Genomic DNA, 115,343 nt, shown 5'->3' with positions numbered 1-115,343 from the left:
GGGCGATGCCGATACTGATCGTGACCGGGAAGCCCAGTGGCAGGTCGGCCACGGCCAGGCGCAGGAACTCGCACTGAAGTTCGGCGGTGCGCAGGTCGGTTGCGGGCATCACTGCCACGAACTCCTCGCCGCCATAACGCGCCGCCATGCCACGGCCGGCAAAGTGCGAACGCAGCAGTGCGCCCAGTTCGGCCAGCACGCGGTCGCCGGTAGCGTGGCCCTGGAAGTCGTTGATGTGCTTGAAATGATCGATATCCAGCAGCGCGACGCAGGCCTCAGCGGGCTGATCCCCGGTCGCCGCCACGGCCTCGTCCAGCGCCGCAGCCATCGCGCGGCGGTTCGGCAGGCCGGTCAGCGCATCGGTGCGGCTCTGCTCGGCCAGGTCGGCGTTCTGCGCCAGCAGCACGTCGTGGTACTCCGACAGCAGGCGCTCGTAATCATCGCGTTCCAGCATGTGGTTCTGGATGTCCAGCGCGAAACGGCGCAATTCCATCACCAGCATCACCTGCCGCGACAGTGCGGCCAGCGCCTCGGCCTTGTCGCTGGCCAGGTGCTGCGGCTGTGCGTCGAACACGCACAGCGTACCCAGCGGCAAGCCGTCGGAGCTGATCAGCGGCGCGCCGGCATAGAAGCGGATGTGCGGATCGCCGACCACCACCGGATTGTCGTGGAAGCGCACATCCTGCAGCGCATCCTCGACCACCATGATCTGCTGCGGCTGCAGGATGGCATGGCCACACATCGATTCGCTGCGCAGGTTTTCCGCCGCATCGATGCCCTGGATCGACTTGAACCATTGCCGTTCGACATCGATCAGGGTCACCGCCGCCATCGAGGTGCCGCAGACCGCCTTGGCGATCACCACCAGGTCGTCGAAGGATTTTTCACGCTCCGAATCGAGGATGCGGTAGCGATACAGCGCCTCGAGCCGAAGGGCTTCGTTGGCGGGCTTGTCGGGCTTGATCATGCAACGTCACGTTCCGGCAGGTCACCGCGAAGTCTAGCGGATGCCGGTGCGCAATCCGCATGGCGGGTCGTGCCGGCCGTTGGCCGGCATCCCGGATACATCGCGCGCCCATTGCAGCCGGCCAGCGGCCGGCACTACCAGTCCAGCTGCTTCGGCAGCAGGCCCTGCAGCTCCTGCTCGGTCAGGTTGCGCCACTGGCCCGGCTTCAGCGCGCCAATCTTGATGTTGTCGATGCGCACGCGGCGCAGCTGGGTAACGCGATAGCCGAACTCGGCGGCCATCAGGCGGATCTGCCGGTTCAGGCCCTGCTGCAGGGTGATGCGGAAACCGAACTTGGCGATGCGCGTGGTCTTGCACGGCAGCGTCATCTGGTCGTGGATGCGCACGCCCCGGGCCATGCCGCGCAGGAACTCATCGGTGACCGGCTTGTTGACCGCCACCAGATACTCCTTCTGGTGGCCGTTCTCGGCACGCAGGATCTGGTTGACGATGTCGCCGTTGCTGGTCATCAGGATCAGGCCTTCGGAGTCCTTGTCGAGGCGGCCGATCGGGAAGATGCGCTGTTCATGGCCGACGAAGTCGACGATGTTGCCCTTGACCGACGTCTCGGTGGTGCAGGTGACGCCGACCGGCTTGTTCAGCGCGATGTAGACGTGGCGGCGGGCGCCGGGCTTGCGGGCCACGCGCGCGCGCAGCGGCTGGCCGTCCACCAGCACCTGGTCTTCCTCGCCCACCACCGCGCCGGTGCCGGCCGGATGGCCGTTGACGGTGACCCGGCGGGCGGCGATCAGGCGATCGGCCTCGCGGCGGGAGCAGAAGCCGGTGTCGGCGATGTGTTTGTTGAGTCGGGTGGTCATCGCCCTATTATCCGGCATCGCCGCCCGCCGCGCTTCATGCCAGGCCGGGTGGATCGAGTTCTTCGCCGTCGAACACCCGGTTGCGGCCGGCACGTTTGGCCACGTACATGGCATGGTCGGCCCGGCGCAGCAGCGCGGCGAGGTCGTCCTCGCCCGGCCGCCACTGCGCCAGGCCGATGCTGGCGGTGACCTCCAGGCCGGGCACCTGCAGCGCCCGGGCCGCTTCCGTGATGTGCTGGCGCAGGCGATCCAGGCGCGCCGACGCCGCCTCCCGCGGCATGCCCGGCATCAGCAGCAGGAACTCTTCGCCACCCATCCGCACCACCTGGTCCTGGCTGCGTACCGCGGCACGCAATGCGCGTGCCACCGCCACCAGCACCTGGTCCCCCACGGCGTGGCCATGGCGGTCATTGATGTCCTTGAACAGATCGATATCGAGGAAGCCGATCACCAGCGGGCCACGCTCGCGGTCAACCCGCTCAAGGTGGCGGGCCAGCTGCTGCAGGCCGGCACGGCGGTTGGGCAGGCCGGTCAGGCCATCGGTCTCGGCCAGCTGGCGCAGTTCATCGCGCTGCTGGCGCAGGCGGCCCAGCCGCTGGTTCAGTGCGTAGGCTGCCATCATCAGCAGCCAGGTCACCGCCAGCTGCAGGGCCTCCACGCGGTATTCCAGCAACCACGCCGCGCGGCAGGCGTCGGCCAGGATCAACACCAGCATCGGCGCCAGCGCCGCCAGCCCCGCCTGCGCCCAGCGGTCACCGCGCAGCCGCGCCCACACCCCGACCATCAACGCCAGGCCACAGCCCAGCAGATAGGACACCTGCAGGCCCTGCGCCACCCAGGCCAGGCTGTCCCATGGCAGCCAGGGCACCAGTGCAGCCAACACCAGCAATCCCCAAAGCGCCAGCAGCTGGAACGGACGCGAACGCGGCAACAGGCGATCACCGCCATTCAGCCGCCACAGCGCCGGCAGCACCAGGGCCTGCGTGGCCGCAGTCAACGCCAGCAGCCACCAGGCACCGCGCTCGCCCACCGGCAGCCAGGGTTCCGGATAGCCGCTGAGGCCACCGAGGATGGCCTGCCACAGCACCAGTACGGTGGTACCGGCGATGTAGACCAGGGAACTGCGGTCGCGGGTGGTGAGGAAGGCCATCAGTGCCGACAACGCCAGTGCGATCGCCACGGCGATGCAGGCCGCGCGCACCAGCAGGCGGGCGGTATCGTTCTGCTGCACGGGACTGGGCGCACCCAGCCGAAGGGTGGGTACCCAGCGCGCCTTCAACGGCGTCTGCCACGACACCAGGAAGGGATCGTGACTGCCCGCTGGCGGCACCGCCACCAGCCCGACGCCCGCGCGGAAGCGTGAGTCTCGGGTACGGGCATCGTGCATGTTGCCGCAGATCTCGCGATCGCCATACTGCACGCGGACTTCGCCAGCGAACACATTGAACACGTCCAGGGCCTGCGGTTGCCCCGACCAGCCGCCCGGCGGCGCAGGCACCTGCACCTGCTGCCGGTGACCGGCCAGCATGCCCGGCGTGCATGCGCGATGTGGAGTGGGTTCATCGGTGGCTGCGCCGACCAGCAGGTAATCGCGGCCGGCTTCGGCGGCGGCGGCCCACAGTGGCCACGGCGTTGCCAACCACACCAGCAGCACGACCAGCACCGCCCCTGTTCCGTACTGCCACTGCCTGCCGCCCACGCCACGTCCTGTTCCTGCTTACGCCCGCGCCCACTGCGCGTCGCCCCTGGCGCGCATTATCGCAGCCGCGGCTGCAACGCATGTGTAGACCAAAGTCGCCGCAGAGCATTCAGCCTGCGGCGGGAGGACCTTTCACGGCCACCAGGCGCACCGGCCGCAGGTCGGCCAGGGTCATCCGTTCCAGTGGCTGCGGTCGCTCGACCGCATAGCCCTGCAGGCCCTGCACCCCAAGCCGGGTCAGCGCGGCGGCGACTTCGGCGGTCTCCACCCATTCGGCCACCACCTCCATCTGCAGCTCGCGCCCCAGTTCACTGATCGCGCGCACGGTGGCGTGGCTGACCGGATCGGTATCCATGTCGCGCACGAAGGCCCCGTCGATCTTCAGGATGTCGGCCGGCAGCTGGCGCAGGTAGCCGAACGAGGACAGCCCGGAGCCGAAATCGTCCAGCGCCATCCGGCAGCCGCGCGCCTTCACCGCATCGATGAACGCGCGCGCCTGGCTGAGGTTGCTGATCGCGGCGGTCTCGGTGATCTCGAAGCACAGCTTGGAGGCCAGCGCGCGATTGCGCTCCAGCAGGTCGCAGACGAAGGCGAGGAAGCCGGGCTCGGCGATCGACTGCGCCGACACGTTGACGTTGCACAGTCCCAGCTGCCGCACATGCGCCGGGCATACCTGCAGGTGCCGGAACAGCAGGCCGAGCACGTGCCGGTCCAGCGCCACGGCCATGCCATAGCGCTCCACCGCCGGCATGAACTGGCCCGGCAGGTGCAGGCTGCCATCGCTGCCGCGCATGCGCACCAGCACCTCGTAGTGCAGGTAGCTGGGATCGCCGACGCGTGCGATACGCTGCGCGTACAGCACCATGCGGTTCTCGGCCATGGCCAGGCTGACGCCCTGCAGCCGCTCGGCTTCCCGGCGCCGTTCCTCCAGCGCCATGCGGTTCTCGTTGAAGCAGTGCACGCGGTTGCGCCCGGCCTGCTTGGCCGCATAGCAGGCACTGTCGGCGGCGCTCATCAACCAGTTCACATCCGGTGCATCGGCGCTGACCTCGACCACGCCGATGCTGCAGCTCAACTGCGGGCTGCCCTCGCTCACCGGGAACGTCGCCTGCCCCAGATTGCGGATCACCCGCTGCAGCACGCGCTTGGCCTCGTCCTGCCCGGCATGGGCGAGGAACACCGCGAACTCGTCCGCACCCAGCCGGCCCACCCAGTCACCATCGCGCACCGCCGCCACCAGGTAATCGGCGAAGCTGCGCAACATCTGGTCGCCGGCGGCATGGCCGAAGCTGTCATTGACCAGCTTGAAATGGTCCAGGTTGATGTAGCACAGCGCGTGCGTGCCACCTTCGCTGCGCACCTGCAGCAGCGCGCGTTCCAGCAGGCGTTCGATCTCGCGCCGGTTGATCAGGCCGGTCAGCGGGTCGTGGCTGGCGTGGTGCTCGATCTCGCGCGCCAGTGCATGGTTCTGGCTCACGTCTTCGATGATCGCGAACACCGACAGGCCGCCGCCGGCGCTGCGCACACCGGTGCCGCTCCAGCGGCCCCAGACCAGGCTGCCATCACGACGGCGGAAGCGCAGTTCGCTCGGGCGCAGCTGGCGGTCCCAATCGATGCGCCCCACCCCGTCAATGACCAGCTCGCCGTCCATCAGCAGGTCAGCCAGCGACAGCTGCAGCAGCACGTCGCGGCGATGATCGAGGATGTCGGCCATCGCCTGGTTGGCCTCGATCACCTTGCCTTCGGTATCGAGCTTGAGCATACCGACGTTGGCCTGGTAGAACGCTGCGCGGAAGCGGCTCTCGTGTTCGGTCAGGTCCTCGCCGACGCGGCGCGCCAGGGCCACCGCCATCAGGCTGATCGCCAGCACCGACAGGCCCGCGACCATCAACGTGGCCAGCCTCACCAGCGTCGCCATCCGCAGTAGCGCCTGCGAGAACGCCTGGCTCTGCACCTGCATCCGGCGGTCGAGATCACGCAGTTGCTGCAGGTACTGGTCACGCGTGGCCGCCGGCAAGGGGCCACCCTCGTGCCGCCGCTGCAACTCATCGACCAGGCGCTGCAGCGCCATCAGGTCCCCGTCGGTCTGCCGCCATAACGCGGTCGCTTCGCGGAAGGCACCGATATCGCGCGCGTAGCGGAACGAAAACACCAGGCGCGGAATGTCGGCGTGCGCGTTGCCCCCCTGCAGGAAGCCCTGCCGGGCCTTCTCTTCGTCAGGCTCCGCCTGTTCCAGCGCCAACCGCGCCTGCAGATCGCCCAACGGCACCTGCAGAGCCCGGCGTGCGTCGTCCAGATCCTGGCCATTGCCGCGCGCCAGGTAGCGGCTGAGCGCGGCGGTCGTATCCTGCTGACCACGCGACCAGTATCCCTGGCCGGCGATCCAGGCGGTGGAGGCCGCCTGCAGTTCCTGGATCAACGCCGACAGTGCGACCAGTCCGATCGCCATGCCGGTCAACAACGCGAATCGCAGTCCCAGCCCCCGGGTCATCGGCACCCGCCGGCTCTTTTGGTCCGTGCCACTCCTACCCATCCCGGATCCCCCCGAATGTGCCGCGGTGACAACCTCCTTTGGAACCGGCCCAGCCTATGACCGGCAATGTGTTGACCATGCGAAAAAGGGGACGGAGGGGATTAAGTCGTTTTCGGCATAAGCGCATGGCCTGCCATATACGACTTAATCCCCTCCGTCCCCTTTTTCCTGTACGCCAGCCCGGGGGCTGGCGTTGCTCTGGACGGCTGCGGGTGCGGCTTAGAAGCTGCGCGGGCCGCGCGGCTTGAAGCCATCACGACGTGGCGGGCGGCTGTCGCGGTCACCGCCGCGGTCGCCCCCATGGCCACCCGGACCACCCGGGCCGCCACGACGCGGGCCACCCGGGCCGCCCGGACCACGCTTGTCGAAGCGCGGCTTGAACGGGCGCGGGGCCGGGTTGGTGTCTTCACCCGGAGCCAGCGCACGCATCTGCAGCTGCTGGCCGGACACCCACACCTTCTGCAGGTGCGACAGCACGTCCGGCGGCATCTGTGCCGGCAGGTCCAGCAGCGAGAAGTCGTCGTGGATGTCGATGCGGCCGATGAAACGGCTTTCCAGGCCGGCTTCGTTGGCGATGGCGCCGACGATGTTGGCCGGCTTCACGCCATGCTGGTGACCGACCGAAATACGGTAGGTCTCCATGCCCTGCTCCGGTGCACCACGCGGCGGAACCTCACGGCGCGGACGCTGCTCGAAACCACCTTCGGCGTCGTCACGGCGCGGGCCACGCTCGAAGCGCGGACCCCGCTCGTTGCGGTCGAAGCGCTCGCGCGGCGCGCGCTCTTCACGCGGGGCACGCACCGGCGGCTGCAGCAGGAACGGGGTATCGCCCTGCAGCATCCTGGCCAGCGCGGCGGCGATCTCGATGGCCGGCACGTTCTGCTCGTTCTCGAAGCGCTCCAGCAGCTGGCGGTAGAAGTCCAGGCCGCCGGCGCCGAGGGTTTCGCTGATGCGCGAGGTGAACTTGTTGATGCGGGTGTCGTTGACCGCTTCCACGCTCGGCAGCTGCATCTCTTCGATCGGCTGGCGGGTGGCGCGCTCGATCTGGCGCAGCATACCCTTCTCGCGCGGGGTGGCGAACAGGATCGCCTCGCCGCTGCGGCCGGCACGACCGGTACGGCCGATGCGGTGCACGTAGCTTTCGGTGTCGTACGGGATGTCGTAGTTCAGCACGTGGCTGATGCGCTCCACGTCCAGGCCGCGCGCGGCCACGTCGGTGGCGACCAGGATGTCCAGCTTGCCTTCCTTCAGCATGGCGATGGTGCGCTCGCGCTGGGCCTGCTGCATGTCACCGTTGATGGCGGCAGCGGCCAGGCCACGCGCCTGCAGCTTGCTGGCCAGTTCTTCGGTGCCGGCCTTGGTGCGCGCGAAGATGATCATCGCGTCGAACGGCTCGACTTCCAGGATGCGGGTCAGCGCGTCCAGCTTGTGCATGCCGCTCACCCACCAGTAGCGCTGGCGGATGTTGGCCGAGGTGGTGGTCTTGGCCGCGATGGTCACTTCCACCGGGTCCTGCAGGTAGGTCTGAGCGATGCGGCGGATCTGCGGCGGCATGGTCGCCGAGAACAGGGCCACCTGGCGCTGCTCCGGCAGCTTCTTCAGCACGGCTTCGACATCGTCGATGAAGCCCATGCGCAGCATTTCATCGGCTTCGTCCAGCACCAGGGTCTTCAGCTCGGACAGGTCCAGGGTGCTGCGGTCCAGGTGATCGATCACGCGGCCGGGAGTACCGACCACGATGTGCACGCCACGGCGCAGGGCCGACAGCTGCTGGCCGTACGGCTGGCCGCCGTACACCGGCAGCACGCGGAAACCCGGGATCTTCGACGAATAGGACTGGAACGCCTCGGCAACCTGGATGGCCAGTTCGCGGGTCGGCGCCAGGATCAGGGCCTGGGGCTTGATCTGCTGCAGGTCGATGTTGGACAGTACCGGCAGTGCGAACGCAGCGGTCTTGCCGGTACCGGTCTGGGCCTGGCCCAGCACGTCGCGGCCTTCCAGCATCGCCGGGATGGTGGCGGCCTGGATCGGCGACGGGGTTTCGTAGCCGATGGCGGTGACCGCCTGCATCACGGGCTCGGACAGGCCGAGCTGCGCGAACTGCAGCGGCGCTTGGGAATCTTGGGACATGGGGAACTCCGAAGGCACTGCCGTCTTCCTGGCAGTGCGATAAAAAGGGTGATGGTCCGCGCTTTGGGCGCCCTTCTTATCGCGTGCCCTGGCGCTGCTCGGTCGGAGGAGATTTCACTCGCTCAGAGCGGAATGATACCGCATTGATCCTGAACGAGGCGTACAGCTTTCCATGCGCGTGCCGTCGTGCCCCGTGCTGGCGCACAATACGTGCCCGCTCCCCGGCCCGGCCGCTGGCCTGCGCCCTCTTTCCAGGACCCCTCGCTCCATGCAGATTCTCGAATTCGACCTCGACGGCGACTACGTCGAACTCAAGCAGCTGCTGAAGCTAGCCGACCTGGTCACCAGCGGCGGCGAGGCCAAGATGGTCATCAGCGAGGGCCAGGTGCGGGTCGACGGTGAGGTCGAACTGCGCAAGGCCTGCAAGATCCGCGCAGGCCAGGTGGTCGAGTTCGCCGACAGCCAGATCCGCGTGCTGGCCGCTGGCTGATCCGAGAATGTTCAGGCTACGCGCTGGGTCAGGTGCGAGGCAATCAGCTGCCTGAACGGTGCCACGGCCTGCGCCACGCGCAGGCCCGCGGCCCGCAGCAGGCGTGCCGGGCGACGATCGTCGGTGTACAGGCTGGCGATCGCGTTGGTGGCCTCGTACAGCGGCCGAGACGCAAACCGATGACCGCGTTGGTAGCTGGCCAGCATGCCGGCGGCGGCGATGTCGGCACCGCGCCGCTGCTGCGCGACGATGCCCTGTGCCAGCCGCTGCGCACTGGCCAGTCCCAGGTTGAAGCCATGCGCGGTGACCGGATGCATGCCCACCGCCGCATCGCCGATCAGCGCCGAACGCTCGCCGACGAAGCGGTGCGCGTACACCCCCACCAGCGGATACGCCTGCGGCGTGGCCACCGGCTGCATGCGGCCCAGGCGATGCTCGAAGCAGGCACTGATGGCCTCGCCGAAAGCCACCTCGTCCATCGCCAGCAATTCTTCGATCTGCCGCGGCGGCAGCGTGATCACCGCCGATGCCTGGCCCTCGTTGAGCGGCAGCAGCGCCATGGTGCGGCCGTAGCCGAACCATTCCCAGGCCGTGTGGCGATGGTCGCGCTCGACCTGCATGCGGCATACCAGCATCGACTTGCCGAAGTCGCGCATCTGCGCACCGATGCCGAGCATGCGGCGGGTGGCGGAGAAGCGGCTGTCAGCCGCGACCAGCAGGCGCGCGTGCAGTTGACTGCCGTCATCGAGTCTGACCACGTGGCCCTGCGCATCGGCCTGCACGCCCAGCACCTTGCGCCCATCGAACAGCTCCAGCCCATCCTGGCCCTGCACGGCATCCCAGGCGGCGCGGCGGATCAGATGGTTGGGCACCAGCCAGCCCAGCGGCTGACCATCGGCCTGGCTGCTGGCAAAGGTCAGCGCGAACGGCGAGCCGCCGTTCATCACCCTGGCATCGCGCAGCTCGGCGACTTCGGCCTGCGGCAGGCGCTGCCACAGCCCCAGTTGCTCCATGCTCTGCCGCGAGGCATGGGTCAACGCGATCTCGCGGCCATCAAAGGCGGCGTCGGCCAGGGCCTGGCGCGGCTGAACTTCGACCAGCCCGACCTGCAGGCCACTGCCGGCCAGCGCACGCGCGAAGCACAGGCCCGCCGGTCCGGCGCCGACCACCACCACGTCCATCCTGCGCATGCGCGCCTCCTGCCGTTGATTCAGTCCGGGCCAGCATAGCGCCGCGCGCATGACTGGCCTTGATCTGGATCAGGCCCGGCTACAGCAGTGCGAACACCAGCGCCAGGATCGACAGCAGCGATACGAGCCAGACCAGGCTGCGCACGTAGGGCACGCCTGCGGCATACAGCGGCAGGTAGACCACGCGCGCCCAGAAGTAGGCCTGCGCAGCCAGCGCCGTGGTGTCGTTGCTGCGCCCGGCCACGACCACTGCGATCGCGGCGGCGGCAAAGAACGGGAAGGTTTCCAGGAAGTTGGCCTGCGCACGCTGCAGGCGACCGGCCAGCGCGCTGAGCGGCTTTGCATCGCCATCCCGTGCCGAGGCATTCCACTTCATCCCGCGCTCGCGGGTGACCACGGTGGAGGTGGCGAAGATGTAGACGAAGCCCAGCACGATCGACCAGGCCAGCATTGTCAGCTCAGTTGCCATCGTTCATCTCCTCAGGGTGCCGACGCGCGCAGGCTGTAACCGGCCAGGCGCCAGACCTGGTCTTCGTCGAAGCGGAACGAGACCAGCTCGCGCACCGGCTGCGCGCTGTTGGCGAAACGGGTCGGGAAGCTGACGTTGATGTACAGCCCTTCCGGCACTGCGGCGCCAGGGCTGTACTTGACCCGGGTGATGGTCGGCTGGCCACGCCCGGCCAGCGCACCCAGGCGCGTACGCTCGGCGGCCAACTGGCTGACGAAGGTGGCCTTCGGCACCGCACGGCGCGCGACCGCCGAAGCGCCATCCCACAATTCTTCGGCGCGGTTGGCATCGACCAGCTGCGCCGCCTTCAACGCAGCCGCGCCCATTTCCGCGTCCTGTTTCTGCACCTGGGCCTGCTGTGCAGCGGTCAACGCCTGGATACCGGCAGTGGCGGGCTTCGCGGCCGCCGGCGATGCCGGGGCCGGGCGTGCCGGAGCCGGTGCAGGCGTGGCCGGCGCAGGCGCCTGCGCCAATGCAGTCAGGGGCAGCAGGGACAGCAGCAGGAGCACGCGCTTCATGGACACCGCCGGTTCTCGAGGAAAGGACCGCAGTCTACGCCAGCGCGGTGAGCGGTTCGTCAGCGCGCGGGGGCGTTGCCTTCCACCGCCGCCGCATCGGCCTGCGCGGCCGGGGTGCCGGTCTCTGCCGGCGCCTGTTCGGCCACCGGCGGCGGCTCCGGCGGCGCTGGTGGCAGCGTCGCCACATCGATCTCCGACAGCGGGCTTTCGTCGGGGCACACCGCGTCCGGGAAGCCGAAGCGCTGCTTCAACGCCTGGCCACAGCTGTTGATCGACTCCATGTCGGCGCCTTCGCGCTTGCACTGCTGGTCGAAGGCGACCAGGAAGGCGTCCTTGCGCTGCACGAAATCGTCGCCGCAGGCACGCATCTGCTTGATCCGTTCCAGATCGTCCTGCACCGCATTGGTGCCATCCAGGCCGTACTGGCGCAGTTCGTCCGGGGTCAGCAGGCGCAGGCTGCGGTTGGGCACGGTCATCATCAGATCGGCCACACCGACCGCCACGCCGTTGCGTTGCAGGTAGTCCTTCACATTGTCGTAGACCTCGTGCAGCTCGCGGTTGAGCTCGGCGCGCGAGGTGGCCTTGGAACTGATGCGCATCATGCGGTGGATGCCGACCTTGCCCGACAGCAGGCGGTTGTCGCCGGCGGCCAGCACGAACACGCAGGCGCTGTGGCAGATCGAGCCTTCGCGGACCCAGATGGTCCAGCCCGACTCACCGATGCTGTCGCCGGCCACGATCGCCGACTCCACCTGCCCGCCGCTGGAATCCAGGTCAAGGATGCGCTTGTGGATCTTCTGCTGGTCGGCCACCACCGCCAGACGCCACATCATCTCGGCGAAGCCCGGATTGATCTTGCCGGCGTAGCGCACGCGCATCAGGCCACGCTCGGCGCACGGCGCCAGGGCCTGGGTGATCTGCTCGCGCTGCAGGCCTTCCAGTTCGACACCGTCGCCGGCATCGCCCGCATATTCCGTGCTGCAGCTGACCCAGGCACGTCCGTTCTCCAGCTGCGCCTGCGGCCACGGCCGATCCTCCCGGCTGCGCGGCGGCGCCGGCGGCGGCGGTGCGTCAGCCGCATTGATCGACACCATGTTCTCGCCATCGCTGGACGGCGCCCGCGACGCCTTGTCGGCGGCAGTCACGTTGCCCGTATTTTCCAGCTGGCTGCAGCCCGCCAGGGCCAGGCACAACAGGGGCAACCAGCGGAATTTGGCGGACATCGGGCAACCGGATTTCAAGAGAACAAGGGCCACAGTCTACCCGTCCAGCGCGCGCATTCAGCGCGTGGCACTGAACCCCTTCTGACCCTTGGAAAAAGCGTGTCGACCAAGGTCGACACCCACCAACAGCAGCGCAGAACGCCCGCAAGACAGGTCGCAGGAACCTCTCGAAGGCGGGGTGGGTCCGGTTGCAGGGGCGTGAGCGCCATGGATGGCGCGACCGAGCTTACATGGACGTACTTGCAGCGTCCCCTGCAACCGGACCCACCCCGCCCTCCCCCAGGAAGCCCGCTGTTGTTGCTCTGGCCTCGGCGGGTGCAGGGCGCAGCCCTGCCCAACCCCCTTCAGTATCCATGTCCGAATGTGGCGAGTATCGCCGTCGCCAGAGGCCTAGACTGGCGCCATGGACTCCCCCCTCGCCCTCGACACCGCCGCCTGCGACCGCGCCCGCCTGGCCCGCGACGCACGCTTCGACGGCGTGTTCTTCACTGCCGTGCGCAGCACCGGCATCTATTGCCGCCCGGTGTGCCCGGCACCGCCGCCGAAGCCGCGCAACATCACCTACTTCCCGACTGCCGCGGCCGCCGCGGCGGCCGGTTACCGTCCCTGCCTGCGCTGCCGCCCGGAATTGGCACCGCAGGCGCAGCAGGCACTGGCCGGACAGACCGTGCAGCGCGCACTGGCGCTGATCCAGGGAGGCTTCCTGCAGGAGCAGCCGGTGGCCGATCTTGCAACGAAGCTCGGCCTCAGCGCGCGCCAACTGCAGCGCCTGTTCGTCGAACATCTCGGCGCGACGCCCGGGCAGATCCACGCAACCCATCGCCTGTTGCTGGCCAAACAGTTGCTGACCGAAACCACGCTGGCGGTGACCGACGTCGCGCTGGCTGCCGGCTACAACAGCCTGCGCCGCTTCAATACCGCGTTCCTGCAGGGCTGTGGGATGGCGCCGACCGCCCTGCGCCGCCAGCATCAACCGTTGGCTGCAGATGATGGCGGCCTGGTGCTGCGCCTGGGCTACCGTCCGCCACTGGACTTCCCACGCATGCTTGCGTTCCTGCGCAAACGCAGCCTGCCCGGCATCGAACTGATCGGCGAAGACAGCTACCAGCGCGTACTGGGCACGCCGGAGCGCCCCACCCTGCTGCGCGTCACCGCCGATTCGAAGCGGCCGGAACTGCGCCTGCAACTGGGCGCGGTGGATCCGCGCCTGATCCCCGACATCGTGCGCCGCGTGCGTCGGGTGTTTGATCTGGATGCCGACCTGCAACAGGTGCACGCCGCACTTGGTGAGGAACCCTTGCTGGCGCGCGGCATCGCCGAGCGCCCGGGGCTGCGCGTGCCCGGCGGCTGGGATGGTTTCGAAGTGGGCGTGCGCGCCGTGCTCGGCCAGCAGGTTACTGTTGCCGCCGCCACCACCTTCGCGCGGCGGCTGGTCGATGCCTATGGCGCACACCTGCCGGGCATGCCATCGGAATTCGATCGCCAGTTCCCCGCGCCCGAGGTACTGGCCGAGGCGCCGCTGGAATCGATCGGCCTGCCGCGCAGCCGCGCCGCTACCGTGCGCGCACTGGCCGCCGCCTGCGCCAGCGGCCAGCTCGACTTCGGGCCCGGCCAGGCCTTGGAGGAATTCGTTGCGCGCTGCGTGGCACTGCCCGGCATCGGCCCCTGGACCGCGCAGTACATCGCCCTGCGCGGGCTCGGCCAGCCCGATGCCTTCCCCGCCGGCGACCTGGTGCTGCAACAGGTGCTCGGCCACGCCCAGGGCCAGCGCCTGAGCGAACGTGCGACCGAAGCGCGCTCGCAACCATGGCGCCCCTGGCGCGCCTACGCCGTGCTGCACCTGTGGCACCTGTCCGGCACGTTCGTTGGAGAACCGACATGACCCTGTTGTTCGATCGTTTCGACAGCCCGATCGGCGTATTGACCATCGCCGGTGATGAGCGTGGCCTGTCACATGTGCTTTTCCCCGAGAACCGCCATCCGGCACGCGGGCGCGATGACTGGCACTACGCACCGGATGCGCTGCCGGAAGCGCGCGAACAGCTGCTGCAGTTCCTGCACGGCGAGCGCAGCAGCTTCGACCTTGTGCTGGCACCACGAGGCACGCCTTTCCAGCTGCGCGTGTGGCAGGCGCTGGCGTTGATTCCGTTCGGCCAGACCTGGAGCTATCTGCAGTTGGCGCAGCACCTGGGCCAGCCCAGCGCGACCCGCGCGGTGGGCGCGGCCAATGGCCGCAATCCATTGCCGATCATCCTGCCCTGCCACCGCGTGATCGGCAGCAACGGTGCGCTGACCGGCTTCGGTGGCGGCCTGGAAACCAAGGCGGCGCTGCTGCGGCTGGAACAACGCCAGGCCCCGCTGTTCGCCTGAGAGGGCCGGCCGGGCTGCGCCCGGCACCCGCAGAGGCAACCGCAACGGCCGAAGCAACAGCAGCATTCCGAAGCATGGCGTGGTGGGTCCGGCTGCGGGGGACGCCGTCAACCCGTCCTTGGGGGCTTGGCCGCGGCATCCATGCCGCGGACACCCCCGCAACCGGACCCACCCCGCCTTCGACAGATTCCTGAGATCTGTCGGGACGGCGCACTGCGCAACTGTTGGTAGGTGTCGACCTCGGTCGACACGGTAGACCCACGCCATGGGTGGATGGAAGCATCAGGAATTATGTCTGGAGAAAGCCCCCTTCCTGTTGAATGGGGCGCGCCGACTGGCGCGGGGATGAGGAAAAATGCGCGGACACGGCGCGCAATAGTGCGCCGTGTCTTGGGCCGGTAATTGCACCGGCTTATCATGCACGGATGACTTCCGTACGCCTGACCTGCGCGCTGGCGCTGCTGCTGCCATTGGCCGCCTGCACCACTGCGCCCGCCCCTTCCGCCTCCGTTCCCACACCCGTCGCTGCGGCTGCGCCGCCCAAGCTGCTGCTGATCTCCATCGACGGCCTGCGTGCCGACGCGCTGGACCGCGGCCTGACCCCGAACCTGCAGCGACTGATCGACGGCGGCGTGCGCGCACGCTGGATGACCCCGTCCTATCCGTCACTGACCTTCCCCAACCACTACACCCTCGTCACCGGCCTGCGTCCAGACCACCACGGCATCGTCAACAACAGCATGGACGATGAAGCCTTGGGCCGGTTCGAGCTGAGCAACCGCAAGGCGGTTACCACCAGCGGCTGGTGGGGTGGCGAACCGATCTGGGTCAGTGCCGAGAACGCTGGCGTACGTTCGGCCACCACGGCGTGGCCGGGCAGTGAGTCTGAAATCCGCGGCGTGCGCCCCAGCAAGTGGCGCGTGTACGACGGCAAGGAACCGCTGGAGCAGCGGGCCAGCATCGTGCTCGACTGGCTGGCGCAGACCGATGCTGATGCACCGCGCCTCACCACGCTGTACATGGAACACGTGGACAAGGCCGGCCACCACTACGGCCCCGGGTCGAAGCAGTACGCCGACGCCATCGTGCGCGCCGACCAGATCGTCGGCCAGGTGCTCGACGGGCTGCAGCAGCGCGATCTGGCCAAGACCACCAACGTGATCGTCGTGTCCGACCACGGCATGGCCAGCGTCGCCGACGGCAACGTGATCGCCACCGAGTCGATGGCCGACCCGGCCATTGCACGCAATATCAGCCAAGGCCAGTCGGTGGGTTTTGCGCCGGTCGCCGGCCGCGAAGCGGAAGCCGAACGCGCCCTGCTCGGACGCCACGCGCACTACGAATGCTGGAAGAAGGAGAACCTGCCGGCACGCTGGCACTACGGCACGCATCCGCGGGTTCCGGCCATCGTCTGTGTCATGGATGAAGGCTGGGATGCCCTGCACCAGGAGAAGATCGCCAAGCGTGCAAAGCAGGATCGAGGTTCGCATGGCTACGACAACGCACTGCCTTCCATGCGCGCAGTGTTCGTGGCCGGCGGCCCGTCGTTCCGCCAGGGCCTGGTGATCGATGGCTTCGACAACGTCGATGTCTATCCGCTGCTGGCCCACCTGCTGCAGGTACCGGCCGCGCCGAACGACGGCAATCCGGAAACGCTGAAGAAGACACTGCGCTGATGCGGTTGTAGAGCCGAACCCACGCTCGGCTCACCGGACAGGCATAAAAAAAACGCGGCGCCAGGCGCCGCGTTTTTCTTTGGACCGGTCGTTCGACCGGATCAGGCCTTGGCGACGGCCTTCTTCGCCACAGCCTTCTTCGCCGGAGCCTTGGCCACGGTCTTCTTGGCAACCGGGGCGGCGGCGCCTACGGCGACCTTGCTCGCGGTATGCGAACGGGCGTTGCCGTAGCTGGCGTTGTAGCGCTTGCCCTTGGCGGTCTTGCGGTCACCCTTACCCATGTCTTCAACTCCTCAAGTGTGAAATCTGGTTACCCCGTACTGACACGGGTTCGGCGGGGCCGCCTTGCTGGGCGCCCCCGCGCACGATCGAAAATCCTATCACGGAGCGCCTAGTGCGCGCAGCTGGCGTCGTGTACGTGGCCGTGGTTCAGGCGCAGGTTGACCAGATGGGCAACGCCCACCAGCAGGCCACCGATGGTCATCACCACCGCATGCGGCACGGCATTGTGATGCAGCGGCTCGTACAGCACGCCGGCCCACAGCGCGACCAGGCCGGGGATCAGGAAGCCCAGCGCACGCAGCGCGCCATGGCGGCGGTAACCCCAGACCAGGCTGAACAGCCCAAGCAGGGTCACGAACAGCACCAGCGCCTGTTCAACGCCGTCGCTCAGCCAGAACGACAGGCCCAGCGAGGGCGCTGCCGCCAGCAGCACCGGGATGACTGCGCAATGCACCGCGCACAGCATCGAACCGGTGGCACCAAAACGGTCGAGCAGGTGGCGCAGGCGTGAGGACAAGGACATGACTTCCAGCAGGGTCGGCGAATCGTTATGGAATAATATAACATCCCTTCCCGACCCGCACGCTTTCCCCTTCCCCCTTCCCATCGACGGGATTCGTGCGCCCAGCGATTGATACAGTGTAACAAAGGACCCATCCATGCCCGCCCACACCGCACGGCTCAAGCCGCATTCCCTGGCTCTGGCCCTCGCCGCCCTGCTGCCGTCCGTCGCCTTTGCAGCCGGTCAGGACACCGCCCATCGTGACCGCCACCTGACCGAACTGTCCTCGGTGCAGGTCACCGCGTCGCCGCTGCAGGGCGATGCCGAATCCCTTGCGCGCCCGGTGGAGGTGCTGGCCGGTGAGCGCCTGGACGAGCAGAAGGCCGGCACCCTCGGCGATACCGTGGCCAAGCTGCCCGGCGTGCAGAGCACCTTCTTCGGCCCCGGCGTCGGCCGCCCGATCATCCGTGGCCAGGAAGGCCCGCGCGTGGCCGTGCTGTCCAACGGCATGGGCAACATGGATGCCTCTACCGTCAGTGCCGACCACGCCACCAGCATCGAGCCGTTCCTGGCCGACCAGATCGAAGTACTGAAGGGCCCGGCCACGCTGCTGTTCGGCAGCGGTGCCATCGGTGGTGCGGTCAACGTGGTCGATGGCCGCATCGCGCGCGAACTGCCGGAGCGCCCGCTCAGCGGCCGCGCCGAACTGCGCGGCAATTCGGTGAACAACGAGCGCAGCGGCATGTTCCGCCTCGACGGCGTCAGCGGCAACGTCGTGCTCCATGTGGATGGCCTGGTGCGCAATGGCGACGACTACCGTATCCCCGGCTACGCGGTGATCGACAGCCTGGAAGACCACCACGACGACCATGACCACGACCACGCGGGCGAGGAAGGGGAAGAGCCGCGTCGCGGCCGCCTCGACAACAGTTCCATCCGCACCCGCGCCGGCGGCGTCGGCGCAACGTGGCTGGGCGACGGTGGTTACTTCGGTGTGTCGGCCAGCACTTACCGCACCAACTACGGCATCCCCAACGGCGCGCACGTGCACGCTGATGGCGACGATCACGGCCATGACCACGGCCACGACCATGGGGATGAAGAGGAAGGCGGCGACGAGCACGACGTGCGCATCGACATGGTGCAGAACCGCTTCGAGACCAAGGCCGGCATCTACAACCCGGCCTCGTTCCTGAAGAACATCAACGCACGCGTGGCCTACACCGACTACGAGCACGTGGAGCTGGAGGCCGGCACGCCCTCCACCCGCTTCACCAACCGTGGCATCGAAGCGCGCCTGGAAGCGGTGCAGCAGCAGATCGGTGGCTGGGACGGTGCCTTCGGCCTGCAGTTCGGCAACAGTGATTTCGGCGCCAAGGGTGAAGAGGCGTTCGTACCGGATACGGGTACGAAGAACATCGGCCTGTTCGTACTGCAGGAAAAGCAGTTCGGCCCGTTCAAGCTGGAACTGGGCGGCCGCCACGACCAGGTCAAGCTGGACCCCACCGGTGATTACCGTCGCCGCACGTTCGGCGCCACCAACCTGTCGGCTGCCGGCATCTGGAAGCTCAACGACGCGGTCGACCTGCGCATCGGCGTGGACAGCTCCGAGCGTGCACCGACCAACGAGGAGCTGTATGCCGCCGGCGCGCACATCGCCACCCGCTCGCTGGAAATCGGCGACGCCAACCTGAAGACCGAGCGCGGCCAGCGCGTGGAACTGGGCATCCACACCCACAGCGAGCGCCTGGACTTCTCCGCGTCCGTCTACCAGACCAAGTTCAAGGACTTCATCTACCTGGCCGACACCGGCGTTACCGAGGGCCTGCCAGTTCGTGCGTGGACCCAGCAGGACGCGGTGTTCCGCGGTGCCGAGGCCGAAGCGCTGGTGCACCTGTTCGAGGGCGGCGCCGGCGACTGGGACCTGCGCCTGTTCGGTGACTACGTGAAAGCCAAGCTGGATGGCAGCGGCAGCCGCAACCTCGACATCGCCGTGCCGCACGGCGACCACAACCACAATTACAGCGTGGAACTGGCCAACACCGGCTACCTGCCGCGCATCGCCCCGGCCCGCGTCGGCGCCGACCTGCGCTGGTCGAAGGACGGCTGGCGCGCCTCGGTCGGTGCGGTGCGCTACAGCCGCCAGAAGGACGTGGCGCAGAACGAGGAGCCGAGCGATGGCTACACCCTGGTCGACGCCCACCTGGCCTACCGTTGGGACCGCAACGCCAGCAACAGCTACGAGGTGTTCCTGGATGGCAGCAACCTGACCAACCGCGAAGTGCGTCCGCATACCTCGCTGCTGCGCGACTACTCGCCGCTGCCGGGCCGTGGCGTCGCATTCGGCATCCGCGCGTTCTTCTGATCGATGTAGGGGCGGATCCCTTTCCGCGGGAAAGGGCTCTGCCCCCACTCGCCCTTCAACGCATGGCGGGACCGCACCACGAATACCATTCTCTCTCCCGGGGGGCCGTCTGGCCCCCCGTTCCTTTATGCGTGAGCGAGGTCGCGGCGCCCTCGCTCACACACCCGTCACAAAGATGTGCGTACCACAACAAGCGGACAATCCCGTCACCCAATGTCTCGCCAATCGGACACTTCTGTCCGAGAATAATTCCATGACTGCCCAACGTGCCGATGCCGCTGCCCGCCGTGCCCTCATCCTCGACGCCGCCGATCATGTCTTCGGCCAACATGGCGTCACCGCCCCACTGGACCTGGTGGTCGAACGCGCCCAGGTGGGCCGCGCCACCCTGTACCGCAACTTCCCCGACCGCACCGCGCTGATCCAGGCGCTGCTGCAGCGCACGGTCGACCGCATCCGGCGCCAGGTCGAACAGCTCGGCGACCGCGACGACGCCCTGTTCGAGGTGTTCGAGGGCATGGCCCAGCGCATCATCGATTCGCCGGCACTGGCCGACTACTGGCGTGCGGTTGATTCGGACGTGCCGTCCATGCGCGCCGCGCGCGAGACCGTGCGCGACCTGCTGGAGGAACCGATCGCGCGCGCCAAGGCGGCCGGGCTGTGCCGTGCCGACCTGGAAAAGACGGATATTTCACTGATCTCGGGCATGCTGGGTGCGGCCCTGCGCGGCAAGACCCGCGACGAGCGCGCCCAGTTGGCCGGCCGCGCCCTGCAGCTGCTGCGTGGGGGTCTCCAGGGAGCTGCCAGCGAGGCCCGTTGATGGTCCAGCCGTATCTGAAGCCGGTTCCGGATTGGGAGGAGCATGAGAAGCCGACCATGCCCGGCTCGGCGTCGATGCCCTGGCACCCGCCATACCGGCGCGCGGCCTATGCGCTGGTATCGCTGCTGGTGGCGATCACCGGCGGCCTCGGCAATGCGCTGGTTACCGCCAACCTGCCGTTCCTGCAGGGCCAGCTGGCGCTGACCCCGACCCAGGGCAGCTGGCTGGTAGCGGCCTATGCGATGGTGAATGTCACCGCCAACCTGCTGGCCTTCAAGTTCCGCCAGCAATACGGCATCCGCCTGTTCGCCGAAATCGGGCTGGGCCTGTACGCGGCGTTGGCGGTCCTGCACCTGTTCGTCGGCAGCTTCGAGACCACGATGCTGACTCGTGCCGCCAGCGGCTTCGCCGGCGCGGCCTGTTCGACCTTGGGCACGCTGTACATGCTGCAGGCCCTGCCCCGCCGCTTTACCGGCAACCTGCTGGTGGTCGGCGTCGGCCTTTCGCAGCTGGCGGTGCCGATCGCCTGGATCGTTTCACCAGGCCTGGTCGATACCGGCCAGTGGCACCAGCTGTATTCGTTCGAGGCCGGCCTGGCGTTGTGCGCCTTCGCCGCGGTGGTGGTGCTGAAACTGCCGCCCGGCATCCAGGTGAAGGCCTTCGAGCCGCTGGATTTCCTTACCTTCGCGTTGTTGGCGCCGGCGGTTGCGCTGCTGGTGATCGTACTGGCGCAGGGCTACACCCGTTGGTGGCTCAACACGCCGTGGCTGGGCTGGGCGCTGATCGCCTCGATCGTGCTGTCCACCACCGCCTTCATCATCGAACACTACCGGCGCAATCCGCTGCTGCAGATCCGCTGGCTGTCGACGCTGCCGGTATTGCATTTCATCGTCGGCGCCTTCCTGATCCGCTTCCTGACCACCGAGCAGTCCTACGGCGTGGTCAACCTGATGCGCACGCTGGGCATGGGGCCGGACCAGATGCGCCCGCTGTTCGTAGTGATCCTGGCCGGGGTGATCGTCGGCATCGCCGGCGCCTCGCTGACCTTCGGCCCGAAGCGCCTGATCGCCCAGCTGCTGATGGCGATCCTGCTGCTGGGCGCTGCCGCATTCTTCGACCAGCACCGCACCAGCCTGGACCGGCCGCACGACTTCTACGCCAGCCAGTTCCTGGCCTCGGTCGGTGCCGGCATGTTCATGGGGCCCCTGATCATGCTTGGCATCTCTGCTGCGCTGAAACAGGGCGTGGACCACATGATCACCTTCCTGGTGACGCTGTCGATCACGCAGACACTGGGTGGGCTGGCCGGCTCGGCGGTGCTGGGCACCTTCCAGCTGCATCGCGAGCAGCTGTATTCCAGCGCGCTGACCAGCCAGCTCGATCCGGCCGATCCGGTGGTCGCGCAACGGTTGCGCCTCCAGCAGCAGCTGTACGCTGCGCAGATCACCGACCCGGTGCTGCGCAGTGCGCAGGGCAGCGCGCAGCTGGCGCAGACCACGCGCCGCGAAGCCAATGTGCGCGGCTTCAATGATGTGTTCACCCTTAGCGGTTGGCTGGCGATCGGTTTCCTGTGCTGGTTGCTGCTGCTGTCGCTGCGCACCGCCGTGCTCAAGCAATGGCGCAAGCGCCACCCCACTTCACCCGTTGTGGCCACCCCGGCCGCGCATCGCTGAGTCCTCCACCATGCCCCCCGTTCCGCCCCGACCCGACGACGCCGACAACGTCACCCCGCCGCCGCCCACCGACGCGGCGCCCGCGTCCACGCCGGTAGAACCCGCGGTCGCGCCGAAGTACCTCAAGCCCAGCGCGCGCAGCGTGGTGGTGATGGTGGTGGTGGCCCTGCTGGGCATTGCGCTGATCCTGCGTGCCTGGCACCTGTGGCCGTTCACCAGCAGCGTGATGGTGACCGACAACGCCTATGTGCGCGGCCAGATCACCGTGATGGCGCCGCAGGTCAACGGCTATGTGACCGAGGTGCTGGTGAAGGACTTCCAGCACGTGAAGGAAGGCGAGCCGCTGCTGCGCATCGATGACCGCATCTATGCGCAGCGTGTCGCCCAGGCGCAGGCGACGCTGGACAGTGCGCGCGCGGCGCTGGCCAATTCCGACCAGTCGCAGGCACAGAACCGTGCGCAGATCGCCTCGGCGCGCGCCACGCTCTCGGCCGGCCAGGCCGAACTGCAGCGCGCGCGCAACGAGCTGAAGCGCTACGAGGAACTGGCCGCGCAGCAGTTGGTGTCGATCAATGACCGCGACAAGTTCCGCACCAGCCAAGCCTCGGCACAGGCCAGCGTGCAGCAGTCGCAGGCGCAGATCCGCATCGCCGAGGAAACACTGGTGTCGACCCAGGTCGCGCGCAAGAGCCTGGAGGCCCAGGTGGAAAGCGCACAGGCGCAGCTGGAGCTGGCCCGCATCGACCTGGCCAACACGGTGATCCACGCACCGCGCGACGGCCAGATCAGTGAGGCCAGCGTGCGCGTGGGCCAGTATGTCGCCGCCGGTTCGCAGCTGCTGTTCCTGGTTCCTGACACACTGTGGGTGGTGGCCAACTACAAGGAAGGCCAGACCTGGGGCATGGCGATCGGCCAGCCGGCGACGTTCTCGGTGGACGCGTTCCAGGGCCAGGTGCTGAGGGGCCGCGTACAGGAGATCGCGCCCGCCACCGGATCGGAGTTCAGCGTGTTGCGCCCGGACAATGCCAGCGGCAACTTCACCAAGGTGGTGCAGCGGCTGCCGGTGCGGATATCGATCGATGAAGGCCAGAAGCTGGCCGCGCAGCTGCGGCCCGGCATGTCGGTGATCGTGCGGGTGGATACCGCAGGCAAACCGAAGGACTAGCCCTTGTCATGAAACGGGGTCAGATCCCTTTTGCCAATGGCAAAGGGATCTGACCCCACTCAGGATGCCGGCCAGCGGCCGGCACTACCATTGCATTACCCCGCGCAGCGCGCGCAGAGACCGTGCACTTCCAGGGTCTGTGCCTGCGGCTGGAAGCCCAGTTCCTTGGCCCGCTTCTCCAGCTGGCTGACGATCTCGCGGTCTTCCAGCTCCACTGCGCTGTGGCAGCTGTTGCAGATCAGGAACGGCACCGAATGCGCAGCGCTGCTTGGATGATGGCAGGCCACGAAGGCATTCACCGACTCCAGCTTGTGCACGAAGCCATTGGCCATCAGGAAGTCCAGCGCGCGGTACACGGTGGGCGGGGCATCAGCGCCCACGCCCTTGCCGTTGCGCACCCATTCCAGCAGCTCGTAGGCCTTGACCGGCTTGCCGGCCTCGGCGATCAGCTTCAGCACGTTGGCGCGGATCGGGGTCAGGCGCAGCCCGCGTTCGCGCGAGACACGCTCGACCACCGCCACGAAATCCGATGCGTCGTGGACGTGGTGGTGCGGGGCGGTACAGGCAGTGGCGGTCTTGGCGGGCATGCGTGTTCTCCGGTTCGGGCCTGGCAAGGATGCCTCAGGCCGTTGCTACCTTGGTGATGGCCACATCAATGCGTTTCAAGGCCTGCTCGCGGCCGGCCAGGTAAACGGTATGGGAAATGTCAGGGCTGACCTGGGTGCCGGTGATGGCCACGCGCAGCGGCTGGGCGACCTTGCCCATGCCGATTTCCAGCGCTGCGGCCGTGTCGTGCAGGGCGACGCCCACCGACTCGGCGGTCCATTCCGGCAGCGCGGCCAGCAGCTCGCGGGCCTTGCCCAGCGCCACCTCGGCACCGGCCTTGAAGTGCTTGGCCACCGCCGCTTCATCGTATTCGGTCAGCGGCTGGTACCAGACCACGGCCTTCTCGGCCATTTCCTTCAGGGTCTGCACGCGTTCACGCAGGGCGATCACCACATCCTCCGGAGCCGGGCCGGCGGCCACGTCCAGCCCCAGCTTCTGCAGCTGGTAGACCAGGTGCGGCACGATCGAGGCCACCTCCTCGGTCTTCAGGAAGTGCTGGTTGACCCAGCCCAGCTTGGCCATGTCCAGGCGCGAGGCCTTGGAATTGCAGTCCTTCACGTCGAACAGATCGATCAGTTCCTGGCGGCTGAACAGCTCCTGGTCACCATGCGACCAGCCCAGGCGGGCCAGGTAGCTCAGCAGTGCGTCCGGCAGGTAGCCGGCGTCCTTGTACTGCATCACGTCAGCCGCACCGGTGCGCTTGGACAGCTTGGCGCCCTGCTCGTCCAGGATCATCGGCATGTGGCCGAACTTCGGCACCGGCGCGCCGATGCCTTCATACAGGTTGATCTGGCGCGGGGTGTTGTTGATGTGGTCGTCGCCGCGGATGACCTCGGTGATGCCCATGTCCCAGTCGTCCACCACCACCGCGAAGTTGTAGGTGGGGTAGCCGTCCGGGCGGAAGATGACCATGTCATCCAGCTCGCTGTTGGCGATCTCGATGCGGCCCTTGATCAGGTCATCGAACACCACCGTGCCTTCCAGCGGGTTCTTGAAGCGGATGACGCGGTTCGGGTCGTCCCGGTAGGGCAGGCCCAGATCGCGCGCAGCGCCGTTGTAGCGCGGCTTTTCCTGCCTGGCCATGGCGGCCTCGCGCATGGCATCCAGCTCCTCGCGGGTCTCGTAGGCGTAGTACGCCTTGCCCTCGGCGATCAGCTGCTCGGCCACTTCCTGGTAACGGGCGACGCGGTCGGTCTGGTAGATCGGGCCCTCGTCGTAGTCCAGGCCCAGCCACTCCATCGCCTCCAGGATGGCGTCGATTGCGCCCTGGGTGCTGCGTTCGCGGTCGGTGTCCTCGATGCGCAGCACGAACTCGCCGCCGCGGTGACGGGCCTCCAGCCAGCAGTACAGCGCGGTGCGGGCACCACCGATGTGCAGGTAGCCAGTGGGACTGGGGGCGAAGCGGGTGCGGCAGGTCATGGACGGCTCGAGGAACGGGAATCCCCCGATTTTACCAGCCCACCGCCCCCGACGGAAAAAGGGGACGGAGGGGATTAAGTCGCGATTGCCCAGCCGTTGGGTGCTGCAACCGGGAAGCGGAGGGGAGATACGACTTAATCCCCTCCGTCCCCTTTTACGGTTCTACCTTTCGCGGGAAGGACGGCTCGCGCATTGCGGCGTTGTAGGCGAACGAAGCGACGATGGCGGCGGCCTGCTTCAGGTCTTCCGGTTCGGCGTGGTCCCAGGTGTCCAGGTGGCTGTGGTGGACGTTGGTGAAGTAGTCCAGCCGGTCCTGGATGAACTGGAAACCCGGCAGGCCGATGCGATCGAAGCTGATGTGGTCGGTACTGCCGGTGTTGCGGGTGGCCACGGTGGTGGCGCCCACGTCATGGAACGGCGCCAGCCAGGCTTCGAAGATCGGCATCGCCGCCAGGTTTTCCTGCGCGTAGATGCCACGGAAGCGGCCCGAGCCGTTGTCCATGTTGAAGTAGACCTGGAACTTGCTGTAGTCGCGGGTCTTCTGCAGTGCACCGGTCGGCTCGCGCAGCGACGCCGGCAGCGCTTTCTGGGCCGGATCGGTCGGCTCCGGGAACTTGCCGAAGTGCTTGGCCACATAGGCCTGCGAGCCGATCAGGCCCTGCTCCTCGCCGCTCCACAGCGCCACGCGGATGGTGCGCCTGGGCTTGGCGCCGGTAGCCTTGAGGATGCGCATCGCCTCCATCATCACCGCCACGCCGGCGGCGTTGTCGGCCGCACCGGTGCCGCTGTGCCACGAATCCAGGTGGGCACCGATCATCACCACTTCATCGGGCTTGCTGCTGCCGCGGATCTCGGCCAGCGTGTTGTAGCCGGGCTGGTCGGCCTCGTCGGTGAAGCGCGCCGCTACATCCACGCGCAGGCGCACCGTCTGCTTGGCCTGAAGCGCGCGCACCAGCGGATTGAAGTGTTCGCTGATCATCGCCAGTTCCGGGATGCCCACCGGCTCACCGGCCTTGCGCGAACCGCCGCCGGCAACGCGGATGATGCCGTTGTCCCAGCTGCTGATGCTGATCGAGGCCAGCGCGCCCTCTTCGACGAAGAACGCATTGACCTTGGCCGCCAGCTGCTGGCGCTCCTGGTACTCCTTGACCCGCTTGGCGCGCTCGGCGGTAGCGTCCTTGTCCTTGGGCAGGGTGAACTCCTGCAGGCCCTCGAGCGAGGTCGCGTCATGGCGGTGCGAATCGGGCTCGGTGCCCCGCTTGTATTCGCGTGCCTCGCCCAGCAGGAGGATCTTGCCACGCAGCTTGCCGCGGTACTTCTCGATGTCTTCGGGCTTCTTGATGTCAACCTGCACCAGCTCGCCTTCGACCGGGCCCTTCGTACCGGGGGTCCAGGCCTTGGGCAGCGCATGCAGCGGCTGCACGCGGTCACCCAGCATTTCCACGCTCGCCGAGGTGAATTCCCAGCCACGGCCGAAATCATCGAAGGCCTCGTCGTGGACGTTGTCCAGCTTCCATTCGTTGAACTTGCCGCGGGTCCACGCATTGGCGCGGCCCATCGCCGGCGAATTGCTCAGGCGCGGGCCGATGCGCTCGGTGAGATAGCTGAAGGTGTCCATCACCTGCGAACGGTGGAACGCCTCCTGACGGATGCGGCTGACCATGTCCAGGTCCACCGTCTCGCGCTGCTGTGCCGCTGCATTGCCACCCATCGCCAGCGCTACGGCCAGCACGCCCCACTTCAACACGTCGCACCCCTGCCCTTCGGCTCGATCATCAACCCATCGAGTCTAGCCAGCCGGGGCGCGGCGATACCGTCCCATCGGTCATGGACGGCGCGGAAGCGTGCGAACCAAGGGTTCGCACCTACAGGAGAAGGGTGGGGTCGTACCCGCAAAGCCGAATCACCCGCTCCATCCCAACCACAACTGCGCCCGCTCCGGCAGCAACAGCAACCAGTGCCGCCGGTCGATGCTGCTGCAGCCGTACACCGCCGCGTGTGCCGGCCAGTCATCCGGAAGGCCGCCGATGCCGATCTCGGCCAATGCCTCCGCGCCGGCCTTCCATGGCCGATAGCGCGGCACCCGGCCGGCCACCGCGCCGCGTCCCTGCCGCGCACCCTGCAGCCAACGCAATCCCTGCCCCTGCAATCCTTCGCAGGTCACCGCCGCCAGCTGGAAGCGGACCAGGCCGGGGGCGATCCGTGCCCCCGGCAGGGCCGCCAGCACGCCATGTGCCTGCAGCAGTGCGTCCACTTCCAGCAGGGCCGGAATGCCCTGCCGTGCCCGTTGCCGCAATCCCTGGCGCCAGCCCATGGCGTGCTCCTTACTTCAGGTCCGCGCCGAGCGCGTACCAGTCGACCCGGCGGGTTACCCACATCGCCAGCGCCAGGATCACGAACAGCAGCAGCGACCCCATCAGCAGTGCGTTGTTCTCCGACACCAGCAGGCCATACAGCGCGCCGTACAGCACGGTCAGCAGGGCCGCGAAGCCGAGGCCGCGCTTCCAATGGCCCAGCACGTTGGCCAGGTACACCGCCTGCAGGCCGATGCAGGCCACCGCCGAGACCAGGTAGGCCTTCCAGAACGCGATGTGTTCGGACAGGCTGATCAGCAGCAGGAAGAAGATCGCCAGCGCCAGGCCGACCATCAGGTACTGCAGCGGGTGGATGCGCAGCGACTTGATCAGCTCGAACAGGATGAAGCCGACGAAGGTCAGCAGCACGAACAGCACGCCGTACTTGGACGCACGGTCGGCCTGGGTGTAGGTATCGACCGGATCGACCAGCGACACCGTCACCGCCTGCGAGTCGACCGAACCTTCATTGCGCAGCTGTCGCTGTGCGTCGGAGGCCAGCGAGGACACCGCCCAGCGCGCGTCGAATCCCTGCGCATCAACGCGCCGCTCGTTGGGCAGGAACGCACCGCTGAACGACGGATGCGGCCAGCTCGAACGCAGCGCGATGTGGGTGTCATCGCCCACCGGCACCACCGACAGCATGCGGCTGCCATCCAGGCGCAGCTCCAGTTCAACGGTGCTGGCCGCCAGCGTGCCGCCCTGATCCGCAGCGAAACCGGCCACCGGCGCATGCAGGCCACGGCCGACTTCGCTTGCCACGCCGACGCCCGGCAGCAGGCGCAGCTGCTTGCCATCCACGCGCAGGTTCGGTGTACCGACCAGGCCGCGCACATCGGAAATTCCCACCGCCACATACGGCTGGCCATACGTGCGCCCTGCCTTCACCGGATAGTCGTCAGCGGCGAAGCTCGCCTTCATCTGGCCGTTCCAGCTGTACACCGGCACCTTGAACAGGCCGACTTCGCGCTGGCTCGGCAGCATCTCGCCGCCCACCTCCAGCGACGCTGGCATCTGCAGCCAGTGCCCCTCGGTGACCTGCACCTCGGTCTTCTTGACGCCCAGCGGGTCAACCAGTTCAACCTGCTTGCGTTCCACCCACGGCACCACCCGCACCGGGCCCACCAGCTGCTGCGTGCCGGCACGGCTGTCGGCCACCCGCGCAAAGGCCTCGTCGCGGTACTGGCTGCGTTCGGTGATCACCCCGCGGATCATCATCAGCGGCACCAGCAGCAACAGGATCAGCCCGCCGACAATGGCGAACCGCAGCAGCATCTTCAGGGATTTCATGGTCCATCCTCGTTGGAGAGGGCTGCAGGATGGACCGCTGCGGTGAGCAGGGTTTGTGGCGAATTTGAAGCGAGTGTGAAGTCAGCGGCGCGTCCGCTGGCCCGCTGCGCCCAACGGCAGCCACAGGCTGGCCACCGTGCCACCGCTATCGCGGGCGTCGAGGCTGGCGCGTCCGTCATGCAGGCGAGCCACTTCCTGCACGAACGGCAGGCCCAGGCCGGAACTGCGCCGGCCGCTGCCGGGACGCGCCAGTGAATAGAAGCGTTCGAACACCCGTTCGCGCGCGTAGTCGGGAATGCCGGCACCGCGATCCGCTACCTGCAGGCGCACGCCCTGCCCGTCCACCTCGGCCTGCAGTGCGATCTCCGCGCCGGACGGCGAAAAGGCAATGGCGTTGTCGATCAGGTTGTGCAACGCCTGCCGCAGCAGATAGGCATCACCCTGCACGCGCAGGTCGGGCACGCTGCCGATGCGCACCTCTACGCCGGCCGCCTGCGCACGCACCTGCGCCGCCGCCGCCGCATCGGCCAGCAAGGTTGGCAGCGCGATCGGATCGCGGGTCTGCAGCCAGCCGTGCTGTTCCACTTCGGCCAGCGCCAGCAGCTTGTCGATCGTCTCGGTCAGCCGCTCCTGTTGATCAACGATGCTGCGTGCAAAATGCACGCGGTCGGCCTCCGGCAGCGGCTCCTGCAGCAGCTCGGCGGCACCGCGGATCGCCGCCAACGGACTCTTCATTTCATGCGTCAGCGACTGCACGTACTGCTCGACGTAGGCCTTGCCCTCCAGCTTGCGGCGCATCGTTTCCAGTGCCTGCCCCAGGTCGCCGATCTCGTCGCGGCGCCGCCGCGGCGGTGGCACCGGTTCGCCGGCGCTGACCGCGCGTGCATAGCGGCTGAGCTGGCCAAGGCCCGTGGTGAGCCACATCGTCACCAGCACGCCGACCAGCGCCGACAATCCGATCAGCCAGGCACCGCGCTCGATGATGGCGCGCTGGCTGGCCGCAATGAACGGATCGATGCTGCGGTTGGGCTGGGCCAGGCTGAGCACGCCGATCAGGGTGCGGCCATCGGCCGGGTCGTATACCGGCGCCGCCACATGCATCACCGTATCGCCTTCTTCGCCTGGCACTTCCGGGCTGGAGCGGGCGCCGTACTCGCCACGCAGGGTGCGGTAGACATCGTTCCAGCGCGAATTGTCACGCCCCAGGTCGCGGCCCAGCGAGTCGTAGATGACGATGCCCTTGGCATCGGTGATGGTCACCCGGTAGTCCAGTGAGCGCTTGGGAAAGCGCCAGACCATCGCCTTCAGGTCACGCTGCCGCGCCTTGGCCAGGTTGCGGGTGAAGCTGCCGCTGCGGATGGTGCCGTCCTTGACATCGGCCGCCGCCATCTCGGCCAGCACGTTGGCGGCATCGACCAGGGTCGATTCCATCGCCTGGCGCACACCCGGCTTCACTTCATTGACGAACACGCGCATCACGAAGAACGCGGCGATGCCGGTGATCAGGAAGAAGCCGAGGAACAGCTTCAGGACCAGGCGCATCGGCTAGACCTCCAGCGCGTAGCCAAGGCCACGGTGGGTGCGGATCGGATCGTCGCTGGCACCGGCTGCGCGCAGCTTGGCGCGCAACGTCTTTACATGGGTGTCGACGGTACGGTCGGCACTGTCGGCGCTGCTGTCCCAGCCGCGATCCATCAACTGGGCGCGACTGAGAATGGCGCCCGGCCGCTGCAGCAGCGCTTCCAGCAACGCGTACTCGTAGCGGGTCAGGTCCAGCGCGTGGCCGCGGAAGCGGATGCGCCGGCCTTCGCGGTCGATGGCGAAGGCGCCATGTTCCTGCCAGCCCGCATCGGCGCCGGGGGCTGCCACGACCGGTGCCGCGCGACGCAGGCGCGCACGCACCCGCGCCACCAGCTCACGCGGCGAGAACGGCTTGGTCATGTAATCGTCGGCGCCCAGTTCCAGGCCCAGCACGCGGTCCACTTCATCGTTGCGGGCGGTCAGGAAGATCACCGGCAGCTGGGCCGCCGGCCCGGGCTGCGCGCGCAGCCGCCGGCACACCTCGAAACCGCCCAGGTCGGGCAGGCCCACGTCCAGCACCACCACGTCGATATCCCCGGCCTGCAGGCGTTGCAGGGCCTCGCCACCGAGCAGGCAGTGGCTGGCGGCATAGCCCTCGCTGCGAAGCGCATAAAGCACGGTTTCGGCGATGGCGGCTTCGTCCTCGACGACCAGGACATGGGCAACAGGAGCTGTCATGGCGCGCAGCATAGCCGCTGCGGCCGCCGCCCCGTACACTGCCGCCCATGAACTATCGCCACGCCTTCCATGCCGGCAACCACGCCGATGTGCTCAAGCACATCGTGCAGCTGGCCCTGATCGACAGCTTCAAGCGCAAGGACAGCCCGTTCTTCGTGCTCGATACCCACGGCGGTGCCGGCCGCTACCTGCTGGCCAGCGAAGAGAGCCGCAAGACCCTCGAGGCCGAGTCCGGGATCATGCGGCTGATGGCCCAGCCCAGGCTGCCGGAGGTGGTCGAGCGTTACCTGAAGGCAGTGCAGGCCGACAATCCGGTGGGCGCGCTGACCAACTACCCGGGCTCGCCGCTGCTGAGCGCACAGGCCATGCGCGCACAGGACCGCATGGCGGTCTGTGAGCTGCAGGAAGCCGAAGCGGCCGCGTTGAAGGCCCTGTTTGCCCATGACAGCCGCGTCGACGTGCGCCCCGGAGATGGCTACGCCCTGCTGCGCTCGCTGCTGCCACCCAGGTTCAACGGCAGCAAGATCGGCCGAGGCCTGGTGCTGATCGACCCGCCGTACGAGGCCCAGGACGCCGAATACCAGAACATCCTGGCCGCCCTGGCCGAGACCCTGGCACGCTGGCCGCAGGCCACCTGTGCGGTCTGGTTCCCGATCAAGCAGCGCCGCACCATCCTGCACTTCCTGCGCAAGGCCACCGCCCTGCCGGTGAAATCGGCGATGACGATCGAGTTCCTGGTGCGCCCGGACGACTCGCCGCTGCGCCTCAACGGCAGCGGCATGCTGCTGCTCAACCCGCCGTGGCAGTTCGACCGCGTGGTTGGTCCGGCCCTGCCGGCGCTGCGCCAGCACCTGGGCGAACCCGGGGCCAGCACCCGCCTGGACTGGCTCAAAGCCCCCGAATAACGGCCTTCACGAGGCTGTACCGCCGTGAGCCTTTCGTTCACGGAACGCAGCCCCGGTGATGCCACAATCGATGGACCACCAAGGAATCACCCGGTATGGCCACTCGCAACCGCATGCCGCCCTGGCATGAGATCTTCAAGGCTCCCAGCGGCCACGAGCTGCTGATCCGCCCCATCCGCCCGGAAGATGGCGCACCGCTGCAAGCGGCATTCAGCCTGTTCGGGCCGGAAGAAATCCGTGATCGTTTCCTGCAGGCGGTGACCGAGCTTTCGCCGGAAACCACCCAGCGCCTGACCCACCCGAATCCGAAGACCGAGATCACCCTGGTCGCAGCCGAATCGCTGCCCGCTGGCGAAGCGGTGGTCGGCGCGGTCGCCCGGGCGTCGATCATCCCCGGCACCCGTGAAGCCGAGTACGCGATCCTGATCAGCCGCTTCCTGATCGGCCAGGGCCTGGGACGGCAGCTGATGCGCAAGCTGGTGAAATGGGGCCGTGGCAAGTACCTGGACCGCCTGTACGGCGACGTTGCCGCCGAGAACGAACCGATGAAGCAGCTGGCCGCGTCGCTGGGCTTCAAGCCGGTGCCGCACCCGACCGGAGCCGAAGGCCTGGTGCGGATGGTGCTGGAGCTGGACAACTGACGGATGCGCCGGGCCCTGCCCGGCCACGTCTCCCGGTAGTGCCGGCCGCTGGCCGGCATTCCGCTCCCCCAACGGCGCCTGAGGCTGCCGGCAACCGGCCGGCACGACGCACCGGAGCCGGATCGGGCTTCTGCTAAAATCCGGGGTCCATGTCGCGTACCTCATACCCCGCCCCGCCGCTGCCGCGCGCCGGCCAGCTCCGCGCCTGGTGGCGCGCCCCCGCCTCGCCCACCGCACTGGCCTGGTACCTGGCCCAGGCAGCGCGCGTGCACGACGCACCGCTGCTGGTGATCGCCCGTGACAACCACGGCGCCAACCAGCTCGAAGCCGACCTGCAGACCCTGCTTGGCGGCGATCCAGGCCTGCCGGTGGTCGCCTTCCCGGACTGGGAAACCCTGCCCTACGACCGCTTCAGCCCGCATCCGGACATCATCTCGCAGCGCCTGGCTGCCCTGCACCGCCTGCCGACGCTGAAGCGCGGCCTGGTGATCGTGCCGGTGCAGACGCTGCTGCAGCAGCTGGCCCCGCGCAGCTACGTGATCGGTGGCAGCTTCGACCTGAAGGTCGGCCAGCGCCTGGATCTGGAAGCCGAGAAGCGCCGCCTGGAAAGCGCCGGCTACCGCAACGTGCCGCAGGTGATGGACCCGGGTGACTTCGCCGTGCGCGGCGGCCTGCTCGACGTGTTCCCGATGGGCGCCGACGAGCCGCTGCGGGTGGAGCTGCTGGACGAGGACATCGATTCGATCCGTGCCTTCGATCCGGAAAGCCAGCGTTCGCTGGACAAGGTCGAGGCCGTGCACATGCTGCCGGGCCGCGAAGTGCCCATGGACGAGGCCAGCATCGCCCGCGTGCTGGCCACGCTGCGCGAGCGCTTCGATGTCGATACCCGGCGCAGTGCGCTGTACCAGGACCTGAAATCCGGGCTGGCCCCGGCCGGCGTCGAGTACTACCTGCCGCTGTTCTTCGAGCGCACCGCAACCCTGTTCGACTACCTGCCCGACGGCAGCCTGCCGGTGGTCTGCGCCGGTGCCGGCGAAGCCGCCGAGGCGTTCTGGGCGCAGACCGGCGAGCGTTATGAGCAGCGCCGCCACGATGTGGAACGGCCGCTGCTGCCGCTGTCGGCGCTGTACCTGTCACCGGAACTGCTGCGCGAGCGCCTGAACGATGCCCCGCGCATCGAGGTATGGGCCGCCGACCACGCACGCATCGCCGACGCGCACGCGCTGGGCGACCAGCCGCTGCCACCGCTGCCGGTGGCGGCGCGCGATGCGCCGGCCGGCGAGGCGCTGAAATCCTTCCTCGGCCATTACCCGGGCCGGGTGCTGATCGCGGCCGATTCGCCCGGCCGCCGCGAGGCGCTGCTGGAAGTGCTGCAGGCCGCCGAGCTGAAGCCGCCGGTGGTGGCCGACCTGCCCAGCTTCCTCGCCGACGATGCGCGCTTCGCGATCGCGGTGGCGCCGCTGGAGGATGGCTTCGCGCTGGACGATCCGCGCATCGCGGTGCTGACCGAGCGCCAGCTGTTCCCCGAGCGCGCCGGCAGCACCCGCCGCACGCGCCGTGCCGGCCGTGAGCCGGAAGCGATCATCCGCGACCTCGGTGAGCTAACCGAGGGCGCGCCGATCGTGCACGAGGATCATGGCGTCGGCCGCTACCGTGGCCTGATCGCGATGGACGTCGGCGGCATGCCCGGCGAGTTCCTCGACATCGAATATGCCAAGGGCGACCGCCTGTATGTACCGGTCGCCCAGCTGCACCTGATCAGCCGCTACTCCGGTGCATCGGCGGAAACCGCACCGCTGCATTCGCTCGGTGGCGAGCAGTGGAGCAAGGCCAAGCGCAAGGCCGCCGAGAAGGTGCGCGACGTGGCCGCCGAACTGCTGGAGATCCAGGCCCGCCGCCAGGCGCGTGCCGGCCTGGCACTGCAGGTCGACCGCGCGATGTACGAGCCGTTCGCCGCCGGTTTCCCGTTCGAGGAAACCCCCGACCAGCTGGCTGCGATCGATGCCACCCTGCGCGACCTGGCCAGCAGCCAGCCGATGGACCGCGTGGTCTGCGGCGACGTCGGCTTCGGCAAGACCGAGGTGGCGGTGCGCGCTGCATTTGCTGCGGCCAGTGCCGGCAAGCAGGTGGCGGTGCTGGTGCCGACCACGCTGCTGGCCGAGCAGCATTACCGCAATTTCCGCGACCGTTTCGCCGACTACCCGCTGAAGGTCGAAGTGCTGTCGCGCTTCAAGACCAGCAAGGAAATCAAGGCAGAACTGGAGAAGGTGGCCGCTGGCACCATCGACGTCATCGTCGGCACCCATCGCCTGCTGCAGCCGGACGTGAAGTTCAAGGACCTGGGCATGGTCATCGTCGACGAGGAGCAGCGATTCGGCGTGCGCCAGAAGGAGGCGCTGAAGGCGCTGCGCGCCAATGTGCACCTGCTGACCCTGACCGCCACGCCGATCCCGCGCACCTTGAACATGGCCATGGCCGGCCTGCGCGACCTGTCGATCATCGCCACGCCTCCGCCGAACCGGCTGGCGGTGCAGACCTTCATCACCCAGTGGGACGACGCGCTGCTGCGCGAAGCCTTCCAGCGCGAACTGGCGCGCGGTGGCCAGCTGTACTTCCTGCACAACGACGTGGAGAGCATCGGCCGCATGCAGCGCGAGCTGTCCGAGCTGGTGCCGGAGGCACGCATCGGCATCGCCCACGGGCAGATGCCCGAGCGCGAACTGGAAAAGGTGATGCTGGATTTCCAGAAGCAGCGCTTCAACGTGCTGCTGTCGACCACGATCATCGAATCGGGCATCGACATCCCCAACGCCAACACCATCATCATCAACCGTGCCGACCGTTTCGGCCTGGCCCAGCTGCACCAGCTGCGTGGCCGCGTGGGCCGTTCGCACCACCGTGCCTACGCCTACCTGATCACCCCCGACCGTCGCGCGATCACCCCCGACGCCGAGAAGCGCCTGGAAGCGATCGCCTCGATGGACGAGCTGGGCGCCGGCTTCACCCTGGCCACGCACGATCTGGAAATCCGCGGCGCCGGTGAACTGCTTGGCGAGGACCAGAGCGGGCAGATGGCCGAGGTCGGCTTCAGCCTGTATACCGAGCTGCTGGAACGCGCGGTACGCAGCATCAAGCAGGGCAAGCTGCCCGACCTGGATGCCGGTGAGGAAGTGCGCGGCGCCGAAGTCGAGCTGCATGTGCCGGCGCTGATCCCGGAAGACTACCTGCCGGACGTGCACACCCGCCTGACCCTGTACAAGCGCATCTCCAGCGCGCGCGACAGCGATGCACTGCGCGAACTGCAGGTGGAGATGATCGACCGCTTCGGCCTGCTGCCGGATGCAGCCAAGCACCTGTTCGCCATCGCCGAGCTGAAGCTGAAAGCCAATACGCTGGGCATCCGCAAGCTCGACCTGGGCGAGAACGGCGGCCGCATCGTGTTCGAGTCCAAGCCGAACATCGATCCGATGGCGGTGATCCAGCTGATCCAGAAACAACCGAACCTCTATGCCATGGAAGGGCCCGACAAGCTGCGCATCAAGCACCCGCTGCCGTTGCCGGAAGACCGCTTCAATGCGGCCCGCGCCCTTCTGACCACCCTCGCCCCGGGTTGATCGCCCCCGAACACCCCGCACCGGTCCCCACCCGGTGCGGGCGGATGACCATGTTTCCTGACGCCGTACCCGCCCCCGACCTGCTGCACGCGCAGGCCTGCCTGATCGATGCCCTCGCGATGTCGCTGCAGATGCGCGACGCCTACACCCGCCACCACTGCGACCGCGTTGGCCTGCTCGCGCAGCGCCTGGCCACGCACTGCGATCTTGATGACGATGCCCGTGCGCAGATCGGCCTGGCCGCGCGCTTCCATGACATCGGCAAGATCGGCATACCCGATGACGTGCTGCTGGCACCACGCCGGCATACCGATGAGGAGCGCGCGATCATGCGCGAGCATCCGGTACGCGGCGAACACATCTTCCTGGCCACCGGTCGCAGCGACGCCTCGCCGGTGGCGCGGCTGATCCGCGCCCATCACGAGGCCTTCGATGGCAGCGGCTACCCCGATGGGCTGCGCGGCGAATCCATCCCGCTGGGTGCGCGCATCGTCACCATCGCCGATGCCTACGATGCGATGACCAGCGTGCGCCCGTATCGCAATGCGATGGAGCACGAGGCCGCATTGCGGATCATCGACGAGCAGGCCGGCGGGCTGGTGGACCCGTACGTGCTGCAACGCTTCCATCGCATGCTGGAGCGGGAACCAGAACTGGCCTGAGATCGGCCGGGCAAACGAAAGGCCCGGCGTTCGCCGGGCCTTTCGCTTCACGCATCACGGGTGATCAATTACCAGATCACCACACGCTTGTCGTCGGCGCGCACCATCGCATCACCCGCCTTGCACTGGAATGCAGCGGCGAACGACGGCATGTTCGACGGCGCACCGTTGGCACGGAAGTTGGCCGGCGCGTGCGGATCGGTGTTCAGGCGCACGCGCAGCTCGCCATCGGTGAAGTTGCGGCGCCACACGGTGGCCCAGTTCATGAAGAAGCGCTGGTCCTGGCTGTGGCCATCGACGTCGACATTGGCCTTCGGGTCTTCCTTCAGCGCCATCTGCAGCGCGTCATAGGCCACGGTCAGCCCCCCCAGGTCGCCGATGTTCTCGCCCAGGGTCAACTTGCCCTTCACGTTCACGCCCGGCACCGCTTCATAGCCGTCGAACTGCGCGACCAGCTGGTCGGTACGCCCGGTGAAGGCCTTGCGGTCGGCGTCGGTCCACCAGTTGTCGAAGTTGCCGTTGGCGGCGAACTGGCTGCCGGAGTCGTCGTAGCCGTGCATCATCTCGTGGCCGATGACCGCGCCGATGCCGCCGTAGTTCAGCGCCGGATCGGCCTTGGCGTCGAAGAACGGCGCCTGCAGGATCGCCGCCGGGAACACGATCTCGTTCTTGGTGGCGTTGTAGTAGGCATTGACGGTCTGCGGGGTCATGCCCCACTCGGTCTTGTCCACCGGCTTGCCGATCTTGTCCAGCATGTAGCGGTAGTTGAACGCGCGTGCTGCCTGCATGTTGCCCAGGTAGCTGTCGCCGTTGGTCTGCAAGCCCGACCAGTCACGCCACTTGTCCGGGTAGCCGATCTTCGGGGTGAAGCTGGCCCACTTTTCCAGTGCCTTCTTCTTCGTTTCCTCGCCCATCCACGGCAGCTGCTCCAGGCGCGCCTTCAGTGCCTGCGACAGGTTCTCCACCAGGTGCTGCATGGCCACCTTCGACTCGGCCGGGAACACGGCGTCGACGTACAGCTGGCCCAGGGCTTCGCCCATGCCGCCGTTGACCGACTCCAGCACGCGCTTCCAGCGCGGCTGCATTTCCTTCTGGCCACGCAGGGTGGTGCCGTAGAAATCGAAGTTGGCCTTCTCGAACTGGCTGCTCAGGTACGGCGAGGCATCGTCGATGGTGTGGAAGCGCAGGTAGGCCTGCCAGGTGCTGGCCGGCACATCGGCGAGCATCTTGTCCATTTCACCGAAGAAGCCCGGCTGCGCCAGCGAGAACTTCTGTGCGGCCGGCACCTTCAGGGTGTCGAACAGCGCGGTCCAGCTGAAGTTCGGGGTCAGCTTGTCGGCATCTGCGGCGCTGAGCGGGTTGTAGCGCTTGGCCGGGTCACGCATTTCGATGCGCGACATCGAGGCCTTGGCCAGGCGGGTTTCGAAGGCCATCACGGCCTTGGCCTGCTCGGCGGCCTGCGCCGCGTCCACACCGGACAGGGTCAGCACCTGTGCAATGTAGGCCACGTAGGCGTCGCGGATCTTGGCCTGCGCGTCGTCGAAGTAGTAGCCCTTCTCCGGCAGGCCCAGGCCGCCCTGGCCGACGTAGGCGATGACGTTGGCCGAATCCTTGTAGTCGGCATTGGCGAACAGCGAGAACAGCACGCCCTTGCCCTCGGCCTGGCTGTCGCGCAGGTACTGGGTGATGGCAGCGGTGTCGTTCAGTGCAGTGATCTTGTCCAGCTGCGGCTGCAGCGGCGCCAGGCCGGCGGCTTCGATCTTGGCCTCGTCGTTGCCGGTCTTCCAGATGTCACCGATCTTGGCTTCCACTGAGCCGGCCTTGGCCTGGCTGGCGGCGGCCTGCTGCACCAGCGCGTGCTGCACTTCCAGCGAGCGCTCGCGCAGGATCTCGAAGCTGCCCCAGGTGGTCTGGTCGCCCGGCACCGGGTTGGCCTTCAGCCACTTGCTGTTGACGAAACCATTGAGGTCGGTACAGGCCGAAATGGCCGGATCCAGGTCGGCGCTGTTGAGCGAGATCAGCGGCGTCTTGATCTGCGACAGGTCGAAGGCCGGCTTGGCGTCGGCACTGGCCGCCGGCGCGGTTTCGTTCTTGCCACAGGCGGCCAGCGAGGCAGCGATGGCGATGGTCAGGCCCAGCGGGACCAGATTGCGGACGTTCATGAGGCTCTCCTGCGGGTAATTTCACAGGGTAGCCGGGCACGCCCACGGCAGGGACCGGCCAAAGGTCACGAGCCCGTGGAGTCGCCAACCAACTGCACGCCGGTATTCTTATCTTCCCGATCACCGGATATCGCGCCCATGGACGACGCTGCGCTGCTACTGGCCCTCGACAGCTGCGAGTATCTATTCCTGACGGGTATTGGCGAACCGGAGGCCAACTGTCTGCGGCTGGTCATCGAAGAGGGACAGGTGACAGGAGAGCCCCGCCCAGTGGACTTCGGCAATGGACGTTCGATCGAGGGCGTGCGCGCGATAGAGATAACTTCCCATTCGCAGCGGTTCGAGCTGGTTTGGAACGCCTACATCAGCTACGCCGTGCACAACGAGTCCTACCAGAGCTGGGACGACTCCGAAGCCTGGAGCGGCAACCTCTTCCGCCGTTACAGCCGTTCGAAGTTCCTCGATTATCTGGACCATGCCACCTTCGCCGATGTCAGTTACCCGGGCCCATTCACGCACTATCAGGTGATATGCCAGGACCACGTCATCGACATTGCCGCGTTGCAGCCGCCCAAGGTGCGCCGCATGGATCCCTCGTAGCTGGCTGATGCAGCCCCCATGGGTTGGCTCTACCGGGTTGCGACAGCGCCGGCCGAGCGTGGGCTCGGCTCTACAAAAGCGAAGGCCGGCTTGCGCCGGCCTTCTGCTTCTTATTTCGCCTTGCCCTGGTTGGCTACTGCTTCAGCGGCCTTGCGCGCCGCTTCCGGGTCGCCCAGGTAGCGGAACGACTGCACGGTCAGGTCATCGTTCAGTTCGAACAGCAGCGGGATGCCGGTCGGGATGTTCAGCTCGAGGATCTCCTCGCGCGAGACATTGTTGAGGTACTTGTACAGCGCGCGCAGCGAGTTGCCGTGGGCGGTGACCAGCACGGTCTTGCCGTCCTTCAGCTGCGGCGCGATGGCGTCGTGCCAGTACGGCAGCACGCGGTCCAGGGTGGTGGCCAGCGACTCGGTGCCCGGCAGCGCGTTGCGGTCCAGACCGGCGTAGCGGCGGTCATGGATCGGGTGGCCCGGATCTTCCAGGTCCATCGGCGGCGGCGGGATGTCGTACGAACGACGCCAGACCTTGACCTGCTCTTCGCCGTGCTTGGCCGCGGTCTCGGCCTTGTCCAGCCCCTGCAGGCCGCCGTAGTGGCGCTCGTTGAGGCGCCAGGACTTGGTCACCGGCAGCCAGTCCTGCTCCAGCTCGGCCAGCGCACCCTGCAGGGTGTGGATGGCACGCTTGAGCACGGAGGTGTGGGCGACGTCGAACTGCAGGCCTTCCTCGCGCATCAGGCGACCGGCGGCGGCCGCTTCCCGGCGCCCCTGCTCGGTCAGGTCGACATCGACCCAGCCGGTGAAGCGGTTGTCCAGGTTCCACTGGCTCTGGCCATGGCGCAACAGTACGAGTTTACGGGTCACTGCAGGGTCTCCAACGCGAGGAAAGGCAGGCCGCCATTGTAGCCCGGCCGCCGCTCACCGGGCCGTGGCGCCGCCCGTGCGATGCTGTGACCGATGAATACGGTGATCGATCCCGGATGTTGGGAAGGCAGCGTCTCCGCGGCACGCGCGCAGCAGCTCCAGCTGGCCGGCCGCGTGGAGCGCCAGGACCGCCTGCCACGCGACGTCCGTTGGCTGGCCGGGCTGGATGTTGGCTTTGAAGACGACGGCGCCATCACCCGCGCCGCGGCGGTACTGCTGGACGTGGAGACGCTGAAGCCCGTGGCGCAGGAGATCGCGCGCATCCCCACGGTGATGCCCTACATCCCCGGTCTGCTCAGCTTCCGCGAGCTGCCGGCACTGCTGGCCGCGCTGGCGCTGCTGCCGCGCACGCCGGACCTGGTGTTCGTCGATGGCCATGGCATCAGCCATCCGCGCCGGCTGGGCGTGGCCGCGCATCTGGGCGTGGTCACCGACCTGCCCAGCATCGGCGTGGCCAAGTCAAAGCTGGTGGGCCGGTTCGTCGAACCGGGCGCCGAGGCCGGTGCACATGCGCCGCTGCAGGATGGCGACGAACAACTGGGCTGGGTGCTGCGCAGCAAGGTGCGCTGCAAGCCGCTGTTCGTGGCCGGCGGCCATCGGGTCAGTGCCGATACCGCGCTGGACTGGGTGCAGCGCACGCTGCGCGGTTACCGGCTGCCGGAACCGACCCGGCTGGCGGATCGGCTGGCCTCGCGACGGGACGAATGACCGCACCGGGCATTCCCCGGTGCGGCTTTCATTTTCATTCAATGATGCACGTGGCCGCGATGGCCCTGCGCGTCCTCACCGTGGTCGTGGCCTTCATGGCCCTGCTGCGCGCCGCCCTTGGCCGACGCCGGTCCAGCGCAGGCTTCACCACAGTGGTCCGCTTCAATCTGCAGCGTCACGTGCTCGATGCCGAAGTCATCGTGCAGGCGCCCGCCCAGCTCACGGCGCAGCGCATCGGCGTCGGTGCCGTCGCGCATCACGATGTGCGCGGTCAGCGCCGGCGTGCTGGAGGCCAGCGCCCACACATGCAGGTCATGCACGTCCAGCACCGCAGCATGACCGGACAGGCTGTCGCGCACCCTGGCCACATCCATGCCCTTGGGCACGCCTTCCAGCAGCACGTTGATCGCCTCACGCATCAGCACGTAGGTACGCGGCAGCACCCACAGGCCGATCAGCACGGCCAGGATCGGGTCGATCGGTTTCCATCCGGTCCACTTGATCAACAATGCGCCCGCAATCACTGCCACCGAGCCGAGCATGTCGGCCCATACTTCCAGGTAGGCGCCCTTCACGTTGAGGCTCTCGCCACTGCCCGCCTGCAGCAGGCGCATCGAGATCAGGTTGATGACCAGGCCCGCAGCCGCGATCACCAGCATGCCGGAGGAGGCGATCTCCTGCGGCTGGCGGAAACGGCCGACCGCCTCCCACAGGATGTAGGCGGCGACCACGAACAGCATGGCACCGTTGATCATCGCGCCCAACGCTTCCAGCCGTGCATAGCCGTAGGTGCGGCGCGCATCCGGCGGGCGCCGGCTCAACCGTACCGCGACCAGCGCGATCATCAGCGCCAGCGCATCGGTGGCCATGTGTGCGGCGTCGGACAGCAGCGCCAGGCTGTTGGTCCAGAACGCGCCCACCACTTCGACGACGAGGAAGGTGGTGGTCAGGCCGAGTGCCCACCACAAGGGCTTCTCGTGGCGGATCTGGGACGGCAGGTGATCGTGGTCGTGGCCCATGGCAACAGCTCCTTTGCGATGCGGTGCAGGCTACGCGGTGCCGGCGGGGGAGACTATTACGCTGTTTATAACATTGCAGGCCACACGAGCCCTCGCCGGGCATGGCCCGGCGAGGGCCGCAGACCGACGACCGCCTGCGGTCAGAAGCCGAAGCGCAGGCTGGCCCAGTACGCGCGGCCCGGCTCGTTGTAGGTCGCCGCCCCGGCATCACTGCTGTTGGCCTCGCGGAACAGGCGCTTGTCGGCCAGGTTGTTCACGCCGAAGCCGAAGCTGACCGTCTCGGTCACCTTGTAGCGCGCGCTCACGCCCCAGATGTTGTACGCGCCACGATCCTGCAGCGCGATCGATGCATCGCAGCTGCCGGTGCAGCGCGGGTCGTTGTTGATGTTGGTCGTGGCCGGTTCCTGCTTGCCGTAGAAGGTGCCGGTCAGCAACACGGACAGCCTGTCGGTGGCCTGCCAGTCCAGCATGGTGTTGATCGTGTACTTCGGAATCACCGACAGCGGCTGGTGCGTGGTCTTGTTCTCGTTTTCCACCATGTAGGTGAAGTTGTTGCTCCACTTCAGGCGGTTGCCCTGCTCGCCCACCAGCGGGATCACCAGGTTGCCTTCCAGCCCCTGCACGATCGCCTTCGGCGCGTTCTCCCAGCGGAAGATGCGGCCCTTGGTGTCGGCGGTCAGCCCGATCTGGGTGTAGCCGGCCTGGATCTTGTCCTTGTAATCGTTGTGGAAGTAGGTCAACGACGCCTGCCAGCCGCTCTGCGGTGCCCACTCGATGCCCAGTTCCTTGTTCAGGCTGGTTTCCGCCTTCAGGTCCGCGTTGCCGCGCATGTAGCAACCGGCACCCAGGCTCGGCAGTGCATTCGGGCAGCCGTTGCCACGGGTGTAGTACAGATAGTCCGGATTGGACTGGTACAGGTTTGGCGCCTTGAACGCGCGGGCAATGCCGCCCTTCACCACCCAGTCGCTGCTGATGCGGAACTGCGCGTTGAGGCTGGGGCTGGTGTTGTTGCCGAACTGGCTGTGGTGGTCGAAGCGCAGGCCCGGGGTGACGATCCAGCGCTCGCCCAGGTAGATGTTGTCCTCCACGAACACCGCCGTGGTCTGCGCATCGGCCTTGCCGCGCGCACGATCGGCCGACAGCCCCGGGATGCCACCGCCGCTGCTGCTGGACTGGCTCATCGAGTACGGGTCGGTCAGGCGGCTGTCCAGGTATTCAAAGCCCAGCGTCCAGATGTTCTCGGCGCCGCCCAGCGTGGTCGGGAAGCTCACTTCGCCATCCAGCTGGTAGTTGCGCAGCCGCGAGGTCGACCAGTCGGTGCCGTTGAAGCTGCCTTCCGGGCCACCGGCCAGGCCTTCATTGATGCGCGAGTTGTTGACCGCTTCCACCGCGGCGGTCACCCGCGAGGTCACGTCGCCCCAGCGGCCGCGATGGGTGATCGCGCCGGTGTTGCGGTACATCCGGTTGGTTTCCGCTTCGCCTTCGGCCAGCGCCGCCAGGTCAACGCCGGTCGAGGTACCGGTAGTGCTGACCGCGCGGTCACCGGCGTAGATGTTGCCCTGGCGGCTGGTGCCGGCTTCGAACTCCACCACCTGGTCGGCGGTGATGTCCCAGCGCAGCAACGCGTTGACGTCGCGGTTCTTGACACCCTCGCGACCAGCCGGCGGCACCGCGTTCGGGTTGGTGGCGTACTGGCGGTTGAGGTCCAGTGAGTCGGCGTCGGTCCTGTTGAGGTTGCCGTACAGGCGGAACGACAGGGTATCGGTCATCGGCCCGCTCAGCTGCAGGCCGACGCGCTCGCTGCCGCCTTCGGCGCTGTGCTCGGGCACCAGGCCATACAGGTCGACCGCTCCGGTCAGGTCGCCGGTCGGGCGCTTGGTGATGATGTTGACCACGCCGCCGGAAGCACCGGAGCCATAGCGTGCCGCCGCAGGGCCGCGCAGCACTTCGATGCGCTCGATCATTTCCGCCGGCACCCAGTTGGTATCACCGCGGGTATTGCGCTCACCGCTGCGGCCCATGCGCACGGCATCGCGCGCACCGATGCGCTTGCCATCGACCAGGATCAGGGTGTTTTCCGGGCCCATGCCACGCAGGTCGATCTGGCGGTTGTTGCCGTACTGGCCCGAGGCGCTGTTGCCGGTGAGGTTGACGCCCGGCATGGTCCGCAGCAGTTCGGCGATGTCGTTGGCCGGTGGGCGCCTGGCGATGTCCTCGGCGGTGATGGTCGAGGTACCCAATGCCTGGCGGGCAATCTGCGAAGCGGTGACATGCACGGTATCGATATCGGTAGCGTCTGTTTCCGCATGGGCGGCCATGGCACTGCCGGCCAGCAGGGCGGCAACGGCGAGCGCCAGCGGGCGCGGCGAGAGGACAACGGCAGGAGACATGATCTGGACCTTCTGGCAGGGCAACGGGGCCTCTGGCAAAGGGCTTGAGGCAACGACGAGGGGAGGCGGAGCGTCGCTGCAGTCGCCTGCGGCCCGATCCGTGCGCGCATTCTCCCACCAATGCGAGTGATTCTCAAATGCGTTCGCTCATTGCTACCGCAGGCGTGATGTGCCCTGCGTGCCGAACGACCCTGCATCGCGCTTAAACTGGCCGGCTTACCCACCATCAACCGCACGCCACCGCGGCCGATACCCGTGGTTTGCCGTACGCAGTCAGAGATCGACGTGGAACCACCCCAACTGGACGATGCCAGCCAGCCGCTGGCCGAGGCCTGGCAGCACTGCCTGCAACAGGCCGGCCCTGCCGCCACCGCGCTGCTGCACGCCGCCGTAACCGATGCCCCGCCGGCGCTGGCCCGTCGCTTCTACGAAGTGCTGTTGCAGGACGGGCGTGCACGCCGCTTCCTGTCCCACGACCAGGTCAAGCAACGCCTGCAACCGGCCATGCAGCGCTGGCTGGTGCAGTTGCTGACCACCGATGCCGACGGCATTGCCGCCACCGTCGCCTCGCAACGGGTGATCGGCGATGTGCACGCCCGGGTCGGCATTCCGGTCGACCTGGTCACCCGCGGCGCGCGCGTACTCAAGCACGAGCTGTTCGTTCGCCTGCGCGACGACGCGCCCGACAGCGCCACCGCGTTCGCCGCCATCGATTGCCTCAGCGCGATCATGGACATCGCCATGGAAGGCATGACCCTGGCCTACACCCATGCACGCGAGCGCTCCACCCGTGCCGATGCTGCCTACCGGTTGTTCTCGCTGGTGCAGAATGTCGGTACTGAACGCGAGCGCCAGCGCGCCCTGCTGCTGGACTGGGAAAACGCGCTGCTGTACGCACTGGCCGGCCACGTGCAGGGCAGCGACAGTGCCAGCCTGGCCAGTTCCGAGTTCGGCCTGTGGTTCACCCACAAGGGCATCCCCAGCTTCGGCGAGAGCAGCGAGACCCAGCAGGTCGGGCAGTTGATGGCGCGTATCGATGATCGACTGCAACAGGCCGCCACCGACACCCCGGCGCAGCGACTGGCGGTGCTGCCGGCCATCCGCGAGGACCTGGCCGCCATCCGTACCCTGATGACGCTGCTGTTCGAGCGCATCGGCGAACTGGATGCCGGCAGCGATGCCCTGACCAACCTGCTCAACCGCCGCTTCCTGCCTACCGTGCTGCGCAGGGAGATCGAGCTGGCCACGCGCAACCGCACGCCGTTCTCGCTGCTGCTGCTCGACCTGGATCACTTCAAGGCGATCAACGATGGTCACGGCCACGACGCCGGCGACCGCGCGTTGCAGCACGTCGCCGGCCTGCTCGGCCAGCTGACCCGCGGCAGCGACTACCTGTTCCGCTACGGCGGCGAGGAGTTCGTGGTGGTGCTGGTTGCCGCCAGCGAGTCACAGGCCTCGGTGATTGCCGAGAGCCTGCGCCGGCAGATCGCGCAGTCGCCGGTTGTGCTGGCCAATGGCCAGGTGCTGGAACTGACTGCCAGCATCGGCGTGGCCGGCCATGATGGCCACCCGGACTACGAACGGTTGATGGCACGTGCCGACGCGGCGATGTACGAGGCCAAGCGCAGCGGCCGCAACCGCGTGGTAGTGGCCAGCGCGGACCTGCAGGAAGCCCCGGGACGGCGTGCACTGCAGCGATGACGACAGGACAGGTAGAGTCGACCGCTGGTCGACTATCGCGCGCAGCGCGGGATTTTTCGCACGCGGGGCGAAGAGCAGTCGACTGACAGTCGACTCTACCGACAGTCGACTCTACCGGTTCGCGGCCCAGCCGAGGCGTTGAACACCACCACCCGCCATGCTGCCCACCACAGCAGCGCCAGCAACGCGATGCCCGCCCCCAGCAGGCACACAGCGGGCCAGCCATGCCGGGCCTGCACCCAGGGCCCCGCTGCCGCACCCGCCCCACTGCCAACTGCATAGAACAGCATGTACAACGCCACCAGGCGCCCATGCTGCCCTTCCTGCGCACGCAGCAGCAGCGCCTGGTTCGATACGTGCAGTGCCTGCCCACCGAGGTCGAGCACGATCACGCCCAGCAGCAGCAACGACAGCGACTGCGGCAGGCCCAGCAGCGGCCACCACGCGACCAGCATCAGCAGCAGCGCGCCAAGACTGACCCGATCGGCAAGACCGCGGTCCATCCAGTGCCCGACCCGCGACGCCATCAATGCACCTGCCACCCCGGCCAGGCCGAGCGCACCGATGGCCGCAGTGGACCACTGCAGCGGTGGCGCCGACAGCGGCAAGGGGGCCGCCGCCCAGAACACGTTGAGTCCGGCAAACAGCAGCAACGCCAGCGGACCGCGCTCGCGCAGCGTTCGATCCCGGCGCAGCATGCCCAGCATCGAGCCCAGCAACTCGCGCCAGCGTGGAGGAACCGATGGCGCCGGCACTGCGGGCAGGCGCCGCCACAGCAGTACGGCCAGGACCGCCATCAGCGCTGCCGACAGCAGATAGACCGCTTGCCAGCCGGCAATGGCCGCCACCGTGCCGGACAGCACGCGCGCGAGCAGCAGCCCGATGAACACCCCACCCTGCACCACCCCCACCACGCGCCCGCGCTGCGCGGCCGGAGCCATCGCTGCCGTATAGGCGATCAAGCCCTGGGTCAGCGCGGTGCCCAACAGCCCGGCCAGCAGCATGCCAGACAACAGCCAACCGGCCGTGCGTGCCGCTGCCAGCCACAGCAGGGCCGCCACCAGTGCCGCCAACTGCAGCCGCAGCAGGCGCCGCCGGTCACCGCGATCGGCCAGCGGCAGCAACCCGAGCAATGCAAGCACGCTGCCGGCCTGGGTGGCAGCCAGCACCGCGCCGGCCATGGCCCGGTCCAGCGCAAAGGCGCGTGCAAGCTGATCCAGCAGCGGCTGCGCGTAGTAGACGTTGGCGACGCTGGCGCCGGCGGCAACCGCAAGCAGGACCAGCAGCGGGCGGGGAAGCGATGTGGCACCCATTATGTAGTTGCAATTTGAAACTTGATGCAGGCTATCGTCATTGGTTTTAAACTGCAACCGCATTAGGAGATAGCCAGCATGCACGCCGACAGTCCCTGTCCTGTAGCCCGCAGCGCCGACCTGCTCGGTGATCGCTGGGCACTGCTGGTGATCCGCGATGCCTTCGACGGCGTCAGCCGCTTCGGCGACTTCCAGCGCAGCCTTGGCGCCGCCCGCAACATCCTCAGCGATCGCCTGCGCAGGCTGGTCGAGGCCGGCGTCCTGCAACTGCAACCGGCCTCAGACGGCTCGGCCTATCAGGAATACGTGCTCACCGCCGCGGGACAGGCGCTGTTCCCGGTGCTGGTCGCGCTGCGCCAATGGGGTGAACGCCATCGCTTCGGTGCAGGCGAAGCTCATTCGCAGCTGATCGAATCCAGCACGCGGCGACCGCTGCCGTACATGCAGCCGCGCGGGCGCGACGGTCGGCCGCTGCAGGCCGCCGCCACCCGTGTGCGCAAGCTCAGGGACGACGGGCACAGCGCCTGACCCGCCCATTCGCGCACACCGCGCCCCGGGCGCGCCGGTTAGCATCGGATGTTTCCGCCGCCGGACACCGACGATGTCGCGCTATCGCCCTTCCCTGATGACCGCCCTGCTGCTGCCGTTGCTGGCCTGCAGCGCCGGAACCACGCAGGCCCGCGAGGCTGCCGCGCCCGCCGACCACGTGCAGGCCGATGGCCCCTATGTGTTCCGCCAGGGCGACCAGCTGCAGGCCCGATGGATCTGCGCCGACAAGGTCGAATCGCGCACGCTTGCCGCCGGGGCAACAGGGACCGATATCGCACCGCGCTGCGGCTACGAACACACCGTGCATGTGGCTGCGCCGAATGCAGCCTCGGTCTCGGTGCTGCCGGCCACACCCCGCATCGTCGCGCTGTCCGACATCCACGGCCAGTACGGGTTGCTGGTGCGCCTGCTGCGTGCCCACCACGTGATCGACGCGGAGGATCGCTGGGCGCTGGGCAAGGACACGCTGGTCATCGCCGGCGACGTGTTCGACCGCGGCCCGCAGGTGACCGAGGCGTTCTGGCTGCTCTACGGCCTGCAGCAGCAGGCGGCCGCCGCCGGTGGCGCCGTGCACTTCGTGCTCGGCAACCACGAAACCATGGTGCTGTACGACGACCTGCGCTACGTCAACCCCAAGTACCTGCGCAGCGCCCAGCTGCTGGGCCGCAGCTACCCGCAGCTGTATGGCGCCGACTCGGTGATCGGGCAGTGGCTGCGCACCCGCCCGGTGCTGCTGAAGATCGGCGATACCCTGTTCCTGCACGGCGGCATCTCGCCCGAGGCGGTGCAGCTGGCGCTGGACCCGGCACGCACCAATGCGGCCTATCAGGCCTCTCTGGGCCTGCCCAAGGCCGAAGTGAAGGCCGACCCGGCCACCGCACCGCTGTATGACGGCAAGACCAGCCCGATCTGGTACCGCGGCTATTTCGATGGCCGCCTCGACACCGCGGGTGTGCAGGCCGTGCTCGACCGCCTGCAGCTCAAGCGTATCGTGGTCGGCCATACCTCGATGCCACACGTCAGCAGCTTCCACGGCGACCGCGTGATCGCCATCGACAGCAGCATCAAGAACGGCGAGAACGGCGAACTGCTGTTCATCGAGGATGGCAAGCTCAGCCGTGGCCTGCTGGATGGCTCCCGGGTGCCGCTGGCGCTGGGTGAGCCGGGGCTGCAGGACTGAATGGAGGGACAGCGTGACGGCGCCGGGAGGTGCCGGCGCGCTCCACCTTCACCCGGTTTGCGGCTACCCTTCGGCAGCCGAGAGGCCCACCCCGCCCAGCCGGTGGGCCTGACCGTTACAGGAGCCCCCGCGCATGCGCGTTCTGATTGCTGAAGACGACCCGGACATCGCCTCGGGCCTGTGCGCCTCGCTGCGCCGGCAGGGGCACGTGGTCGACCACGTCGACAACGGTGCGCACGCCGATGCAGCACTGGGCTCGACACAGTACGCACTGCTGGTGCTGGACCTGGGGCTGCCGCAACTGGATGGCCGCGACGTGCTGCAACGACTGCGCCAGCGCGGCGATGGCCTGGCGGTGCTGGTGGTGACCGCGCGTGACGGCCTGGCCGAGCGGGTGCGCGTGCTCGACCTCGGTGCCGACGACTACCTGGTCAAGCCGTTCGCACTGGACGAATTCGAAGCCCGCGTGCGTGCACAGCTGCGGCGGGTCACCAGCAATGGCAATCCGGACCTGCGCATCGGCCGCTTGCGCCTGGACCTGGCCGGGCACCGCGTATGGATCGACGACCAATCACTTGAACTGACCGCACGCGAGTTCGGGCTGCTGTCGGCGCTGGCGGTGCGTGCAGAGCGCATCGTGTCACGCGCGCAGCTGGTGGAAGCGCTGTGCGACTGGGGCCAGGACCTGACCGACAACGGCCTGGACATCGCCCTGCACCGCCTGCGCCGCAAGCTGCAGCCGGGCGGCATGGGCATCCGCACCGTGCGTGGGCTGGGCTACATGCTGGAAGACGCACAGGACGACAGCGCCCCGTGATCAGCGGCCCCCCCAGCCTGCGACGGCGCCTGCTCGCCTTCCTGGCGTTGCCGATGCTTGGCCTGCTCACCTTCAATACGATCCTGGCCTATTACGTTGCGCTGGACTATTCCAACCGCATCCACGACCGCAACCTGATCGACGACACGCACTCGTTCGCACAGATGCTGAGCACCATGCCGGTGACCAGCGACCTGTCTCCGCAGGCGCGCTTCCTGATCGAGTACGAGCCCGACGGCCATCGCTATTTCAACGTGGACAGCAGCCGCCAGGGGACACTCAGCGGCAATGCGGATTTCAGTGCCTACGCGCCTTCGCAGGAATGCACCGGCGTGGACCCCACCCTGTACGATGGCATTCTCAACGGCCAGCCGGTGCGCATGGCCACCGTCTGCACGCGTGCGATGAACGATCCGCAGGACCAGCTGGCGGTGACGGTGGCCGAAAGCATGGCCGAACGACGCCAGCGCGCGCGCGAGATCCTGATGATCATCATCCCGCTGATGACCATGCTGGCGCTGGGCACCGCCGCGTTGGTCTGGTTCGGGGTGACCCATGGCCTGCGCATCCTGACCCCGCTGAGGACCCGCCTGGCGCAGCGCCGCGGCGAACTGGCACCGATCTCCGATGCCGACGTGCCCGAAGAGATCCAGCCGCTGATCAGCACCATCGACGATCTGTTCGCGCGCCAGGCGGAAATGATCACCCTGCAGAACCGTTTCATCGCCGACGCCGCGCACCAGCTGCGTTCGCCGTTGGCCGGCATGGCCCTGCACGTGGACCAGGCACTGGCGCATGGCGACCCGGACACGGTGCGCGAGGCACTGCAGCACATCCGCCGGCTCAACCAGCGCACCGCGCGGGTCAGCACCCAGCTGCTGGCGCTGAGCCGGGCCCAGACCGTGCCGGAGACGGTGGAGGCACTGGACCTGTGCGAACGGGTGCCGCAGTGGGTCGGTACACGCGTACCTGAAGCGATCCGCGATGGCATCGATCTGGGTTACTGCGGCAGCCCCCAGCCGCTGCGCGTGCTCGGCAACGGTGCCCAGCTGCAGGAAGCACTGGACAACCTGATCGACAATGCGCTGCGCTATGCCGGCCGCGATGCGACCGTCACCGTCGGCGTGCACGCGCTGGATGACAATGACGTCGAACTGTACGTGGAGGACAACGGGCCCGGCGTACCCGAGGACGTGATGCCGCGGCTGGGCGAGCGCTTCTTCCGCGCCCCCGGCACCATCGCCAGCGGCACCGGCCTGGGCCTGGCCATCGCCCACGAGGCGGTGGAGCACTTCGGCGGGCGCCTGAGCTTCCTCAACCGCCCCGGCGGCGGGCTCAAGGTCGCCATCACGCTGCCGCTGCTGAAGGGCCCCTGACCCGGACCGGGGCGCTGAAAGGCTGGCGAAAATCGCGGTTGCGATCCTGACCCTCCCCACTGCCGTCCCGGAGCCGCCAGGTGACCGAATCGCACGACTTCTTCCTCCCCGGTGGCCCGCAGGGCGTGCTGCTGGTCCACGGCCTGACCGGTACCCCGGCGGAAATGCGCATGCTCGGCAAGGGCCTGAACAACGCCGGCTTCACCGTACACGGCGTGCAGCTGCCCGGCCATTGCGGCACCGTCGATGACCTGCTGGCGACCACCTGGGAACAGTGGTACCAAGGCGTCGAAGATGCGGCGGCAAGCCTGCGCGGCAAGGTCGACCAGTTGTTCGCCGGGGGCCTGTCGATGGGCGCGGTGCTGGCGCTGGCGCTGGCCGCACGCCGCCCCGAGTGGGTATCCGGCGTCGGTGTGTATGGCGCCACCTTCCGCTACGACGGCTGGAACATTCCCGCCGTCGCCCGCCTGTCGTTCCTGCTGCCGTGGTTCAAGCGCTTCAACATCGGCCGCGACCGCATGTTCATGGAAGAACCGCCGTACGGCCTGCGCGACGAGCGCCTGCGTGCGCAGGTCAGCGCCGCCATGCTGTCCGGCGACAGCGCGGCGGCCGGCCTTCCGGGCAATCCCTGGCACGCGCTGGCCGAGATGCGTGCGCTGAGCAACTGGACCCGCCGCCACCTGCACCAGGTCACCGCCCCGTGCCTGGTGATGCACGCCCGCGAAGACGACGTGGCCAGCATGGGCAATGCCGAACTGGTGATGTCGCGGGTCAGTGGCCCGAAGGAACTGGTGGTACTGGAGGACAGCTACCACATGATCACGATCGACCGCGAACGCCGCGAGGTGATCCGCCGCAGCGCGCGCTTCTTCACCGGGATCGGTGAACGCAGCGGCGTCCTCAAGGCGGTGGCCTGAGATGGGGGCACTCGCCACGCTGCTGTGGCTGGCCAATGTCGTGCTCGATACCGGTGGCCAGCTCGCCTTCAAGGCCGCCGCCAGTGACCCGCAGGAGGGCGAGGGACTGCAGCGCTGGAAGCACATGCTCGGCCGCCCCTGGCTGTGGATCGGCATCGCCTGCTACGTGCTTGAGTTCGTCGCCTGGATCGCCTTCCTGTCACTGGTTCCGCTGTCCAAGGGCGTGCTGCTGGGCTCGATCAACATCGTGGCGCTGATGATCGCCGGCCGCATCCTGTTCCGCGAGAAGCTCACGCCATTGCGGGTGACCGGGATGCTGCTGGTCACAGCAGGCGTGGCGGTGGTGGGGGCCGGCTCGTGAGGCGCCTGTACGTGATCGGTTTTCCGCTGCTGATGGCCTTCGATACGCTGGCCCAGCTGTGCTTCAAGTACGCCGGCGATGCTGCGCTGCCGGTCGAGGCCAACACCGCCTGGCTGCTGCGCGTGCTGTCGCAACCCTGGGTGTACGGCGCCATCCTCGGCTACGTTGGTGCGTTCTTCACCTGGATGAGCCTGCTGCGGCATGCGCCGATCGGCCCGGCGTTCGCGGCCTCGCACCTGGAGGTCATCAGCGTACTGCTGCTCTCGGCGTGGCTGCTGAAAGAGCCTCTCACCCTGCACCACCTTGTCGGTGCGGTCCTGATCGTGGCCGGCATCGTCTGCCTCGGCCGCGCGGAAGCGGACGACCCGCACAGTCCCACCGAAAACGCCTCGTGAGCGCGTTGCGATGAGCCTGTTCGCGCGCGAACTGCCACCGACCGCCGGCCTGCCGATGCAGGCCAGCGACTTCCTTCCCGGTGGCGGTGACCTGCGCGGGATCCTGGCCAACCAGCTGGGCACACCGCCGCTGCAGCTGACCTGTTCCGGCACGCACGCGCTGCTGATCGCCCTGCGCACCCTGCGCAAGCGCGCGCCCAGGCGCGACACGGTGATCATGCCGGCCTACACCTGCCCGCTGGTGCCGATCGCGGTGCACAGCCTCGGCCTGCGCGTGCAGCTGTGCGATACCCGGCGCGGCCACTTCGACTTCGATCCCGGCCCGCTCAAACGGTTGGCCGATGCGCGTACGTTGGCCATCCTGCCGACCCACCTCGGCGGTCGCATCGCCGATGTCGAGCGGGCCTGCGACATCGCCCGCGGCGCCGGCGCCTGGGTCATCGAAGATGCCGCACAGGCGCTGGGCGCACGGGTGGGCAACAGCAGTGTCGGCCTGCGTGGCGATATCGGATTCTTCAGCCTCGCTGCCGGGAAGGGGCTGAGCCTGCACGAAGGCGGCCTGCTGGTCAGCCGCGATGACGAACTGCGCGCCGAACTGGCCGAGCATGCCGCCGAACATGTGCGCTTCAACCTGCGCTGGGAGCTGCTTCGCAGTGTGCAGCTGCTTGGCCTCGCCGCCTGCTATCGCCCCTCGCTGCTGTCGCTGGTGTACGGCAATCCGCTGCGCAGCGCACTGCAGCGTGGCGATCTGGAAGACGCGGTCGGTGACACTTTCCCGCTGGACATACCGCAGCACCGGGTCAGCCGATGGCGGCAGAACATCGGTGCCCATGCTGCACGGCGGCTGCCGGCGTTCCTGCAGGCCGGGCGCCTGCGCGCACTGCAGCTGCGCGTGCAGCTGGCACAACTGCCGGCGGTGGAGGTGGTCGATGGCCTGGCCGGTAGCGGCGGCACCTGGCCGATGCTGATGCTGCTGCTGCCCAGCCAGCGCGCGCGTGACGCCGCACTGGACACACTGTGGCCGCGCGGCCTCGGCGCCAGCCGCATGTTCATCCATGCCCTGCCCGACTACGCCTACCTGCGTGGCATCGTGCCGCAGGAGGACGTGCCCAATGCACGTGACTTCGCCGCACGCATGCTGACCCTTGGCAACAGCGCCTGGCAGACCCGTGAAGAGACGGCCGAAATACTGCAGGTCCTGGCCCGCGCCTGACCTGCACATGCATGTGTGGCCTGCGCTCCGCGCATTCATCCATGCACCTTCCTGAACGCTTTCCCAGCCCGTCAAAAGAGCCTTTCAACAGGAAAGGAACGAGAAAGGCGGCCTGCCTACATTGGGCCTACCCGGCAACGTGCCGGACGCCTTTCTCATCGACGGAACTGCCCATGCACTGGAGCATCCTGTGTGACTTCGACGGCACCATCAGCCTCGAAGATGTCATCGACTCGCTGCTGGAGAAGTACGGCCAGCCGGGCTGGCAGGACCTGGAAGACCAGTGGAAGGCAGGAAAGATCGGCTCGCGTGAATGCATGCAGGGCCAGGTGCGGCTGCTGGCACTGGATCCGGCCACGCTGGATGCGCACCTGGACCAGGTGCAGATCGATCCAGGCTTCGTCGCCTTCGTCGCTCGCGCCGAGCAGCTGGGCCTGCCACTGCGCATCGTCAGCGACGGCCTGGACTATGCGATCCATCGCATCCTCGCCAACCATGGCCTGTCGCAGCTGCCGGTGGTGGCCAACCACCTGCGCTGGTGCGGCGACCATTGGGAGCTGGAATCGCCCTACCAGGCCGAAGGCTGCCGCAGCGGCACCTGCAAGTGCACCTGCGCCGCGCAGGCACGTGCCAACGAAGCACCGCGCGTGCTGATGATCGGAGACGGCAGTTCGGATTTCTGCGTATCCGAAGACGCCGACTTCGTGTTCGCCAAGCGCCGCCTGATCACCCATTGCACCCATGCCGGCATCGACCATGCCGCCATCGACACCTTCCACGATGCAATCGCACTGCTGCCGCACTTGCTCGATGGCAGCCTGCTGCAGCCACGTCGCCTCGACGCCCGCCCGCAGCCCGCCGCACTGCCCCTGCTGCTGGCCACCGCCTGAGCACTCCCTTCCAGGCGCGCTCCCCTGTTACCCCTTTCGAACGTTCTTCACGGAACCGAACTGCATGAACATTTTTGACAAGAACGCCGACGCCGCTGCCTCCGATGCGCAGCTGCTGGCCGACGAAGCCCGCTATAGCTCCTTCGGCGACACCGTCCACTACGTCGACCCGCCGAAGATCTTCCAGCGCGGCGAAGGCAGCTACATGTTCGACGGCGCGGGCGTGCCCTACCTCGACCTGCAGATGTGGTACTCGGCCTGCAACTTCGGCTACAGCAACAAGCGCCTGAACGACGCCCTGAAAGACCAGATCGACACCCTGCCGCAGGTCGCCAGCCAGTACCTGCACCCGACCCGCGTGCAGCTGGCCAAGACCATTGCCGTGGACATGCACGAGAAGTTCGGCCTCGACGGCCGCGTGCACTTCAACGTCGGCGGCGCACAGGCCATCGAGGATTCGCTGAAGATCGTGCGCAACGCGCGCGGCGGCAAGAGCCTGATGTTCGCCTTCGAAGGCGGCTACCACGGGCGCACCCTGGGTGCCTCGTCGATCACCTCCAGCTACCGCTACCGCCGCCGCTACGGCCACTTCGGCGAGCGCGCGATGTTCATCCCGTTCCCGTACCCCTTCCGCCGCCCGAAGGGCATGACCCCGGACGAGTATTCCGACCACTGCGTGTGGCAGTTCGAACGCCTGTTCGAGAGCGAATACAACGGCGTGTGGGATCCCAAGGTCGGCCAGGCCGAGTACGCCGCGTTCTACGTCGAACCCATCCAGGGCACCGGTGGCTATGTCATCCCGCCGCGCAACTTCTTCACCGGCCTCAAGCGCGTGCTGGACAAGTACGGCATCCTGATGGTCGTCGATGAAATCCAGATGGGCTTCTGGCGCACCGGCAAGCTGTGGTCGATCGAGCACTTCGGCGTGACCCCGGACGTGCTGGTGTTCGGCAAGGCGCTGACCAACGGCCTGAACCCGCTGTCGGGCCTGTGGGCGCGCGAAGAGCTGATCAACCCGACCGTGTTCCCGCCGGGTTCCACCCACTCCACCTTCAATTCCAACCCACTGGGCACCCGCCTGGGCCTGGAAGTGCTGAAGCTGGGCAAGGAAATGGATTACGAGCGCACCGTGCCGGAAAAGGGCGCGTACTTCCTCGACGGCCTGCGCGGCCTGCAGAAGCGCCACCCGGAAATCGGCGACGTCGACGGCCTGGGCCTGGCGCTGCGTGCGGAAATCTGCCAGGCCGACGGCTACACCCCGAACAAGGAGCTGCTGGACCGCATGGTCGACATCGGCCTGGCCGGTGGCCTGCTGCACGACGGCAAGCGCATGGGGCTCGTGCTCGACGTGGGCGGCTGGTACAAGAACGTGATCACCTTCGCGCCGTCGCTGGACATCAGCTACGAAGAGATCGACCTGGCGATCACCCTGCTTGACCAGGCGCTGACCAAGGCCAAGGGCTGAGGTCGATGCGCAGCCGGTTCCCGTGCCGATGGAGATGACGTCACGTGCATCCAGCACCGCGCTGGAACCGGCCGCGCTGCTGGAGGGCTTCCTGGCCCACCCGCCGCTCGGTTTCGAGGCAGGCCGCCTTCCCAGCGGCCTGCCGACCTTCCGTGCACCACTCGACCTGACCACCACGATGGACGACGCGCTGCGCAGCAAGCTGCTCGGCCTGCCGCTGTCGCGCCTGTGGCGGCCGTGGATCACCTGGAAGACGCGCTTCGTCGGTGCCACCAGCACCGAGTACACCCCGCTGCCGGCACACGTCGCGCCGGAGGCGCTGGCCGAGGACGTGACGCGTCACGCGATCGGTGATACCCGGCTGCTGGTGGTGAAGGACCTGGCAATCGATTCACCGCTGCTGGACGACGCCGCCAACGCACACAGCGGCGCCTTCCTGCAGGGGCTGCTGGCACGCGGCTTCGTCGAACTGGAAGGCATGCCGCTGGCCTGGGTGGCGATCGATTTCGATTCGCTCGAGGACTATCTCGGCCGCCTTTCATCCTCGCGCCGCAAGAACATCCGTCGCAAGTTGCGTTCGCGCGATGACCTGCAGATCGACTGCATCGCCACCGGCAACCCGGCCCTGGCCGACCCGCAACTGCAGGCCGAACTGTACGCGCTGTACCTGGACGTATACGCGCAGAGCGCGGTGCATTTCGACCAGCTCGACCTGCCCTATTTCCAGTACCTGCTGGCCGACAGCCAGGGCCAGGGACGGATGTTCCTGTACCGCCACCAGGGCCGGCTGATCGGCTGGAACCTGTGCTACATCCACGCCGGAAAGCTGGTGGACAAGTACATCGGCCTGGCCTACCCGCAATCACGCGAGCACAACCTGTACGCGGTCAGCTGGATGCACAACCTCGAGTACGCGCTGCAGCACGGCCTGAGCCACTACGTGGCCGGCTGGACCGACTCGCGGATCAAGGCCGAGCTGGGCGCCCGCTTCACCTCCACCCGGCACGCGATCCACGCCCGCTCCCCGCTGCTGCGCGCTGCCCTGCGCAAGCTGGCCCCGTACCTGCAGGGCGAACCTGATGGAGGCGGTTGAACGATGCCATTGCGTTCCCCGCTGATCCTGGACCTGGACGGTGGCGTGCTGCCGCTGCCACAGGCGCAGACCCTGGCCCTGCCGCAGTGGCACGATCCGCTGCGCTTCGCCTGCAGCGATGCCACCCTCGACCGTTTCGCCGCTGAAGTGCTGGCACCGCTTCCGGCCCAGCTCGGAACGGTCATGCTCGGCAGTGGCGACTTCCACCACCTGAGCCTGCCACTGCTGCGCCGCATGCGCGGGCATGCCCCGTTCCAGCTGGTGGTGCTGGACAACCATCCGGACAACATGCGTTTCCCGCTCGGCATGCACTGCGGCTCGTGGGTGAACGCCGCCAGCAAGCTGCCGCAGATCTCGCACATCCATGTGCTCGGCATCACTTCCAGCGACATCGGCCTCGGTCATGCCTGGGAGAACCACTGGCGACCGCTGATGGGTGGACGCCTGACGTACTGGTGCATGGACGTGGACGTGGGCTGGGGCCATCGCGTCGGCATCGGCCACGCCTTTCGGCGATTCGAGCATCCCGAGGCGCTGGTCGCCGCGTTCGCCGCCGAGCAGGCCACGTCCCCGCAGCCGACCTACCTGTCGATCGACAAGGATGTATTCGCCGAGGACGTTGCGCGCAGCAACTGGGACCAGGGCCGCTTCCAGCTGGAACACGCACTGGTGGTTATCGAAGCACTGCGCGCCGGTGGCCTGGTCGGCAGTGACATCACCGGCGAAGTCTCGCTGGCCAACTACCAGAGCCGCTTCAAGCGCTGGCTGTCGTCGCTGGATGGCCAACCCGACATCAGCGCCGAGGACCTGCCGGTCTGGCAGGCACGGCACCAACAGGTGAACCGCGAGCTGCTGGCAGCCATGGCCGCCGTGCCGACGGCCGGTTGACTGCCTCGATCGTGCCGCCGCGGGCCGGCGTGGCTTCGGTAGTGCCGGCCGCTGGCCGGCAACCTCATCGTTCCCAGGCTCGCCGGGATGCCGGCCAGCGGCCGGCACTACACTGGGCTCCCGCCCCAGGAGCCCGCGCCATGCCCCAGACCGTCATCCCGCAACTGCGCATGCGCCACGCCGACACCACCCTGCCGTTCTACGTGCAGGGGCTGGGTTTCGTGGTCGACTGGGAACACCGCTTCGAGTCCGGCTTCCCGCTGTTCGCCCAGCTCACCCGCGATGGCCAGACGATCTTCCTCACCGAGCACAGCGGTGACTGCGAGGTCGGCGGCGCGGTGTACTTCATCGTCGACGACGTCGACAGCCTGTACCGCGCCTTCAGCGCCGCCAACGTGCCGATCGAGCAGCCACCGCATGACACCGACTGGGGCAGCCGCGAAATGCTGCTGCGCGACCCCGACGGCAACCGCCTGCGCTTTGCCACCCACGTGGACTGAACGATGCGGGCTTGAGGTGGATATACGGAACATATATGCTTCGTATATCCATTCCACCAGGACCGCCGATGGGCATCGTCAACATCGATGACACCCTGCACGACCAGCTGCGCCGTGCCTGCACCGTCTCCAGCCGTTCGATCAACGCCCAGGCCAATTTCTGGATCCGGGTTGGCATGCTGTGCGAAATGAACCCCACGCTGAGCTTCCAGGACATCGTCGCCAGCGAACTGCGCGCGGCTGGCGTGCAGCCACAGGCGCTGGCACCCGGGCGGGCCTGACGTGGCGGTGATCAAGCAGCCGCACGAAATCGCGCTGATGGCCGAATCCGGGCGCCTGCTGGCGCAGGTGTTCGCCGCGCTTGACCCGTTGCCGCTGCAGGGCCGCAGCACGATGGAGATCAACGACTTCGTCGAGCGCATGATCGTCGATGAGCTGCAGGCGCGGCCGGCCAGCAAGGGCCAGTACGGCTTCCCGTATGTGCTCAACACCTCGATCGACAACGTGGTCTGCCACGGCGTACCCAGCACCACCGACGTGCTGCGCAATGGCCAGATCGTCAACCTCGACATCACCCTGGAGAAGAACGGCTACATCGCCGACTCCAGCACCACCTACCTGGTCGGTGAGGTCGACTACGCCGCGCGCAGGCTGGTGCAGACCGCCTACCAGGCGATGTGGAAAGGCATCGCTGCGGTGCGCCCCGGCGCGCGCCTGGGCGATATCGGCCACGCCATCGCCCGCCACGCGCGCAGCCACGGCTACAGCGTGGTGAAGGAATACTGCGGCCATGGCATCGGCCAGGAAATGCACGAAGAACCGCAGATCCTGCACTACGGCCATCCCAACACCGGCAGGGTGCTGGAAGAAGGCATGGTGTTCACCATCGAGCCGATGCTCAACCAGGGCAAGCCGGCCATCCGCCAGCAGCCGGACGAATGGCCGGTCTACACCCGCGACGGCAAGCTGTCGGCGCAGTTCGAGCACACGGTGGCGGTCACCCGCAACGGTGTGCGCGTACTGACCCTGCGCCCCGGCGAAGCGCCACTGTGCGCGGTGGACGCGGCCTAGAGCGGACGCAACAGCAACAGTGTCGCCAGGCAGAACATGAAGACCGCCACGGCGGCATCCAGCACCCGCCAGGCACCTGGCCTGCGGAACACCGGCTGCAACAATCGCGCGCCATAGCCCAGCGTGCAGAACCAGGCCACGCTGGCCACGCAGGCCCCGGCGGCGAAGGCCCAGCGCAGATCGCCCGGGTAGCGCGTGGACAGGCTGCCCAGCAGCACCACGGTATCCAGGTAGACGTGCGGATTGAGCAGGGTGAAGGCCAGGCAGGTCAGCAGCACCTGGCGCGCACTGCCGGCCTGCGCCTCGGCGGCGGCCAGTACGCTACCACCGCGCCATGCGCGCAGCCCGGCCCGCAGGCCATACCAGAGCAGGAATGCCGCGCCACCGAAGCGCAGCACCTGCAGCAGCAGCGGCCACTGCAGCACCAGCGCGCCCATGCCACCGACGCCGGCCAGGATCAACGCGATGTCCGCGCCGGCGCAGGCCAGCACCACCCTGCCCACATGCCGCTGCTGCAGGCCCTGGCGCAGCACGAAGGCATTCTGCGCGCCGATGGCGATGATCAGGCCGGCACCTGCGAACAGGCCGGCGGCGGTAGCGGCGATCCACATCAGGACAGGCCAGGCAGCGAGGGGACGCGCAGGGTGCGGCCGCCGCGCCTGTTTAGACAATCTGATTTTTCTTTATCCTGTGCAGGAAAACTGAAGAGGCACCGGCATGGATCTGGTACATCCACAACTGGCCGCGTTTGCCGCGGTGCTGGAAGAAGGCAGCTTCGAGGCCGCGGCACGCCGCCTGTCGATCAGCCCATCAGCACTGTCGCAACGGATCAAGGCGCTGGAAGACCGGCTCGGGCAGGTCCTGGTGGTGCGCCAGGCACCCTGCCGACCAACCGCCGCGGGGGAAGCGCTGCTGCGCCGGGTACGCCCGATGCAGGCACTGGAAGCCGAGGCGCTGGCCGAGCTGCTACCCGAGCGTGGCGACGACGCTGCGCGTACGCCCATCCCTCTGGCGGTCAACGACGACTCGCTTGACACCTGGTTCGTCCCAGCCATCGCCGACCTGCACCAGCGCCATGGCTACCTGTTCGACCTGCGCATGGACGACCAGGACCACACCCTGCAGCTGCTGCGCGATGGCAGCGTGCTCGGCGCAGTGACCGCCGAAAGCCAGCCGGTGAAGGGCTGCAACGTGCACCCGCTCGGCGCCATGCGTTACCACGCGATCGCTTCGCCCGGCTTCGCCCGCCAGTACTTCAGCGATGGCATGCAGGCCGCAGCCCTGGCGCGCGCACCGATGCTGGTGTTCAACCGCAAGGATGAACTGCAATGGCGCTTCGTACGGCGCCTGACCCGCGCGCGCCTGCAGCCGCCGCTACACTACCTGCCCTCTTCCACCGGTTTCGTCGAAGCCGCCGCGTGCGGACTCGGTTGGGGCATGGCCCCGGAAACCCTGGTCGCGCCCGCCGTGCGCGCCGGCCGCGTGGTGGTACTGGAACCCCGCCGCTGGCTGGACGTGCCGCTGTACTGGCAACATGCCGCCGTGCGCTCAAGCACGTTGCAGCACATCACCCAGGCGCTGCGCACTGCGGCCAGCGGCACCCTTCGTTGAGGACGATCCGATGACCGCAGACCCGGGCTTCACGCCACGCGCACTACCGTTTGTGCACTTCTTTACCACTGGGACGGCATGGGCGTGATCGGCCGACGTACAAGGATGCACCGCGCGAAGGCCGCGCTGGCGCTGGTGCTGGCGACCTTCCTGCCAATCGCTGCGTCCGCGCAGAACAGCAACGACGCCCCCGCATTGGACTGGGAACAGGCACGCCAACGCCTGGAGCAGGTCTCCGATGCGCTGGCCGCCGCTGATGCAGCGGTACGCAACAAGCGGGACCTGCAGGACGCCACCCGACTGCTGCGCCTGCCGGAAATCACCGGCGAAGTACGCAGGCTGCAGTTCCAGAAGACCCTCACCCTGCCACTGGGTTCGCTGGCGCCTGTCGCCGAGGCCTTTGGCATCGACTCGCCGCTGTCGTTCACCGAACGCGACTGGCGCACCCGCCCAGTGGTCACCGCGGTGCTGCCGCTGTACACCGGCGGCGTGATTCCGGCCGCGCAACGTGCCGCCAGCGCCGCCCACGAACAGGCCAGCGCCGAGCGCGAGGTACAGCGCCAATCATTGACCGTGCAGCTGGCCCAGGCCTACTTCGGCCAGCGCCTGGCCGAGCAGGCGGTGGACGTGCGCCGCGACGTACGCGACGGCCTCAACCGCCACCTGTCCGACGCAGAGAAGCTGGAACGCGAGGGCTTCGCCACCCGCGCCCAGCGCCTGCAGGCCACCGTGGCCCGCGACAAGGCCGAGCGCGAATACCAGAAGACGGTGAATGATCTGGCTACGCTGAAGGCCGCACTGGCCACGCTGCTGCGCAGTGGCGGCGAGGTGCAGCCGGTGTCGCCGCTGTTCGTGCAGCGCGTGCCGCTGGAACCGGTGGCCAGCTTCGAGCGCACCGCGCAGGCACGGCAACCGCAGATCGCGCGCCTGCGGGCGATGGTGGCGCAGGCCGAACAGGGCGTGCGCGTGCAGCAGGCCAAGCTGAAGCCACAGATCTTCGCGTTCGGCCAGTATGACTTCCGCCGCCGCGACGAAATGCTGACCGATCCGGACTGGGCGTTCGGCATCGGCCTGAAGTACACCTTCCTGTCGCCGAACTCGCGGCCGGCGCAGATCAGCGCGGCACGTGCGCAGCAGGAGCAGGCCGAAGCCGGCCTGCGCGAGGCCGAGAACCAGGTCGCACTGGGCGTGCGCAAGGCCTGGAACGAACTGGAAACCGCGCGCCAGCAGTTCGTGCTGCTCGACAGCAGCATCGCCCAGGCACAGGAAAACCTGCGCCTGCAGGAACTGGCGTTCCGCGAAGGCCAGGCCACCTCGCTGGATGTGATCGACGCGCGGCTCGGCCTGGGCGGTGCCCGTGTCGAGCGCGCACAGGCCGCCTACCAATACGACATTGCGCTGGCACAGTTGCTGGAGATCAGTGGACAGATGGACCGTTTCGAAGAATTCCGGCGGCGTGCGGACGAGGTGATCGACCATGAGTGATGTGCTGCACGACGATGCGACGACGCCCCCCGGCAAGCGACGGCTGGGACCGATCCTGCTGGTGGTCCTGCTGGTCGCGGTGGTGCTGGGCCTGTGGCTGGCCTGGCGCAGCCCGGCCGACCAGATCCAGGGCATGGCCGATGCGGACACGATCAACGTGGCCGCCAAGATCACCGCGCGCGTGGCCGAGCTGAAGGTGCGCGAGGGCGATCGCGTGCAGCCCGGGCAGGTGCTGTTCCTGCTCGACAGCCCCGAAGTGGCTGCCAAGGAACAGCAGGCGCACGGCGCATTGGCGGCTGCGCAGGCGGTGGCCGACAAGGCCGACGAAGGCGCGCGCAGCGAAGACATCCGCGCCGCCGAAGCGAACTGGAAGCGGGCCGAAGCCGGCGCGACGCTGGCCGAAGCCACCTACCGGCGCGTGCAGAACCTGTTCAACGAAGGGGTGATGACCCGGCAGAAGCGCGATGAAGCGCACGCCCAGGCCACCAGTTCGCGCGAACTGGCCCGCGCCGCCCGCGCGCAGTACGACATGGCATTGGCCGGCGCCCGCGAGCAGGACAAGCGCGCCGCGCAGGGCCAGGTGCAGCAGGCGCAGGGCGCGGTGGCCGAAGTCAACGCGGCGCGTGCCGAAGTGGAGGGACGCGCGCCGGTGGCGGGCGAGATCAACAAGCGCATGGCCGACCCGGGCGAGCTGGTGCCAGCCGGCTATCCCGTGTTCACCCTGGTCGACATCGACCGCATGTGGGTGGCGATGAACCTGCGCGAATCGCAGATGCAGGGCCTGAAGGTCGGCAGCAGGCTGCAGGGCAGCGTGCCGGCGCTGGGCCTGGATGGCGAGTTCGAGGTCTACTTCATCAATCCGGCCGGTGACTATGCAACCTGGCGTACCACCCGCCAGTCGTCCGGCTATGACGTCCGCAGCTTCGAGGTGCGGGTGCGCCCAGTACGCCGCATCGAGGGCTTCCGCCCCGGCATGAGCGTGCTGTTCGCATGGCCCCAGCACTGAGCCCGGACCGCAACGGCTTCGCCGCTTCGTGGCGGCGCGAGCTGCAGTCGCTGCGCGGCACCCGTGCCGACCTGCTGCTGGTGACCCTGCTGCCACTGCTGATGCTGGTAGTGATGGCATGGATGTTCACGCCGTCAGTGATGCGCGACATCCCGATTGCTGTGGTCGACCTTGACCACAGCAGTGACAGCCGCCTGCTGCTGCGCATGCTCGACGCCAGTCCCGGCGTACGCGTCGCCAGCCAGCCAGCGGACCTGGAGGAGGCACGTTCGCAGCTGCGCAGCCTGGACGTGTTCGCCATCGTGCTGGTGCCGCGCGATGTCACCCGGCAGGCGTTGCGTGGACGCCAGGGCACGGTGTTCGCCTATTACAACGCCACCTACATGACCACCGGCCAGTCGGCGGCGCGCGACATCGGCGACGCGGTTTCCGCATGGAACGCGCGCCTGCTGCGCGAGCGCATCGGCCTGCAGGTCGGCCCGGGCAAGCTGCGCGCGGCGCCGATCGCGGTGCAGTCGGACATCCTCTACAACCCGGCGCGCAGCTACGAATTGTTCCTGCTGCCACTGATCTTCCCGGCGGTGCTGTCACTGGTACTGGCACTTGCCGTGGCCGGCAGCCTCGGCCGCGAGATCCGCGATGGCACCCTGCCCGCCTGGCTGGCTCGAACGCCGTGGTCGGCGATTGCCGGCAAGGTCGCGCCGTACCTCCTGCTGTTCTCGCTGTATGGCGCGCTCGGCATCGGCTATCTGGCCTGGCTGCGCGGAGATGGTGTGGCCGGCAGCGTGCTTCTGCTGCTGATCGCACAACCCCTGTTCTACCTGGCCACGGCCGCCTACGCGCTGTTCTTCGTCGGCGTCACCCGCGACATGGGCACCGCATTGTCGGCGGTCGGTCTGAGCATCGGCACCGCACTGGCGTTCTCCAGCGCTACCTTCCCAGTGCTGGACGGGCCGTTGTTTACCCGCGTCTGGCACCAGCTGCTGCCATTGAGCGCCTACATCAAGCTGCAGACCCAGCAGCAGTTCATCGGCTCGCCGCTGCAGGTTTCGGCATGGCCACTGGCTACGCTGCTATTGATGACGGTGGTGGCCGGTGGCATCGGCGGCCTGCGCCTGATCGCCTTTGCACGCACGCCTGCCGCCGCACAATCCGCAGGGGCTGACGCATGAGCGTACTCTGGCGCAGCCTGCGGCAGACCCTGATGGCGGTGCTGTGCGACCGCTACGCGATCGTGGTGATGGTCGGTGCGGTGATCCTGTACTCGTTCTTCTATCCAGCCGCCTACCGGCACCAGGTGGCCGGCAACCTGCCGGTGCTGGTGGTGGACGAAGACCACAGCGCGACCAGCCGCGAGCTGCTGCGCAAGCTCGACGCACTGCGCGTTGCGCGCGTGGTCGGGCAACCGGCGGACGTCGACAGCGCACGCCGGCAGTTGGAAGCCGGCCATGCCGAGGGGATCGTCGTGATCCCGGCCAACCTGGAGCGCGACATCCTGCGCGGCCATCCGGCCAGGCTGGTATTGCTTGGCAACGGTGCCTACCTGGGCCGCGCCAGCTGGGTGCTGGGCAGCGTAGCTGATGCGCTGGGTGCGTTCGGGCGTGATGCCGTGGTCGGCCAGGCCGCCTTCATGGGTGCGCCGCAGGCACCGCCGGTCACCCTGGTGCAGCGCCCGCTGTACAACACGCAGGAAGGCTATGGCAGCGCCATCGTGCCCGGCGTGGCCGAGCTGATCGTGCACCAGACGCTGTTGATGGGCATCGGTGTTCTGCTCGGCGGCCGCCGCCTCGCACTGGGCCGGCGCCTGCGCTTCGACCTGCCGACGCTGGCCGGCATGGCGTTGGGCTTCGGCCTGATCGGCCTGTTCGGCCTGTTCTGGTACGCCGGTTTCACTGCCTGGGTGCAGGACTATCCGCGCGGCGGCAACCCGATGGGCCAGCTGCTGGGCGGCACCTTGTTCATCGCCGCCACCGTGGCCTTCGGCCTGTTCGTCGGCAGCTTCTTCCGCACCCGCGAGCGCGCCTTCCAGTACATCATCGCCACCTCGATCCCGCTGTTCTTCCTGGCCAACCTGTCATGGCCGGCGGTGATGACGCCGCAACCGCTGGTCTGGCTGGCACAGCTGCTGCCGACCACCTCGGGCATCAACCTGATGGTGCGCCTGAACCAGATGGACGCCCGCCTGGCCGACGTCAGCCACGAACTGATCACCCTCACCGTCCTGCTGCTGCTCTACGGCAGCCTCGCCACCTGGCGCCTCCTCGCCAAAAAGGGGACGGAGGGAATCAAGTCGTAAGCGGCCGGTTCAAGCGGCGCGGCATGGCCGTTTTGATCCATCGTTCATGGATCCGGGGCATACCAGAACGGGATGCGGAACGCGCGCCGCCGTCCGGCCCCCCGCTCGCCGCCTGCAGCATTCCACACCAGTTCCAGGTCATGGCGTCCGGGTGCGAGCCCCCGGGTAGGCAGGTACCCCACCAGGCCGCGCATATCCAGGTCACGCCGCTCCATGGGCACGAAGCCCTGCAGGTCGACCGGGGTGCCGTCCAGCTTGACCTGCCAGAGCCGGGAAAGGCACTCCACTGCGGCATTGGCGGCCTGTTGCCCGGTGGCCTCATTGCGCGCGTCCGGAAGTGCGGTGCAATGCTGGCGCGCCAGCGGATTGTCGCGTTGCGGGCGATGCGGAATGAACAAACGAAGCTGCGCACCGCTGATCGTGTCCGACGGGATCATCGGGTACGGCAGCAGCTGGTCATGCGCCGAACGCATCGATTCGTAATGCGCACTCAGCATGCCGTGCTCAACCGCCGCTTCCGTGACGATCTGGTAACGGTTGAACAGCGAGAACTTCAACGACGCCATCACCTGCACGGCCGCCAGCAGCATCGCCACCAGCACCGCGAACAGGTAGGCCGCCATGAACGAGCGCGAGCGCAGGTTGCTCTGCATGGTCAGCTGCATGGTCTGCATCAGGCGCAACAGCGGAACCCGTTGCAGTGCCGCCAGCATGCCCTGCAGCAGTTGCTGCGGTCGCTCATGGGGCTGCCCGCGCGCCTGCCGCCGTGCCACGATCTTTTCCAGGATCCCGGGGGTAACAGCCAGCGCCAACATTGCGGCCAGCACGGTGCACAGGGCGAGCATGGCGACATGATCGGCGCCACCGGACAGCGCGCCGATCACCATCGACACACCGAGCGTCAGAACGGCCAGCACCAGCGTGCCCGCCAATGTCTGTACGGCAAGCAGGGTGGTCGAGAACAGCATCGTCGCCAGCCGGTCGGCACGTTCGATGCTGCCATCAAGGCCTCCGTCCCGGGCCTGCAGGAAGGCGCGCGTGACCGCCCCCATTCTTGGCAGGCGCCCCCAGTCAATGCCATCGGGGAAATGCGACCTGAGGCCGATCAGCCCGATCCAGTAGCCGCGCACCGTGAGGTGGATGATCAAGGCCACTGCCAGCACATAGCACATGCCGACACTGATGCTGAAACCGAACCAGAGCATCTGGAAGTACATGCCTTCGGTGTGCAGGCTGCTGCGCGCCCAGGCGTCGAACAGATAACCCGGCACGGCCAGCAGTGCGAACGCCAGCAGGCCCGAAATGAAGAGCTCGAGTTCATCGGTGCGATCACGCACCCGATGGGGATGGGCAATCGCTTCCGGTATCGGGTCATGCCTGGCGAGCGGTGCCGCTTGGGGAGCTGGAGCCGATTCGTTCACTGGACGTTCATCCGTTGAGTCGGCGCAGTATAGGCACGACGCCGGAGTCAGCGATACAGGTCCGGAACGATGAACGCCGGCGCGGGGCCGGCGTTCGAGTACTGCACTGTGGAAGGGCTGGACAGGGCGGGACGGCAACCGATCAACGATAGACACGCTCGCAACGGCGCTCGACCACGCGGTCGCCGTTCTTCTGCTGGCTGTTGCCCTGGATCTGGCGACCGGCCGCGCCACCGGCCACAGCACCGGCCACGGTAGCGAGCTTCTTGCCATTGCCGCCGCCCACCTGGTTGCCCAGTAGGCCGCCGATCACTGCGCCCGTGGCCGTACCCGCAATGCGGTTCGGATCGCGCGAGTTGCGCTGCACTTCCACGTTCTTGCAGACCACGCGGCTGCCGTCGTTGAACTTGCGTCCCTCATCGCGCGGGCCATACGTCTGCGCGCCGGCCACCGACGAAGCCGCCAGCAGGGTGCCCAGCACAAGCAATCGGGTCGAGGTCTTCATGGCCATCTCCTGAGTTCCGGTATGGCGCAAGTCTCCTCCTGCGGTCGGCAACCGGAAGTGAAATGCGCGTGTCCGCCACCTCATCGGCCATCGCGCGTTCAGGAAGAAAATCCGCGCCCATCACGATCAGCCATCGTGATGGGCGCCGTCTCCCTACTGGCGCGCCACGCCCCTAGAACTCTTCCCAACCACCGGCATTGGCGGCCAGCGTCGGCTCGATGCGCGGCGACAGTGCCGCCGGCCTGCGCACCGGAGTGACCGTCGCGGCCACCGCAGCCAGGGCCGGACGCACGGCTGCAGCCGCGGTTGCCGCACCGGTGCGGAACACCGAAACCGCCTCGGCCAGCAGGTTGGCCTGCTCCGCCATGGACCGTGCCGCCGCGCTGGCTTCTTCCACCAGCGCCGCATTCTGCTGCGTGGTTTCGTCCATCTGCACCACCGCCTGGTTGACCTGTTCGATGCCCGAGCTCTGCTCCTGCGACGCGGCAGAGATCTCGGCCATGATGTCGGTCACGCGCTGCACCGACGCCACGATCTCGCCCATCGTAGTGCCTGCCTGGCGGACCAGCGCCGATCCATCGGCGACCTTGCCGACCGAATCCTCGATCAGGCCCTTGATCTCCTTGGCCGCACCGGCCGAGCGCTGTGCCAGCGTGCGCACCTCACTGGCCACCACCGCAAAGCCCCTGCCCTGCTCGCCAGCACGCGCAGCCTCCACCGCCGCATTCAAGGCCAGGATGTTGGTCTGGAAGGCGATACCGTCGATGACGCTGATGATCTCGGCGATCTTCTTCGACGAGGCTTCGATGGCCGACATCGTGGTGACCACCTGTCCGACCACCTCGCCGCCCTCTGACGCGACACTGTGCGCGCCGATGGCGAGCTGGTTGGCCTGCCGTGCGTGCTCGGCGTTCTGCTTCACGGTGGAGGTCAGTTCCTCCATCGACGCAGCCGTCTCTTCCAGGTTCGCTGCCTGCTGCTCGGTGCGCCGCGACAGATCGGTGTTGCCCGAGGCGATCTCGCCTGCCGCCAGGTTGATGCTGGATGCGCTGGACTGGATGCGGCCGACAATCTGCTTGAGCTGATCGACGGTGGCATTGCAGTCATCGCGCATGCGGGCGAACACCCCGTGGAAGTCACCCTGCATGCGTACGGTGAGGTCACCGCGGGAGATCGCCTGCAGCAGGGTCGACACCTGTACCAGGTTCTGGTCGGTGGTCTGCATCAAGCGATTGAGCCCGGCCACCATGTCGCGGAAATCGTAGGCGAAGCGATCTTCATCGCCGCGCAGGCTGAAGTCGCCCGCCGCCGCGGCCGTCGCCAGCCGGCGGATCTCGCCGTTGATCGCCGAAAGGCTGGTCTTGGTCTCGTCCATTGCCTGGGTGATCGCCGCCTTCTCGCCCGGCAGCGGATCCATGTCCACCGACAGGTCGCCCTGGGCGTAGTGCTTCATCACTTCGATCAGCCGGTTCTGCACCTGCACATGCGAGCCGACCAGCGCATTCGTCTCGTGCACCATGCGCCCGTAGTCGCCGGGGAAGGCACTCTCGTCCATGCGATAGCTGAGGCTGCCTGCATCGTGCTGACGGGCCAACTCGCCCTGCGCCGCCATCACCGACTGCAACTGCGCCTGCATGCGCTGCATCGACCTGAGCAGCTGCGTCACCTCATCGTTGCCGGACGCGTCGATGCTGTTGTCCAGCCGCCCGTTGGCGATGCCGTCGGCCAGCTTCACCGCACCTTCCAGCGGGCGGGTCAGGCTGCGGGTGATGGCCCACGCGGCCAGCGAGCCCAGTATCAGGCTCAGCACACCGAACACGATCGACAGCGTGCCGGTCCAGGACTCGGTTGAACGGTATTCCTCGCGACTGCGCGCGGTCAGTGTCTCCTGATGCCGCAGCAGGGTCGAGATCGTCTCGTTCCACGCGGTAGCCAGGCCGTGCTCGGCGAGCAGTTCCTTGGCCGCACCGTCAAAATCCCCGGCCTTCATGCGCTCGTGCAGATGCTGGGTGGAGGCGTCGGTGGCCTTGCGTGCCGCGTCGATCTTCGCGACCAGGGTATCGCCGGTGGCGTCGCGCGGAATCTTGATGTAATTGGCCCAGATACCGTCGTAGGTCTGCGACAGTTCCTGCGCCTTCTGATAATCCTTGTCGAAATCCTCGCCGCGCTTGATCACCATCAGCCGGCGATGCATCAGCACCGCGTTGTTGGTATCCAGCATCTCGTTCAACAGCCGCATCTTCACCATGTTGACGTCCACCACTTTCGAGAACTGGGCGGACTTCAGATGGTTTCCGTACAGCGCCAGGCCGACGATGGCCACGATGAACAGCAGCAGCAGACCAAACCCGGCACCCAGCCGGGATCCCACTCGGAGGTTGCGTAAGGCGAGCATCTCAATTCCCTTGATCATGGCCGTACGATCGATGGCGGCGCGGGCAGGGGAAACTTTATGGGGCGATATTATTATATCGATCCAAAACTCTGGAACTGTGCAGACAGGTGTGAAATCAGACGACCCACGGACGTGTTATATCCATAAGGTATATCGCCACTGATAGTCAGAATGAGATCGGGCCGGGGCCTGCCGCTCCGGTATCCAGCATTACGGTGCAGCAGGCCCCGGAAGGACCAGATCCTTCCCGAGCCTTGCCGCATAGACGCTCTCGAACTGGAACGAGAGCACAAACCGGAACCCCACATCGCGGCGTAGCGCTTGATGAAGCGGCAGATTTCCTCCCAGGCACTTTCAAACCCGCTCGCGCGGAAATGAAACGAGCCCAGCAGCCCCACCTGCCACTCGGCTTCAATCCCTTCCGCTGCGAGTGCCTCCGGCGGGTCGACGATGCCGAACCCGAAGCCGGTGTTGGACGCTGGAAGATATCCACGCAAACCGTCAGTACAGTCAGTACCGTCGGAGTACTCGGCCTGGATCGAGTCCAGAGCGCGCAGCACGGCATCCAGATCGGCACCGGCTTCGACCTCGAGAAACAGCGAAATGCTCATTACCTGCGCAAGCCGATGAGGGTATGCCTGTTGAAGAACTGCATCTTTCCCTCGATCGTGAAGTCCGTGCGCCTGATCTCGCCCAGCATCATCTCGCGCTGCGCCTCGCTCAACGTGCACGGCTCCAGAACATTGGCCTCCAGCACTCGCCCCGGGGACGCCAGCCGCAGCTCGACAATGCAGGCATTGCCCTCAATGGGAACACCTGCTGGCCACGCCGTCATTGCGATCGCACGCATTTGCTCCTGGTACGCCACCCGCTCTGCTTCCTCTATTCGCGGGTCCGGCAGATCCGGCGGGTTCGCCGCCACGTGCACAGCAGACTGCGTGGGCGTTGGCTCTGATATCGAACCAACGATCAGTTTGATCAGGGTGTTCTGTGAGGCCGTTACCGCCAAGGCGATCACCAGAGCGGTGTAGCTGACACCACCAGCCTTCTGCAGCTCAAGGTGCCGCCGATGTGCCCCGCGATGCTCGGCATCAACCTTGCGGACAATCCTTCGGCAATGCGACAGGTACAGCGGATTCGCCAGGATTCCTGCAAGTACGCGAACACCACGAAAGAGAGCGAGGACAACCATGGCAGCCCCAGCAGCGCGAAGGTGGTCATCAGTAACGGCGAAAGGATGAACCAGATTGTGCCCCACGCATGCATGCGCCGGAAGAAGAACCAGAGTGACGAGAACAGGAACGCCGGCCAGTTCCATCGCCTTGGCGCCCTGCCGCTTGCTTCGTACAGCCTCCAGTGGTGGAGATAGGTGGAGAACCTGTCTCCTACCACGATCGCCAGTGCATCCTTCTCGCTCAGCCCATCGGAGGCTGTATCTGTGCGCTGTACTGCTTCACCGACAGTGCTGCCGAAGGCGGGTCAATCCTTACTCTCATTATCTTTTATCCGAACTCGCCACGAGATCACTCAAGACCGATTCCCACGTAGCATCCCGGCCATTGAGGTGCCGCTGTCTGCATTCAAGGGCGGCTTTTCACAGACTCAATGCAACGACCAGAAACACCCTCAAGCCACAACGCAGATTGCAGTCACGATCTGCTCCGGCTCATCCTCGAGCGGCAGGAACTGTCTCTGTAGCCCCGGAAGGTCTAGCGGACCGTTTTGCAGTTCGTAACGATTGATATAAAACGCATTTCTCCAGCCACTCGTACTGCAGTAAATCCACCAGCATATGCAGCAGTCGCGATGTTGACGACGGTTATAAATCGAGCATCAAATGCACCGAAACCGACTGCAAGCACCCCATCCACTCCGACATCACCGCGCGCATCATCAAAGCTCAAATAGCCTCCAATCAAAAACCGGAAGGAATTCACTCATCATCTCCGACAAATCCCCATACCCTCCAATGCGGCGGCCACCCTCTCGACATCACCATTAAAATGATCCCGATCATCACCCTGCAGCAACGCAGCGCCCGCCCTAACCCCACCCCCCGCATAGCAATCCATAAATCCAACTACGAACTCATCCGCATCTTTATATTTTGACAGAACCCCCCGCTCCATAATGACCGCAAGAACGGCAGTCACCGCAAACACAACCTCATCGGGATCATGTTGGAGCTTAAGCTCGAGAGAGCTATACGCAAAATACAATGACTGAAACACATCATACCCAAGCACCTCCAAGCCCTCAGCAACATCGGCCTTTATGGAATTCAAATAATCCAGGTAACCCCACCTTCTCACACTCATTTCCCAGTAGATATATTCAACTGAATTTCCGGATACCGCTCACCAAACCGCATTATCACACCTGAGCAGCTTGCGCACGCCTTTAACTCCGAAAACAAGTCAATTCGCTCTGTTGCCGCTCTTTTCTCACCCAAAGTCCGGGCAACGTCATCAAGGACCTTGAACTCACCATCGACGTCTCTCCGGACTTGCCACCTCACGCAGCCCGCTCGGACTCCATGAGTGCGATTTCCGGCCTGCCAAGCCAGTTGCTCTCAACAGAATTCTTGGCAATCCCCACATTCAACGCGACCCCAGCCAGACCCAGCCCTGAAGCACCCGATAATATTCTGGCGATGACACAGGCACAGCGAGCTCGCCAGCAATGCGTAAGCAGACGGCTCACCAGCGATGGCAACAGCGCCAGCCACGGCTCCCGCATTAACGATGCTGCCATCATCAGCAGGGCCGCAGTCTGGATTAGCCATTTCCCGGCTCATTCCGGCACAGCATTGAGCGAACGTACTCAGCCGATCCCGGAGCTCTTTCTATATACTTGAGACATGCCATACCCAGGTATCTACTAAACTCTTCATCACTAACAATTACAACGTCCGGGTCGTACTTGAGCCCATATGAAAATTCCACCCCAGAAAAATGATCATCCACGTCGAAGCTATTGTTATCCGGAAATCTACAATCAACATCATCGGTACCAAAACCCCAGCCCCTTGATAGACACTCGAGCATCTGAATAAACATTCCCGACGAATAAATCCAATCAAAGTAGGCAAAAACCACCCAATCAGAATCTCTCTTATCCATCCAAGATCCAAACAACTGATCACTCATAACAGCCTCACTTAGGGTGGAAATTTTTAACTACACCAGCATCATCGATGTACACAACGAAAGAGACGCCTCCCGCATTGGACTCATATATCCTCTTCCCCGCAGCAACAGCGTCCTTGTAACCCTTCGCAGCAGCCTCCTGGCCGAGCGCCAAAACCTTCCTATCTGACATTATAGCCGGATCATAAACCGTCTTCGTCTGGACTTTATTTTTATAGCCCACAATTACTTTCCCAGTAGGATCCAATGCCGGCACCTGATAGGAAATAACGGAAACACCCGGAACATCCGTGGAAACCTCGCTTACGATTTTCACGCCACGAGCCGCAGCCTCCGACCTGAATTCCACTGAATTGTGCGCCCCAGAAATTCCGTTCTTCTGAGAATAACCATCTGGACGAGAAATATGCGCATCAATATCGACCTTGAATGATATGCCGTCCGGATAATTAACACCCCCCAAGTGAGCAATACTTCCATCCCCAACAATGTTATCTGGCAGCAAATGCGGCGGCAACGAGCCATCCGGCTCCAATTTTACCGAGCGCGCCACTCGAGCTCGTTCGAGCGCCTCCGAGGCAGCGGCCTCCAATGCGGTGGTCTTAGCCCCCTTTGCAAGGAACGCCTCAGGCCCTAACAAAGAGGTTCCGATATCAACAGTGAGCTTTCCGCCAACGTTCGCTGCTTGGTCGACATCCTCAAAGTTCCACGAGTTTCGTCCACCAGCTAAGTAGTAGGCCAACCCCGCAGTCTTCTCCATGTACTCATTGATGGCCTGGCTTATCGCGTTGTTGCGTTTTTGGGAGAAGGCCTGCAAGCCAAGCTTGTCCATCTCCTTGTAATCCGAGACCAAACCCAGCAGAACACCGATCTGGTTCATGCTTGCAGCACCCGCTACCAGGTCTCTTCCCCCAGTCCAGAGCCCATTTACAAAGGCAGCACCAGCGACTGCTCGATTCGTCGACGACAGCCAGTCAGCTTCCGCACCGTAGCCTGCACCACGCAATAGATCGACAGTGTTCGAACCACACTCACCGACCAGCGAACAGTACACCTTCCTTTGCAGATCTTCGGTAGAAGAGTGAATGGCAATTTCTTCAAGGTTGACCCCAGAACCGGCATTCTTGCTCGCAGCGATGAGCTTATCGGCGTTCTCCGCCATCCACGCGTCGTACTCCCCCTTATATATAGGAGAGTTATGCGATTCCAACGCAATCTTCGCAAGTGATCGCTGCTCACTGCACGCGATAGACCCTGGCACTTGGCACGCCATCAACAACTTGTAATCGCGCTCCGCGGAGAGCCGCTCGAAGTTCTCTTTGATATCGCAATCCTTGCCAGAGTCGGAACACATCAGAGTCGCCTGAAGGTACTCCATCCGCTCGTCGTGATTCAGGTAGTTGTTCTCAACGGAATTTTTCGCGACAGCCATGCCCAATGTCGCGCCAGAAATTCCTGCACCGGAAAGTCCTCCCGCCATTGCGCCGACTGCTTGCCCGAGCACCCTTACCTGCTCCGCCTGCTCAGGTGACAATTCGCCCCCATTCTGTTTGGCGTAGTAGTCACCCAGGAACTTCGCCGCGAGCTCACCACCACCGGCCGCCAACGCCCCACTTCCCGCCTTGCCACCATTGGCCTCAGCCAGCAGCGCGCCCAGCAGCGCGTGCGACAGCATCTGCATGGCCTCGCTAGGCACAGCACTCTGCTTGTTCGGGTCAAACGTCTTGCCGATCAGTTCAGCCGCATACGGCGCCAGCGCATTGGAACCCAGCTGACCCAGTCCCTGTCCTCCAACACCACCGACCAACGCGCTGGTCACTGCGCCGAGCGCGCGACCATAGACACCATCAGGGGCCCACTTCTGCTGGGTCACCAGCGCATTCGGGTAGGATGCATCGAACGCGACCAGGCGCTTGAACTGCTCCTCGGGAAGAAGCGCATCGAACGCCCGTCTCTCTTCGGGACTCATCGGCTCCCGATACTTGTCCGTGATCTTTTTCGCATCCGCACTGCCAATATCCCAGGCAATCTGCTGGCTGGTGGCCATCACCGTCCCGGCCGCAGCCGCCATCGCCTGCTGGTCTGCCAGCAACTTGCTCGCATCCGGCAATGCATCCAGCGCACGATGCGCTCCACTGGCATCGGTGTTGATGCCCAGCTCAGCCGCCGACGTCTGCTTGCCACCGATGGTGATGTTGCCCTCGGTCAAGGTGGCAAGGGTGGAGCTGCTGTCGCTGCCCGTTTCCATCATCGGCAGGCCCGGACCACCTCGCGGTGCGGCCGTTCCCGGCTTGGGCGCCCAGCCATCCATCTGCCCGCCCGCACCACCACTGATGCTGCCGGAGCTGGCTGCGTAGTCCATGTGGTTCTGCAGGTCAGTGAACGTCAGCGAGTCCGCAGTCAGTTCACTGTTGCCCGCATTAGTGCTGGCAATCGCCCCGCCCACCAGGTTCACGTGGCCGGCATCGACGTGGTAGCCGCCATTGCCGGCAAACAGGCCGCTCTGCTGGCCGACACCCTGATAGCTGCCGCTGGCCTTGCCTGCGCTGGCATACCCGTCGGCATTCCACGCGGTACCGAACGACACCTGCACGCGGCCGCCCACCTGGCTGTTCCTGGACATGCTCTCGGCAATGTCCTGCAGCGATTCGATGGTCAGCGTGCCGCCGGTTTTGACGTCGATGCGGTCAGCCGTGGCGGTCGCGCCGCGCAACGTGGTGTCACCCTCGGCCTTCATCGAGATGTTCTTGCCGGTCAGCGTGGTGTTCTGCCACGTGCTGCTCTCGGCATTGGCCTTGCTGCTGCCAACGCTCGCTTCGGCGTACACATACACGCCGGTCTGCGCGCCTACAGAGACCCCCACGCCGACTTCGGCGCCGGCATTGCTGCTCTTGCTGCGGTCGGCCACATGCGCCTTGCCTGCTTCCAGCAGAATGTCGCCGGCCGAATCCAGGCTGAGGGTGTTGCCTGCACTCAGATTGCCCTGCACCACATGGATGTCGCCCTGGGTGCTGGTGAGGTTGACGTTGCCGCCGCCCTGGATGGTGGAACCACGCGACACGCTGCTGCTGCCATCGGCACTGCTGTTGGCGGTCTTGAAGCCGATGCCTGCTTCAGCACGGAACAGTTCGCCGCTACCGCCACGGCCGGACAGCGCCGAGATCGCACTGGCTGCCTGGTAGGCGTTGGCGCCCGCCGCCATGCCCTGCATCTTCTGCAGGCGATCATCGGACTGACGTGCCGCGTCCACGTTGTTGATCAGGTCGATCAACGGCGACTTCACCCGCGCGAACACGCCGATCTTCAGGTCCTTGTCGCTCTGCGAGTAGTGGCCGCTTTCGTCGGCGGTCAAAAGCTCGATCTCGGCGGCGGTGATGTTCACGTCCTTGGCCGCCACCACGTTGCTGGCCGTCTGCGTGTACTTGCCCCCGGCGGTCAGGTTCACGCTGCCACCCAGACTGCCGATGCTGCTGGCCACCTGTGACACCTGCGCGCTGTCGTCCTGGTGCTGTTCGCGGTGCCAGCCGGAGAACTTCTCGGTATCCGATATCTGTACCGAGCCGATCGCCTTGCTGTCCGACGTATTGGCGTTGCTGACCGTATCCTGCCCGCTGCGCACCAGCAGATCACCGGCGGCACGGATACTGACGTCCTTCTCGGCGGCGATGTTGGCCGCTGTCAGGCTGATGTTGCCTTCGGTGGTGGCCATGCGCACGCCGCCGCCGACCGACAGCTGCGTGCCAGTGATGGTGTCACTGCTACCGCTGCCCTGGCTCTGCGCGTTGTTGGTACCAAACGGTAGGCCGCTGGTGTTGTTGGCAAAGCCCCAGCCCTTGCCGCGGCTGCTGCTATCGCTGCGCTCGGTGTTGTGGGCCACGTCGAACACGATGTCCTGGGTGGCCAGCAGCACGGCGTTGCCCTCGGCAGACATCTGCGTGCCCTGGCTGAGGATTGAGCCGCTATCAGCGACCCATTCGGCGCGGTTGATCAGACCTTATGCCTGGGTTATGCCGCAGGCGCCCATTAGCACACTCTTGGGCTGCGAGCGTGCACCGAAATGAACACATGCACCACCACTTACTGATTAGAAACTAGAAACTGCGACTCAGTCAGTGCGCACCGCCCCCCCATGCGCCAGAATTCAAAGTATGGACCAAAATCCACATCCAACTTAAACAGAGAACTACCAATGTACCACGCCAGATAATAATCGGCAGCCAAGCCATAAAGCGCCTCGAGCAGCGCATACACCTGGTCGGATTCAGATATTCTACTCCCCCTAACAGAGTCACCAATTCCGTCAAACAGCCAATATTGAGGAATATCCATGCGAAGCACGGAATCCAGATGCCCCCCGGCAACAAAAACTACCTCCGCACGCCTGCAAATTTCTTCAATTTCGACCTCACCGATCCTCCTACATATTTCCTCCTGGCCTTTTAACCACTCACCCCCAAGCCTAACAATTTCCTCCCTAGACGCAGAGAAACGTGGAAGCAGGTACAACGAACCATCCAATCTACCGGAAGAAATAACCTTAACCGCGCGCTCATGCAAATCTGCCGACGACGAGAAATAGCTAAATATCTTTCGAAGATCACAATCGCCCGAATGCTCCTTCAACAAACCCAAAAAATGAGACTTATCGAACACAGCAAGCCCTTCACAAAACGCGCACCAATCAGACAAAAGCGTACTCACATCTACATCCCTCCAGATTTTGGAAGCGGCGGAAGCAGGTCAGGATCAATCTTCCACCGATCCCTCAGAATTATAATACTCGAATTGAATTCTTCGAGCGACCTACTTTCGTCAATTATCCGCCCCAGCTCATTATGGAAGGCTCCAGAACCGTTACCACCATGACCACCCAGCTTTCCATCAGCAGGATTGGTCCATTTCAGCTCCTCTGTTCTGGTTCTGAACCTCTTGATCTCCTCCATCGAAACACCCCATTTTTTGAAATCAGGGGCTCTACAGACCATGCACCATTCGTGCAGCCCGCCAGGTTGGCGTATGCGGGATTCTATAGCGTCTCGAACGCCCTTATTTCCCCAAAGGACTTCCAATTCCGTCGAAGAAAGCTGATCGAACCAACGATTGAATTCTCCATTTCGAACACTGGGAACTTTCCCATTGGGAAGCAGCTGCTCCAGCGATCGAGCAGGAGCCTCCGACGCTGCAGCGCCCCGTTTCAAGGCCTTGTCGGCAGCCGCAAAAATCTCATCCGATCGGCGCCCAGCCTCCCTCGTGACAGACCCTGCGATCTCCACGCCCACTTCGCTAACGATCTTCCCTCCAGGCATACGTACCGGAATCAAGAACGTTGCGGCGGTAATTGCAGCGCCGTTGCCATCTCCTCGGGATAGGCTGGCAATCAGGCTGCCTGCTGCCCCAACATCACCACTGAAATTTTCAAGCATCATCTGGCCGTCACGACCGCGCCCAACCGTACCTCTCAGGTTATTCAGATCAAAAAAGGTGTAGTTCAGATCATCTCTGGAGACACCAGCAGCGAGCAAGGAGTTAAAGACCTGCCGGTACAGCGCGTCGTCCTTGAGCAGCTCGTTCCCATAGAGATTGAAATTGTTGTACTCGACCTCCGTCGCGCCGAACCCGTACTTCCCCCCCATGGTGCTAAGGAACGCTGTGGCTGCGTCATCCACGTTCTCCTCACCAATCAATTTGTTGACTCTTGCATCAACGCGTGAGGCCCCCTCAACTATCAGCCTACGGCGAGCTTCTTCTTCACTTATTCCTTCCTGTTCGGCAAATTTTGCCGCGTGAGTGTTGATCCACACCACTTCATCAGGATGCAACTGACGGTTGAACCGATCTCCCAGCAACGCGACCGCTGCACCATCACTGCCACCTATCACGCCCCCCAAGGCAGCGCTGGCGATCTCAATCAAACTGTTGAACTCAACACTGCGCGGATCCAATCCCTGCCCCGTAAGGAACCTGATCATCGCGTCCTTGGCCAGCTCGGAACCGGCTGCGCCAGCTGCATCGCCACCAATATCTCCACCGCTCAATGCCGCCACCGCTGCGCCGGTCAGGCCGTGCAACAACACTTTGTTGCGTCCGCCCTCACCCCACTGCTCAATCCGCCGAAGCGCATCGGCCTCGGCCTCGGCATCGCCATTGGCACGGGCCACTTCGAGGTCTGCATTTGCCTGGGCAGTCTTATTTGCGGCCAGGTTGCCGATCACTTCAAAGCCGATGGCACCCAGCATCTGGGTCAGTTCCTGCCTCTCCTGCACCTTTCTCTCGTCAAAGATCGGCGCAAAGCCATTGGCGTTGTCCAATCCCGTCACGCCACGCTGCAAACCTGCTAGTACGGAATCGTCACCGTTGCGGATCTCGACTGTTCCATCTGCCAACCCACTGCGAGTTGTGGAACTCTTGCTGCCCCCTGTCGGCAGACCGGGCACCAGTGACGGATCGAACGAGAAGCCATCCGAGGGATTGCCACCGCCGCTTGTACCGCCACTGATGGACGCAGAGAGGAACTCGGCACGATTCTTCAGCTCCTCGAACGACAGGCTGCCCGTAGACAGCTGATTCTTGGACGGATCGGCAGTACTGCCGATCACAGCACCAGCGAGGTGGGTATTGCCGCCCACCTGCAGCGAGAATCCACCGCTACCCGCCGCGATTCCTGTCTGCTCGCGAACACTGCGATAGTCACTGTCGATCATGCTGGCACTACCGCTGGCGCTGCCCTCAAAGCCGTAGCCGATGGTCGCCTCGCCCTTCGCAGCCAGCTGTTCGGTCTTGTAGCGGTCTGTGTCCTGCTCGCTGCGCAAAGTCAGATCGCCAGTTACACGTCCGACCACCTGGTCGGCCAGGAGCTGTGCGCCTTGCAAGGTGGTATTGCCGCCACTGGTGAAGGTCAGCCTGTCGCCGGCCTGGATGATGCTCTCGTTGTGGAGGGTGCCCTCGCCGTCCGCCTTGCCGCGCGCAGCGTTCGCGCCCACGTAGACACCGATGGCGGCACCTCCACCACTGCTGCCACTGATGGCAACGCCCACCTCCCCGCCCAGCGACTGGTTTCGGCTCTCCTGAGAATAGCGATCTTCACTGCTACGGATGACCAGGTCATTCGCTGCGGCCAGATCGACATTGCCGCCGGAAATCTGGCTGCCGACAATCGTCAGGTCGCCGCCGGTCGCAGCAACAACAACGTCTCCCTCGCTCTTCAGCAGGCTGCCCCGGTGCGTTGCCTGCTCCATTACGGTCTCAGAGCGGGACCGCTGGCTGCCAACCGTCACTCTGACATTCAAGCCGGCACCGCCCTCACCGTTGCCCGAGTGCTGGCCAACCGCTTCAGCGACGGCTATCGCTCCTTGAGCGGCTTTGTACGCATAAAGTGCTTTCAGACGATCATCTTCGACTTCATCTGCTCTCTTGGCGGTCGCATAGACCGCCCTTGCGCTCTGCACCGTATCAACGCTGGCACCGCCCAACGCGACGTTCAGACCGGACTGGCGGAAGTAGCTGTTGTTGGTGTATGTCGTTTGTTGCTCGGCAGCATCAATGAGCACGTCTTTGCCAATCATCGTGATGCCCGTCTTGGACAGCACATCCGATCCCCCCAGGTGCAAGGTCTGCCCGGCAGAGAGCGTCACGCTCCCTAGCGCGCTGCCAATGAGACTTCCTTCGGCGAGTGTTTCAGTCAACGAGTTACTGTTCCCGTTGCTACGGCTCCCAAACGTCACGCCGAAGCTGCCGTTCATGCCGCCCAGAAGGCCAGATTTCTTGCGATCTCTGCTGTGTTGTTCGGAATGAATTGATTCAGCAGCCAGAATGCTGAGATTTCCCTTAGCTGCCATCAGAACGTCGGCGGTCGCCGCTACCTTGGCCCCCTCAACAGTAATGCCCCGGCCGGCTCCAATGATTACCTTCTCTCCCGAGAGCGTGGTACCCATTGCCAGGACGTCCTGCGTGGCGTCATGCGTTGCGGTCCGTGTACTTGATGTGAGCCCGCGCTTCTTGATCTGAGTGTCTTTCTCCCAGGTATGCGATTCCTGAGCGGCGAGGATATTGACATCACGCTCTGCGCCAATGCTGATCGCGCCTTGGTCACTTCGCACGCCTGCCGCAATCAACGTCACATCGCGACCAGCCGAGAACGCGATGTCATCCCCCGCCTGCAACTGGCTTCCACGAACTGTTTCATCGCTCTGACTGACCTGCAGCGAGCTGCGCTTGCCCGCGTTCGCAAAATCCCGGCTCTCGCTGTCCACCAGCGCCTGGCTGTTGATGTCCCCACCGGCCTGCAATGCCAGACCGCCCGCCGCTTTGATCTGCGCGGCGGCCAGGTTGATGTCCTTGCCAGCGGCCAGCACCACATCGCCAGCGCCCTGCACCGAGCTGGCAGCATGTGTTGTCCTGCTGCTGCGTTGGTGGTTGCGTTCATCGAAGGTGGCGTCGCGGCGCTCCTCCAGCGCAATCGCGCCAACATCCAGAGTGCCGCCTGCGGCCAGCTGGGTCAGGCCGTCGGCGCCGGCGTTGCGGATCTGTGCGGCCTGCAGGCTGATGTCACCGCCGGCTACCACCGACAGCATGCCGTCGCCACTGGGGTTGGTTACGTACAGGCCAGCAACCCGATCGATGCGGTTGGTCTCGTACTGGTAGGTGCCACCGCCCTGCGGTGTCTCCACCGTGGAGGCCACCGTGACATTGCCCGCAGCCTTGACCGACAGCGCATCGGTGGCCGTCACGGCGGCACCCACAACACGGATGTCCTTGTCCGACGACAGCCCGACGTACTGGCCGGAAATGCTGCCGCCCAGATGCTCGATGTTGCCGGCATCGATGGTCACCAGCTTGCGCCCGGCGATGTTGCCGGTGTTGACCAGGCCATTGCCCAGTTTGATATCGACATTGGCGCCGGCCAGCAGTGCACCGTTGCCGTCGAGGTCGCCCGGGCGCAGGCGCAGGTAGACCTGCGGCACCAGCGCGGTGGTGGTGCTGCCATCGGCCAGGGTGACGGTCTGCTCGACCAGCCAGACGATGTCACTGGTCAGCTGTGCCATCTGCGCTTCGGTCAGCGCCACGCCGGGGCGAAGGCCCCATTCGCTGGCGACCGTGGCACCGGCCTCCAGCAGCGCGCGGTACTGCGCCTCGTCACTGACGTAGCCGTCGAGGAAGCGGCGACCGGTCAGCTGGCCGATCTGCTCGCGCACCAGCTTCTGCTCGTAGTACCCATCACCCAGCCGCTTCTGCACGGTATCGGGCGAGTAGCCCATCTGGCCCAGCAGGTGGTCCGAGCTCAGCCAGGTCTTGTGGTCGGTGAAGCGCGGATCGGTCTCGACCAGATAGTGGCCGCCGTTGGGATTGACGTTGAACAGGCTGGCGCTCGGCGCGCGCGTGTCCGGTGCACCCATCGCGATGCGATCCGGCGATCCTCCACTGGCTGCGACCACGCGCGGCCCGAATGTACCGGTGTTGCCACTCACCCCGCCGACGCTGCTCCCTTGCTGGGTACTGGCACCATCGGCCGCCTGTGCCAGCGCGCGTTCGGCACCGGTGCCGGTGGATTGGCCCGGCCCCTGCGCACCGCCATGACCCGGCCGATCCGGCAGCGCCGTGGGCCCCTGCACGTTGAGGTTGGCCATGGCCGAACCGTTCTGCACGTTCGGCGCGTTTCGCCCCTGGTTGAGGTTGCTCAGGTCACCGACGTCGATGCTCAACGAGCCGCCGCTGACAATGCTGCCGCCAATCTTACCGGTCACCTCGGAAATAGCCGGAGCACTCCAGGTCATCACATCCCCGCCGAACGTGTGGCTGACGTTGGAGAACTGGTGCGTGCGATACAGCGTGGCCGCCAGGTTCTCCACCTTTGCCGCGCCGGTCAGGCCGATGATGTCCAGATCGCCGCCGGCGGCAATGCTGCCGTAGTGGTTGCGCAGGTCATCGCTGCGGATGCGCATCGCACCGCCTGACCGGATGACCGCATCGGCACCGACGTTCGGCTGCAACACATCTTCGGTCACGGTGCGCGTGGCCAGGCGATACTGCTCGTTGGCACTGGTGGAGTTGCCGCCCGCAAACTGTGGGCTGGTCAGAATGCGGTCGGGATCGTAGTCCTTGTAGGTCCACAACTGCACGCAGTTGGTCGTACAGGTGCCATACGCTGACGAGTAGGTGAGTTTGTCATCGACGTAGCGGAATGCCGGCGAATCGGGATGCAGGGTGGCCAGCTCGGCAAACGGATCGTCGGCACCAGCGGCAACCTGGTCCGGATTGACCTGGTTGTCCTGGCGGCCGACGTAGTAAATCACCACCGTGCCGTCCTGCACGTTCAGCCGCGCACGCTCACCCAGCGCGGCATACAGCCCACCGCGCCCGAAGAAGTAGGCACTGGTCTGCGCGGTCAGTCGTACCACCGCACGGTGCACGGTGAAGCCATCCGGCGTGATGTGCGGCGTGTCTTCCAGGATATCGGTCGGGTTGAGGTAGTACACCTCGTGCGCCGAATAGTGACTGGTGCTGCGAATGTCCTCGGTGCCATTCTTGCCGTTGCGCCACCAGGCGGGTCGATCCATGCGCACCGGAGCGTTCACGGTGGTGGTCTGTGTGATGACCACGTTCTCGCGGATGTTGTTGACCACCTGCGCATCGATGGACAGGTTGCCGGTGACATCGATGACCGAGCTGATGTTGTCGATCCGCCCGGCAATGCCGCTGGCGATGCGATCGGCACTCAGCGTGCCGCCGATGGCCGCATCACCGCCGCTGTAGATCAGGCCCTTGCCGGTGTTCTGCAGCTCGCGCACGCCCAGGTCCAGGCGCTCGCGTGCAGCCACGGTGCCGACGCGGGTGGCACCAGCGGCCTCTTCGGCGCGGTTCTTCAGCACGCCGGTGGAGATCGCCACGCGATCACCGTAGATGCGCCCGGTGCCAAGATTGTCGATTTCGCTGGCCTCCAGGTGGGTCAGCGCGCCATCGATCAGGCCGCGGTTGGTCAGCTGGCCACGGGCGTTGAGGTGGGTCGTGCCCTGGCTGGAGATCTCACCCGAGGCCGCATTGGTGATGTTCTGGGCGTTGAGGTCGAGGTTGCCACCGCGCACCACGCCCTGGTTGTCGAGGTCGCCGGACAGGTTCAGCGACAGCGTGCCGTTGGCGATCCATTCGCCACGATGGCGCATGCCCTGCTGCAGGGTGAGGCCGAGGTCCCGCTGCGCATGCACCTGGCCGTCTTCGCTAAGCGCACGTGCCACCAGCGTCTGGCTGCCATCGGCACGCAGCAGGCCACCGCTGTTGGCGACGTTGTCCGCCTGGCTGTCCAGGTTGCCGCCGGTGCTGATCACGCCGCCGGTGTTCTGCAGCTGGCCGTTGATCTGCAGCCGCGCACCGCCATCGGTGACGACCTGGCCCTGGCTGTTGTCCAGCCACTGTGCACCGAACTGCAGCTGGCCCGCCTGCAGGCCACGCGTGCCGTCGCCGCCACGGGTGTTGCGGTTGTCCACGCTGGCGGCCGTGAGGGTCAGCAGCTGGCCGGCCGCGATCGCGCCGGCGGCGTTGTCCAGGTGCCCGTCCAGGGTCAGGTCGAGGTTGCGCCCGGCCTGCACGCGACCACTGGCATTGGCCAGGCTCGCCGCCTGCAGCGACAGATTCGCGGCGCTGGCAAGTGTTCCACCGGAACTGTTGTCGACGCGGGCCAGCAGCAAGCGCGCATCGCCTTGTGCATTGACTGCGCCGCCACGGTTGTCCAGCACACCGCCTTCCAGCTGCAGCTTCCCGGCCGCCAGCAGCCCACCGCTGCCGGCCGTGAAACGGTTGTCGATGTCCTGCCCGGCCGTGTTGATGGTCAGGTCGGCCGCCGACTGCACGCGACCGCCCTGATTGTCCAGAGCGCCACTGCGCACACTCAGCGCGCCCTTCTGCGTACCCAGCGTGCCGGCGCGGTTGTCCAGCCGCTGGCCGCGGGTATCGATGTCCAGCTGGCCACCCAGCAGCGTGCCCCGCTGGTTGTCCAGGCCGTTACCCTGCAGCTGCAGCCGTTCGGCGGCCTGCATCGCGCCGTCACTGTTGTCCACGCCTGCCGCCGTGGTCACCGCCAGGTCCTGGCCAGCGACCAGGGTGCCGTGGCGGTTGTCGAGACTGCCGGCATCCAGGGTCAACGTGCCGGCGCTGGACAGCAGGCCCTGCTCGCCATTGTCGAGACGACCGTCAACGCCCAGCACCAGCGCGCTGCCGCCCGCGTGCACTGTGCCGCCCTGGTTACCAAGGCTGGCCGCGGTGACTGTGCCGGCACCGCCGAGCAGGATGCGGCCCTTCTGGTTGTCCAGCGCCTGGCCGATCGCCAGCGTGGAGTGACCCGCGCCTGCACCCTGCAGCGTGCCCTGTGCATTGATCAGCTGCTGCGCGGTGAGATCCAGCACGCCATTGCCCGCCAGCGTGCCACCACGATTGTCCAGCACACCCTGTACGCGCAGGCGCAGCGCGTCTTCACCGGTTGCGGTGAGCGTGCCACCGGCGGTGGTCAGGGTATCGGCGCTGATGTCGACGCGGCGCGCCGAGGTGGTTGCCGCGGTCAGATCGAGGTTGGCGCCATCCAGCGCGAAGCTGCCATTGCTGAGCACGCTGCCGCCGTTGCCCAGCAGGGTCTTCGCCGAGACCTGCAGCTGGCCGCTGCCCGCGTGCTGGATCCTGCCTGCACGGTTGTCCAGCGCCTGTGCCAGCAGGGCCAGGTCGCCATTGCTGGCCAGCGTGCCACCGGCATTGCCCAGCGTCGTGGCCTTGATGCGACTGGCGCCTTCGCCGCTGGCGATGATGCGGCCACCGGCGTTGTCGAGCGTAGTGGCCTCAAGGTCGAGGCGATCGGCGCCCAGTGTCGCGTCACGATGGTCCACGTCGCCAGCACGCAGGGTCAGCGTGGCCGAGGAGACCAGCGTGCCCTTGCTGCCGTCCAGGCGGCCGGTGGTGATGTCCAGGCCCTGGTTGCCGGCCTGGCGGATGCTGCCGCCACTGTTGTCCAGCCGTGCGGAAGTGACCGTCAGGCGGTTGGCATTGCTGGCGATCGTGCCTTCGTCATTGTCCAGCGCAGCGACGATCTGCAGCGTGCTGTCAGCCGTTCCGGCACCGCTGAGCATGCCCTTGCGGTTGATCAGTTCACCGGCCTGTACATCCAGTGCGCCGTTGCCGGCGATCGTGCCGCCGCTGTTGTCCAATGCCTGCGCCACACGCACTAGCAGCGCCTCGCTGCCAGTCGCACTGAGGCTGCCTCCGGCATTGTCCAGGCGCTGCGCATCGATGGCGATGCGCTCGGCCTGGGTAACGCTGCCGGCGCCGAGCACCAGCTCGCCCCCTTCCAGCGTCAGCGACGACTGGCTGAGGATCCGGCCCGCCGCGCCCTGCAGGCTGTCGGCCCGGATCTGCAAGGTGCCGCTGCCCGCGTGTTCGATCGCGCCGCCGCGGTTGTCCAGGCGCGCTGCCTGCAGCTGCACATCACCGGTACCGGCCAGGCGGCCGCCGTTGCTGTTGTCCAAGCGCTCTCGGGCCTGCACCTGCAGCGCGCCACTGCCTGCCGCCAGCACCTTGCCGCCCTGGTTGACCAGGCTGCCAACCTGCAGCTGCACCTGGCCATTGCCGGAGATGCCGCCGCCGCTGTTGTCCAGCGTGTCGCGCACCGCCAGGGACACGCCCTGCGTACCGGCCGACTGCAGCGTGCCCTTCTGGTTGTCGATGCGACCGGCGTCGATGCGCAGGCCGCCGTTGCCGACGATCTGGCCGCCCTGATTGTCGAGCGCATCGCGCACGTCCAGCGCCAGCGCCGAGACACCCTGCGAAACGATCTGGCCCTGGCGGTTGCGCAGTGCCCCGGCGTGGATCTGCACACTCTGCGCCGATGTCGTACCGCCACTCACGTCCAGCTCGCCGCCGGACAGCACCAGCGCGCCGTTGCTGAGCAGGCGCCCTTCGCTGCCACGCAACGTATCGGCCTGCACGCTCAGGGTGCCGGTGCCAGCCTGCTGAACCAGGCCGTTGCTGTTGTCCAGCGTGGTCGCGACCAGTGCCAGATCGCCGTTGCCGGCCAGCGTACCGCGGGCACGGTTGTCCAGCGTCGTGGCCTTCACCGAACTGGCCCCGCTACCCAGCGACAGCAGGCTGCCGCCCCGGTTGTCCAGCGTCGCGGCCAGGATGTCGAACCCGGCCGCACTGAGCGAACCGCTGCGCAGATCGGCGTTGCCGGCCGACCATTGCAGGCGGCCCAGGGTACTCAGTCGCCCGCCGCTGCCGGCCCAGTCGCCCGTAACCAACGCGAGACCATCGCCACCGGCATGTTCGATGCGGCCACCGGCATTGCCGACCTGGCCTGCGCGCAAGGCCAGCTGCGTGGCATTGGTGGCCAGCAGACCACCGTCGTTGTTGAACAGTCCCTGCACCGTCCACGACGATGCCGCTTTGCCGGCGTGCCGCAGTTCACCACCGCGGTTGTCGAGCGACTGCGCATCCAACCACAGGTCGCCGGCCACGCTCAGCGCACCCTTCTGGTTCGACAACAGGCCCACCTGCAACGCGGCATCGCCATGCACCTGCAGCATGCCGCCGTCATTGCGCAGCTCACCCCCGGCCTGCAGCGCGCTCACTCCCAGGCGACCGCCGCTGTTGTCGAGACCGTTGCGTGCGACCAGTGACACCGTGCCGCCGTTGCTGATGCTGCCGCCGTCGTTGTCCAGCGTACCGGCGATGGCGATCAGGCCCTCGGCCAAGGGCAGCTCCGGCGACGTCGGCGTACCCGCCGAGCCGCCATTGCCGCCTCCGGTTCCCGGCGTTCCCGGCGTGCCGGTTCCTGGTATTCCACCGCCATTGCCGGGCGACGCGCCGCTGCCAGCGCTGCTCCCGTTACCACCTGACGCCACGGCATCCAGTGCGCCCAACAGGCCATTGCTACGGTTGCTGGCTGCGTCGGCCTTGACCGCCAGCGCTTGTGCGCCGGTCTGTTCAATGGCGCCGCCATGGTTGCGCAACCCCTGCGCCTCCACCTGCAGGCGCTGTGCATTGAGCGTGCCGCCGCTGTTGTCCAGCGTGCCACCGGCGGTGATCGCAACTTCGCGCGTGGCCGCGATGGTGCCGCCATTGGCAAGGTCGCCACTGGCCTGCACGCGCACGTTCTGCCGCGACTGCAGGGCGCCGGTGTTTTCCAGGCGGCCATCCACCGTCACTACCAGCTCGCCGGCCTGCGCGCCGATGCTGCCGGCATTGCGCACGCCCACGCCGTGCTCGTTGCCCACCAGCCAGATCTTGTTGGCGAACATGCCGCCCAGTGCGCCAACGTCCAGCGCGAAGGTCGGTGCCTCGCCGCTGGCTGCGGTCGCACTGGCCTGGCTGTGGTCGGCACTGACCACGTTGTTGCCCAGCGTCGCCTGCAGCTGGTTGGCCCAGATGCCGGCGTTGACCTGCAACGAACGGGTGATCAGGTCGGTGTAATCGGCACGGCTGGTGTCCAGGCCATCGCCATCGATCTGGATCGCGCCGCCGGTGACGCGGTAGCCCTCCAGTGCGCCGCCCCCCGTGAACATCGGCGTGCCGGTGGTCAGGGTCACCCGGCTGGCATTGAGGAAGCCGCCGCCGTTGACCTGGATGCCGGCCGGGTTGGCAATGATCACTTCGGCGCGCTGCCCGGCCACTTCCACATAGCCGTTGAGCCGGCTGGCCGGACCATTCACTTCATTGAGGATCACCCGTGCACTGCCGGTGGCGAGCCACGGGTTGCCCTGCACCCAGCCGCCCAGCTGCGTCTGCACCTGGCCGCGGGCGTTGTTGAGGATGACGCCATCGCGGCCCACGTCGAACTGCGAATAGCGGTTGCGCGACACGCCCGCCGCCGACGGCGTGGTGATGTTCACCATCGGCACGCCATTGGGTGCCGTCACCATCGTCGGCCGTTCACGGCCCGGCGCATTCGGATCGGAAATGATGCGCGCGTCGGACTGCGCCAGTGCAGGTGTTACCAGGCTGACCCAGCCCAGTGAGCACATCAGCGCGAAACCCAGCGGCGACAGCGCAGCGCTCTGCCGGCCCGGCACATGGCCGACCAGGCCACCGCCGCCCTTCACCAGCTCCGACGCCACCTGCCAGACGCGCAGCGCGCGGTTGAAAACCAGACGATAGATAGTGTTCATGTCACGTGTCCTTGTGGCAGATCAGTAGCGCCAGGCCAGGCTGAAGCCGAATGTCGTGTAGTCGGTGGGGAAATGGGCGGGTTTGCGCAGCGCCGAACCGACGAAGCCATCCCAGGAAAGCTGCTGCCAGCCGCCGCGCAGGCCCAGTGCCATGCCGGCCAGGTCATGGCCGGACTGCCACTGCGCGGATGGGCCGCCGATGCGGCCGTAGTCGGCAGCCACGTAGAACTCCTGGCCGCCCCCGATACCGAGCGAAAGATCGTTGCGCAGCGACCAGCCACGCTCGCCGCTGAGCGAACTTTCACCGTCGAAACCGCGCACGGTATAGCGGCCACCGATGGCGAAGCGGTCCTGCGGCGAGAGTGGCGTGCGGTTCCACTGCGCCCGCCATGCGGCGGTGTAGCGCAGGCGTTGCCGGCCCAGCGGGAACGGCACGCTGAACTGCGCGTCGGCGGTGATCAGCTTCATCCGCGAGGTGCCTTCCAGCGGCAACGTCGGGTCCCACAATTGCGCCATCTCTTCCGGCGAACGCAGTGCGTGGAAGGCGCCCGTGCCACGCCGGTAGGCCACACTGGCATCGAGCGTGGCAGTGCCGATGAACTGCTTGTGGGTCAGGCCCAGTTCCCAGCCGGCGGTGCGGCGGCGCTGCACTTCGATCTCGGTATCGTCGATGTAGTTCTTCGACTCGCGCTGCCAGCCGCGTGCGTAGGCACTGAACTTGACCTTGGCATTGCGCAGCAGCAGCCGGTCCACCCGCGCCTCGGCGTTGCGGCTGCGGCCACTGTAGTCGTAGCGTTCAAAAGCACCGACCACGTTCTGGCTGTAGTCGTAGGCGCTGGCAGTAGCACCGAACAGCCAGTAGCCGTAGGGCACGTCGTAGTGCGCGGTCCAGCTGTCGGTGTCCTTGCCGCGGCCGTTGAACACGCCGCGGCCAGCACTGACGTAGAACAGCTCGTTCAGGCCCAGCGGATTGTCCAGCGACAGCGTCGCGTTGGCCTGCAGCTTCCCGGTCCCGCGGCTGCCGGCATCGTCCAGGGTGACGCTGGCGCGTACCGGTGAACGCTGCGTCCAGTCGATCTGCAGGTCGCTCTGGCCGGGCGCCGCGCCCTCGCCGTCGGCCGGCGCGATCTTGATGTCGGCGCTGACGGTGGGCACGCGCTGCAGGTTCTCCAGGCCCTGCTCGATGTCACGCAGGTTGAGCAGGCCGCCACTGCGGATCGGCAATGCATTGGCGAGGGCCGGATGCCGTCCCTGCGGATCGGAGAACACGGCCTCGCGGAACCGGCCCGGCACCACCGACAACGCCAGCGTGCCCTGGTTGAGGTCCTGCGGTGCCGACAGCACGCGCGTGGTGACATAGCCACGGGCGATGATCGCGTTCTGCACACGCTTCATCACCACGTTGATGCCCTCGGTTCCCAGGCAACGGCCAGTGGCCGGATCGTCCGCCGGGTCGGCCGCCGCCAGTGCCCAGCCGAAGCGCTGGCTGTCTTCGCCTTCCAGCACGATGCGATCGATGCGTACGCACGGGTGCTCCTGCGCCGGCAGGCGGTCGCCCTCCTTCTGCGCGTCCCGCTCCAGGCGGACGTCGGGGCGTTGTTCCTGCTGCTCGCGCAGCACGCGTTCGCGCTCCTGCTGCCGCAGCAGTTCCTGCGCGGCGGGATCACCGGCCTGCTGGGCGGTCGCCGGCCATGCGGCAACGGCGAGCATCAACGACCAACCACGATGGAGCCTCGGCCCCGGGTGCTTCTTCCCTGTTTCCACTCTACGTTCCATTCGAAATCGTCCTGCCAGCGCCCGCGGTGCCAGCCGCGGTGCTGCAGGAACGTGAACCGAGGCTGCGCCACCATGGACAGCCACGGCATCGCGCGACAGGCGCAATGCCGGAGTACAGATCGGCCGGCGCGGGAGTTTCTGAAGGATGAATTTCCGGAGGGCGCACGTCAGCCCTGTGCAAAGGCTCGCGGCAAAGCGCTGGCAGGTTGCGGAACGAGCGTTCGCCTCGTGCCTGCAAAGCGGCGCATGCTGCTGCACGACAGCCGTGCAGCGAAGTGCAGCCGCGAAGTATGCGGTGCACGGCCCACGCCCGCAAAGCGATTCCGTTCAGCCGCACACGCCCTGCGCGCGGGTCACGCTACAGTCGGCGCATGACCATCGTCCTACAGATTGAAGGCGCCGCCATCGATGACATCGCCAGCCTGTACGCGGAGATCAACCGCGTGTTCATGGCTGGCGAGGCGTGGCAGCTCGGGCCGAGCCTGGACGCGCTGGACGACCTGCTGCATGGCAGTTATGGCGCGTTGGCCGGGCAGGCGCAGGCCACGCTGATCTGGCGCGATATCGCCCACAGCCGCGCGGCCCTGGGCATGGACACCACCCGCCAATGGCTGCAGGCAAAGCTGGACACACCGGGCAGTTTCAATACGCAGGCCATTGCCCGCCAGCTGCAGGCCCTGCAACAGGGCGAGGGACCGACCTACTTCGAAATCGTCATGCACATCTTTGGCAGCCATCGGCAGATCACCCTGATCCCGGCCTGACCCCCTTTCCGTGCCGTACCGGCCTGCCATCGGTGGCCGCAACCCTGCGCCCCAGCAGTTACCATGGACGGCCCTGTACCCGCTCCGCTGCCGCCGCCCTCCGGCGCGGCCGGATGCCCTGATCCACGAGTCCCATGTCCAAAGACAAGTCCGCCGAACACACCCCGCTGATGAAGCAGTTCTTCGCAGCCAAGTCCGAGTACCCGGATCTGCTGCTGTTCTTCCGCATGGGCGATTTCTACGAGCTGTTCTACGACGATGCGCGCAAGGCCGCGCGCCTGCTCGACATCACCCTGACCCAGCGTGGCAGCTCCGGTGGCGCGCCGATCCCGATGGCCGGTGTCCCGGTGCACGCCTACGAGGGCTACCTGGCACGGCTGGTGGCGCTGGGCGAGTCGGTGGCGATCTGCGAGCAGATCGGCGATCCGGCGCTGGCCAAGGGCCTGGTCGAACGCAAGGTGGTGCGCATCGTCACCCCCGGCACCGTCACCGACGAAGCGCTGCTGGACGAGCGCCGTGACACCCTGCTGATGGCGCTGTCGCGCACGAAGCAGGGCTACGGCCTGGCCTGGGCCGACCTGGCCGGTGGCCGCTTCCTGGTCAACGAAGTGGAGACCGACGACGCACTGGAAGCCGAACTGGCCCGCCTGGAGCCGGCCGAGCTGCTGGTGCCCGACGAAGAGAACTGGCCGGAATTCCTGCGCCAGCGCACCGGCGTGCGCCGTCGCGCCCCCTGGCTGTTCGACGCCGACAGCGGCCGCCGCCAGCTGCTGGCCTTCTTCAAGCTGCACGACCTGAGCGGCTTCGGCATCGATGACAAGCCGCGCGCGACCGCTGCCGCAGGTGCCCTGCTTGGCTATGTCGAGGAGACCCAGAAGCAGCGCCTGCCGCACCTGACCTCGATCGCGATGGAAACCGCTGGCGAGGCGATCGCGATGAACGCCGCCACCCGTCGCCACCTGGAACTGGACACGCGCGTCGACGGCGATACCCGCAATACCCTGCTGGGCGTGCTCGACAGCACGGTGACGCCGATGGGCGGCCGCCTGCTGCGGCGCTGGCTGCACCGCCCGCTGCGCCTGCGCGAGGTCCTGGTACAGCGTCACCATGCGGTGGAAACCCTGATCGACCGCGGCAGCGACGCCGATATCCGCGAACAGTTCCGGCGCCTGGGCGACCTGGAACGCATCCTCACCCGCGTCGCGCTGCGCTCGGCGCGCCCGCGCGATTTCTCCACGCTGCGTGACGGCCTGGGCCTGCTGCCGGCCGTGCGCGAGGTGCTGGCGCCGCTGGATTCGCCGCGCCTGCAGGCCCTGCACGCCGCGCTGGGCGAACACGATGCGTGCGCGCAGCTGCTGGCCAGTGCCATCGCCGAGATGCCACCGCTGAAACTGAGCGACGGCGGCGTGCTGGCTGACGGCTTCGATGAAGAGCTGGACGAGCTGCGCCGCCTGTCCACCCATGCCGACCAGTTCCTGGTGGACCTGGAACAGCGCGAACGCGAAAGCAGCGGCATTCCCACCCTGAAGGTGGGCTACAACCGCGTGCACGGCTACTACATCGAGATCAGCAAGGGCCAGTCCGACCGTGCGCCGGTGCACTACACCCGCCGCCAGACACTGACCAATGCCGAGCGCTACATCACCGAAGAACTGAAGGCGTTCGAAGACAAGGTGCTGTCCGCGCGCGACCGTTCGCTGTCGCGCGAGAAGTACCTGTACGAGCAGCTGCTGGATACCCTCGGCGAACAGCTGGAACCGTTGAAGCAGTGCGCCGCTGCGCTGAGCGAACTGGACGTGCTGGCCGCCTTCGCCGAGCGCGCGCAGGCGCTGGACTGGTCGCGCCCGGAACTGGAAACGGCACCGTGCCTGAAGATCGAGCGCGGCCGCCACCCGGTGGTCGAGGCGGTGCGCGAGCAGCCGTTCGAACCGAATGACCTGGACCTGCATCCGGACCGTCGCATGCTGGTCATCACCGGCCCGAACATGGGCGGTAAATCGACCTACATGCGGCAGAACGCGCTGATCGTGCTGCTGGCCCACATCGGCAGCTTCGTGCCGGCCAGCCGTGCGGTGATCGGCCCGATCGACCGCATCCTGACCCGCATCGGCGCCGGTGACGACCTTGCGCGCGGGCAGTCGACCTTCATGGTCGAGATGGCCGAGACCAGCTACATCCTGCATCACGCCACCGCCCATTCGCTGGTGCTGATGGACGAGATCGGCCGCGGCACCTCCACCTACGATGGCCTGGCGCTGGCCGACGCGGTGGCTCGTCACCTTGCCTACCAGAACCGCTGCTACACGCTGTTCGCCACCCACTATTTCGAGCTGACCGCGCTGGCCGACGAACAACACGAGGGCGGCCGCAGCGGCATCGCCAACGTGCACCTGGATGCGGTCGAGCACGGCGAGGCGCTGGTGTTCATGCACGCGGTCAAGGATGGTCCGGCCAACCGCAGTTTCGGCCTGCAGGTGGCTGCACTGGCCGGCCTGCCGCGCGCCACCGTGGCACAGGCACGCCGTCGCCTGGCCGAGCTGGAGCAGCGCGGCGGTGAAAGCCATGCCGCCGAACTGGCGCCACAGGCACTGGATGCGCCGCAGCAGTTCGGGCTGTTCGCCGCGCCATCCAACAAGGCACAGGAAGCGCTGGCGGCCATCGACCCCGATGAGCTGACCCCGAAGCAGGCACTGGAAGCGTTGTACCGGCTGAAGGCGCTGCTCTAGCCCTGCCGCGCCCGGCCCCGGCCTCCCGCCACGGCGCGGGCGGCTGTCCGAAAGGCCCTGTAAATCCGATTCTTCGTTTCAATTGACAGAAACTATCAGCCTGAACGGATCATTCGATTATTCATTTCATCTGGCCGTAGCTAAAGTCGAGTGAAGATGTTCCACCCCCGTCTTCACCCGCAGGAGCCAGCCATGAGCCAGTCCGATAACAACAGTCCCAAGTGCCCGTATCACACCGCTCCGTCGCCGGCAGAAGGCGCCCAGCAGCAGCGTGAACTGAGCACCACGCCGAAGCAGAAGCACGGCGACGATCCGGTCACGCCGATGACCACGGCCTTCGGCGCACCGGTGGTGGACAACCAGAACAGCAGGACCGCTGGCCCGCGCGGCCCGCTGCTGATGGAAGACGTGTGGCTGCTGGAAAAGTTGGCCAACCTCAACCGCGAGATCATTCCCGAGCGCCGCATGCACGCCAAGGGCTCGGGCGCGTTCGGTACCTTCACCGTCACCCACGACATCACCCGGTACACGCGCGCCAAGCTGTTCGAGAAGGTCGGCAAGCAGACCGAGATGTTCGCCCGCTTCACCACGGTGGCCGGCGAGCGTGGCGCCGCCGACGCCGAGCGTGACATCCGCGGCTTCGCCCTGAAGTTCTACACCGAAGAAGGCAACTGGGACCTGGTCGGCAACAACACGCCGGTGTTCTTCCTGCGCGACCCGCGCAAGTTCGCCGACCTCAACAAGGCAGTCAAGCGCGACCCGCATACCAACCTGCGCAGCGCACGCAACAACTGGGACTTCTGGACGCTGCTGCCCGAAGCCCTGCTGCAGGTGACCGTGGTGATGAGCGACCGCGGCATTCCGCGCAGCTTCCGCCACATGCACGGTTTCGGCTCGCACACCTACAGCTTCACCAACGCCGACAGCGAGCGCTTCTGGGTGAAGTTCCACTTCGTCAGCCAGCAGGGCATCGAATCGCTGACCGACGCGCAGGCGCAGATCCTGGTCGGCCATGACCGCGAAAGCCACGGCCGCGACCTGTTCGCCGCGATCGAGAAGGGCGACTTCCCGAAGTGGAAGCTGTTCATCCAGGTCATGCCCGAGCTGGAGGCGGAAACCTACCGCATCCATCCGTTCGACCTGACCAAGGTATGGCCGAAGAGCGACTACCCGCTGATCGAAGTCGGCCAGTTCGAGCTGAACCGCAACCCGGTCAACTGGTACCAGGACGTGGAGCAGTCGGCGTTCGCACCGAGCAACCTGGTGCCGGGCATCGGCCCGTCGCCGGACAAGATGCTGCAGGCACGCCTGTTCGCCTATTCCGATGCGCAGCGTTATCGCCTGGGCGTGAACCACCACCAGATTCCGGTCAACGCCGCACGCTGCCCGGTGCATAGCAACCACCGCGATGGTGCGATGCGCGTGGATGGCAACTACGGCGGCCTGCCGCATTACGAACCGAACAGCTACGGCCAGTGGCAGGAACAGCCGCAGTACCGCGAACCGCCGATGAAGATCCGCGGCGACGCCGACTTCTGGAACTTCCGTGAGGACGACGCCGACTACTTCAGCCAGCCCGGCGCCCTGTTCCGCAGCTACAACCAGGCACAGAAGGACCGCCTGTTCGCCAACACCGCCCGCGCCCTGGGGGATGCACCGGACTTCATCAAGCAGCGCCACATCGACAACTGCAGCAAGGCCGACCCGGCCTACGGTGCCGGCGTCGCCGCGGCGCTGAAGGCGCTGGCCAGCCAGCCGTCGGATCCGTTCAAGGCGGCGCAGCCGGAGGCGGACTTCCCCACCGCGACCCCGGGCGCGGAAGACATCGAGCTCTGATCGCCCCCGTGTACGGCACGCCGCCTCCCTGTGAGGCGGCGTCGCCGTTTTAACGGTCCGCATCGTACCTTCGGCACGCCCCACCCCAACCAAGGATTCCGCAGATGAGCCTGACCGATGAACTTCTCGCCAAACTGCAGGGCGCTCCGCTGCAGCAGGTGTCGCAGCAGCTTGGCATCAGCGATACCCAGGCCTCCGGGGCAATCAGTGCCGCACTGCCGGTGCTGATGGGCGCGCTGGGCAACAACGCCTCGCAGCCACAGGGCGCACAGGCGCTGCTCGGCGCCCTGCAGAACAACCACAGCGGCCTGGACCTGGGCAGCGTGCTCGGCTCGGTACTGGGCGGCGGTGGCGGTGGTGCCGCCAGCGATGGCGCTGGCATCCTCGGCCACATCTTCGGCGGCAGCCAGCAGAAGGTCGAAACCGGGCTGGCCCAGGCGACCCAGCTGGACAGCAGCCGCACCAGCCAGCTGCTGCAGATCCTCGCACCGATCGTGATGGCCTTCCTCGCCCAGCGTCTCGGTGGCGGCCAGGCCGACGCAGGCTCGCTCAGCCAGGCGCTCGGCCAGGAAAAGCAGCAGGTGCAGCAGCAGGGCGGCATCGCCGGTGGCCTGCTCGGCAGCCTGCTGGACCAGGACGGTGACGGCCAGCTCGGCGTGGGCGATCTGCTGAAGATCGGCGGCAGCCTGCTCGGCGGCAAGCGCTGAGGTCTGCGGGCGCCGGACCCGGTCCGGCGCCGCATCATTTACAGCGCGTCGATATCGCCCAGCGCGCGGATCAACCGGCGTGCGCGCTTGTCCGGCTTGTGCTCCGGCGGCTGGAACCCATCGCGCGCGGCGATGCGCAGCGCACGCTGTTCGGCACGACGCGCCTTGGAGGCCTCGCTCTCGGCATACAGCTGCTGCGCCGTCGCTGCGGGCCCGCGCTGATCGCTCAGGCCGAGCACCTGGACCTCGAAATGCTCTTCACCACGGTCGACCTGAAGCTGCTCGCCCACGCGCACCGCGCGTGAGGATTTCGGACGCTGCCCGGCAACGCTGACCTTGCCGGTCTCGATCGCCTGCTTGGCCAGGCTGCGGGTCTTGAAGAAACGGGCCGCCCACAGCCAGATGTCCAGGCGGACACTGGGCGACAGCGGGGAAAGCTCGGTCATCGGCAGGGACTACTCCGTTCGCTTGTTCAGGGGACGCGGGTTGTCGGGGTCGGTGCGGCAGCCGCTGCCGCCGATCAACGTGGGTACGCCAGCAGACAGATCCTGGCGCTGGCTGCCGACCAGGCACTCGGGGCGGTCGGTCGGCCGCACCTGGGTATCGCCCAGCCGGTCACCCGTCGAACATGCGGCCAGCGCGGCGCCGATCAAGGCCAGCGCCAGCCTCCGCTTCACCTGCAGTCGTTGATGCATTGCCACATCCCGCAAACCGGCTTGGTGCTAGTGTGCGCCTCCCGGGATTGGATCACCACTCCATGGCCAAAGCGCCGCTTGACCTGACCTCCGGCCCGATCGGGCGCAATCTCCTGTTGTTCTCCCTGCCGATCCTGGCGGGCAACATCGCGCAGTCGCTGAACGGTTCGGTGAACGCGGTCTGGGTCGGGCGCTTCCTGGGCGAGGCGGCACTGACCGCCACCGCGAACGCCAACAACATCATGTTCTTCCTGATCGGCTCGGTGTTCGGTTTCGGCATGGCCTCCACCATCCTGATCGGCCAGGCGATCGGCGCGCGCGACATCGCGCAGGCGCGTCGCGTGGTCGGCACCAGTGCCACCTTCTTCATCGGCCTGTCGGTGATCATCGCCCTCGCCGGCTGGTTCATGGCCCATCCGCTGCTGGCGGCGATGGGCACGCCGGCCGCTTCGCTGCCATTGGCCGAGGCCTACCTGCAGATCATCTTCCTGGCGATGCCGACGCTTTACGCGTTCGCCTTCCTCACCGCCGCGCTGCGCGGCGCCGGTGATTCGCGCACGCCATTCCGTTTCCTGATGGTGTCGGTGGCACTGGACATCGTGCTGAACCCGGTACTGATCTTCGGCATGGGGCCGTTCCCCGCGCTGGGTATCGCCGGCTCGGCGTGGGCCACGCTGGTCGCACAGACGCTGTCGCTGGCCGGCCTGCTGCTGTACATGCGGCACAAGCGCCATACCCTGTGGCTGGGCCGCGCCGACATGCGCCTGTTCAAGCTCGACATGACCATCCTCAAGGCGCTGGTGGTCAAGGGCGTACCGATGGGCCTGCAGATGGTGCTGATCTCGCTGTCGGTGATCCTGCTGATGACCATGGTCAACCAGTACGGGACCGACACCGGCGCGGGCTACGGTGCCGCCCTGCAACTGTGGAACTACCTGCAGATGCCAGCGATGGCGATCGGTGCAGCGTGCTCTTCGATGGCCGCACAGAACGTGGGTGCGCAGCGCTGGGATCGCGTGCGCGGCACCGCGCGCCAGGGCGTGCTGTTCAACTTCCTGCTGACCGGCGCGTTGATCCTGCCGCTGGTGGTGTTCGATCGCCAGCTGCTGGCCCTGTTCCTGCCACCGGCGAGCCAGGCGCTGGAGATCGCGCGCCACCTCAACCACGTAGTGATCGGCTCGTTCCTGTTCTTCGGCGTCAGCTTCGTGATCTCCGGCGTGGTGCGCTCGACGGGTGCGGTGATTCCGCCGCTGCTGATCCTGGCCGGCTCGCTGTGGGGCGTGCGCGTGCCGTTCGCCGAACTGCTGCAGCCGTACTGGGGCGCCGATGCGATCTGGTGGAGCTTCCCGGTCAGCTCGCTGGTGTCGATGCTGCTGTCGCTGGCGTACTACCGCTGGGGTGGCTGGCGCAAGGCGAAGATGATGGGCAAGCCCTCGCATGCCGAAGAACTGGCGACGCCGTCGGAGATTCCGGCCTGTCCGCCGTCGCCGGTGGCCGACCCGGATGCCGCGCCGCTGCGGTAGTGCCGGCCGCTGGCCGGCAACCTCACGGACCAACCCATGACACGGTAGTGCCGGCCGCTGGCCGGCAACCTCACACCTCTCCAGCAGCATCGCGCAACAGCCGGCCAGCGGCCGGCTCTACCGCTTCTTCTTGCCCGCGTTGAACGTCGCCGCCGCGCGCAGCAGCGCCTTGAACGCAGCGGCATCCGGCATCGCGCCTTCGTGGATGTCGATCGCACGCCGCGTATTGCCCTCGAGGCTGGCGTTGAACAGGCCTTTGGGATCGGCCAGCGCCGCACCGTTGGCGAAGGTCAGTTTCACCGCCTGCTTGTAGGTCTCGCCGGTGCACAGGATGCCGTTGTGCTCCCACACCGGCGTACCCCGCCATTTCCAGGTTTCCTGCACGTCGGGCAGCGCTTCATGGATCAACGCACGCACGCGTGCCAGTGTTTCACCGCGCCAGTCTGCCAGCTCGGCGATGCGTGCATCGATCAGTTTGGCCGCCGGTGTTCCGGCATCGGCCGGGTTGGGGGCATGCGTGGCCATCAGGAGTTCTCGTCGGGAAAGGAATGAGAAGGTCGGGGTTACATGCGCTCGCCGGGCAACGCGGCGGCCTGGCGCACCCAGTCGAGGAACTGCGCCTCATCCCGCAGGCCGTCCTGCGGGATGTGCAGGTAACGCGTATCGGCGCTCCTGGACGGCTCGGGCGGCACTGGCACCAGTGCCGTGCCGCGGAAGAACGCCACCTTGATGTAGCGGGCGAAGCAATGGAAGCTGAGAAACCACCCTTCGCCCGGCGCAACCGCATACATCGGCGAGTTCCACTTCACCGCCTTGTGCACGCCAGGTACGGCCTGCTCGATCAATGCATCCAGTCGCGCGCCGATCGGACGTTTCCAGTCCGGCATGGCGGCGATGTATGCCTGCACCGGAGCATCGCCCTCGCCCTTGGCGATCTGCGGGTTGCCACCGGACAGCAGCGTGGGCGCAGTGGAAGGTGCGGTTCGCTCGGCAGGCATCGCACGATACGTCCATCGGGATGAAGCTGCAGCCTAGCGCAGGCCCGCCGGGTGGTCACGGCGCAGTGCGCCATCGGCTCAGTCCGCCTGCCGTGCGCGGAACCGGCGCCAGTCCGGCAGCTTGCGGTGGCGTCGCAGCGAGCGCATCAGCGCTGCCATCACGATGCCGAACAGCGCGCCAGCCAACAGACCGGCCACCAGCAACAGCGCCAGCGGGCGCTCGCTGCCCTGCCACAGCATCAGCCACATCAGCGCGGTCCAGAACAGCCCGAACAGCAGGCCCTGCACCAGCGCATTGGTACCAAAACCAGCCAGGATCGGTGGTGGCAGCGCGATGCCCGCGCGCCACAGCAGGCGGTGCAGCAACGGCGCCGACTGCACGCGCGCCAGCCCCTTGCCGTCGAGAAAGCGCAGCGCCGACTGGATCACGGCGGGATAGCGCGGGTTGATGTCGTTCATCAGCTGATCGTGGCCGATGCGATGCCGGAAACGCAAACGGCCACCCGAAGGTGGCCGTCGCGGCAACAACCGAAGTTGTTTATCAGGCCTTGTCGGCCAGACGGGCAGCCTTGGCGGCAGCAGCGGCAGCCAGGTCTTCCTTGATGCGGGCAGCCTTGCCTTCCAGGCCACGCAGGTAGTACAGCTTGCCGGCGCGGACCTTACCACGACGCTTCACTTCGACCGAGTCGATGATGGCGCTGTGGGTCTGGAAAACGCGCTCGACGCCATAGCCGTGCGAGATCTTGCGGACGGTGAACGAGGAGTTCAGGCCGGCGTTCTTGGTGGCGATGACGACGCCTTCGTAGGCCTGCACGCGCTCGCGGCTGCCTTCCTTCACCTTCACGTTGACGACAACGGTGTCGCCCTGGCTGAACTTCGGCAGTTCACGGGTGATCTGGGCGGATTCGAATTCCGCGACGATGGACTTGTTCAGCTTGCTCATGGGTTACACCGATTCTTGTTCGGGTGGGCGTGTCGTATCGACAACGTGGGCTCATGCAGTCACCGGACTGTGCTGCACGTTTGTTTTGGGTACTGCGCGCGCCAACCGGGGCTGGCGGGAATTGGCCATGATAGCCGATAAAGCCAGCCCTGCGCTAGGGGCTGGCCTTGGATTTCTGCGCCTGGCGGCCCTGCTCCAGCAGTTTGCGGTCGGCCTTGCCCAGTCCCTGTTCATCCAGCAGGTCCGGGCGCCGCTGGGCGGTCCGGAGCAGCGATTGCTGGCGGCGCCAGGCGGCGATGGCCGCGTGGTTGCCCGAGCGCAGCACCTCCGGCACGTCACCCAGCGGATGCTGGGCCGGCTGGCTGTAATGCGGGCAGTCGAGCAGGCCGAGGTCGCCCTCGAAGCTGTCCTGCGCCGCCGATTCGGCGTCGTTCAGGGCACCGTCCTGCAGGCGGGCCACAGCGTCGATGATCACCGCCGCGCCCAGTTCACCCCCGGACAGCACGTAGTCGCCGAGGGAGATCTCCTCGTCGACATTGGCCTCCAGGAAACGCTCGTCGATGCCCTCGTAGCGGCCGCAGAGCAGGACCACGCGCGGCAGCGCCGCCAGTTCCCGCACCTTGGCCTGGGTCAGCGGCGCCCCCTGCGGGCTGAGGTAGATCACCCGCGCTGGGGTCGGATCGGCCTCACGGATCGCCTGCAGGCAGGCCTGCAGCGGCTCGATCAGCATCACCATGCCCGGGCCACCACCGAACGGACGGTCGTCCACCCGGCGGTAGTTGCCTTCGGCGTAGTCACGGGGGTTCCAGCCATGCAGGCTGAACAGTCCCTTCTCCTGCGCACGCCCGACCACGCCCAGTCCAGCGGACTGGGCGAGGAACTCGGGAAACAGGGTGATGACGTCGAAACGCATGCTCACACTCAGAACTCGGGGTCCCAGTCGACCACGATCAGGTTGGCCTCGAAATCGACCGATTTGACGAAGTCCGGCTGCACGAACGGAATCATCCGCTCGCGGTCACCGTGGACCACCACCACATCGTTGGCGCCGGTGCTGAACAGATGCGAGACCTGGCCCAGGGCAACGCCCTCGGTGGTCTTCACGTCCAGGCCTTCCAGGTCCACCCAGTAGTATTCATCGGGCTTCGGCGGCGGCAACGCGCTGCGGGCCACGTAGATCTCGGTGCCGCGCATCGCTTCGACCACATCGCGATCCTCGACCCCGGGAAAACGGGCCACCAGGTGCTTGCCGCTGTCGCGGCCGCGTACACCTTCAACCGTGGTTTCCACGCCGGACGGGCTGCGCACGATCCACGGCTGGTAACGGAAAATGGCGGATCGTGGCTCGGTCCAGGACTCGAGCTTGATCTCGCCGCGCACACCAAAAGCGCCGACAACCCTGCCCAGCAGGATACGGCGCTCGATATCTTTCATCTGCTTCAACCAAGAGGGCCACGCCGAAGCGTGGCCCGTCAGGATCAGGCCGCAGCGGCCTGGGACTTGGTCGCTTCCTTGATCAGGTTGCGGACCTTGTCGGTCGGCTGGGCGCCGTTCTTGACCCAATGGTCAACGCGGGCCAGGTCCAGCTCGATGCGCTTCTCGGCGCCCTGGGCGACCGGGTTGTAGAAGCCAACGCGCTCGATGTTGCGGCCGTCGCGCGCGCTGCGCACGTCGGTGACGATGATGTGGTAGAACGGACGCTTCTTGGCGCCGCCGCGGGTCAGTCGAATCTTGACCATGGTGTTTTTCCTATTGCCCAGTCGCCAGGATGGCGAGGTAAGCGGGCGATTATAGCGGCAGATCGCGGCCGGGCCAACCCCGGCTTTATCCATCTTCACGGTAGCGCAGGGCTATGCCTCGCCACTTTCGTTCAGCAAAGTGATCGACCCCCGACCACCCCTCCAAGATTCCCGGGACGATAGCGTCAGAGCACTCCAGTTACCGGCGCCCGATTCATGTCCAGCACATCTACCTCGTGCCGCTGCAGCAGGTCGTCAAATGCGTCGCCGCCAATCCGCTCGACAAGTTGCCGCTCGGATTCGTGGATGGCGATGCACTGCAGCCAGTTGATGGCCACCGACGGGAACTGCAGCCCCGGGAACCTGCCGTCATTCCAGAAGAAGGGCGGCACCAGATAGACGTGCGGCATCCGGGTCGACGGGAAGTAGTCCTGCAGGATGTCGGGAATCACGCTACCAGGCTGCACCGCCGCACGATCGCGCATGATCGCGAAAGCCGTCGAGGCGACGACGTTGTCCCAATGCAGCGCGTCCTGTTCTGCACACGCACACAGCTCGACGCGCGTTTCCAGTTCGTGCCCCTCCGCATGACGTAACACAGAATCCGATAGGCCGATGGACGAGATGGACTTCAGCCCTGCTTCCGGAGAGCTGAACGTCGTGAGGATATCGACCGAACGTAGGCGATGATCATCGTGAAAGGCCTGGACCTTGGGCCGCCCCTCAGCGCCCATGACCTTGATTGCGTGCATCGCTACCGCGCGATGCTGCTCGGTGACCGTACCCATATCTGATTGGAACTCCTGAGTGTTGTTCGCTGCGGACGCATTCGCCGGGCATGGCCCGGCGCTACCGGCTGCAACGCTTCAAGGTAGCGTCCGGCTATGCCCAGCGATCGGCAACCACGCGCCTCGTTCAGGAAAGCGGCTGCCACGCCACCGCCGCCAGCACCGCCCTGCCGTGTTCAGCCAGCGCCTGCGAGCCGGGCAGGATATGCCCGTCAATGGCCTCCAGCGCCCACAGGCCGCTGGCGTTGCAGGCGAAAGCGGCCTTCACACTGCCCAGCTCAGCCAGCGCCAACGGCCGCGTCAACTGCGCATCGGGCCAATGCCGCTTCAGCAGCGCTTCGGCGGTACCGCGCAGGGCCGGCGCCTGTGGCCAGAGCAGCCGCTCACCATCGTGCACGGCCAGATTCCAGGTGCTGCCTTCACTCACGTCGCCATCGGCGGTGACGAACAGCACATCGTCGAATCCTTGCGCCATCGCCGCGCGACGCTCGGCGAACAGGCTGAAGGTGCCCACATGCTTGATCTGCGGCATCCCGCGCTGCCAGGCCACGCTGCGCACACGCTTGGAGGCGGTCAGCGTCACCGGCGCGGACACCGCCACCAGCACGTCCACCGGCACCGCCGCCAGCGGATTGCGGAAATCGAAGCGGCGCGAGTACACGGTCACCCGCAGCGAGGCATCGGCCTGCCCTGACTGCTGCAATGCCTGCGCCATCCATGCCTGCACCTGCACCGTGTCCAGTTCGCTGCCGAACAGTTCGCGCGTCGCCTGTGACAGCCGCGCCAGATGCAGGTCCAAGCCCTGCACGGCGTGATCGCGCACCTGCAGCGAAGTGAAGTGGCCATAGTTCACCAGCGCCGGCAGCAGGTCTTCCACCTGTGCCGGCAGGCCGTTGCAGGTCAGCGTCATCGCAGCAATGCCTGCGCCTGCTCCCACATGCCGCGCAGCACGTCGGCGGCCGGCTGCGCCGGCGCCATCCACGCCGACTGCCCGGCCCAGGCCTGCATCGCCGCCAGACGATTTTCCTGCGCCGCCTGCCTGCGCATCGGGGCTGTCAGGCCGCGCTGCACCGGGTACGGACGCGGCGCAGGCGCCCCATCTGCGGCGGCGGCGCGCACATACGCGGTGGCCAGGCCACGGCCCAGGCGACCACTGAAGGCGCGGGTCGGCCAGGTATCTTCCGGTTCGCTGGCGGCCAGCCCATCGGCCCACGCCGAAGCGATCGCCGCTTCCGGCGTGCGCAGGAAGGCGGTGCCGATCTGGACGGCGCTTGCCCCCAGGGTGAGTGCGGCAGCAATGCCACGACCATCGGCGATGCCACCGGCAGCGATCACCGGAATCTGCAGGTGATCGGCCAGGCGCGGCAACAGCGCGAACAGCCCGACCAGCTGGCGCTCGGCCATCGCCGGATCGAACGCGCCGCGGTGGCCACCGGCCTCGGCGCCCTGTGCCACCACCGCATCGGCACCAGCGTCCTGTGCCGCGCGCGCTTCGGACAAAGTGGTGGCACAGGCGATCCAGGCGATGCCGGCGTCCTTCAGCTGCTGCACGTGATGCGGCAACAGCACGCCCATGATGGTCGACGCCACCGCAGGACGCGCCGCCAGCAGCGCGGCGAACTGTTCTTCGAAGTCGGCGGGCGTGGCGTCGGCGGCGCTGGCCGGCACGTCCGGGCCCCACTGCGCGAGGAAAGCGCGGCTGGCGGCCTCGGCGGCCACATCACGGGTCGGCGCAGGATCGGGCACCCACAGGTTCACCTGGGCCGGGCCGGTCGAAGCGGCGCGGAATTCGTCCATCCAGCGACCGATATCGGCCGAAGAGGACAACACCGCGCCCATCGCGCCCATGCTGCCGGCGTTGGCCAGCGCGGCCGACAACGGCACCGGACAGGCACCGGCCATCGGTGCCAGCAGGATCGGAACGGATACGCCAAAGCGCCGGCAGAACGCCTCGGCGCGGGAAGTGACAGCGGAACTCTGCATGACGGCCCATCGTTTCGGACAGGCCCCCATGGTGCGCGCAGGACGGGGGTAGAGTCGAGCTTGCTCGACTGCACCGCGCTCGACGCTACGCAGGCCGCGCCGACCACAGCGCGCGCCCACGCATCAACGCATCAACGGAACGGCATGCCGCGGCCGCCCATGGCGCCCATCATGCCCTTCATGCTGCGCAACATGCCCTTCATGCCACCGCCGGCCATCTTGCTCATCATCTTTTCCATCTGCATGTACTGCTTCATCAGCTTGTTGACGTCGGCCGGCGTCACGCCCGAGCCCTTGGCGATGCGCGCGCGGCGCGAGCCGTTGAGCAGGTTCGGATTGCGCCGTTCCTTCTTGGTCATCGAGCCGATGATGGCGATCATGCGCGGCACTTCCTTGCCCTGGCTGACCTGCTGCTTCAGATGGTCGGGGATGTTGCCCAGGCCCGGCAGCTTGTCCATCAGGCCGCCGATGCCGCCCATGTTCTGCATCTGCTCGAGCTGGTCACGCATGTCGTTCAGGTCGAACTTCTTGCCCTTGGCGACCTTCTCGGCCAGCTTGGCGGCCTTGTCCTTGTCGACCTGCTGCTCGACCTGCTCGACCAGCGACAGCACGTCGCCCATGTCGAGGATGCGGCTGGCGATACGGTCCGGGTGGAACACGTCCAGGCCTTCCGGCTTTTCGCTGACGCCGACAAACTTGATCGGCTTGCCGGTGATGTAGCGCACGCTCAGTGCGGCACCGCCACGGGCGTCACCGTCGGTCTTGGTCAGCACCACGCCAGTCAGCGGCAGGGCGTCGCCGAAGGCCTTGGCGGTATTGGCCGCGTCCTGGCCGGTCATGGCGTCGACCACGAACAGGGTTTCGGCCGGGTTCACCGCCGCGTGCAGGGCCTTGATCTCGGCCATCATCGCTTCGTCGATGGCCAGGCGGCCGGCGGTATCGACCAGCAGCACGTCGACGAACGACTTGCGTGCATCGTCGATGGCGGCGCGGACGATGGCCTCCGGCTTCTGGTCGGCGCTGGACGGGAAGAACAGCACGCCCACCTGCTCGGCCAGGGTCTTCAGCTGCTCGATCGCGGCCGGACGGTAGACGTCGGCCGAGACCACCATCACCTTCTTCTTGCGTTTTTCCTTCAGGTGCTTGGCCAGCTTGCCCACCGTGGTGGTCTTGCCGGCGCCCTGCAGGCCCGCCATCAGGATGATGGCCGGAGCAGGCACATTGAGGTTCAGGTCGCTGGCCTCGGCACCCATCACCGCAGTCAGCTCGTCGCGCACGACCTTGATCAGCGCCTGGCCCGGGGTCAGCGACTTCAGCACTTCCTGGCCGACCGCGCGCACCTTGATGCGCTCGATCAGGGCCTGCACCACCGGCAGCGCGACGTCGGCTTCGAGCAGCGCGATGCGCACTTCGCGGGTCGCCTCGCGGATGTTCTCCTCGGTCAGGCGGCCGCGGCCACGCAGGCGCTCGATGGTGCCGGAAAGGCGCTGGGTCAGGGACTCGAACATGCGGCGCAACCTGTCTGAAAGCGGGGGACAATAAGGCACACAGTATAACGGGTCCGGCTGTCTCCCCGGACTGCGGCCACGGGGCCGTCGCCAGCATCACGGGGGTATGCGAAACTGCAACGATGACAATCGTTCTCATCGCCGTCCTGCTCTACCTGGCTGCCAGTGCCCTGCTGGTGCGCGCGCTTGGCCGCGATGAGACGACCGGCTCACCCATCTGGCTGTGGCCGGCCCTGCCCGCCATGCTGCTGCACGGCGGCTACCACGTGATGGTGGCGATGCGCACCGACGGCGGGCCGGACATGCACTTCTTCGCCGCACTGTCGCTGGTCGGCCTGGGCATGGCCTGGCTGACTTCGCTGGTCGGCGCGCGCGGGCGGATGTCGGCGCTGGGCGTGGTGGTGTTCCCGCTGGCCGCCGTGCTGCTGCTGGCCTACCACGGTTACGGCCACGAACCGAGCAAGGTGCTGGGCTGGCGCCTGGCCAGCCACGCCTGGCTGGCCCTGCTGGCGTACGCCACGCTGAGCATCGCCGCGCTGCTGGCGATCATGCTGTGGCTGCAGGAACGCGCACTGCGCCGCCGCGAGTTCCGCCCTTGGCTGCGCGCGCTGCCGCCGCTGGCCGACCTGGAATCACTGCTGTTCCGGGTGATCACGGTCGGCTTCGCGCTGCTGACCCTGACCCTGGTCACCGGCGTGCTGTTCGTCGACGACCTGCTGGCGCAGAAGCTGGTGCACAAGACCGTGCTGAGCGTGCTGTCGTGGATCGTGTTCGGCGTGCTGCTGATCGGCCGCCGGCGCTACGGCTGGCGCGGCATGAAGGCGGTGCACTGGACGCTGGCGGCGATGCTGTTGCTGCTGCTGGCCTTCTTCGGCAGCCAGTTCGTGATCGAACTGGTGTTCGGGCATTCGCGATAAAGGCGTGCCGACCAACGGTCGGCACCCACCGTAACGGCCCGGTAGTGCCGGCCGCTGGCCGGCAACTGAACCGCACCATGCGCGGACGCTGCCGCCGATCAGGGAATCGACTGCGCCAGGATCGTCCGCACCGAGCGACCGCTGTTGGTGAGGATGTCATCGACCTGCCAGCACCCCTGCCCCTGGCGCACCATCGGCAGGCGGGTCAGGTAGGCCTTCTTCCACACCGAATAGCGCATCTCGACCTGGCCGGCGGAGGCCGAAGCCTCCTTCCAGCTGTAGCGCACCGGGGTTTCGATGTCACCGTCCTGCGCATCCAGCCATGGGTCGGAATCGATCGTGCAAATGCCCTCTTCGCGCTGCTGGCACGCGCGCTCTCCACGCAGTGCCTTGCCGAAGGCAGGGCTGACCAGCGCCGGTGGTGGCTCCAGCAGATCGCCATCGCCCGTTGTTGCCTCGTAGAAGGCGCGGGCAATGGCGATGGGTTCTGCACAGGCCGGTGCGGCCTGCACGGTGGGGGCCAGCAGCACCCCGGCGATCACCAACATCCCTGTCTTTCGCACGTATTTTTCCCTGAGGTGGTGCCGGCCGCTGGCCGGCAATACAGGATATCCCGGTGCTGCCGGCCAGCGGCCGGCACTACCCGATATCCGGCCTACAACCCGTAACGCTCGATCACGTCCAGATGCGGCTGGCGATCCTGGTCACAGGCTTCAGCCAGGCGCAGCCAGCAATGCGGATGCGGCCACGTCGCGGTGTGCTGCTGCAGGAAGCGGTGCAGCGCCAGCGGCGCATGGTCCTGCGGCTGGGCGACGGTGAACAGCAGGCCGGGCAGCGTACCCTCTTCCACATCGGGGTCGGTGACGGTGTAGTCCGGGCGGCTGTGCGACCACACTTTCCAACCCTGTGCTTCGGCCGCCTCGACGAAGGCATTCCAGGCCTCTTCGCCCGGGTGCGCGCCATCGATCATCCAGCTGCGGGCGAAGCCGCCGCGCTCCAGCACATGCACCTGCGCATAGGTCGGGATGAAATGCTCGCGTGCTTCCTCCTCCTCGGGTGCCGGATGCACCAGCGCGGCATCGAACACCACCCAGTCGCCCACCTGCTGGGCGCGGTTGGACGGCGCGTTCTCGACGATGCGCGCGGTCACCGGACCGCTGCGACGGGCGTAGTACTCCATCGGCTCGCCGTTTTCTTCACTGCGGATGATCACCCAGCCCCACGGCTCTTCGACCACGCCGTCCTGGCTGGACAATTCCATGCCAAGCGCCGCCGCCGAGCGGCGCACGGCGTCCCAGTCGCGCGCCGCGCTGGCTGCACTCATGTGGTCCCAATGCGCGGCGTTGGGCTCCTCCAGCAGCTCCACCAGCTGTGCATAACAGGCCTGGGCCTCGCTGAAACGGCCGGTTTCCATGTACATGCGCGCCAGCGTGCCGCGCGCGCCGTGCGAACCCGGAGACAGCTCCAGAAGCGATCGGGCCGCCTGCTCCAGCGCAGGCCAGTCGGACACGCGGCGTGCACGCTGCACCTCGCACCAGTGCGCGAACACCGGCACGCTGCCGCGATAGAGATCGGCCAGCTGGCGCAGTCCGTCGTCGTCGCCCTGTTCGGCCAGCCAGCGCATCAGCGTGTAGGCCGCGGGGCCATCGTGCTGCGCATGGCCGCGTACGAACCGCCACAGCAGCGACCGCGCCTCGGCCTGCGCGCCGCAGGCATTCAGTGCCGAGGCGGCCATGTCGGCCAGCGCCTCGTCGTCGGGCAGCCCGGCATGCGCCTGCAGCAACCACTGCGCTTCGCGCTCGGGATCGCGCGACTGGTTCTGCTCGCCCTGCGCGTCCAGCCATGCCAGCAGCTCGCCCGCCGGCACCGGCAGTGGCGCGACGTCCGGCAATGCCTCGATGCGCGCGGCCAGGCCGGCCACCAAGGCCGCGGCACCACGGTCCTGGCGCAGTTGCGCCAGATGGGTACGCGCCAGCTCCAGCTGGCGCAGCGCCACCCAGCGCGCACCGCGCTGCAGGGCGAGTTCCAGGCTCAGCGCCGCGACTTCGATCAGCAGGCGGTGCGAACCGACCCGTGCGAAGTGCTCGATGATGGTGTTGAAGCGCGTGCCCAGATCCCACGTGTTTCGCGCGGGATCACGCTGGCACAGTGCTGCGGCGGTGTTTGCCCACAGCCGCCAGTAGTTCGGGGTCAGCTCGCTCCACGGCACCAGCTGCTGCAGCGCCTCTTCGTCGCGGCCCAGCTGGGCCAGCGCCCAGGCCTTGGACAAGCGACGCGGCACCGTGCAGTTGGCCGGTTCGTACTCCCCGGAGGCTGCCACCTCGGCCTCGCGCTTCTCGATCAGCGCCAGTGCCTCGTCGGCGCGGCCGACAGCGAGCAGGATCTTGATCTGCATCTCGGGGAAGCTGTCGAACACTTCCTTGCCACAGGCTTCCACGGCATCGGCCTGCACCTGCAGGTAATCCAGCGCCTCCTGGCCACGGCCATCATCGAGCAGTGCATCGGCCTTCTCGCAGCTCAGGCACTGGAAACAGGCCCAGCTCGGATCGATGCGGCCCAGCGTTTCGTCGCACACCTCGATGCGCTCGGGCACCCAGCCCGGGCCATCGATGTTGCCGTAGCAGGCCGCCAGGTCCTGGGTCACGCAGATCGACTGCGGGCACTCCAGCGTGTCCTCGCGATGTGCCCGTTCAAACAGCGCTACGGCTTCGCCGAGTGCGCTCTCGCCTTCCACGCGGTTGCCGACGCGGTTGCGCAGCGCCCAGTGGCCGACATAGACGTCGACCCACGGGTTGTCCAGCGCCTTGCCCAGCGCACGCGCCTCGGGCAGCAGCGCATCGACGCGGTCGATCTGCAGTTCACTGACCTCGTCGGCGAGACGGTTCAGCAGGTGCGCGTTCTGCGCCTGGCCGGCCTGGCGCAGGTCACCCTGCAGCTTTTCGACCCAGTTCCAGATGTCCATGGGGGTAATTGCTCCTGTCTAGCGAAGGCTGGATGAGAAGGTGCGGTGCTCAGCGCAGCATCTGCTGCAGGGCGCCGGCGATGTCGGTGAAGGCGCCGTTGAGATCCGGGCCGGGCGTAGCGTTCGTGCGTGCCAGCGGGCGGCCCTGCGCGGCGACGATGATTTTCAGCGAGCGCAGCAGGCGCGCCGCAGCCTCGGCCTGTGGGTGGCCCTCGCGCTGGGCGCGCAGCAGTGCCTGCACCGCCGGGTTGTCGAGATTGAGATACAGCCGCGACGGTGCGCGCGATTCGATGCGCGCGGTGAACTGGCGCGCCAGGCGCAGCGCGGCCATCGAGACGCGCTTGTCGTTCTCGTCGTCTTCCAGCCGCTGCTTCAGCTCGGCCTCGCGGTCGGGCACCACCACCACCGGCAGCGCCTCCGGGCTGAAACGCGCGGGCAGCAGCTGCTCGCCGTCGCCCAGTTGTTCGCGCAGCCACGCCAGCTGCGCCTCGTCGAGGCTGTCATCACTGCGGAACAGTGCGCGGTTGCCCTGTTCGGTACCCAGCTCGACCAGGCGCAGGCCCTTGGCCTGCGCCCAGCGCCGCAGGAACGGCACCACCGCATAGCGATGGCCATGCGCGACCGGTACGCCCATCGCGCGGAACAGCATCTCTTCAAAGCCACCGCCGTTGTCGAGGATGACATGCACGGCACCACGCGCCGGCAGCGCACTGGCCGGCAGGTCGCCCTGCGAAGTCGGCACGCGCACGTGCTCCAGCAACAGGTCGAACAGGCGCTCATCGCACAGCGACGCACCCAGCAGGGCCTCGTTGTGGCGGGTCAGCACGCGCCGCCAGGCTTCCGGTTGCTGCTTCGCAACGTCGGCCAGGCCGTCGATCAGCGCCTCCAGCAGTGCATGCTGCACCGCGCGGTACTGGTCATCGCGCTGCAGGTCTTCGCGGCTGGCGGTGGGCGTCAACCGCGAGGATTCGATCACCCCGCCGATGAAACCGGCCCACGGCGGCAGCAGGTCGCGCGCGTCGTCATCCAGCAGCATGCCGCGCACGAACACCGACAGGTTGCGGTTGTCGCTGGTGCCATAGGTGGCGCCGTCCTGGACCCACAACAGGCCGGTGGCATCGCTGTTGCCATCGGCACGCAACGGCACGGTGACGATCGGCTCGAAATCATGCTCGAACCGCGCCGCGAACTGCAGCGCCTGGCGGCGGGCCTGCACCGGATGCATGGCGACATCCCCCTGGCCGCGCCACGGTGGCGGCTCGGGATTGATCGCCTCGGTCGCAGCACCAATGAAGATCGGCTCGGACAGCAGCGCGCAGTAGCGGCCCAGCACCTCGTGCAGGCGCGCCTCGTTGGCCAGCGGCAGGAAATCAGGATGCAGCTCCAGCTCCACCTCGGTGCCGACCGCACGTGCCGGCACTTCGCTGACGGTGTACTGCTCGGCGTTGCTGGATACGTACAGATGGCCCAGGTCCGGGGTCTGGTACGAGGTGGTGCGCACGCTGACCCGGCGCGCCAGCACGAAGGCCGACAGGAAGCCGAGGCCGAACATGCCGATCAGGCCCTCATCGTCCTCGCCGCCCTGGCGCAGGCCACGGGTATAGCCGACGCCGACGGTGGCCAGGTAATCGTGGATCTCCTGGCGGGTCAGGCCGGCACCGGTATCGGTGATGCGCAGCACGCCGGCACCGGCATCAACCTGCACCGAAATGCGCGAAGGCACGTCAACGCCGGGCTGCTCGATGCGGCGGCGGATGATCGAGTCATGCGCGTTCTGCACCAGCTCACGCAGCGCCACCACCGGGGTGGAATACAGGTGCTTGCCCAGCACCGTCATCAGTCCATTGAGATCGACCCCGGCACGACGGATCTCGGCGTTGGGGGCGGTGAGTGCGGTGTCCTGCATGTAATCGTTTACTCCTGGGCACGGAAAGACGCCAGAGGGCGTCTTCGTCGAGCGGGAAAAACTAGCACAAGGAAGCTGACCGTTGCCGTGATTGACGTTTGTAGAGACGGCATCACGCCGCGTCGATGGCCTCGGACAGGCGCTCCACCGCGATCACCTCCATGCCTTTCACCGAACCGCTCTTGGGCGCATTGGCCTTGGGCACGATGGCGCGCTTGAAGCCATGGGTGGCGGCCTCGCGCAGGCGGTCCTCGCCGTTGGGCACCGGGCGGATCTCGCCGGACAGGCCCACCTCGCCGAAGGCGATGGTCTTCTCCGCCAGCGGCCGGTCCTGCAGCGACGACAGCACCGCCAGCAGCACCGGCAGATCGGCGGCGGTCTCCTGCACGCGGATGCCACCGACCACATTGACGAACACGTCCTGGTCGCCGACCAGTACGCCGCCATGGCGATGCAGCACCGCCAGCAGCATCGCCAGGCGGTTCTGCTCCAGGCCGACCGCGACACGGCGCGGGTTCGACAGCGGTGATGCATCGACCAGCGCCTGCACCTCCACCAGCAGCGGCCGCGTGCCCTCGCGGGTGACCATCACGCAGCTGCCCGGCTGATGGGTGCTGCCGCCGGAGAGGAAGATCGCCGAGGGGTTGGAGACTTCCTTCAGGCCCTTGTCGCCCATCGCGAACACGCCCAGCTCGTTGACCGCACCGAAGCGGTTCTTGAACGCGCGCAACAGGCGGAAGCGGCTGCCGCTCTCGCCCTCGAAGTACAGCACCGCGTCCACCATGTGTTCCAGCACGCGCGGGCCGGCGATGCCGCCCTCCTTGGTCACATGGCCGACCAGGAACACGGCAGTGCCGGTTTCCTTGGCAAAGCGCACCAGCCGCGCCGCGCTCTCGCGCACCTGGCTGACCGAACCGGGCGCGGCGGTCAGGCTCTCCGTCCACAGGGTCTGCACCGAGTCGGCCACGATCAGCCGCGGGCCGGCCCTGGACGCATGCTGCAGGATCGACTCGACCCCGGTCTCGGCCAGTGCATTGACCCCATCCAGCGGCAGTTCCAGGCGGTGCGCGCGGCCGGCGACCTGCGCCAGCGACTCTTCACCGGTGACGTAGAGCACCGGCAGTTCGGCCGCCATCTTCGCCACCGCCTGCAGCAGCAGCGTCGACTTGCCGATGCCCGGGTCGCCGCCCACCAGCACCACCGCGCCTTCGACCAGGCCACCACCCAGCACGCGGTCGAACTCGCCGATGCCGGTCGTGACCCGCCGGTGCTCGGTCTGCTCCACGTCTTTCAGCGCGGTGATCTTCGGCGGATCGATCTTG

At 66.7% G+C, this 115,343-nt stretch carries 94 protein-coding genes and 1 pseudogene (2 of these 95 only partly in view); 41 read left to right on the top strand and 54 right to left on the bottom strand.

The genetic code is table 11. The features are described from left to right. The 5 genes from AC5P66_RS01840 to AC5P66_RS01820 form a co-directional block, all read right to left on the bottom strand. Positions 1-967, bottom strand: the 5' portion of a protein-coding gene (locus tag AC5P66_RS01840) for a sensor domain-containing diguanylate cyclase (protein ID WP_099495087.1). The gene continues 104 nt to the left of window position 1, outside the view; 967 of the gene's 1,071 nt are visible here — the first part of the coding sequence; the start codon lies at positions 965-967; its stop codon lies beyond the left edge, outside the window. A gap of 134 nt (positions 968-1,101) precedes the next feature. Next, on the bottom strand, positions 1,102-1,824 hold the full coding sequence (locus AC5P66_RS01835) for a pseudouridine synthase (RefSeq protein WP_049417285.1): 723 nt from the start codon (positions 1,822-1,824) through the stop codon (positions 1,102-1,104). 34 nt (positions 1,825-1,858) lie between these two features. After that, positions 1,859-3,523, bottom strand: a complete 1,665-nt coding sequence (locus AC5P66_RS01830; RefSeq protein ID WP_099495088.1) for a sensor domain-containing diguanylate cyclase — start codon at positions 3,521-3,523, stop codon at positions 1,859-1,861. 109 nt (positions 3,524-3,632) lie between these two features. Continuing rightward, a complete protein-coding gene (locus AC5P66_RS01825) occupies positions 3,633-6,056 on the bottom strand; it encodes a putative bifunctional diguanylate cyclase/phosphodiesterase (protein WP_111096456.1) in 2,424 nt (807 codons plus the stop codon). Between the two features lie 219 nt (positions 6,057-6,275). Further along, a complete protein-coding gene (locus tag AC5P66_RS01820; RefSeq protein ID WP_099495089.1) occupies positions 6,276-8,186 on the bottom strand; it encodes a DEAD/DEAH box helicase in 1,911 nt (636 codons plus the stop codon). 268 nt (positions 8,187-8,454) lie between these two features. Here AC5P66_RS01820 and AC5P66_RS01815 point away from each other — a divergent pair, with 268 nt between their 5' ends. After that, on the top strand, positions 8,455-8,676 hold the full coding sequence (locus AC5P66_RS01815; protein ID WP_014036469.1) for an RNA-binding S4 domain-containing protein: 222 nt from the start codon (positions 8,455-8,457) through the stop codon (positions 8,674-8,676). An 11-nt stretch (positions 8,677-8,687) separates the two neighbouring features. On the opposite strand, the gene ubiM is transcribed toward AC5P66_RS01815, so the two are convergent. The 4 genes from ubiM to AC5P66_RS01795 form a co-directional block, all read right to left on the bottom strand. Then, complete coding sequence (ubiM, locus tag AC5P66_RS01810) at positions 8,688-9,866, bottom strand: 5-demethoxyubiquinol-8 5-hydroxylase UbiM (RefSeq protein ID WP_099495090.1); 1,179 nt, start codon at positions 9,864-9,866, stop codon at positions 8,688-8,690. Between the two features lie 79 nt (positions 9,867-9,945). Continuing rightward, on the bottom strand, positions 9,946-10,335 hold the full coding sequence (locus tag AC5P66_RS01805) for an MAPEG family protein (RefSeq protein ID WP_049441386.1): 390 nt from the start codon (positions 10,333-10,335) through the stop codon (positions 9,946-9,948). An 11-nt stretch (positions 10,336-10,346) separates the two neighbouring features. Beyond that, positions 10,347-10,892 (bottom strand): DUF4019 domain-containing protein, encoded by a 546-nt coding sequence (locus AC5P66_RS01800; protein WP_099495091.1) that lies wholly within the window; start codon positions 10,890-10,892, stop codon positions 10,347-10,349. Between the two features lie 59 nt (positions 10,893-10,951). Then, positions 10,952-12,115, bottom strand: a complete 1,164-nt coding sequence (locus AC5P66_RS01795; protein WP_049441382.1) for a COG3904 family protein — start codon at positions 12,113-12,115, stop codon at positions 10,952-10,954. A gap of 403 nt (positions 12,116-12,518) precedes the next feature. Between AC5P66_RS01795 and AC5P66_RS01790 the strand changes: the two genes are divergently transcribed. The 3 genes from AC5P66_RS01790 to AC5P66_RS01780 all read left to right on the top strand — a co-directional run bounded on the left by AC5P66_RS01790 (position 12,519) and on the right by AC5P66_RS01780 (position 16,161). Then, complete coding sequence (locus tag AC5P66_RS01790; protein ID WP_099495092.1) at positions 12,519-13,997, top strand: DNA-3-methyladenine glycosylase 2; 1,479 nt, start codon at positions 12,519-12,521, stop codon at positions 13,995-13,997. Then, positions 13,994-14,485: a methylated-DNA--[protein]-cysteine S-methyltransferase gene (locus AC5P66_RS01785; RefSeq protein WP_021202265.1), complete on the top strand. Its 492-nt coding sequence runs from the start codon at positions 13,994-13,996 to the stop codon at positions 14,483-14,485. The genes AC5P66_RS01790 and AC5P66_RS01785 overlap by 4 nt, the downstream gene beginning before the upstream one ends. A gap of 425 nt (positions 14,486-14,910) precedes the next feature. Next, positions 14,911-16,161 (top strand): alkaline phosphatase family protein, encoded by a 1,251-nt coding sequence (locus AC5P66_RS01780; RefSeq protein WP_099495093.1) that lies wholly within the window; start codon positions 14,911-14,913, stop codon positions 16,159-16,161. A gap of 101 nt (positions 16,162-16,262) precedes the next feature. Here the strand turns inward: AC5P66_RS01780 and AC5P66_RS01775 are convergent, their stop codons facing one another. After that, positions 16,263-16,442, bottom strand: a complete 180-nt coding sequence (locus AC5P66_RS01775) for a 30S ribosomal protein THX (protein ID WP_004150462.1) — start codon at positions 16,440-16,442, stop codon at positions 16,263-16,265. 110 nt (positions 16,443-16,552) lie between these two features. After that, entirely contained in the window at positions 16,553-16,966 is a 414-nt protein-coding gene (locus AC5P66_RS01770) for a MerC domain-containing protein (protein ID WP_005415804.1), read from the bottom strand. Positions 16,967-17,102: 136 nt separating this feature from the next. Between AC5P66_RS01770 and AC5P66_RS01765 the strand changes: the two genes are divergently transcribed. The 4 genes from AC5P66_RS01765 to AC5P66_RS01750 all read left to right on the top strand — a co-directional run bounded on the left by AC5P66_RS01765 (position 17,103) and on the right by AC5P66_RS01750 (position 22,968). Next, complete coding sequence (locus AC5P66_RS01765; protein ID WP_099495094.1) at positions 17,103-19,310, top strand: TonB-dependent receptor; 2,208 nt, start codon at positions 17,103-17,105, stop codon at positions 19,308-19,310. 253 nt (positions 19,311-19,563) lie between these two features. Beyond that, positions 19,564-20,130: a TetR/AcrR family transcriptional regulator gene (locus AC5P66_RS01760; RefSeq protein WP_019659167.1), complete on the top strand. Its 567-nt coding sequence runs from the start codon at positions 19,564-19,566 to the stop codon at positions 20,128-20,130. Further along, positions 20,130-21,803 carry an MFS transporter gene (locus tag AC5P66_RS01755; RefSeq protein WP_049413555.1) on the top strand — a complete coding sequence of 558 codons (1,674 nt, stop codon included), beginning with the start codon at positions 20,130-20,132 and terminating at the stop codon, positions 21,801-21,803. Before AC5P66_RS01760 ends, AC5P66_RS01755 begins: the two co-directional genes overlap by 1 nt. Positions 21,804-21,813: 10 nt before the next feature. Then, complete coding sequence (locus AC5P66_RS01750) at positions 21,814-22,968, top strand: HlyD family secretion protein (RefSeq protein ID WP_099495095.1); 1,155 nt, start codon at positions 21,814-21,816, stop codon at positions 22,966-22,968. Positions 22,969-23,063: 95 nt separating this feature from the next. Here AC5P66_RS01750 and AC5P66_RS01745 read toward each other — a convergent pair whose 3' ends face one another. From AC5P66_RS01745 to creB, 7 genes are all read right to left on the bottom strand, one after another. Next, positions 23,064-23,555: a Fur family transcriptional regulator gene (locus AC5P66_RS01745; RefSeq protein ID WP_005415799.1), complete on the bottom strand. Its 492-nt coding sequence runs from the start codon at positions 23,553-23,555 to the stop codon at positions 23,064-23,066. Between the two features lie 34 nt (positions 23,556-23,589). Beyond that, complete coding sequence (gene gltX, locus AC5P66_RS01740; protein WP_099495096.1) at positions 23,590-24,993, bottom strand: glutamate--tRNA ligase; 1,404 nt, start codon at positions 24,991-24,993, stop codon at positions 23,590-23,592. Positions 24,994-25,147: 154 nt separating this feature from the next. Then, the gene (locus tag AC5P66_RS01735) at positions 25,148-26,740 is read right to left on the bottom strand and encodes a M20/M25/M40 family metallo-hydrolase (RefSeq protein ID WP_049413549.1); all 1,593 of its coding nucleotides are present in this window, start codon (positions 26,738-26,740) and stop codon (positions 25,148-25,150) included. Positions 26,741-26,896: 156 nt separating this feature from the next. Then, positions 26,897-27,307: a hypothetical protein gene (locus AC5P66_RS01730; RefSeq protein ID WP_012479575.1), complete on the bottom strand. Its 411-nt coding sequence runs from the start codon at positions 27,305-27,307 to the stop codon at positions 26,897-26,899. Positions 27,308-27,317: 10 nt separating this feature from the next. Beyond that, the gene (gene creD, locus AC5P66_RS01725; RefSeq protein WP_049413546.1) at positions 27,318-28,637 is read right to left on the bottom strand and encodes a cell envelope integrity protein CreD; all 1,320 of its coding nucleotides are present in this window, start codon (positions 28,635-28,637) and stop codon (positions 27,318-27,320) included. Between the two features lie 81 nt (positions 28,638-28,718). Next, positions 28,719-30,179: a two-component system sensor histidine kinase CreC gene (creC, locus tag AC5P66_RS01720; RefSeq protein ID WP_495216055.1), complete on the bottom strand. Its 1,461-nt coding sequence runs from the start codon at positions 30,177-30,179 to the stop codon at positions 28,719-28,721. A gap of 3 nt (positions 30,180-30,182) precedes the next feature. Further along, entirely contained in the window at positions 30,183-30,908 is a 726-nt protein-coding gene (creB, locus tag AC5P66_RS01715; protein ID WP_080352990.1) for a two-component system response regulator CreB, read from the bottom strand. Between the two features lie 35 nt (positions 30,909-30,943). Here creB and AC5P66_RS01710 point away from each other — a divergent pair, with 35 nt between their 5' ends. The 4 genes from AC5P66_RS01710 to AC5P66_RS01695 all read left to right on the top strand — a co-directional run bounded on the left by AC5P66_RS01710 (position 30,944) and on the right by AC5P66_RS01695 (position 36,718). Further along, positions 30,944-31,801, top strand: coding sequence for a 23S rRNA (adenine(2030)-N(6))-methyltransferase RlmJ (locus AC5P66_RS01710; RefSeq protein ID WP_049411136.1), 858 nt, complete (start codon positions 30,944-30,946; stop codon positions 31,799-31,801). 95 nt (positions 31,802-31,896) lie between these two features. After that, the gene (locus tag AC5P66_RS01705; RefSeq protein ID WP_004150340.1) at positions 31,897-32,442 is read left to right on the top strand and encodes a GNAT family N-acetyltransferase; all 546 of its coding nucleotides are present in this window, start codon (positions 31,897-31,899) and stop codon (positions 32,440-32,442) included. A 149-nt stretch (positions 32,443-32,591) separates the two neighbouring features. Further along, the gene (gene mfd, locus AC5P66_RS01700; protein ID WP_495216054.1) at positions 32,592-36,056 is read left to right on the top strand and encodes a transcription-repair coupling factor; all 3,465 of its coding nucleotides are present in this window, start codon (positions 32,592-32,594) and stop codon (positions 36,054-36,056) included. A 44-nt stretch (positions 36,057-36,100) separates the two neighbouring features. Then, positions 36,101-36,718 carry an HD-GYP domain-containing protein gene (locus tag AC5P66_RS01695; protein WP_049411129.1) on the top strand — a complete coding sequence of 206 codons (618 nt, stop codon included), beginning with the start codon at positions 36,101-36,103 and terminating at the stop codon, positions 36,716-36,718. 68 nt (positions 36,719-36,786) lie between these two features. On the opposite strand, the gene AC5P66_RS01690 is transcribed toward AC5P66_RS01695, so the two are convergent. Further along, positions 36,787-38,880 (bottom strand): M13 family metallopeptidase, encoded by a 2,094-nt coding sequence (locus AC5P66_RS01690; protein WP_099494561.1) that lies wholly within the window; start codon positions 38,878-38,880, stop codon positions 36,787-36,789. 138 nt (positions 38,881-39,018) lie between these two features. On the opposite strand from AC5P66_RS01690, the gene AC5P66_RS01685 reads away from it, so the two are divergent. Then, positions 39,019-39,480, top strand: a complete 462-nt coding sequence (locus AC5P66_RS01685) for a hypothetical protein (RefSeq protein ID WP_099494562.1) — start codon at positions 39,019-39,021, stop codon at positions 39,478-39,480. 110 nt (positions 39,481-39,590) lie between these two features. On the opposite strand, the gene gpmA is transcribed toward AC5P66_RS01685, so the two are convergent. After that, positions 39,591-40,340 carry a 2,3-diphosphoglycerate-dependent phosphoglycerate mutase gene (gpmA, locus tag AC5P66_RS01680; protein ID WP_099494563.1) on the bottom strand — a complete coding sequence of 250 codons (750 nt, stop codon included), beginning with the start codon at positions 40,338-40,340 and terminating at the stop codon, positions 39,591-39,593. 93 nt (positions 40,341-40,433) lie between these two features. Between gpmA and nfi the strand changes: the two genes are divergently transcribed. Continuing rightward, positions 40,434-41,108 carry a deoxyribonuclease V gene (nfi, locus tag AC5P66_RS01675; RefSeq protein WP_014646440.1) on the top strand — a complete coding sequence of 225 codons (675 nt, stop codon included), beginning with the start codon at positions 40,434-40,436 and terminating at the stop codon, positions 41,106-41,108. A 38-nt stretch (positions 41,109-41,146) separates the two neighbouring features. Here nfi and AC5P66_RS01670 read toward each other — a convergent pair whose 3' ends face one another. Beyond that, positions 41,147-42,127, bottom strand: a complete 981-nt coding sequence (locus AC5P66_RS01670; protein WP_099494564.1) for a cation diffusion facilitator family transporter — start codon at positions 42,125-42,127, stop codon at positions 41,147-41,149. A gap of 140 nt (positions 42,128-42,267) precedes the next feature. Beyond that, on the bottom strand, positions 42,268-44,517 hold the full coding sequence (locus AC5P66_RS01665; RefSeq protein WP_099591087.1) for a TonB-dependent siderophore receptor: 2,250 nt from the start codon (positions 44,515-44,517) through the stop codon (positions 42,268-42,270). Between the two features lie 285 nt (positions 44,518-44,802). Here AC5P66_RS01665 and AC5P66_RS01660 point away from each other — a divergent pair, with 285 nt between their 5' ends. Beyond that, positions 44,803-46,218, top strand: coding sequence for a GGDEF domain-containing protein (locus AC5P66_RS01660; protein ID WP_099494565.1), 1,416 nt, complete (start codon positions 44,803-44,805; stop codon positions 46,216-46,218). Positions 46,219-46,313: 95 nt separating this feature from the next. Here AC5P66_RS01660 and AC5P66_RS01655 read toward each other — a convergent pair whose 3' ends face one another. Then, entirely contained in the window at positions 46,314-47,594 is a 1,281-nt protein-coding gene (locus tag AC5P66_RS01655) for an MFS transporter (protein ID WP_111096412.1), read from the bottom strand. Positions 47,595-47,609: 15 nt separating this feature from the next. Between AC5P66_RS01655 and AC5P66_RS01650 the strand changes: the two genes are divergently transcribed. The 15 genes from AC5P66_RS01650 to map all read left to right on the top strand — a co-directional run bounded on the left by AC5P66_RS01650 (position 47,610) and on the right by map (position 60,246). Then, positions 47,610-48,059 (top strand): winged helix-turn-helix transcriptional regulator, encoded by a 450-nt coding sequence (locus AC5P66_RS01650; protein WP_099494806.1) that lies wholly within the window; start codon positions 47,610-47,612, stop codon positions 48,057-48,059. Between the two features lie 73 nt (positions 48,060-48,132). Then, positions 48,133-49,260: a metallophosphoesterase gene (locus AC5P66_RS01645; RefSeq protein ID WP_099494805.1), complete on the top strand. Its 1,128-nt coding sequence runs from the start codon at positions 48,133-48,135 to the stop codon at positions 49,258-49,260. A gap of 133 nt (positions 49,261-49,393) precedes the next feature. After that, complete coding sequence (locus AC5P66_RS01640) at positions 49,394-50,077, top strand: response regulator (RefSeq protein ID WP_008265770.1); 684 nt, start codon at positions 49,394-49,396, stop codon at positions 50,075-50,077. Next, on the top strand, positions 50,074-51,453 hold the full coding sequence (locus AC5P66_RS01635) for a sensor histidine kinase (protein ID WP_099494804.1): 1,380 nt from the start codon (positions 50,074-50,076) through the stop codon (positions 51,451-51,453). Before AC5P66_RS01640 ends, AC5P66_RS01635 begins: the two co-directional genes overlap by 4 nt. 80 nt (positions 51,454-51,533) lie before the next feature. Further along, complete coding sequence (locus tag AC5P66_RS01630) at positions 51,534-52,370, top strand: alpha/beta hydrolase (RefSeq protein WP_049414105.1); 837 nt, start codon at positions 51,534-51,536, stop codon at positions 52,368-52,370. 1 nt (position 52,371) lies between these two features. Then, positions 52,372-52,731: an EamA family transporter gene (locus AC5P66_RS01625; RefSeq protein WP_049414108.1), complete on the top strand. Its 360-nt coding sequence runs from the start codon at positions 52,372-52,374 to the stop codon at positions 52,729-52,731. Continuing rightward, positions 52,728-53,126, top strand: a complete 399-nt coding sequence (locus tag AC5P66_RS01620; protein ID WP_049414110.1) for a DMT family transporter — start codon at positions 52,728-52,730, stop codon at positions 53,124-53,126. The genes AC5P66_RS01625 and AC5P66_RS01620 overlap by 4 nt, the downstream gene beginning before the upstream one ends. 10 nt (positions 53,127-53,136) lie before the next feature. Then, positions 53,137-54,339: a DegT/DnrJ/EryC1/StrS family aminotransferase gene (locus AC5P66_RS01615; protein ID WP_099494803.1), complete on the top strand. Its 1,203-nt coding sequence runs from the start codon at positions 53,137-53,139 to the stop codon at positions 54,337-54,339. 173 nt (positions 54,340-54,512) lie between these two features. Further along, positions 54,513-55,229, top strand: coding sequence for an MtnX-like HAD-IB family phosphatase (locus AC5P66_RS01610; RefSeq protein WP_099494802.1), 717 nt, complete (start codon positions 54,513-54,515; stop codon positions 55,227-55,229). A gap of 64 nt (positions 55,230-55,293) precedes the next feature. Further along, the gene (locus AC5P66_RS01605) at positions 55,294-56,694 is read left to right on the top strand and encodes an aspartate aminotransferase family protein (protein ID WP_049414116.1); all 1,401 of its coding nucleotides are present in this window, start codon (positions 55,294-55,296) and stop codon (positions 56,692-56,694) included. 28 nt (positions 56,695-56,722) lie between these two features. Then, entirely contained in the window at positions 56,723-57,787 is a 1,065-nt protein-coding gene (locus AC5P66_RS01600) for a GNAT family N-acetyltransferase (protein WP_099494801.1), read from the top strand. A 3-nt stretch (positions 57,788-57,790) separates the two neighbouring features. Beyond that, complete coding sequence (locus AC5P66_RS01595) at positions 57,791-58,675, top strand: hypothetical protein (RefSeq protein ID WP_099494800.1); 885 nt, start codon at positions 57,791-57,793, stop codon at positions 58,673-58,675. Positions 58,676-58,815: 140 nt separating this feature from the next. Beyond that, positions 58,816-59,175, top strand: coding sequence for a bleomycin resistance protein (locus AC5P66_RS01590; RefSeq protein ID WP_099494799.1), 360 nt, complete (start codon positions 58,816-58,818; stop codon positions 59,173-59,175). Between the two features lie 68 nt (positions 59,176-59,243). Further along, complete coding sequence (locus AC5P66_RS01585; RefSeq protein WP_006425741.1) at positions 59,244-59,456, top strand: ParD-like family protein; 213 nt, start codon at positions 59,244-59,246, stop codon at positions 59,454-59,456. Between the two features lie 7 nt (positions 59,457-59,463). Further along, positions 59,464-60,246 carry a type I methionyl aminopeptidase gene (gene map / locus AC5P66_RS01580; protein WP_049414149.1) on the top strand — a complete coding sequence of 261 codons (783 nt, stop codon included), beginning with the start codon at positions 59,464-59,466 and terminating at the stop codon, positions 60,244-60,246. Here map and AC5P66_RS01575 read toward each other — a convergent pair. Next, a complete protein-coding gene (locus tag AC5P66_RS01575) occupies positions 60,243-60,857 on the bottom strand; it encodes a LysE/ArgO family amino acid transporter (RefSeq protein WP_099494798.1) in 615 nt (204 codons plus the stop codon). The genes map and AC5P66_RS01575 overlap by 4 nt on opposite strands. Positions 60,858-60,963: 106 nt before the next feature. On the opposite strand from AC5P66_RS01575, the gene AC5P66_RS01570 reads away from it, so the two are divergent. From AC5P66_RS01570 to AC5P66_RS01550, 5 genes are all read left to right on the top strand, one after another. Beyond that, a complete protein-coding gene (locus AC5P66_RS01570) occupies positions 60,964-61,857 on the top strand; it encodes a LysR family transcriptional regulator ArgP (protein WP_099494797.1) in 894 nt (297 codons plus the stop codon). Positions 61,858-61,935: 78 nt separating this feature from the next. Further along, on the top strand, positions 61,936-63,342 hold the full coding sequence (locus tag AC5P66_RS01565; protein ID WP_111096413.1) for a TolC family protein: 1,407 nt from the start codon (positions 61,936-61,938) through the stop codon (positions 63,340-63,342). Beyond that, positions 63,335-64,348 (top strand): HlyD family secretion protein, encoded by a 1,014-nt coding sequence (locus AC5P66_RS01560; protein WP_099494795.1) that lies wholly within the window; start codon positions 63,335-63,337, stop codon positions 64,346-64,348. Before AC5P66_RS01565 ends, AC5P66_RS01560 begins: the two co-directional genes overlap by 8 nt. Further along, complete coding sequence (locus AC5P66_RS01555) at positions 64,333-65,520, top strand: ABC transporter permease (RefSeq protein ID WP_099494794.1); 1,188 nt, start codon at positions 64,333-64,335, stop codon at positions 65,518-65,520. Before AC5P66_RS01560 ends, AC5P66_RS01555 begins: the two co-directional genes overlap by 16 nt. Continuing rightward, entirely contained in the window at positions 65,517-66,644 is a 1,128-nt protein-coding gene (locus AC5P66_RS01550) for an ABC transporter permease (protein ID WP_100477764.1), read from the top strand. Before AC5P66_RS01555 ends, AC5P66_RS01550 begins: the two co-directional genes overlap by 4 nt. A gap of 44 nt (positions 66,645-66,688) precedes the next feature. Here the strand turns inward: AC5P66_RS01550 and AC5P66_RS01545 are convergent, their stop codons facing one another. From AC5P66_RS01545 to AC5P66_RS01485, 13 genes and pseudogenes are all read right to left on the bottom strand, one after another. After that, entirely contained in the window at positions 66,689-68,299 is a 1,611-nt protein-coding gene (locus AC5P66_RS01545; RefSeq protein WP_181452405.1) for a hypothetical protein, read from the bottom strand. After that, complete coding sequence (locus AC5P66_RS01540; RefSeq protein ID WP_005415760.1) at positions 68,208-68,576, bottom strand: glycine zipper 2TM domain-containing protein; 369 nt, start codon at positions 68,574-68,576, stop codon at positions 68,208-68,210. The genes AC5P66_RS01545 and AC5P66_RS01540 overlap by 92 nt, the downstream gene beginning before the upstream one ends. Before the next feature lie 166 nt (positions 68,577-68,742). Beyond that, complete coding sequence (locus tag AC5P66_RS01535; RefSeq protein WP_099494793.1) at positions 68,743-70,965, bottom strand: methyl-accepting chemotaxis protein; 2,223 nt, start codon at positions 70,963-70,965, stop codon at positions 68,743-68,745. Positions 70,966-71,036: 71 nt separating this feature from the next. Continuing rightward, positions 71,037-71,576, bottom strand: coding sequence for a hypothetical protein (locus tag AC5P66_RS01530; RefSeq protein WP_240458956.1), 540 nt, complete (start codon positions 71,574-71,576; stop codon positions 71,037-71,039). After that, positions 71,576-72,283: a hypothetical protein gene (locus AC5P66_RS01525; RefSeq protein WP_240458955.1), complete on the bottom strand. Its 708-nt coding sequence runs from the start codon at positions 72,281-72,283 to the stop codon at positions 71,576-71,578. The genes AC5P66_RS01530 and AC5P66_RS01525 overlap by 1 nt, the downstream gene beginning before the upstream one ends. A gap of 391 nt (positions 72,284-72,674) precedes the next feature. Continuing rightward, the gene (locus AC5P66_RS01520) at positions 72,675-72,902 is read right to left on the bottom strand and encodes a hypothetical protein (protein ID WP_143566454.1); all 228 of its coding nucleotides are present in this window, start codon (positions 72,900-72,902) and stop codon (positions 72,675-72,677) included. A gap of 3 nt (positions 72,903-72,905) precedes the next feature. After that, positions 72,906-73,250, bottom strand: coding sequence for a hypothetical protein (locus tag AC5P66_RS01515; RefSeq protein WP_143566546.1), 345 nt, complete (start codon positions 73,248-73,250; stop codon positions 72,906-72,908). 29 nt (positions 73,251-73,279) lie between these two features. Further along, positions 73,280-73,483, bottom strand: coding sequence for a deaminase domain-containing protein (locus tag AC5P66_RS01510; RefSeq protein WP_199161080.1), 204 nt, complete (start codon positions 73,481-73,483; stop codon positions 73,280-73,282). Positions 73,484-73,742: 259 nt separating this feature from the next. After that, on the bottom strand, positions 73,743-74,114 hold the full coding sequence (cdiI, locus tag AC5P66_RS01505) for a ribonuclease toxin immunity protein CdiI (RefSeq protein WP_146256727.1): 372 nt from the start codon (positions 74,112-74,114) through the stop codon (positions 73,743-73,745). A 7-nt stretch (positions 74,115-74,121) separates the two neighbouring features. Next, positions 74,122-78,084: pseudogene (locus AC5P66_RS01500) on the bottom strand (hemagglutinin repeat-containing protein); the annotation flags it as partial. 107 nt (positions 78,085-78,191) lie between these two features. Next, positions 78,192-78,815: a hypothetical protein gene (locus AC5P66_RS01495; RefSeq protein WP_146256728.1), complete on the bottom strand. Its 624-nt coding sequence runs from the start codon at positions 78,813-78,815 to the stop codon at positions 78,192-78,194. 2 nt (positions 78,816-78,817) lie between these two features. Next, positions 78,818-90,250 carry a hemagglutinin repeat-containing protein gene (locus tag AC5P66_RS01490; RefSeq protein ID WP_258390893.1) on the bottom strand — a complete coding sequence of 3,811 codons (11,433 nt, stop codon included), beginning with the start codon at positions 90,248-90,250 and terminating at the stop codon, positions 78,818-78,820. Between the two features lie 21 nt (positions 90,251-90,271). Next, entirely contained in the window at positions 90,272-91,960 is a 1,689-nt protein-coding gene (locus AC5P66_RS01485; protein WP_428993131.1) for a ShlB/FhaC/HecB family hemolysin secretion/activation protein, read from the bottom strand. Between the two features lie 437 nt (positions 91,961-92,397). On the opposite strand from AC5P66_RS01485, the gene AC5P66_RS01480 reads away from it, so the two are divergent. The 4 genes from AC5P66_RS01480 to AC5P66_RS01465 all read left to right on the top strand — a co-directional run bounded on the left by AC5P66_RS01480 (position 92,398) and on the right by AC5P66_RS01465 (position 98,059). Then, entirely contained in the window at positions 92,398-92,790 is a 393-nt protein-coding gene (locus AC5P66_RS01480) for a barstar family protein (protein WP_099487012.1), read from the top strand. A 134-nt stretch (positions 92,791-92,924) separates the two neighbouring features. Further along, complete coding sequence (gene mutS, locus AC5P66_RS01475) at positions 92,925-95,516, top strand: DNA mismatch repair protein MutS (protein ID WP_049438672.1); 2,592 nt, start codon at positions 92,925-92,927, stop codon at positions 95,514-95,516. 192 nt (positions 95,517-95,708) lie between these two features. Next, a complete protein-coding gene (locus AC5P66_RS01470; RefSeq protein ID WP_049417356.1) occupies positions 95,709-97,352 on the top strand; it encodes a catalase in 1,644 nt (547 codons plus the stop codon). Positions 97,353-97,456: 104 nt separating this feature from the next. After that, a complete protein-coding gene (locus AC5P66_RS01465; protein WP_099494786.1) occupies positions 97,457-98,059 on the top strand; it encodes a DUF937 domain-containing protein in 603 nt (200 codons plus the stop codon). 38 nt (positions 98,060-98,097) lie between these two features. On the opposite strand, the gene AC5P66_RS01460 is transcribed toward AC5P66_RS01465, so the two are convergent. Together AC5P66_RS01460 and AC5P66_RS01455 are read right to left on the bottom strand one after the other, a co-directional pair. Then, the gene (locus tag AC5P66_RS01460) at positions 98,098-98,505 is read right to left on the bottom strand and encodes an RNA-binding S4 domain-containing protein (protein WP_049417354.1); all 408 of its coding nucleotides are present in this window, start codon (positions 98,503-98,505) and stop codon (positions 98,098-98,100) included. Positions 98,506-98,514: 9 nt separating this feature from the next. Beyond that, positions 98,515-98,754, bottom strand: a complete 240-nt coding sequence (locus AC5P66_RS01455) for a hypothetical protein (protein ID WP_005412658.1) — start codon at positions 98,752-98,754, stop codon at positions 98,515-98,517. A gap of 62 nt (positions 98,755-98,816) precedes the next feature. On the opposite strand from AC5P66_RS01455, the gene AC5P66_RS01450 reads away from it, so the two are divergent. After that, on the top strand, positions 98,817-100,277 hold the full coding sequence (locus AC5P66_RS01450; protein WP_099494785.1) for an MATE family efflux transporter: 1,461 nt from the start codon (positions 98,817-98,819) through the stop codon (positions 100,275-100,277). A 117-nt stretch (positions 100,278-100,394) separates the two neighbouring features. On the opposite strand, the gene AC5P66_RS01445 is transcribed toward AC5P66_RS01450, so the two are convergent. The 11 genes from AC5P66_RS01445 to ffh form a co-directional block, all read right to left on the bottom strand. Beyond that, entirely contained in the window at positions 100,395-100,802 is a 408-nt protein-coding gene (locus AC5P66_RS01445) for a DUF1801 domain-containing protein (protein WP_099494784.1), read from the bottom strand. Positions 100,803-100,840: 38 nt separating this feature from the next. Further along, positions 100,841-101,275, bottom strand: coding sequence for a DUF1801 domain-containing protein (locus AC5P66_RS01440; RefSeq protein WP_099494783.1), 435 nt, complete (start codon positions 101,273-101,275; stop codon positions 100,841-100,843). Positions 101,276-101,353: 78 nt separating this feature from the next. Next, positions 101,354-101,734 (bottom strand): DUF6404 family protein, encoded by a 381-nt coding sequence (locus AC5P66_RS01435; RefSeq protein ID WP_049417408.1) that lies wholly within the window; start codon positions 101,732-101,734, stop codon positions 101,354-101,356. 82 nt (positions 101,735-101,816) lie between these two features. Beyond that, complete coding sequence (gene rplS, locus AC5P66_RS01430) at positions 101,817-102,218, bottom strand: 50S ribosomal protein L19 (protein ID WP_005415736.1); 402 nt, start codon at positions 102,216-102,218, stop codon at positions 101,817-101,819. Between the two features lie 154 nt (positions 102,219-102,372). Then, positions 102,373-103,131: a tRNA (guanosine(37)-N1)-methyltransferase TrmD gene (gene trmD, locus AC5P66_RS01425; RefSeq protein ID WP_099494807.1), complete on the bottom strand. Its 759-nt coding sequence runs from the start codon at positions 103,129-103,131 to the stop codon at positions 102,373-102,375. Positions 103,132-103,139: 8 nt separating this feature from the next. Continuing rightward, a complete protein-coding gene (rimM, locus tag AC5P66_RS01420) occupies positions 103,140-103,652 on the bottom strand; it encodes a ribosome maturation factor RimM (RefSeq protein ID WP_099494782.1) in 513 nt (170 codons plus the stop codon). Positions 103,653-103,696: 44 nt separating this feature from the next. Then, positions 103,697-103,957 carry a 30S ribosomal protein S16 gene (rpsP, locus tag AC5P66_RS01415; RefSeq protein WP_005415733.1) on the bottom strand — a complete coding sequence of 87 codons (261 nt, stop codon included), beginning with the start codon at positions 103,955-103,957 and terminating at the stop codon, positions 103,697-103,699. Between the two features lie 185 nt (positions 103,958-104,142). Continuing rightward, positions 104,143-104,745, bottom strand: coding sequence for a suppressor of fused domain protein (locus AC5P66_RS01410; protein ID WP_099494781.1), 603 nt, complete (start codon positions 104,743-104,745; stop codon positions 104,143-104,145). A gap of 127 nt (positions 104,746-104,872) precedes the next feature. Further along, complete coding sequence (locus tag AC5P66_RS01405; RefSeq protein ID WP_099494780.1) at positions 104,873-105,655, bottom strand: aminotransferase class IV family protein; 783 nt, start codon at positions 105,653-105,655, stop codon at positions 104,873-104,875. Then, on the bottom strand, positions 105,652-106,728 hold the full coding sequence (locus AC5P66_RS01400; protein WP_262223711.1) for an NAD(P)H-dependent flavin oxidoreductase: 1,077 nt from the start codon (positions 106,726-106,728) through the stop codon (positions 105,652-105,654). Before AC5P66_RS01400 ends, AC5P66_RS01405 begins: the two co-directional genes overlap by 4 nt. Before the next feature lie 131 nt (positions 106,729-106,859). Next, complete coding sequence (gene ffh / locus AC5P66_RS01395) at positions 106,860-108,236, bottom strand: signal recognition particle protein (protein ID WP_014036403.1); 1,377 nt, start codon at positions 108,234-108,236, stop codon at positions 106,860-106,862. A 122-nt stretch (positions 108,237-108,358) separates the two neighbouring features. Here ffh and AC5P66_RS01390 point away from each other — a divergent pair, with 122 nt between their 5' ends. Continuing rightward, complete coding sequence (locus tag AC5P66_RS01390; RefSeq protein ID WP_049417340.1) at positions 108,359-109,153, top strand: cytochrome C assembly family protein; 795 nt, start codon at positions 108,359-108,361, stop codon at positions 109,151-109,153. 98 nt (positions 109,154-109,251) lie between these two features. Here the strand turns inward: AC5P66_RS01390 and AC5P66_RS01385 are convergent, their stop codons facing one another. From AC5P66_RS01385 to radA, 4 genes are all read right to left on the bottom strand, one after another. Next, positions 109,252-109,716 carry a YqhG/Tai3 family protein gene (locus AC5P66_RS01385; RefSeq protein ID WP_495216050.1) on the bottom strand — a complete coding sequence of 155 codons (465 nt, stop codon included), beginning with the start codon at positions 109,714-109,716 and terminating at the stop codon, positions 109,252-109,254. A gap of 92 nt (positions 109,717-109,808) precedes the next feature. Continuing rightward, positions 109,809-112,115 (bottom strand): tetratricopeptide repeat protein, encoded by a 2,307-nt coding sequence (locus AC5P66_RS01380; RefSeq protein ID WP_049417337.1) that lies wholly within the window; start codon positions 112,113-112,115, stop codon positions 109,809-109,811. Between the two features lie 49 nt (positions 112,116-112,164). Then, positions 112,165-114,021 carry an ATP-binding protein gene (locus tag AC5P66_RS01375; protein WP_099494777.1) on the bottom strand — a complete coding sequence of 619 codons (1,857 nt, stop codon included), beginning with the start codon at positions 114,019-114,021 and terminating at the stop codon, positions 112,165-112,167. 112 nt (positions 114,022-114,133) lie between these two features. Further along, positions 114,134-115,343: the 3' portion of a DNA repair protein RadA gene (radA, locus tag AC5P66_RS01370; RefSeq protein WP_049417334.1), read on the bottom strand. It continues 167 nt past the right edge of the window; only the last 1,210 of its 1,377 coding nucleotides appear in the window; its start codon lies beyond the right edge, outside the window; the stop codon is at positions 114,134-114,136.

It is taken from the genome of Stenotrophomonas sp. YJH_SMC_122, from assembly GCF_059369535.1.
The sequence above is the reverse complement of the archived record's forward strand: the minus strand, read 5'-3'. Positions and strand labels throughout refer to the sequence as shown.

Coding starts and splice junctions, on each gene's coding strand:
- AC5P66_RS01730 (WP_012479575.1), bottom strand. CDS start 27,307: ATGGGCTGGCGCCAGGGATTGCGGCAACGGGCACGGCAGGGCATTCCG.
- AC5P66_RS01615 (WP_099494803.1), top strand. CDS start 53,137: ATGAGCCTGTTCGCGCGCGAACTGCCACCGACCGCCGGCCTGCCGATG.
- AC5P66_RS01405 (WP_099494780.1), bottom strand. CDS start 105,655: ATGACGCTGACCTGCAACGGCCTGCCGGCACAGGTGGAAGACCTGCTG.
- AC5P66_RS01480 (WP_099487012.1), top strand. CDS start 92,398: ATGACCATCGTCCTACAGATTGAAGGCGCCGCCATCGATGACATCGCC.
- AC5P66_RS01585 (WP_006425741.1), top strand. CDS start 59,244: ATGGGCATCGTCAACATCGATGACACCCTGCACGACCAGCTGCGCCGT.
- AC5P66_RS01800 (WP_099495091.1), bottom strand. CDS start 10,892: ATGAAGCGCGTGCTCCTGCTGCTGTCCCTGCTGCCCCTGACTGCATTG.
- rpsP (WP_005415733.1), bottom strand. CDS start 103,957: ATGGTCAAGATTCGACTGACCCGCGGCGGCGCCAAGAAGCGTCCGTTC.
- creD (WP_049413546.1), bottom strand. CDS start 28,637: ATGAAATCCCTGAAGATGCTGCTGCGGTTCGCCATTGTCGGCGGGCTG.
- AC5P66_RS01655 (WP_111096412.1), bottom strand. CDS start 47,594: ATGCGGTTGCAGTTTAAAACCAATGACGATAGCCTGCATCAAGTTTCA.
- AC5P66_RS01375 (WP_099494777.1), bottom strand. CDS start 114,021: ATGCAGGACACCGCACTCACCGCCCCCAACGCCGAGATCCGTCGTGCC.
- AC5P66_RS01705 (WP_004150340.1), top strand. CDS start 31,897: ATGGCCACTCGCAACCGCATGCCGCCCTGGCATGAGATCTTCAAGGCT.
- AC5P66_RS01755 (WP_049413555.1), top strand. CDS start 20,130: ATGGTCCAGCCGTATCTGAAGCCGGTTCCGGATTGGGAGGAGCATGAG.
- AC5P66_RS01460 (WP_049417354.1), bottom strand. CDS start 98,505: ATGACCGAGCTTTCCCCGCTGTCGCCCAGTGTCCGCCTGGACATCTGG.
- AC5P66_RS01390 (WP_049417340.1), top strand. CDS start 108,359: ATGACAATCGTTCTCATCGCCGTCCTGCTCTACCTGGCTGCCAGTGCC.
- AC5P66_RS01790 (WP_099495092.1), top strand. CDS start 12,519: ATGGACTCCCCCCTCGCCCTCGACACCGCCGCCTGCGACCGCGCCCGC.
- AC5P66_RS01380 (WP_049417337.1), bottom strand. CDS start 112,115: ATGGACATCTGGAACTGGGTCGAAAAGCTGCAGGGTGACCTGCGCCAG.
- AC5P66_RS01610 (WP_099494802.1), top strand. CDS start 54,513: ATGCACTGGAGCATCCTGTGTGACTTCGACGGCACCATCAGCCTCGAA.
- AC5P66_RS01570 (WP_099494797.1), top strand. CDS start 60,964: ATGGATCTGGTACATCCACAACTGGCCGCGTTTGCCGCGGTGCTGGAA.
- AC5P66_RS01400 (WP_262223711.1), bottom strand. CDS start 106,728: ATGCAGAGTTCCGCTGTCACTTCCCGCGCCGAGGCGTTCTGCCGGCGC.
- AC5P66_RS01835 (WP_049417285.1), bottom strand. CDS start 1,824: ATGACCACCCGACTCAACAAACACATCGCCGACACCGGCTTCTGCTCC.
- AC5P66_RS01650 (WP_099494806.1), top strand. CDS start 47,610: ATGCACGCCGACAGTCCCTGTCCTGTAGCCCGCAGCGCCGACCTGCTC.
- creB (WP_080352990.1), bottom strand. CDS start 30,908: ATGCTGCGCGCCATGACAGCTCCTGTTGCCCATGTCCTGGTCGTCGAG.
- AC5P66_RS01435 (WP_049417408.1), bottom strand. CDS start 101,734: ATGAACGACATCAACCCGCGCTATCCCGCCGTGATCCAGTCGGCGCTG.
- creC (WP_495216055.1), bottom strand. CDS start 30,179: ATGCGCCTGGTCCTGAAGCTGTTCCTCGGCTTCTTCCTGATCACCGGC.
- AC5P66_RS01770 (WP_005415804.1), bottom strand. CDS start 16,966: ATGTCCTTGTCCTCACGCCTGCGCCACCTGCTCGACCGTTTTGGTGCC.
- rimM (WP_099494782.1), bottom strand. CDS start 103,652: ATGAAAGATATCGAGCGCCGTATCCTGCTGGGCAGGGTTGTCGGCGCT.
- AC5P66_RS01450 (WP_099494785.1), top strand. CDS start 98,817: ATGGCCAAAGCGCCGCTTGACCTGACCTCCGGCCCGATCGGGCGCAAT.
- AC5P66_RS01590 (WP_099494799.1), top strand. CDS start 58,816: ATGCCCCAGACCGTCATCCCGCAACTGCGCATGCGCCACGCCGACACC.
- AC5P66_RS01490 (WP_258390893.1), bottom strand. CDS start 90,250: ATGAACACTATCTATCGTCTGGTTTTCAACCGCGCGCTGCGCGTCTGG.
- gltX (WP_099495096.1), bottom strand. CDS start 24,993: ATGACCTGCCGCACCCGCTTCGCCCCCAGTCCCACTGGCTACCTGCAC.
- AC5P66_RS01710 (WP_049411136.1), top strand. CDS start 30,944: ATGAACTATCGCCACGCCTTCCATGCCGGCAACCACGCCGATGTGCTC.
- mutS (WP_049438672.1), top strand. CDS start 92,925: ATGTCCAAAGACAAGTCCGCCGAACACACCCCGCTGATGAAGCAGTTC.
- AC5P66_RS01825 (WP_111096456.1), bottom strand. CDS start 6,056: ATGGGTAGGAGTGGCACGGACCAAAAGAGCCGGCGGGTGCCGATGACC.
- AC5P66_RS01455 (WP_005412658.1), bottom strand. CDS start 98,754: ATGCATCAACGACTGCAGGTGAAGCGGAGGCTGGCGCTGGCCTTGATC.
- AC5P66_RS01485 (WP_428993131.1), bottom strand. CDS start 91,960: ATGCTCGCCGTTGCCGCATGGCCGGCGACCGCCCAGCAGGCCGGTGAT.
- AC5P66_RS01640 (WP_008265770.1), top strand. CDS start 49,394: ATGCGCGTTCTGATTGCTGAAGACGACCCGGACATCGCCTCGGGCCTG.
- AC5P66_RS01530 (WP_240458956.1), bottom strand. CDS start 71,576: ATGAGCATTTCGCTGTTTCTCGAGGTCGAAGCCGGTGCCGATCTGGAT.
- ffh (WP_014036403.1), bottom strand. CDS start 108,236: ATGTTCGAGTCCCTGACCCAGCGCCTTTCCGGCACCATCGAGCGCCTG.
- AC5P66_RS01470 (WP_049417356.1), top strand. CDS start 95,709: ATGAGCCAGTCCGATAACAACAGTCCCAAGTGCCCGTATCACACCGCT.
- AC5P66_RS01780 (WP_099495093.1), top strand. CDS start 14,911: ATGACTTCCGTACGCCTGACCTGCGCGCTGGCGCTGCTGCTGCCATTG.
- AC5P66_RS01535 (WP_099494793.1), bottom strand. CDS start 70,965: ATGCTCGCCTTACGCAACCTCCGAGTGGGATCCCGGCTGGGTGCCGGG.
- AC5P66_RS01785 (WP_021202265.1), top strand. CDS start 13,994: ATGACCCTGTTGTTCGATCGTTTCGACAGCCCGATCGGCGTATTGACC.
- AC5P66_RS01745 (WP_005415799.1), bottom strand. CDS start 23,555: ATGCCCGCCAAGACCGCCACTGCCTGTACCGCCCCGCACCACCACGTC.
- AC5P66_RS01600 (WP_099494801.1), top strand. CDS start 56,723: ATGGAGATGACGTCACGTGCATCCAGCACCGCGCTGGAACCGGCCGCG.
- mfd (WP_495216054.1), top strand. CDS start 32,592: ATGTCGCGTACCTCATACCCCGCCCCGCCGCTGCCGCGCGCCGGCCAG.
- AC5P66_RS01625 (WP_049414108.1), top strand. CDS start 52,372: ATGGGGGCACTCGCCACGCTGCTGTGGCTGGCCAATGTCGTGCTCGAT.
- AC5P66_RS01575 (WP_099494798.1), bottom strand. CDS start 60,857: ATGTGGATCGCCGCTACCGCCGCCGGCCTGTTCGCAGGTGCCGGCCTG.
- AC5P66_RS01565 (WP_111096413.1), top strand. CDS start 61,936: ATGGGCGTGATCGGCCGACGTACAAGGATGCACCGCGCGAAGGCCGCG.
- AC5P66_RS01595 (WP_099494800.1), top strand. CDS start 57,791: ATGCCATTGCGTTCCCCGCTGATCCTGGACCTGGACGGTGGCGTGCTG.
- AC5P66_RS01805 (WP_049441386.1), bottom strand. CDS start 10,335: ATGGCAACTGAGCTGACAATGCTGGCCTGGTCGATCGTGCTGGGCTTC.
- AC5P66_RS01670 (WP_099494564.1), bottom strand. CDS start 42,127: ATGGGCCACGACCACGATCACCTGCCGTCCCAGATCCGCCACGAGAAG.
- AC5P66_RS01815 (WP_014036469.1), top strand. CDS start 8,455: ATGCAGATTCTCGAATTCGACCTCGACGGCGACTACGTCGAACTCAAG.
- AC5P66_RS01795 (WP_049441382.1), bottom strand. CDS start 12,115: ATGTCCGCCAAATTCCGCTGGTTGCCCCTGTTGTGCCTGGCCCTGGCG.
- AC5P66_RS01410 (WP_099494781.1), bottom strand. CDS start 104,745: ATGGGTACGGTCACCGAGCAGCATCGCGCGGTAGCGATGCACGCAATC.
- cdiI (WP_146256727.1), bottom strand. CDS start 74,114: ATGAGTGATCAGTTGTTTGGATCTTGGATGGATAAGAGAGATTCTGAT.
- AC5P66_RS01760 (WP_019659167.1), top strand. CDS start 19,564: ATGACTGCCCAACGTGCCGATGCCGCTGCCCGCCGTGCCCTCATCCTC.
- AC5P66_RS01765 (WP_099495094.1), top strand. CDS start 17,103: ATGCCCGCCCACACCGCACGGCTCAAGCCGCATTCCCTGGCTCTGGCC.
- AC5P66_RS01750 (WP_099495095.1), top strand. CDS start 21,814: ATGCCCCCCGTTCCGCCCCGACCCGACGACGCCGACAACGTCACCCCG.
- AC5P66_RS01685 (WP_099494562.1), top strand. CDS start 39,019: ATGGACGACGCTGCGCTGCTACTGGCCCTCGACAGCTGCGAGTATCTA.
- AC5P66_RS01605 (WP_049414116.1), top strand. CDS start 55,294: ATGAACATTTTTGACAAGAACGCCGACGCCGCTGCCTCCGATGCGCAG.
- AC5P66_RS01540 (WP_005415760.1), bottom strand. CDS start 68,576: ATGGCCATGAAGACCTCGACCCGATTGCTTGTGCTGGGCACCCTGCTG.
- AC5P66_RS01465 (WP_099494786.1), top strand. CDS start 97,457: ATGAGCCTGACCGATGAACTTCTCGCCAAACTGCAGGGCGCTCCGCTG.
- ubiM (WP_099495090.1), bottom strand. CDS start 9,866: ATGCGCAGGATGGACGTGGTGGTGGTCGGCGCCGGACCGGCGGGCCTG.
- AC5P66_RS01445 (WP_099494784.1), bottom strand. CDS start 100,802: ATGGCCACGCATGCCCCCAACCCGGCCGATGCCGGAACACCGGCGGCC.
- AC5P66_RS01775 (WP_004150462.1), bottom strand. CDS start 16,442: ATGGGTAAGGGTGACCGCAAGACCGCCAAGGGCAAGCGCTACAACGCC.
- AC5P66_RS01550 (WP_100477764.1), top strand. CDS start 65,517: ATGAGCGTACTCTGGCGCAGCCTGCGGCAGACCCTGATGGCGGTGCTG.
- AC5P66_RS01560 (WP_099494795.1), top strand. CDS start 63,335: ATGAGTGATGTGCTGCACGACGATGCGACGACGCCCCCCGGCAAGCGA.
- nfi (WP_014646440.1), top strand. CDS start 40,434: ATGAATACGGTGATCGATCCCGGATGTTGGGAAGGCAGCGTCTCCGCG.
- AC5P66_RS01665 (WP_099591087.1), bottom strand. CDS start 44,517: ATGTCTCCTGCCGTTGTCCTCTCGCCGCGCCCGCTGGCGCTCGCCGTT.
- AC5P66_RS01690 (WP_099494561.1), bottom strand. CDS start 38,880: ATGAACGTCCGCAATCTGGTCCCGCTGGGCCTGACCATCGCCATCGCT.
- AC5P66_RS01820 (WP_099495089.1), bottom strand. CDS start 8,186: ATGTCCCAAGATTCCCAAGCGCCGCTGCAGTTCGCGCAGCTCGGCCTG.
- rplS (WP_005415736.1), bottom strand. CDS start 102,218: ATGAGCAAGCTGAACAAGTCCATCGTCGCGGAATTCGAATCCGCCCAG.
- AC5P66_RS01555 (WP_099494794.1), top strand. CDS start 64,333: ATGGCCCCAGCACTGAGCCCGGACCGCAACGGCTTCGCCGCTTCGTGG.
- AC5P66_RS01525 (WP_240458955.1), bottom strand. CDS start 72,283: ATGGAACTGGCCGGCGTTCCTGTTCTCGTCACTCTGGTTCTTCTTCCG.
- AC5P66_RS01440 (WP_099494783.1), bottom strand. CDS start 101,275: ATGCCTGCCGAGCGAACCGCACCTTCCACTGCGCCCACGCTGCTGTCC.
- AC5P66_RS01695 (WP_049411129.1), top strand. CDS start 36,101: ATGACCATGTTTCCTGACGCCGTACCCGCCCCCGACCTGCTGCACGCG.
- trmD (WP_099494807.1), bottom strand. CDS start 103,131: ATGCGTTTCGACGTCATCACCCTGTTTCCCGAGTTCCTCGCCCAGTCC.
- AC5P66_RS01645 (WP_099494805.1), top strand. CDS start 48,133: ATGTCGCGCTATCGCCCTTCCCTGATGACCGCCCTGCTGCTGCCGTTG.